The following is a 115,343-nucleotide window of genomic DNA, read 5'->3' on the forward strand; positions in this document are numbered from 1 at the left end:
TGGCTGAATTCACCACTAAACGGTAGTCGGTTTCACTGAAATAATAGGTAATGAGGTCGTCAATAACCCCCCCTTCATGGTTCAGCATTCCACCATATAAGGCCTTGCCTTTCACGGTGAGCTTAGCCACGTCATTGGCCAACAGTTTACGTAGAAAGGCTTGTGCTTGTTGACCCTGAATATCAACAATAGTCATGTGTGATACATCAAACATGCCTGCGGTTTGGCGCACCGCATGATGCTCTTCAATTTGCGAGCCGTAGTTGATAGGCATTTCCCAGCCATGAAAATCAACTAATTTTGCACCTGCATCGAGATGCGCTTGGTGAAGAACCGTTTGCTGTGTCATCTGCTATTCTCTTTATCATAAGGTAGAGAAGGAAAAACCCTTCTGCCAATGCAGAACGATTATAGCGACAACGATGCGACTGTAAAATGACAATCCCAAATAGAGCTAATAGATAACTTGAACAATTCACTTACATAAGCACAACAAGACGCTGACAACAAACCTGTCAAAACGCCAAAAAACAGTATTAATAGCTAGTATTTCTGGGTAAGCATCGAACTTAACGCCAATTTAAACTGAGAAAATCAATTTTCTCCACCATATTTATTTTTCACCCCACCCCGCCATTGATTAGATAAACTAATCCACTTTAAAAAATTGAATAAAAATATTTCAACAATTAACGTTCAAAAAACCAGCAGCGTAGCGCCTGATTGACAAGTAAAGCTTAAAATAAATGAGTTTGCTAAGACTAAGCCGTAAAACGGCAAGATGAAACCGAGCGCAAATGAGCTCAACATGGCGCTGCGCAGGAGACTGCGATTCAACCAAAGAAGCGAGCAGTTACACTAAAAGCCGATAGCAAACAGCCAGCTCGTTGAGTCGACTCTTTCAAGCTGAATTTTTTCACAACAGGTCGCGGTAAACTTTCCAAGGCTTCGCATCAAATGGTCCTACACAAACAAGACCGTATTTCACAAAACAAAAACCAGTTATTCGATGGATAGCTTATTAATCTCATGATAGAGAAAATCAATTAAAGCTCTGGCTGCCCGAGACAAACTGCTACGGTTTGGGTATACCAGCCAACCAGTGCTAACAATCGAATTGGTCTCGGGTAACAAATGAACTAAGAGCCCCTCCTCTACCTCAGGCTTTACCAGATGATTCGGTTGACACACCACGCCTTGGTGTTTAATACAAGCATGAGTCACCAAGGCGATATCATTCACAATCAGTCGCCCCTTCGCTTCAAAAAACTTTCCCTTAGATAAAGGAAATTGTTTTGCCAATTTACCATTTGGCATCCGCTGGATAATAAATTGGTGCTGCTTCAATTCTTCTTCACTGCGCGGATGACCGTACTTTGTTAAGTATTCAGGGCTGGCGTAATAACCCATGGAGATGGTTTGCAACGCACGCGCCATTAAACTCGAATCTTCCAAACGATCACCAATGCGCAGTGCAACATCGATATTATGCTCAATTAAATTTCGCTCATCGGCGCTAGTGATAATCTCCAGATGCACCTTAGGATGAAGCTCCATGAATTCAAAAATAATATTTTCAAATACACTGATACCGGGTAGCGGTAGTAACTGCAAACGCAAATGACCACTCAATTCATAGGACTCGTGCACCATGTCTTCAATCGTTGATTCAAGCTCAATAATGATCGGCTTGGTCCGCTGATAAAACTGCCGTCCATTCTCAGATAACGCAATCGAGCGCTGATGGCGATGAAATAGTTTCACCTTTAATTCAGTTTCAAGATTTTTTAGTCGACGGCTAAGATTAGATTTCGGTAAATCAAGCAACTCTGAGGCTTTGGTTAAATTTCCCGAATCCACAATAAAGTGAAATAACTTAATGTCTTCTGTTTTCATGGCGGTATTTTCTCTCGCGTCTAATAACAATTGCAGCTAGAAGCCCTGTAGCTCTAGATGAGCCTAACACTTAAGTTTCACATTTCAGAACACAAAGTTACAAATAGTCATGTTTTTTGTAAAAGATAAACTCTCTATACTCGGCTTTTATTATATAAAACAGATCTCAAGGAAAAATATGTTCAATCACACTCCTTATCAGATTGTCATGGCGGTATTTATATCCACTTTGATTTCCGGATGCGACTTTTCAGCCCAAGCAGAAACCAAAGCCATAGTGAAACCGCGCCCGGTTAAATTAATCGATATTGACCAATCGATCCCGCCAAAGCAACGCAGTTTTCCAGGCAAAGTCTATGCGAGCCAACAGGCTGAGTTGGCGTTTCGAATTAGCGGCGAGTTAACTCAGCTTAATTTAATTGAAGGGCAAAAGGTTCAGCAAGGCGAAGTGCTCTCGCAATTAGACAAACGTGATGCAAGTAACGCGCTGCTCAATGCTGAAGCAAATTTTGAACTGGCTCAAGCCGACTTTAAACGAAAGAAAGCTTTGTTAACCCGCAAACTGATTTCGCCCGCCGACGTTGACAGTGCGAGTGCCAGTTTAAAATCGGCCGACGCTAACTTACGTAGTAGCCGCGACCAGCTGGCCTATACCACGATATATGCGCCATTTTCTGGTGTAGTTGCCAAGGTACATACCGACAACTATCAAATGGTTCAGCCAAATCAAGCGATTGTGACACTGCAAAACACCGATACTTTCGAGCTAAAAATTCAGCTTCCAGAATCCATGTTACTCAGTTTACAAAACCATGCGGCGCTGGAGCAAATTCAAGCCTATGCGCAGTTCGACAACTTACTTGGTGGACAAGCCATTCCGGTCCACTATAAAGAACACAGTAGCCTTGCCTCGCAAGGGACTCAAACCTATGAAACGACCTTTACCCTTAAGGCGCCAGAGCAAATGCGTCTGATACCCGGCATGAGTACTTCGGTCGCGATTAACATGCCTGCGGCTTCTGCTGAAAGCAACCCAATTGCTATTTTACCGCTCACGGCGCTGGTTCGCGATAGCGATACAATTACTCAAGCCGCTGAAGGCCAACCATTAAGCGCTTCGGTTTGGGTTTACCAGCCCGATGCACAATCACTTAAACTGACTCCAGTGTTACTCGGGAAAATTCGCGCCGATGGCATTGAGATCTTATCTGGTCTCAATCAAGGTGACCGAGTGGTTGCCAGCGGAGTCAACGCGCTCACAGGTAAAGAGTTAATCAAACCACTGCATTGGGTTAGAGGAGTTTAACCATGAATGCAGCACTCTATAGTATTAACCATAAAGTGATCAGCTGGATGGTGGTCGTGTTGATGTTGGTCGGAGGGGTGATCTCGTTCACTGGTTTAGGTCAACTCGAGCAACCCGAATTTACCATCAAAACGGCATTAGTGATCACCAATTATCCCGGTGCCAGTGCCGAACAAGTGGAAGAAGAAGTCACGCTGCCACTAGAGGATGCACTACAGCAGATGTCTCAGATCAAACATGTGTCTTCAATTAACAGCGCAGGGCTGTCGCAAATTGAAGTCGAGATGAATGATCATTATGACAAGAATAGCTTACCGCAAGTCTGGGATGAATTACGCCGAAAAATTAGTGATACGCAAGGCAAGATGCCTCCCGGAGTCGGTTCGCCATTAATTATTGACGACTTTTCCGATGTGTATGGTTATTTGCTAAATATAACTGGTGAAGGATACAGCTATCGAGACCTCGATAACTACAGCAACCTGTTACGCCGCGAATTGGTTCTCTCTCCCGGGGTGAAAAAGGTATCGGTAGTCGGTGTCCCACAAGAGCAAGTTGTGGTCGAAATTAGCCAGCAAAAACTGAGTGCATTGGGCCTCGAACCCGACTATATCTACGGTTTATTGCAGACCCAAAATGTAGTGTCTAACGCCGGTGAAATGCTGATTGACAATAACCGAGTCCGGATCCACCCCACCGGTGAATTGGCCGATATCTCTGAAATGAAAAACATTTTGGTGAGCCCACCAAGCAGTGACAACCTGATCTATTTAGGCGACATCGCAAATATTTATCGCGCCACCACCGAGACTCCGAGTCAGCTTTATCATGATAATGGCGAGAAGGCTTTATCCATGGGGATCTCTTACTCCTCAGGAGTAAACGTGGTCGACATCTCAAAGTCAATGAACGCCAAACTAGAATCCCTTAAATCTGAAATGCCGATCGGAATGAAGATTAATGTGATTTATGATCAAGGTAAAATTGTCGATAAGGCCGTTAGCGGATTTATCGTTAACCTTGCGCAATCGGTTGGCATTGTGATCATCGTATTACTCGTCTTTATGGGCCTAAGATCGGGTATTTTGATGGGTGCGGTGCTGGTCATTACCATCCTTGGCACGTTCATTGTGATGAATGTAATGCACATTCAGTTACAAAATATTTCCTTAGGGGCTCTGATTATTGCCTTAGGGATGTTAGTTGATAATGCCATTGTGGTGACCGAAGGGGTCATTATAGGTATTAAAAAAGGCTTAAGCCGTACCGAAGCTGCCGCTGCGATTGTTAAGCAAACCCAATGGCCATTGCTCGGTGCTACCGTTATCGCAATTATGGCTTTTGCGCCAATCGGACTCTCCTCCGATGCCACTGGCGAATTCTGTGCCTCATTGTTCCAGGTATTGCTGATTTCTTTATCGATCAGTTGGGTGATGGCTATCACCATTACCCCCTTCTTTTGTTATCTGTTGTTTAAGGATGGCGATCAAGACAGCGCCGAGCAAGAACCTTATAGCGGCTTAATTTTTAACGTTTATCGTCGCATTCTTAATGCTGCTATGCACAATCGAATCATTAGCATACTTCTGGTTCTCGCAATGTTAGGAGCAGCCGTTGTAGGTATGAGTAAAGTGAAGAATGTCTTTTTTCCTGCCTCTACCACTCCCATTTTTATGGTAGATATCTGGATGCCTGAAGGCACCGATATTCTTGGCACCGAAAAATTTGTAAGCGGCATCGAGCAGGACCTAAGCAAAGACAAAGCCAAAACGAGCGACCAGCGAGGCATTGTGAATATCACCTCGGTGATCGGTCAAGGTGCACAGCGTTATGCCTTAACTTATCAACCAGAGAAAGGCTACGCCGCCTACGCGCAATTGATCGTCGAGATGCAAGATTTACAGAGTCTTTCGGCCTACTTGCCTTGGCTGCAACACAAATTAAGAGAAGACTACCCGGAAGCCAAATACCGGGTTAAATTAATCGAAAATGGTCCTTCTCCAGCAGCTAAAATAGAAGCTCGCTTCTATGGTGATGATCCCGTGGTACTGCGTCAATTAGCGGAGCAGGCGGTGATCATTTTTCAAAATGAGCCCTCAGCCGATAATATTCGAAATACTTGGCGCAACCAGCAGTTGTTAGTTCGCCCGCAAATGGATTTGGCTCGCTCACGTGAAATCGGAATTAGTAAACAAGACCTAGATGCGGCCTTGCTGCGTAACTTCGATAGTCAAAACATTGGAACCTATCGCGATGGCTCACACCTGCTGCCAATTGTGGCGCGCGCTCCTGCAGCCGAGCGAAAAAATGCCAATAGTTTAAACGAGCTACAAGTTTGGAGTTCTAAATACCAAAGTTTTGTGCCGATTACCCAGTTGGTCTCTAGCTTCGACAGCGAATGGGAAGATCCGATTATCATGCGTCGCGACCGAAAACGCTTGATCACGATATTAGCCGACCCCGCCATTGGTAGTGGTCAAACCGCTGATTCATTGTTACGAAAAGTACGCGATAAAGTGGAAGCTATCCCCTTGCCAGACGGCTATAAATTAGAATGGGGAGGCGAATTTGAAACCTCTTCTGAAGCCCAGCAAGGGATCGCAGGTTCCATCCCAATGGGTTACTTGGCGATGTTCTTACTTACGGTGCTGCTATTTAACTCGATTAAGCAACCCTTAATTATTTGGTTAACCGTACCGCTAGCAGTGATTGGTGTGGCCTTTGGTCTATTGGCTCTAGACGCTCCTCTCAGCTTCATGGCGATTTTGGGGATGCTCAGTTTAAGTGGGATGATCATCAAAAACAGTATTGTTTTAGTCGACCAAATTAATCTGGAACTCGAAGAAGGCCAAAGCCCCTATGAGGCTGTTTATCACTCGTCAGTAAGTCGGGTTAGGCCAGTGGGAATGGCAGCATTAACCACCATGCTAGGGATGATTCCCTTACTGTCAGATCCCTTCTTTCAATCGATGGCGGTCACCATTGTGTTTGGTTTAGGTTTTGCCACGGTATTAACACTGGTGGTACTCCCTGTGATTTATACCCTGATATATCGCATCAAAGTACCAAAAACCAGTTAATTCATTCGCAGTCATTTGGCCTCAGCCTTCTGAGGCCAAATCGAAGCAACAACCTCTAGCAGGGTGGCGGTATTACTCGAATAAGCCGCGACTTAAGGAACCATGAAATGAGTTTTAAAATAAAATCCTTACTCTTAGGTAGCTTGCTCGGCATAAGTGCCTTTCAAGTATCAGCCGATGATTTACTACAAATTTACCAACTTGCTCAAGAGAAAGATCCGGTGATTTTGCAGAGTAAAGCACAGCGTGACATTGCTTTTGAACAAATCAGCGAAAGCAAGGCCTCACTATTACCTCAAATTGGGTTTAGCGCGGGGGCGACTTATACCGATACCGACAATCAAGCTATCGATAGCATCAGCAATAGTTCAGCCTCGGTTTCTTTGAGCCAATCACTCTATTCACAGAGTAATTGGACCAATTTAAGTATTGCTGAAAAAAATGCTTCGCAGGCCGATGTCAGCTACCAAAGCGAACAACAAAACTTAATCATTCGAGTAAGTAAGGCTTACTTTGCGGTGTTACGTGCCATGGACAATCTCAACTTTGTGGCTGCCACCAAAACCGCGGTAGGGCGACAACTAGAGCAAACCAAGCAACGCTTTAAGGTTGGCTTAACCGCGATTACCGACGTGCATGAAGCACAAGCTGAGTACGACCGGACCCTTGCGGAAGAAATTCAAGCGAATAACGACTTATCCAATAGCTACGAGGCACTGCGCGAATTGACCGGCGTTCAGGCCCGTCAATTAAAGATACTCAATACCGAACGTTTTGAGCCTCGGGAATTGAGCCACAACGTCGATTATTGGCTCTCCACGGCGGGTGAGCATAACTTAACGCTGAATGCCCAACGCATCGCGCAACAGATCGCTAAACAGCAGATCAAACTCGCCCAAACCGGCCATCAACCTAGCTTAAATTTGACCGCGGGGATCGGCTATGAAAAGAATCAATATGGTAACGATAGCTACAACACCCTCAACGGGGGAGACACAAATAGCGGTAATATCGGTTTAGAATTTAGCTGGCCACTATATTCCGGAGGCAGTATTAACTCTCAAGTGAAGCAGGCTCAACTCAGTTATATTGAATCATCGGAAGCCCTAGAGCAGAGCTACCGCTCGGTACAAAGTTCGATCCATTCACTGGTCAATAATGTCACTTCTAGTATCGGTTCTGTAACAGCCTATCAGCAAACAGTTGTGTCTTCAAAAAGTGCCTTAGATGCCACCGAAGCGGGGTTTGAAGTGGGCTCTCGCACCATTGTTGATGTACAAGATGCAACCCGCAATCTGTATTCAGCAATGAATCAACTGGCCAACGCCCGTTACGATTACATCCTAAACATGTTGGAACTAAAACAAACCGCTGGCAACTTAAGCCAAGATGACTTAGCCCTGATTAATGCAGGGTTAATGAAAAGTCTGTAACTATCGATGCCAGTTTTTGCAGCGACTGCTGGCATCGATATAACAGAGCGCTTTCCTTGGTGAAAACTAGGAAAGATCCTCCTTGAAGTTGTGATGTAACTTCACCATCCAGTAGCCTTCCCTACTGGATTTTTTTTGCGTGAAACGCTGTTTCAGGGCGTGCCTCTCATTGGGTAACAATCATCAATAAGACCTCACTTTTGCACGACGAGGTAAATCACCTTCCAGACCTAAGGCGCGGCGCATCGCTTGTTGCTTTAAGGGCTCAGCCTTATCCAACAAATTCATCCCTAGTCCACGCACTAACTTAAGCGGCGCAAGGTTATTACCAAATAGTCGCTTAAAAAACTCCATCGAGGCAATCATTTGCGTGGCTTCGCTCTTCCGCCAGCGTTCAAAGTGACGTAAATTAGCATAATCCGATAGCGATTTGCCTGTCGCCTGCAAGGCCAATATATCCTCCGCCAAAGCGGCTGCATCCATCAAGCCTAAATTCACCCCCTGACCCGCTAAAGGATGAATGGTATGGGCCGCATCGCCAATTAAAGCGAAACCTTGGCCCGCAAAGTCTCGCGCATAACGCATTCGCAATGGAAAGGCCGCTATCTCGCCAACCCGTTCACACAACCCCAAACGAGCGTCGAAAGCGATGCTCAATTGTCGATTAAATTCGAGCTCTGGTAGGGCTTGTAGCTCGGCAGCTCGATCCGGCGATACCGACCAAACGATGGAACAATGATCAGCTTCTGCCAAAGGTAAAAAGGCTAAAGGCCCTTCCTGACTAAAGATTTGCCGCGCACAATTTTGATGGGGCATTTCGGTTTTAATCGTCGCAACAATCGCAGTGTGTTGATAATCCCAATAGGTGAGTGGAATATCGAGTTGTTGACGTAACCAGGAATTTGCACCATCGGCAGCCACCAGCAACTTACAACTTAAACTTTGGTCGTTGTCAAAACTAAGCCAAGACTCAGTTTCGCCTCGATGCAACTTTTCAACTGAAGATTCGATGATCGCAACATTACTTTGGCTACACACTTGCTGCCATAAAGCATAACGAATCACCTCATTTTCAACGATATGGCCGATTTGAGGCAGCATCACTTGTTTGGCTTGAAAACGGATCTTAGCAAAACTGTCACGTTCCCACACTTGCATATCGTGATAAGGTGCCAAGCGCTGAGCCACAATTTCATCCCAAGCACCGAGTGATTCAAGCAAGCGTTGTGAGGATAAACTGAGCGCACTGACTCGTAAACTATAGTTAGCTAAATCGGGGGACTGCGCAGGGGAAGGCTCCACAATGGCGATCCGGAGTGGACTGTCGGCCAAGGCTCGCGCCAAAGCCAAACCCACCATACCACCCCCAATAATCGCTATATCTACCGCTTGCATATTGCCCTTCCTAGAATCAAATTAAGTTGCTGTTTGGCCAGTGCGAATCCACCAGCGAAATGCCCATGCTGACTAGCCTAAAACAAACCTAGACTTTGCTTGGCTAATACTGCTTTAAGATCCGGTAATAAGCGCATTGCCATCAAACCCAGATTACGCGGGATCACCATGCTTTTATCATCACCAGCAAACAGACTCGCCAACGACGAAGTCATCAAAATGGTACGCTCTATATCGGCTTGTCGTGATTGTTGATAAGCATCTAATAACGCATGCCCACCTATGTCTTTGCCCTGCTGCCAGTGTTGTTCAATCAATGTCGCTAAGCAAGCGACATCACGTAGGCCCAGATTAAAGCCCTGCCCTGCAATTGGGTGCAAGCTATGCGCCGCATTGCCCAACAATAATAAACGATGGTTAAATAGACGAGGATAATAACGCAGTACTAAAGGGTAGGCATAACGCTTTCCTAGGCCGATAAAACGTCCGGCTCGATAGCCAAAAGCTCGCTGTAGCGCGGCTAAAAAATCGGCTTCGGCTAAATTTTGTAAGCGTTGCGCCTCTGCAGCACTAACACTCCACACCACCGACCAACGATGGCCATTCATCGGTAGCAAAGCCAAGGGACCGTCAATGGTGAAACGCTCAAAAGCTCGACCAGCAGGCGCTTGCTCGGCCTCAACGTTGGCAATCACAGCATACTTGGCAAAGTCATGTTGCTGTTGTTGTAAGCCTCCTTGCAAGGCCACCTGCGAATCAGCGCCATCGGCACCAATCAGTAAACGAGCAGTAAGGCTTTGCTGATCGTCCAGAGTAATCCGCACTTGTTGCTGCTGTTGCTCCAATTTCACCAGTTTACTCGGGCAAAATAGACGAACCGAACGCTCGGCTAATAAACGATGAAACTCACGTCCGGCATGCTCCAGTTCGATCACTTGGCCTAGGGCTGACAAGTGATATTCATCGGCGTCCAACTTGGTCCAGCCGCAATGGCCACGATCCGAGACGTGAATATGCTCAATGGCGCAGGCATAGGGCGCCAAAGCTGCCCATAAATCTTGCTCTCGTAACCATTGCTCAGAGCCAGCCGATAAGGCTATCGCACGACCATCAAAGCCAGGATGCTGCCCAAAATTCAGCGGCGCCGCTTCGATTAACGCTATTTTCAGCGGTTTATCTTGCTGAGACTGCGACAAGGCTAAAGCCAGACTAGCCCCAGCCATGCCCGCACCAACAATCACAATATCAAACGCTTGCAGAGGCTTATCCATCTATTGAATCGCTCCTAACTCGCGGCCATCAAGGCTTCAATCTCAGCCACCGTTTTCGGCGCAGCAGCCGTTAATACTTCGCAACCCGTGGCGGTAATGACCACATTATCTTCGATACGGATCCCCATGCCTCGATAGGCTTCAGGAACCTCTGCATCAAGCGGAATATAAAGGCCGGGCTCAATGGTGAAGACCATATTCTCAGCCAATGGACGACTACGCTTGCTATCGTGATAATCTCCCACATCGTGTACATCTAAGCCCAGCCAGTGGCCCACACCATGCATGTAATATTCTTTATAAGCTTCTTGTTCAATTAAATCGGTGACGTCACCCTGCATGATCCCAAGTTCTACCATGCCAGCAACCATGATCTGCAATACTTGCTGATTCGCTTCAAACAACGAAACCCCAGGCTTGAGCATCTCGATGGCAGCCAGCTCTGCGGCTAAAACAATATTGTATAACTTAGCTTGCTCACGACTAAACTGACCATTCACCGGAAAAGTTCGAGTAATGTCGCCCGCATAACCTTGATATTCGGCCCCGGCATCAATCAACACTAGGTCGCCAGCTTGCAGCTGACTTTCGTTCTCGGTGTAGTGCAAAATACAGGCATTCTCGCCGCTACCAACTATCGTGCCGTAAGCTGGTGAGCGTGCTCCGGCCATTAAAAACTGATGATGAATTTCAGCTTCCAATTGGTATTCCCACATCCCCGGTTGGCAGCTTCGCATCGCGCGGCAATGGCCTTCGGCCGATATCGTTCCCGCCTTGCGCATCAATACCAGTTCTTCTGACGACTTAAACAAGCGCATCTCATCCACTATGGGACGCCAATCTTCAATTTGCTTTGGCGCCTGCCAACCTTGGCGTAAACCAAGGCGTAAGCGCTCGATGGCCGCAAATATCTGCTGGTCGTAAGCGGGATAACGCCCCTGAGCCATATAAACCTTACTTAAACCATCCAGCTCAAGATGCAGGTACTCGGTGAGATCTTCAATGGCAAAGGCTTTATCTACAGCCAATGTCAGCAAGGCCTGCTCTTGACCCAAACGACGTCCCTGCCATACTTCTGCAAGCTTATCTTTGCGTCGATTAAATAACACGGTGCGGGTTCCGCCCGCTTGCTTAATCAACAGCAATAGAGCTTTGGGTTCGTTAAAACCAAGAAAATAGAAAAAATCACTATCTTGACGAAAGGGATATTCGGTATCACGACTGCGTACTTGCTCTTCTGCAGCAACAAAAATCGCGACACTATTATCGGACATGGCAGCAAATAACTGCTGACGACGTTGTATAAACACAGCAACTCCTTGGCTTGGGAAATGATTAATGCAAAGTTGGACTTTGTTGGTCAGAAGCACTCGCCGTTAAATGCGCAAAAATAGTAATCGCACCAATCCGCACATATTCCACAACCTGGAATAAGGCTTGCTCATTTTCTTCTTCATCATCTTCTAAATCCGATGACAACTGGCTGATTTCGGTAAAATCTTTAACCAACTCTTGAATATCTGCGGCTAACTTATTGAGTTCGCTTTGCACCACGCCAAAGCCGACTAAAAAGCTTTGTACCCATTGTGCCAAAGCTTCGGTTCGATCTTCCACCAAGGCTTCCTCATCGGGTAACAATAACTGGAAACCCAATAAGCTATCGCTCATGCCTGCGTAAGTGGCCTCCATCACCTGAGTAAGTTGTTTTTTCAGATCAACGGGTAAACCCTGACCATCGTTGATCAGCATATTCATTTGACTTAACCAGTCGCCATCGGTCGGTAAACCAGCGGCTAACATGCCGCTTAAGATGCCGTGCGCTTCTGCAGGGCTAATCAATATTTTTGAAGACAGTAGCAACTCAGCTAAGTCTTCGTAGTCTGGATAAACTATTCTAGTCACGTGGAATACCTATAAGTATTGGATCCGCTCATCCTAACATTGGACAAGCCTCGTCGTCATGTTATTGACTCACATCACAGGTAAAATCACTATTTTTGTAAGGTCCGTTTGAGTTGTTGACGACGGACTCTCACCCGCTCGATATATTGCTCACGAAATAATTTGATCAGCATCGTTTCTTGCTGACGAACGAAGCGAGCAGGCAGGTAGCTCGTTTTGCTAAATTGCAAACACAACTGCGGGTAAGGATCTCGCTGATTTTCAATCTTTCGGGAGATACGCGCCTGAAATGAGTGTTCATAGCCTTGGGGGCCATACAACAGGCTAAACTCGGCAAACTGTTGTTGAAGCTCCTTTGGCAAATAATCGACAATCTGACTAAAGTCTTGATGGAAAATAAGCCGACCAAGCAATACTTGCCTTGAGATTGGCAAGGGTTCAGCCGTAGTGCGCCACTGGGTACGAAAGCCGCCTTCCGATACATCTAACACTGGAAAAACATGCTTAGCCAGCTGCACCATTGGCATCAATTGACCAATATGAGCCAATTTTTCAGCCGAAACTACGCCATCAATAAAATTTCCGCGGGCCGCTTTAGCATTCACCATTTTGATGAATAACTGGATTAGCCGTACTGGATAAACAACCCGATAGGAACCACGACGTTCCTTTGCTGCAATGCCTGTTTGCGTCATTAAACCAAATTTCCTATGCCGAGTATGTTTAGCGATGCGGACACAAAAGCGCAAGCCGATCGATAATCAAGCCAATGGTCGCCAATAAAACCACGATGTTCAAGCCTAAGCCCACGCTTTATGCCGCAAACAATCTAGATTTGTTTAGCTTTAGAGCAAATTGCTGGTAAATACTCCAGCTTGCCCCTTACTGGGGCGACAACGGTTGCAAGTTAAGCCGCAGCGCTATATATTCAGCGAATAATAGAGTTTAGCTAAGGCAAATCATGGCTCAGGGCGTAGACATAATATTGTTAGGTAAGAGCTATCGGGTGGCTTGCCCGGAAGGTGAAGAAGATAAACTTCGCCAAGCCGCCGACGAATTATCTCAACGCTTACAAACGCTGAAAGAGAAGAGCCGTGTCAGCAGCACCGAGCACTTAGCGATTATGGTCGGCTTGCACCTCGCTTATGAGTTACATAACGAGCAAGCTAAAAATCAAAATTACGCCGATAACATGAATCAGCGAATTAAGGACTTACAATATACCATCGAGCGCGCTTTATTAGAACAAAGCCTGCCCGCTGGCGAGGTCGACGAAAGCAGTTAGCGCACTAACTGAAGTTTGACTAGAGTTAGATAAAAGAGTTTAGTTTTCCTGGGGTGTTTGCCAGTTGGTGATGTCCCTGAGCCGATAATTGTATCTTAAGGGTGATTTTTTTCTGCTTTTGAGCATGCTCAGCCCGACTGAGAAGCCTACGGTATGAAATTTATTTCCCGCCTTGAACCTCATGGTTCAAGGGCTAAAATCAACAGCGGCATCCCGGGTTCTTATTTCTAAAGCGTGACTTGATGTCACCTTCGCTTGTTTTCTTGTGGCTTGTAACACTCCCAAACCGAGCGAGCTTTGATTCATTCGTCACCACCTGCAACACTTTATCGTCATTAAACCCACTTTAGCGCAAGCCCTATCGATTCCCATTTCGACTGATTATGCTCACTGGCACCAACTTCTTGTACGCAGGATAAGCCGCATTGTTCAGTCCCTTCCTTAAAACCATACTCAAAAATGAGTTTACTGGCGGCCATTCACGATGATGCGACTCAGTAAAAAGCTGGCTCGACAACTCTGCACCTTAGCATTCTTCAGCGGGGCTCCTCATGCAGAAATGAACTGGCAACAGCATTGGCAGTTAGAAGCCGAGAGTGGTTATAGTCAAGCCTCAACCAGCCCCCTATTTGCTAGCCAGAATCAAACCTTTAACGATATGGCGCTGCGTTGGTTCCCTCAAACTAACCAGTGGCAGGCTCAGTTGGTTGCCCTCAAGCAAAACCAGCAAACACAATTACGAGTAGCCGAACTATTTTGGAGTGGCGAAGTTAAGGGAAAAGATTTGCTGATTGGCAAGCAAAGGCTCAACTTAGGTGTCGGTTACGGCTTTCGTCCCTTAGACATATTTTCGCCCTACCAACGTAATCCTATCGCCATTCAAGTTGAGCAAGGACTTGCCGTTGTAAGTCTTAGCCAATTTAGCGATGCTGACGAACTGTCCTTATTTTATACCGATGCCTATCTTAGCTATGATAGTGCAGCTTTCGCCCAGCGCGGGATCGGGATCCGCAATTATCGACTTACGGGTCATCAGGAATGGCAAGGTCTAGCGTATGTGGATAATCAGCGCGGATTAAACCTAGGTGGCAGCTGGATCACAACCTTAGGAGATGCTTGGGAACTGCACGCCGAATCTCGCTACCAACAGTATTACAGCCACATGATGAGCCGCCTTGATTTTCCCCCTTTGGATAGACAAGCGCCGATTATTGAGCAGCAATTTGCAAATGCTTGGCAAACCTTATTTGGTATGACTTGGGCAAACTTAGTGGGTGATAATCTGATTATTGAGTATTGGTTTGATAACCGAGCCCTCAGCCTTCGGCAATGGCGAGCCGTGACCCAGCTAAGCCGTGACTTGCAAGTATTAGGCTCGCAATTTGATCCGCTACGCCCTTCGCAAGCGGCGGTATTTCAAGGAAAGAATCTAGTTCAACATAATTTGCTACTGCACTGGCACCGCGATCTGACAGACTGGCAGCCCGCCCTCGACCTACTATTCTCGCCAAGCGACGGCGGACTAATCAGCACTGCAAAAATCAACTATGAATTCAGTCAAGGTTGGACGCTAGGGGCTCAGCTGCGCTATCTTGGAGGCAAGAATGATGCGGTGTATCAACTATTGCCTGAGCGTTACATCGGCTTGATAAAATTAGAGGCACGCTTTTGAAGACTCAACCCTTTTATTCATTATTACGTTCGCTGTTGATTTGTGCGCTATTTTCACTACCGATCGCCTATATGACTCATGCAATTTGGGGTGGCCATTACTCGATGCATTATCGGATTGCAATGAGCTATAGTGTCGTTGGCACCTTCAGCAGTATGTTTGTGAGAGCTCGATTTCCAAAACTCTCTCATCTTTGGAGCTTCACCCTCAGTGCCACTCTCACCCTAAGCATCGGAAGCCTGCAAGTCTGGTATTGGATTAATCCTTATTACAGCAACATTGATTGGCCACTGATGCTAAAAATAATATTGATCTCTTTGGTCTTTATCAGTGTCGTGTACTACTATTTTTTTAGCCGAGAACAGAACTTAGCCATGCTCTCGGCGCTTCAGCAAGCCGAACTCGATAAAATTCGGGCTGAGCAAGCGCTCACCTTAAGCCAACTAAAACTCTTGCAAAGCCAAATTGAACCCCACTTTTTATTTAATACTTTAGCCAACTTAAAGGCGCTGATTGCACTCGATCCAGAGCAGGCTCAGCGACTCCTCGATACCTTGACCGAATTACTGAGGATCACCTTGAAGAAAAGCCGCCAAGCAAGCATTAGCGTCGCCGACGAACTGACTGGCATCCGAGCTTATTTAAGCATTCAACAGATCCGTTTAGGCGAGCGCTTAAGCTTTGCCATTGAACTCACCGATGGTGACTTAAGCCAAGCTCAGCTACCGCCAATGCTATTGCAACCCCTAGTTGAAAATGCGGTATTTCATGGCATCGAGCCTAAACCCGAAGGTGGTGAGGTACGAGTGAAAATAGCCATGTTGCAGCAACGCTGGCAGATTCAAGTTTGTGACAACGGGCTTGGTATCGATAACAAGCAACGACAAGGCAACGGACTTGCCTTGAATAACATTCGACAACGATTGGTCAGTCTTTACCCCGAAAATCAAGCACGCTTGAGTTTAAGCGCTCAAACAGGCGGAGGCACTGTGGCCACTTTGGAATTTCCATGCGAGGCATAGTTGTTGCTAACAAGCCGCGACGGCGCTGCCACCTGAATAACGACAAGGTGCTCGCCGAGTGCTGGCCAGAGCTAAGTTATATGCGAGAGTACCCGACTCAGTCACATTGGTTCACAGCCCTAGCCGCTGATGGCATTGGCTCCCACTTGTGCTTAACCCTAGAACTGGAGTTTCTATGCGAGCCATAATTGTTGATGACGAACCGCTACTGCGTTTCCACTTGGATAAGATGCTTGCCGAGTGCTGGCCAGAACTTGAAATTGTTGATAAAGCAGGGGATGGTCCCAGTGCATTGGCGGCGGTCGAGCAATTAGGTGCCGACATCGTATTCTTAGATATTCGGATGCCAGGAATGAACGGAATAGAAGTCGCACAGCAGCTAAATCAACAAGCGGATCCTCCGCAGATTGTATTTACCACCGCCTTCGACCAATATGCGATTCAAGCCTTCGAGCAACAAGCCATTGATTACTTACTGAAACCAATCGATGAGCAACGACTGTTACGCACCTGCCAACGCTTGAAAGCACAAACCCGCAGCAAAAACACGTTTGACTTACCAGCTCTGGTCAGCGCTCTCGAACAAAAGCCGCAGTATCTACAGTGGATCAGAGTCAATAAAGGAGAAACTTTGGAATTGGTGGCTGTTGACAATATCTTGGCTTTTATTGCCGAAGATAAGTACACCACGGTGCGCTGCCAACACGCAGAATATGTTATCCGCACCCCACTCAAAGAACTGATCAAACAACTTGAACCAGAACAGTTCTGGCAAATTCATCGCGCAAGCTTAGTGCGAGTGAGTGCCATTAAGCAGGTGAGCAGAAACTTACTTGGTAAGCTGAGCGTATGCCTGAGCGATGGTCATGAGTATCCGGTTAGCCGTAGTGCGCATCATCTGTTTAAGGCCATGTAGCGATGCTCACATCGGGTTTGTTATCGCACTTTAGCTTTCCCAAAGTGACGATGCCCTGCTAAGCATCCAGCCTTAGATGACCTCTTTTCACCAAAATAACCGTGTCTTGTTCGGCAAAAGGATGGTGTTGACTCAAGTGCGGGCTACGTAGCCAAGTATGTTGTGGGTAACGACCGTGTTCATCTTTCAACTCCCCGCTAACCACCAGCAATTCTTCGCCGCCAAAGTGATGGTGAGTCTTAATCACCTTACCTGCAGGGCATTTTACTAGCGCGACTTGCTGTTGTTCGAACTGATGTAAAGGCAGCACAGCAAAGCCACCGAAACCAGACAGCCAAGGCTCGAGATTACTATTGATCCGCACTTCACTAGTATCGGCCAGAGCAAATTGATTCAGCTTCACAAACAGAGTACAGCCCAACTGACTAAAAGGACGATGCTTGCTCCCCGGAGGATTTCGCAAATAAGTACCTGCCGGGTAGTCTCCCTGTTCATCAGAAAAAACCCCTTCCAGTACCAAAATTTCTTCACCTAAAGGATGCAGATGTTCGGCAAAATGAGACTTGGCTTGGTATTGAACAATACTGGTGACATGACCCGATTCTTTGGCCGCACGCTCCAAAGGTTTACGCAATACGCCTATCGATGGGCTAGTTTGCCAGGCCATTTGCTGGGTATTAATCGCCACCGCTTGGTTAAAGTCCATATTCAACATACTCGATCCTGTAAGTTGCTCATAAAACTTGCCCATTAGACTCAGCCTATTTCAACAAAAATGCAAGTATTAAACGATGCTAATTAGCAGCTAAACTAACTCGGGCCACCCGCCGAAACCTCCTACGCCCTTGGCGAAACCAAGATATAACCGCTCATCGCCTTGAACTGCAATTCATCGCAAAGCACTGTCCCCGAGTCGTCTCTCACTTAGGCTTAAACGGTCACTTTCCAATCCCAAGGATGAATCATGAAAAAACTAACGCTCGCAAGCCTATTACTCATCGTGAGTTACTCGGCCATGGCAGATTTAGAGCCACAATTACTAACTCGTTATTTTCAAGCCGCCCAAGGCGATTATTCTGAGTTGGAGCAACTCTATCAGGAAATGCAAACTGCTCAGCAAGGGCAACCCGGCGATGCATGGGCGCTGTTTTATTTGGGCGCAACGGAAACGCTAAAGGGTGATGATGCCTGGCTACCGTGGCGCAAACTTAATTTCACCGCAGATGGTTTGGCTCGAATGGACAAAGCCCTCAATATGATAGGCCCCAACCACTGGCAACAACAATATCGCAGCCTGCCACAAGCGCTGTATATGCAGGCAATGGCAGCCATTACCTATAGCAGCGTACCGCAATTTTTTAACTACCAAGAACGCGGCTTCGAGTTATTTCGCCAAGTCCTCGCGGATCCTCAATTACTGAACGCTCCCGGACAGGCCAGCACCTGGATCTACAGTTTTGCCATTGAAACGGCCCTCAAGCAAGACCAACAGCCACAGGCCCAAGCGTGGTTGAAGCAGCTGCGAGCCAGTGGCATCGATGACTCGTATAGCCAACAAGCCGAACAATTATATGCTCAATATAGCAAACGCTAAGGAGCTATCATGTTGCAACTCAACAATATCGCCAAGTCTTATCAAACTGGACAAGTAAAGTGCCAAGCTTTATCGGGCGTCAACCTCCAGATCAAACACGGTGAAATGGTTGCCCTCTGCGGCCCATCGGGCTCTGGTAAGAGTACCTTATTGAACATCTGTGGCTTACTCGACTTGGCATATCAAGGTGAACTATATTTTGACGGCGAGCATCTTCACAACAATGCTCACCATTGTATGTTACTGCGCCGACAGCAGCTCGGCTTTATCTTTCAACGTTTTAATTTGGTGCCCGTGATGAGCGCCTATGAGAACGTGGAATACCCCTTATTACTCAACAAAATGAGTGCAGCCACTCGCCGCAAAAAGGTGTTACAGATCCTTGACGCCGTCGGTATGTCGTCTTTTACCCAGGCGAAACCCGAATGTTTATCGGGCGGTCAACAGCAACGCGTCGCCATCGCCCGAGCGCTGGTTCATCAACCTCGCTTGGTGATTGCCGATGAGCCAACCGCTAGTCTTGATAGCGTGAGTGCTCATCAGGTGATTGAATTGATGAAAAGCATCGGTAAAGCGCAACAAACCACCTTTGTAATCGCAACTCATGATAGCCGTATGAGTCTGCATTGTGAGCGACAAATACGACTTCACGATGGGCAAATACAAAGTAGGGGAAATCGCCAATGCGTCGCTTAAAACATGCGCTACTCAATGTACAACGTAATCGCCGTCGCAGCCTCATGTCACTGCTCATAATTGCGATTGCGGTGTTTGCACTGCTCAGTGCCGGCGGTTTCGGTTTATTTACTTACCAATCTTTGGCCGAAGCCGCCGCTCGCGAAACTGGCCATCTTACTTTGTCTAATCGCCAATACCTAAGTCAACAAGAAGACTATTCTCTACAGTTTGGTTTAAACAATTGGCAAGCACAACGCGATAGCTTACTCAGTTTCGCCGCAATTAAGGCTGTACAACCGCGCATCGAATTTAGCGGTTTGATTAGCCACGGCGAGAAGTCTGCCATTTTTGTTGGTCAAGGAGTACTAGCCAGCGAGTTTAGCCAAAAGGGGCCATTTCTGACGCTAAAATCTGGCAAACTGCTCTCCGAAGCTGAAGATCCAACGCAGCCACAAATCTTACTTGGAGACACACTGGCAACTTACATGCGAGTTCAAGTCGGCGATTGGCTGACTTTACTCGCCACCACGAGCGAAGGTGCTTTGAATGCTTACGATTTTAAGGTGCAGGGCTTGGTGTCCACCGGCGTACCTGACTTGGATAAACGCTTGGTTTACACCTCTCTAAGCTTAAGCCAAGCCTTATTGGGCAGTGATAAAGTGAGCTTGATGTCGGTATTTGCCTTCGCTGATCAAGATATTCCAACTTTACAACGACAAGTGGAACAGCAATTTCCTAGCCTGTTGGTCAGGCCTTGGTGGCAGCAAGCTTTTTTTTATGATGCGGTACGCAACTTATATAACCGCATTTTCAGCGTATTGGGCCTAATAATGGGATTAGTGGTATTTGTTTCGTTATTTAATACGCTTAGCATGTCGGTCACCGAACGGACTCGCGAAATTGGCACCCTCGCCGCTTTAGGAACCGCCCCCTCCGAACAACTAAACGGTTTTGTCTTAGAAGCGGTGATATTGGCATTGTTTGGTGCAGCCCTCGGGATCTTGCTGAGCGCAGGGCTATCCCTAACGCTACTATTTGCCGATATTCAAATGCCCGCCCCCCCAGGACGTAGTGTTGGTTACCCCTTATTGATTCACTTTTCTTGGCCGCTCGCCGGCATCGTTGCCTTGAGCGTCGTATTGATCTGCAGCCTAGCTTCAGCCATTGCAGCCCGAAAAGGTCTAAAAAAACCGATTACAGAGGCTCTAACTTATGTTTAATTTATTGAAATATTGGTTATTTTTATGTTTGTTGCCATTTAATGCCGCCCATGCCGACAGCGAAATCCAGCAGCGTTTATTGCAAGCCGACTCTTATCGACTGCAAAGTCGTTCGGCCAAAGTAGTGACCATCGTGAGTCAATATAAGCACCAACAACGAACCAAGCAGCATCGCTATCATGTATATATTCGCCCAGAACAAAAGTCACTGGTGGTATTTAAAGCGTCAGCCGAACGCGGCCAAAAATTACTAATGTTGGGTGATAAATACTGGTTATTAATGCCCAATAGTCGACGGCCGATTCGCATAACACCAATGCAAAAACTACTAGGCGAAGCCTCGGTTGGTGATATCTCGACGCTCACTTGGAGTGAATCTTATCGAGGCAAAATTGGCGACTCTGCCGAGCTCAATGGCAAACCCGCTATCAAACTACAATTGCAGGCTAAAACCAGTGGAGCCACTTATCAAAAAATAGAGCTGTGGGTGGAGCAAGCCAATAACTTTCCACTTCAGGCCGATCTTTACTTAAGATCCGGGAAACTAGCCAAACAAGCCTATTTTAGTGCGGGTCAGCGCGATGGCAGAATCGTGGTACAAAGCATGACTCTGATAGATAGCATTCAAAGCTATAAAAGTACCCAGATTGACTATCAATCCGTCACCGACTATCGCTTAGCCGACAAATACTACAATCCAGCTTATCTCAGTAAACAATCATTAGATCAATTGTAAATTCACATTTTAGATTGTTTTCACCCCACCGAGTCACCCGTTTATTCGAGTCTCTCGGTATTACTCTCCCGCCCCTCGCCCGTGAGGTATTTACAGTTAAATACCTCACGAATTAACAAGTTTAAGGACATTCTTCACCCAGAAACCTACCCAGCCCTTGTTCCCTGCGTTTCAGCTGGTAAAATCCCTCCCAGAATTTTTAAGTATCCGAGAAAGAGCAACCCATGGGCAGAAGTTTTGAAGTACGTAAGGCCTCGATGGCCAAAACCGCAGGTGCTAAGACCAAGGTTTATTCTAAATACAGTAAAGAAATCTATGTTATCGCTAAAAACGGCGGTGCCGATATCGACGCAAATCTGCAATTACGCAGTGTAATTGACCGCGCCAAGAAAGATCAGGTACCTAGCCATGTTATCGATAAAGCCATAGAGAAAGCGAAAGGTGGAGCAGGTGAAGATTACGTACCAGCCCGCTACGAAGGTTATGGCCCTGGCGGTTGTATGGTGATTGTTGACTGTTTAACCGATAACAACAGCCGTACCTTTACCGACGTTCGTCAAGCTTTTGTTAAAACCAAATCAAAAATTGGCAACCAAGGCAGCGTGGCTCACATGTTCGATCACCAAGCAATCTTTGCTTTTCAAGGTGACGACGAAGATGCCATTTTAGAAATCCTATTAATGGATGACGTAGAAGTCACTGACGTAGAGTGCGAAGACGGCATGATTACCGTGTTTGCTCCTCATACTGAGTACTTCAAAGTTAAAACTTCACTGATAACAGCGCTACCAGAACTAGAGTTTGAGATGGAAGAAATTAGCTTCATTCCGCAAAACTACACCAAAATTAGCGGTGATGATGTGGCGATGTTTGAAAAATTTCAAGCTATGTTGGACGACTGTGATGACGTACAAAACGTTTATCACAACGTGGAACTTGACTAATACCAATTGAAATCAGTTGATGATCAAAAGTTACCCGCTTAAGATCGACAAAACAAGGCTGAAATTGAAGTCACCATTACCGGACGCCCAATTTCAAAAACCATGCTTCTCGATTTTAACCCGCTCCTATGATCAGCATCTTGTTTCGCTCGGTATAAACTCAAGTGGACCAACCAAGCCTGATACACTCAGGCTTGGGGGACTTTAAAACTTGCTTCCCTCTGCATCTCATTGCACACTGAAACAATCTAATAGCAACTTAAGCCTTTGGTATGAGCAAACTTGATGCGGCGCAAGATCAGCAGTGGCGACAACAATTACGCCATCAGATCCGCCAACAGCGCGGCAGCTTAAGCCCCACCCAGCAGCAACAGGCCAGCCAAGCGATCCTCGAATACTTACAAGCGGATCCCACCCTAGTAAAACCACAACGAATCGCCTTATATTTAGCCTTTGATGGGGAACTGGATCTTTCATTAATTATCGACTGGTTGTGGCAGCAAAACAAACAAGTCTTTGTCCCTTTAGTCGACCCAAATACCAATGGAAACATGTGTTTTCATCACTATCATGCCAACACACTGATGCAACAAAACCGCTTTGGGATCGCCGAACCCATTTTTGACCCAGCGGCGGTCATTCCCGGCCAGCAATTAGAACTGATCTTAACCCCTTTGGTTGCTTTCGATGCCGAGGGAAATCGACTGGGTATGGGCGGTGGCTATTACGATCGTTTATTGGCGAATATAGAAACCGATCCCCCGCTGGTGGTTGGCTTGGCTCACGACTGCCAGCAAGTCGATGCAGTTCCTGTTCAGGTATGGGATCAGCCCTTAAAACGGATCCTCACCCCCAGCAAAGACTGGCGCTGGTAAGCGCCTAATTTAGCTCACCCGACGCGCAGCCTAAAAACAACAATCGACATTGGCGTTCACCTTTGTGCTTGGTTATACTGCGCGCCAAATAGCCAACTTATTGGCAAATTCTCACAACTATCGCTTCGGAGCATCGCAATGACACAAAATGAAATGAAAAAGGCCGCAGGCTGGGCCGCCTTAGATTACGTACAAAAAGACACGATTGTTGGTGTTGGCACGGGTTCTACGGTTAATCATTTTATTGATGCTCTCGCCACCATGAAGAATCAAATCATCGGTGCCGTATCCAGCTCTGAGGCATCAACCGAAAAACTATTGGCTTATGGCATTGAAGTATTCGACTTGAATAGCGTCGACCAATTGTCTATTTATGTCGATGGAGCCGACGAAATTAACGGCCAAAATCATATGATTAAAGGCGGTGGTGCGGCATTAACCCGAGAAAAAATTGTTGCAGCGGTCGCCGAAAAATTCATTTGTATCGTCGACAATACCAAACAAGTGGATGTTTTAGGTGAGTTTCCACTACCAGTAGAAGTGATCCCTATGGCTCGCAGCTATGTGGCGCGTGAATTGGTAAAACTGGGAGGCGATCCCGTATACCGAGAGGGAGTTGTCACCGATAACGGCAATGTTATCTTGGATGTACATAGTATGAAGATCATCAACCCGCTTGAAATGGAACGTGATATCAATGCTATTGCTGGTGTCGTGACCAATGGCTTGTTTGCCGCTCGCGGCGCAGATCATGTGGTGATTGGTACTCCAGAAGGCGCTCTAAAACGCTAAATAAGCAAGCGAACAAAAAAATGGGTGCTTTCTGCACTCCTTTTTTTGTGACATATTCCAACCAGTCTCAATTCGTCTCTAATTACTGCCAGCCAAGTACAAATATACCAAATATAAAACTATCAATCATGGCAAACTCAGTGTTTTAGCCGAAATATGAATAAATTTTGATGTAATAAAATTACATTCCCTAAGTGGTGCTTTTTTGCTAAATTTACTCGCTCAAGCGGTAACATGGGTTTTAGGAAGCAAACATGGCAAAGTATTCGTTAGGCAAGGAAAAAATTAAGGTTTTGTTATTAGAGGGTCTGCACCCGAGTTCATTACAGTCCTTTCAATTAGCTGGTTATGAGAATGTAGAAATGATCAAAACTTCGCTAGCAGAAGACGAACTGATAGAGAAAATCAAAGATGTTCATTTCATCGGTATTCGTTCTCGCACCAACCTCAACGAACGAGTGCTTGCCGCCGCGAATAAGTTAGTGGCTATTGGTTGTTTCTGTATTGGTACGAATCAGGTTGACTTAGCCGCCGCGCAAAAAAAGGGCGTTCCCGTATTTAATGCTCCCTTCTCTAATACCCGTAGCGTTGCCGAGTTGGTATTAGGTGAAATCATCTTATTGTTTCGCGGTATTCCAGAGAAAAACGCCAAAGCACACCGCGGCGAGTGGATCAAATCTGCGGATAATTCTTTTGAAGCTCGCGGTAAAAAATTGGGCATCATCGGTTATGGTCATATTGGCACCCAACTCGGGATCTTAGCTGAAACCCTAGGCATGCAAGTCTACTATTACGACATCGAAAGTAAGCTATCTTTGGGTAATGCAAGCCAAGTAAATGACTTAAACCAACTCTTGGCGATGAGTGATGTGGTTAGTTTACACGTGCCTGAAACCCCCCAAACCAAATACATGTTTGGAGAAGCTCAATTTGCAGCAATGAAGCAAAATTCAATTTTAATCAATGCTTCACGCGGTACTGTAGTCGATATCGAAGCGCTGGTTGCTGCTTTAGAAAGTAAAAAATTAGCCGGGGCAGCTGTCGATGTATTCCCAACCGAGCCAAAATCAAACAAAGAAGAATTTGTCTCTGCGCTACGTGACTTCGACAACGTCCTATTAAGCCCCCATGTTGGTGGTTCAACTCAGGAAGCCCAAGAGAATATCGGCATCGAAGTGGCTGCGAAACTAGCCAAGTACTCAGACAATGGTTCAACGCTGTCAGCGGTTAACTTCCCAGAAGTGGCTCTGCCTGAGCATACGGGCACCAGCCGCCTGTTACACATTCACCATAACCAACCGGGCGTATTAACCAAAATCAACTTAGCTTTTGCTGAAGATGCGATCAACATTGCTGCTCAATATCTACAAACCAATGCTAACATTGGTTACGTCGTAATTGATGTAGAAACAGCACAAGCAGATCAAGCGATAGCGAAACTAAAAGAAATTGAAGGTACAATACGCGCGCGTATTTTGCATTAATTTGATTCGCTAAGTCGCAAAAAAGCCAGTCTAAATGCTGGCTTTTTTTGTGCCTATAGAAAACCAGTCTAGGCAAATTACTTGTACAAGACTCAAATTGCTATATTCTTAGTGTACTCTGTTTCGTCACTTATCCTAGATAGCTGGCTTAGCCTTCTTAATCCCTTTGGATAATTATGACATCAGCACTGCGGCTTCGTTACCAAACTATCGAGTTTGGTAGTACCGACATTCACCTTTGCACCTTGCGTGACAATCAGCAATTTAGCGACCCAGATGGTATCGCATTAAAATTAGGGATTTCGTCAGCCACTTGGCCATTATTTGGTATTGTTTGGCCTTCAAGCATGGTACTGGCCCATCATATTTCAGACTATCAAACAGGCAACAAACGCATTCTTGAGATAGGCTGTGGTATTGGGCTTTCTAGTTTATTGCTTAATCAACAAAATGCCGATATTACCGCGACCGATTACCACCCCGAAGCAGAGTTTTTCTTGCAGCGCAACACCTTACTTAATGGAGATAAATCCATTGACTATCAACGAGTTGATTGGGCAGACAAGCGAGATCATTTAGGTCGGTTTGATTTAATCATCGGCAGTGATCTGCTTTATGAAGATGAGCATATTAAACTACTGGCAAATTTCATTGAAAACCATGCCAACCGTAAATGCGAAGTGATTTTAGTTGACCCCGGTCGAGGTCGAAAAAGTAAGCTGAGTCAATGTATGACCCAATATGGATACCTTAATACTCATGAAAAACCGCTACATACTGACTATTTAAATACGCCTTTTAAAGGGCATATCTTGAAATTTTGGCGTGATAGTTAAATCAAGCTGGCAAAATGATAGTCCAGTGCACATGTTGATGTGATTCAGCTTCGCGCGAAATTAGCCCTTAGGGCGACTCAATAAACCTTTGCAAATAAGCCGGAACTTGGTGTTTACCATAGTATTTTTCAACCACCTTTAAATATTGGCCATTCTCTTTAATCATCTGAAAACCAAGCCAAAAAATGTCTTGTAAATGTTTATACTTATGAGAAAAAATGATATCTCCTTCGTCAATAAATAAGGGATCCTCAGCCTGCGCAAATTTACTGACATCCTCGGGGAAATGCTGCTTAATGACAGCCCATCCTCCTAGCTCGGTGGCAACAAACATATCATCGCGTTCCGCATACACTTTTTCCACATTTTGATGCAAAGTTCGAACTAATTCTGGTTCAATATTGGCTTTAGCAAACTCTGGGAGTAAAGCACCACCACGAATATAACCGATTTTATAGCCTTGCAAATCACGAAGCTCTTGGTAGTCCAGCCCTTGAGGGAAATGGCTCTTTAAATAAAATAATCGGATATTAACGGAGTAAATAGGTATATATGATATTTGCAACTTCGCATCATCATAGTAGAACCAATTATGAGTCCCCAGGGCTCCGGCGACCGCGTTAGTTGCAACGGCCCGAACCACTCGGGGCAGAGAGTAAACCCGATAATTAACCTTGATTCCCACTGCTGCGAAGGCTGCGCTAGCAAGTTCAGAAAGAATCGCTTCTCGACCTCCCATTAACGGTGGATAGTCTATTGTCGCCAACTCAACGGTATCGATATCTAGTTGAGGGTCCGCTTGAACTCGGCCAGAGGTCACGATGAGAAATGTAATGAGCATTAAGCAAACGCTCCTGAGTCGTCTTGCAAAACAAACCTTCATCGCTCATCACCGCCTTGCTATTAGCTAATAGGGCTGAAATCCATAAGTTTTGTAAGTATAACCAAAGAAAGCAAAACACCTAATTTTTACATCGCAGATGCTCACGACCACGACCCACACCTTCGCCGAGTATCTTAAATTAGTAAATGTTAAATATGTTTAGGATCGCCGATTAACTTACACTCTAAATAACAAGCAAACAAAAGCTGAGGAAGAGTTTAAAAGTCATATCAAGTGGGAATGCCAGCCTCATTCAGCTGTTTAGTTAGATCATTTCCGGAGGGGTTGCGCTAGAGCGAACCAATAACTGAGTTGGCACGACCGTATCTTGGTTAACTTTACCACCTGTCAATATTTTTAGTAGGGTATGCATCGCTATTTTACCAATATCTTCTTGCGGTTGGCGAATGGTCGTGAGTTCTGGATTAGTGTATTCGGCAAACAGGAGGTCATCAAAACCTACGATAGATAATTGCTGTGGTACTTTAATACCAAGCTGAGTCGCAGCCTTCATCGCCCCTAACGCCATCATGTCATTAAAACAAAATAAAGCAGTCATCGAGTAATGCTGCTGTAAACGCATAAACGCACTATAGCCAGACTGAAAACTAAAATCCCCCTCCTCAAAAGCCGCTTCATTGAGCGTATATCCAGCTTGAAGTAGAGCATCTTGATAACCCGCTTTACGGTCAATACAGATAGGATTTTCCATGGGACCGGTAATACAAGCTATTTGGTGATGCCCTATATCCAGCAAGTAATCCACCGCCCGTTTAGCCGAACCTCGATTATCGATGCGGACCGTTGGTATAGGAAAATCGGGAAAATATTCACAAGCCATAACCATTGGAATGCTCGTCCCTTGTCGGATCTCCATCGGTAGCTCGGCAGTTAAAGAGATAATGCCGTCAGCCTGCTTGCTGCGGACTAAGTCCATATATTCTTTGGCTTGTTCTACAGTGTGGATTGAGTCACCGAGTAATACTTTATAAGCATTTTGTAAGGCAATCTGCTGTATACCACGCACAATATTTGCAAAAAACATATTGGCGATATCCGGCACAATAATGACCACCGTTTTCGATTCACTTCGCCTCAGGTTACGAGCGATAACATTAGGAGCGTAGCCCGACTGGGCAATCGCCAGCTCAACCTTAAGCCGAGTTTTATCCGATACTTTTGCTGGATCCGTCATAGCACGAGAGACCGTAGCAGTTGATACTCCAGCAAGCTTGGCAACATCTTTTATGGTTGGCATGAACAGTCCTAGTTGCTAATAACACCAGCACAAAGCTTCGGTCGACGCTCCGTAAGTCCATCTAAATGTAACGGATTACATCGGTTTTTGCAAAAGCGCTTTACGCTATTTGCTTTACGGATAACGTTTCTTAACCGGTGACCATTAAAGCTCAACATTGATCACATTTACGCAACAACCGCTAGATAAAAGCCAACATCTTGTATAGATTTTATCCACCAATGAAAAAAACACATGACGAAGCGAAATAAACCACCGGAGTAAATGAACAACATGATAACTCTTAAAATGCAAAAATGTAATCGATTACATTTGTCATTACTGATTCAACGGATCGATAAGGAATACCGATGAAAAACCTACAAGGACCCGCGCTATTTCTGGCTCAATTTGCCAGTGATGAGCCCCCCTTTAATACCCTCGATAATATTGCCCGTTGGGCTGCAAGCTTAGGTTACAAAGGGGTACAAATACCGAGCTGGGATAAACGTTTATTTGATCTGGAGCGCGCTGCCAACGATTTAGCATATTGCCAACAAATTTTAGCGCTGCTTGACGGTCACGGTCTCACCCTGACCGAATTATCGACTCATTTACAAGGCCAACTGGTGGCAGTACACCCCGCTTACGATGAAATGTTTGACGGCTTTGCCCCCGAGCAGTTTTACGGCAAACCGAAAGAGCGTCAACAATGGGCTGTCGAGCAATTGTTACTGGCAGCAAAGGCATCACAAAACCTTGGGCTTCACGCCCACGTCACTTTTTCCGGAGCCTTGTTATGGCCTTATATGTACCCGTGGCCACAGCGTCCAAAAGGGCTAATTGAAACGGGTTTTGCCGAACTCGCTAAACGCTGGCTGCCCATTTTGGATGCCTTCGACCAAGCTGATGTCGATCTATGTTATGAAATACATCCCGGAGAAGACTTACACGATGGCGTGAGCTTTGATCGATTCTTAGCTGCAGTTAAATACCATCCACGCTGCAACATCCTATTTGATCCGAGTCATTTTGTTTTACAACAACTCAATTATTTAGACTTTATTGACCACTACCACCCACGTATAAAAATGTTCCATGTCAAAGACGCTGAATTTAATCCAAGCGGCCAACAAGGTATGTATGGAGGCTACCAAAGCTGGAGTGAACGAGCTGGCCGATTTCGCTCCTTAGGTGATGGGCAGGTTGATTTTGTGAGCATTTTTTCCAAGCTGGCACAGTACGACTTTACTGGGTGGGCCGTGGTGGAATGGGAATGCTGCCTGAAACATCCTCAAGCTGGCGCTGCCGAGGGAGCAACCTTTGTCAAGAGAAACCTCATTCAGGTGACCGATAAGGCCTTTGACGACTTTGCCGATAGCGCAATCGATCAAGCAGCCAACTTACGCATTTTAGGTTTATAAGGAACAAGGTATGACTAAGATTAAATTAGGCATGGTTGGCGGGGGAAGTGGCGCATTTATCGGCGCAATTCATCGCGTAGCCGCCCGTTTAGATGATCAATTTGAGCTGGTCGCTGGCGCCCTCAGCGCTGATCCGAACAAAGCCAAACAATCGGCAGCAGAACTTGGTATTGAACCGACACGCTGTTATCTCGATTATCGAGACATGGCCGAAGCCGAAGCGGCACGTAGCGATGGCATCACAGCGGTAAGCATTGTGACGCCAAATCACTTACACTTCCCGATTGCGGAAGCATTTTTACAGGCTGGCATTCACGTCATTTGTGACAAACCAATGACCTGCTCACTACAAGAAGCCTTAAGCCTGCAAACATTGGCCACTCGAAGCGGAAAATTATTTGTATTAACGCATAATTATAGCGCCTACCCGATGATACGGCAGGCCCGCCAAATGGTCAGCGAAGGGATCTTAGGTAGACTGCGTTTAGTTCAAGTCGAGTATGCCCAAGATTGGCTGACCACCGCCACCGAAAATAGCGGTAATAAACAAGCCGCCTGGCGCACCGACCCCCGACGTTCTGGTCCTGCGGGTTGTTTAGGTGACATTGGTACCCATGCTTTCAACTTAGCCACCTTTGTCTCTGGCTTACAAGTCGAACAAGTCAGCGCAGAACTCACCAGCTTCGTCGAAAATCGAATATTAGACGATAACGTACATGCAATGCTGCGTTTTGAGCAAGGTGTACGCGGTATGTTGTGGAGTTCGCAAGTCGCCCCCGGTAATGAAAACGGGCTGCGGATCCGGGTCTACGGTAGTGATGGCGGTTTAGAATGGGCGCAAGAGCAGCCCAATCAGCTAATTTACAGCCCCTTTGCGCAACCAAGCCGGATCTTAAGTCGAGCTGGTTATGGTTATCAATCAGGATCCCCCCATTTAGTTAGAACGCCGGCAGGCCACCCCGAGGGTTACCTCGAGGGCTTTGCTAATTTATATCAAGAAACCGCGCAAGCTATCCGACTGTGCGCGGCAGGAAAATCTCCCACTGAAATCTTTGCCAACAGCCTATTACCGGGCGTAAAACAAGGTGTTGAAGGCTTACAATTCATCAATGCAATGTTGTTTTCTTCACAAAATAACGGCCAGTGGACCGCTTTGGAGAATGGGCATGAAGCAAGCTGAACCCATTCTAAGCCTAGAGAAAATCAGTAAACACTTTTCTGGGGTACCTGTATTAGATGGCATTAGTGCACAGATAATGCCCGGCGAAGTGATGGGGATTTTAGGCGAAAACGGAGCTGGAAAATCCACGCTACTGAAAATTATTTCCGGTATTTATCAAAGTAGTGGCGGTCGAATTTCAGTCGCCGGAAAACAAGTAAAGATCAATAGCCCTAGCGATGCGAAAGCACTCGGTATCGCCATGATCCCTCAAGAATTTAACCTCATCGCTAGTTTGAACGTATTTGAGAACATCTTTCTTGGGCAAGAACTCAAGGGGCCAATATTACTCAATAAAAAAGCGATGCGCCAACGAACTCAAGAGTTATTAAGTTTACTTGAAACCGAGCTATCAGCAGATGCCCTGATTGAGCAACTGAGTGTCGCCGAAAAACAGATGGTCGAAATAGCCAAAGCTTTGGTTAATGACGCTCGACTGCTGATTATGGATGAGCCAACAACCGTGCTCACCAGCCAAGAAGTCACGGTGTTATTTAAACTGATTGAAAAGTTAAAAGCGCAAGGTGTCACTATTTTATTCATCTCGCACAAGCTTAAAGAGGTAAAACAATTATGCGATCGGCTGATGATCTTGCGTGATGGTTCACTCATCACGATTGAACAGGTAAGCGAAATCAACGAACAAGACATGGCCCGTAAGATGGTTGGTAGAGAACTTAATCAAGTATTTCCTCTGCGCTCCGAAATTCAATCCCAGCAAGCACTAGAGATTCAGCAGCTCTCAATCAAAGGCCTGCTGCACGATATCAGTTTTAGTGTACGCCGGGGTGAAGTTCTGGGTTTTGCTGGCTTAGTCGGTAGTGGCCGAACCGAAATGGCAGAGGCAATCATGGGCCTCCGCCGACGCCATTCTGGAAAAATATGGGTTCAGCAACAAATGGTATCGATCCATAACATTAAGGATGCCCTAAAACACGGTCTGGCTTACTTAAGTGAAGATCGCCAAGGCTGTGGCCTTACCATGAACTTTAACCTACCCGAAAACATCAGTTTGATTTCTTTAAGCCAATACTGCAAAGGCTTAATTAATCATCGTAAAACTCACCAGACAGCCGAACACTATGTGAAGAGATTCGATATTAAAGCCGCGTCATTAAATAGCGAATTATTGTATTTGAGCGGAGGGAATCAACAAAAGGTTTATCTGGCGAAATGGATGGACACCCAACCACAAATTTTAATCCTCGATGAACCCACTCGGGGAGTGGATGTAAATACCAAGAAAGAAATTTATCACTTTGTACAAAACCTTACCGAACAAGGCTTAGCGGTCGTAGTGATTTCCTCCGATATGGAAGAGTTAATAGGCCTTGCTCACCGGGTACTGGTGATGCGCGAGGGTCGGATCCAAGGCGAACTCAAGGCCCACCAAATTAATGAACAACAAATTATGTTTCTGGCAGCGGGGCTAACCTCACAAGCGACCACCACCACACTTCAACGACAGGAGAGCGAGCATGAATGAGCTTGCAAAAATGAAAACTAAAAACCAGCCGAAGCGAGCAAGAACTTGGCTCAGCAGATTGCCAACACTTAGTATTTCAAATTGGGCTCCACTCCTCGCGCTGTTAATTTTGATCTTACTCTCGGCCTTAGCGAGCGAACACTTTCTGATCCCCAGAAACCTCACGAATGTACTACGCCAAGTCTCTTACACCGGAATTATCGCCCTTGGGATGACCTTTGTGATTATCGCTGGTGGGATCGACTTGTCGGTCGGTTCGATGCTGGCCTTGGTCGGTGTATTAGTCATTATGTTACTCAACTATTTAGGGGATGGTTGGACTAGCGTTGTCATCGTAGTTGTCGCCGCAATGGCAATGGGAGCAGCCTTTGGGGCGCTCAACGGCTGGCTCACGACCAAAGGTAAAATTGCCGCCTTCGTTTCGACTCTGGCCACCATGTCTATTTTTCGCTCACTCACCCTTTACATTAGCGATGCTGGAGAAATGGTCTCGCAAAACTCCTATTACCCAGATCTCGGAGGGGGCTACTGGCTAGGTATTCCGATCCCAGTCTGGCTATTTTTGAGTTTAGCGCTATTAGGCCATGTGGTATTGCGCCACAGCGCGTTCGGGCGCCACCTTTGCGCGGTGGGCTCAAACCCTAAAGTAGCAACTTACTCGGCAATCAATGTACAAGGCGTGTACTTATTAAGCTTTGTGATTGTGGGGTTTACCGTGGGTTTATCCGCACTCATGCTTTCGTCACGGCTGAATTCGGTGAGCCCTGGGGACGCGGGCCTATTTTACGAGCTGGATGCGATTGCCGCGGTGGTGATTGGCGGCACTTCGCTATCCGGTGGCAAAGGAACCTTATGGGGGACGGTTATTGGAGCCATCATTCTGGGGATTATTAATAATATGCTGAATTTATTAGGGGTTTCTCCCTATCTACAAGGAACGGTAAAAGGCTTGGTTATTTTGATTGCGGTATTAATGCAATTCAAACGAGACCGCTAAAGCCACGCCGTCAATTTAATACGAAGGAGAGCAAGTCATGAGTTTATTACAACACATAGGAAAACTGCTACTGGGTATTGTGCTTGTCAGTTCGCTAAGCATCAATATCGCGATAGCAAAAAACCTCAAAATTGGAGTATCGGTACCCTCAGCAGACCATGGTTGGACCGCTGGGTTGCTGTGGTGGGCAGAAAAAGCTGCCAAAGATTTTAAACAGCAAGAAGATGGGCTGGAGTTTTATGTAGTCGCAGCCAGCTCAGGCTCAAAACAAGTGGGGGATGTGGAAGATTTAATGATTAAAGGGATCGATGCGCTCGTCATTTTACCCCACAATCCAGCAACGCTACAGAAAGTTATCGAAGAAGCCTACAACAGCGGTATTTATACCGTCGTGGTTGACCGAGAACTGGAAGTTCCCGCCCAAAATGTATTTATTGCCGGAGATAACGCAGGTCTTGGCAGAGTCAGTGGTGAATGGCTTGCAAAAGAAATGAAAAACAAAGGAAAGGTGGTTGTGATTGAAGGCATGCCCATTCCGATTAATAAGCAGCGAGTAGACGCCTTTAATCGAGTGATAGCGAAACATCCAGAAATCACCATATTAGACAGTCAGCCAGCCGATTGGTCGACCCAAAAAGCCTTGGCTGTCATGGAAAACTATTTACAAAAACACCCTAAAATTGATGCGGTATGGTGCCAAGATGACGATATGTTAAAGGGTGTGATGCAGGCAATCAAAGAATCTGGGCGCAGCGATATTAAAACCGTTTTAGGTGGCGCAGGTTCACAGGACATTATAGCCATGATCGTTAATGGAAACCCCGTGGTAAGAGCCACAGTGACCTATCCACCAAGCATGATTGCTTCAGGGATTGCGTTAGCAATTACCGGGTTACGTCATGAACATTTAGGTAGAATGTATCACAGTGCACCATCACGAGTGATTTTAGCGGCCGAACTGGTTGATACCCACAACGCCCAAGACTTTGTGGTAAGCGATGCCGCCTATTAAGTCGACCGACTAATCGTATATTGATGCAACTCTCCAAGTCACAAGTCCATTCCACGCGGCAGGACTTGACTTGGAGAGTTCTCACAAAATGCCAAGCTTATTCGACGGCTTTAAGTGTTTCAAGGATAATTGGCTGCTGCATAAAATCGAGCATGTGTTGCGGTAAAGCTCTCCCACCGTAGTACTTTTGAATAATGGTCAAATATTCTCCATTCGCCTTGATGGCTTCAAAACCCTGTTGGAATAACGCAGCCAAATAGCGCTGTTGACTCGCGAAAATAATATCCCCACTAATGTTGAGGATCGCTTGCTCTGCGGACGAAAACTTATCGACATGCTCAGGATAGTAGCGCTCAATAATCGCCCAGCCTCCAAGCTCGGTAGCGGCAAACATATCATCTCGCCCCGCATAAACCTTATGCACATTTTGGCTCAAATTTCTCACTAAATCCGGTTTAATCCCTTCACGTTCAAATACAGGAATCAGTGAACCGCCACGGATATAACCGATTTGGTAGTCTTTGAGCTCGCTTAAATCTTGATACTTGAGTCCCTCGGGAAAACGAGATTTTAAATAAAAGAGCAGCATATTCAGGCTATACATACGAATGAAAGCAACCGGTTCATCAGCGGGCGCATAATGAAACCAACTATTACTGCCTAAGGCCCCTACCACACTATTACTGGTAACCGCTCTCACCACCCTCGCTAACGGATACACTTTATAAGTAACGGCTATTCCCATCGCATTAAAGGCCGCCGTTGTAATATCGGTCATGATACTGTCTTTCTTGCCCAGTAGCGGCGGATAATCGATGGTGACAAACTCGACTTCGGTGGGCGGCACTGGCTGTGCGGCCAGCGGCAAAGCAAAGTTCATCATCAACACCAACCACATCAGCTGCAGTAAAGGGAGCGATTGTTTAAACTTTTTATCCATGTTAAGTGCTCTGACAATTCAAACCAATTCAGCAGGTTCAGCGTAAACCTGCTGCTGAAAGCCAACTCGTACACCACAAGCTAAGCCTATTCGTAGTCCGCCGTGAAGTTTGAGAATCGGCATCTTTCATCAACCGTCCGGCACAAGGATACTGGCCGCTACTTGATCGTCACTGGGTTGAGTCAACTACATCCTCTGGCTCGGACTTATGATTCGCTTGTCCAATCAATCATCTTCGGTTAATAAGTTAAAACTAACATCGACGTTATCACTAAATACTAGCTGAGCAGCCTGATAGGAACTACTATTCCCATCCGCGGCTAAATTCGCCCGTTCTATTTTCATCATTGGCACAGCCGTTTGACTACGGTAGTTCACCTCGGCGACGGCACCTAAACGGCTATTATATGCATCGGCCAGTTGTTTGGCTTTTGCGTAGGAATCTTCCACAGCCATCGCGCGAACCTGATGCTGATATTGTTCAGCTTGTGAGCTGGTATATTGCAAGCGACGAACCTCATCCACACCACTGAGCATCGCAGCATCCAATACGCGAGTGAGTAAGTCCAGACTTGAGAGCTCTACAACGATACTACGTTGTGCACGGTAACCGACAAATATTCGTTCGCGGTCTTGATAGCGGTACTCAGCTTGAATTTGTAATTGGCTAGCTTCGAAACGATCAGATTCGCTGAGCAGATTAGCCAATTTTGACTGTGTCACCTTCACGATTTTATCCACTTGTTGCTTCGCATCACCAGCGGTCTTCGCCAGACTCGAGGCCTGTAAATCAAGTTGTACCTGATCGGCAATTACCAATAGCTTCGCTTCACCATTCGTATGTAACAATGCGGCAAACACTGGTTGAGCTGTCGCGCAACAGCAAATGACTAGCGCTAACAGATAATTCTTCATCTTATTCCCTCGTAAGCCCTCGGGCATATTCATCTTTTATGGTTAATCTTCTCTAGATAAAAAACCTTACGGAGCCGTTGAACCGCCTTAGTAGAGGCTTTATCTGCAACAGACCCCGAAAATATATCCGCTCAATCTGCCTTAGCAAACAATCAACAAACATCGCTTCATCGCCGCTCCCCAATCAAGTTGAATTTTTCAGGTGGCGCCACATAACCTTGATAGGCATCCACCGGTAGGCTGGCTAAACGCTCAACTTGCTGTTGATTCTCCACCCGTTGTGCCACCGTCACAATTTGCAAATTTTTAGCCGCACGACAAATAGCACTCAAGAAATGACTATCGCCCCCTTCAACCAAAGCCTGAGCGGTATAGCCATAATCAATTTTCACATAATCTGGTTTGACTCGACTTAAGTAACTCAGTGAGTTTAGGTTACGACCATATTGATCGATGCCAATCTGAAAACCAAGGTCACGCAAGCAATCGATGCATCGGCTAAGTTCACTATTTTCATGCAAAAATGCGGTCTCTGGGATCTCAAAAGCCATCCGCTTCGCCACTGTTTGCTGCTGCCGGGCAAAACCAACCAACCAGTTTAAAAACTGAACATCACTCAAGGCCGACAAGGTGAGATTAATGGCTAAGCTTAAGTCTAGCTGTCGATGCAAGGCAATGGCGGCTTTTTCTACCACCATTTGGTCAAATTGAGCGCCCAGTCTAAATTGTTCAATTGCTGGCATAAATTGCCCAGCGGCATAATCTTGAGCATCGACCTCGATAGTCGTAAACAGTTCATGGTGTAACACACTATCGGTATGAATAAACTGAACCACTTGGGTTTTATAATTCAAACTTTGCCGCTCAATAGTGCTTTCCAGTAACTGTTTCCATTGGCTACGAGGTATCGCATTATCTTCAACCGCTGCCAGACTATAATACCCCTCACGTTGCTCACGCGCGGCATGCAAAGCTGCATCGGCGGCAGTCAGTAATTGGCTAATATTCTCATCATGCTGGCGCAATACTAAACCCATCACCATCGGCCGACTAAGATAATGCTGCCAAGGCCCCAGTCGTTGCATAATGTCTTGATGCACTTGCTTGGTCAGCGCTAACAATTGTTGCTTATCAAAGCCTTCCGCTAAAATAGCGAACTCTAATTTACTAATGCGAGCAAATACCAATTGTTGTTGTTGCTGGATATAACTAGAAAATAATTCGCCCACGGATTGAATCAAGTGATCACGTGCGACAAAACCATCTCGCAGATGGATGGCTTCTATCACATCAAGCGAGAGCAAGACGACACCACCCACTCCGGATTCAGCCAACCAAGACTGACTCTGACTGACAAAATAAGCTCGATTGCCCAAACCTGAGACCGAATCCTGAAAAGCTTGCTGACGGAGGATGCTCGCCTCCCGGACCTGTTGCTCAAACTGCTGGGCAATACTATCTGACATATGATTAATCGCCCCCACCACACTGCGCAGCTCTTGAGTGCGAGGCAAGGGGATGGTTTGCCCAAAGTTACGCTGTTCCAACTGTTTGGCTTGCTCTTGAATTTGTTCTAGCGGCTTTAATAAATAACGTAGCGCTCGCATCAGCAATAGCACTGTAACCAAATAGCCCACCACAAACAGTTTGGCGAGATCAAGCATGGCATCCCATAACTGCAAGTAGGCATAGCCAGAGTGAGCAACCACATTTAATTCGCCCAACTGCATCCAACCACTAGTGAGCACCTGCTGTTGGGCGCTCGGTTTAAACCACGCCAGCGAGATAAACCAATCAGGTACCCCCTCAATGCTGGCGCTATTACGTCGATCAATCAATTGATTATCAGTGAACATTTTCAGGCTGATTTGCTGATAGTAGCCACTGTCGAACATCGCGTTAATCACCGACTCGGCCGCCACTTTATCATTCGCTTCAAGATAAGGACTCAAAGACAATCCCAAAGAGGTAACTGTATTATTCACATCTGAGAGCTGCTGTTCAGACAAATAAGTTCGAGTATTGTTAACATCAATCGTAAATACAACGGCAAGTAAGCCACCATAAATCAGCAATACGACTATCAATAATTGGCGATATAAGGTCATAGTGGTCCCCTAGCCCTCAAAATTCTTTACTGGTTTTTTCAATTGATTGAGCCGCCAGCGCTGTTGTAAATCGGTCCATAATTTAAGTCGAGAAGAGTTACCCGCCAACTGACCTCGACCTTTTTCTTTCATTAGCCAAAGATGCTGACCGTTGAAGCTATAGATCGGCACTAAGTCGCCACGTTGTGTCGCAGGCAGGATCCTTGGATTGATATTATCAAGAATAATGGGAACCGAAGCCGGAGTTTTATAATACGCAACAACCATATGAAACTGATTATAAGTCAAAGACTTAACGTAGACCAAGCGCATCTTGCTATCATCAACCCCTAATTCGATTAAGGAGAAATATTTGGCAATGCTAAAATCGTCACAATCACCAGCGGCTGCGCCTAAAAATTCAACCGGAGTCGCCCAGTAATCTTTTTGTCCCCAAACTTCAATATCATCGACAAATAACATTTGATTGAAAAAATCATTGACCCGATTGAGCTGCTCGGCCTCTGCAATGGTTTGACTCTCGGCAATCAACTGACGCCAGGCGCGAACTCTTAATTCGGCTCTTTCACCATAAAAACTGCGGACCGTGGCGGCAAGCTCTTCCAGTTGATAGGCCGAAGCGAGTAGCAGCATTGGCCAAATTAAAGCCATCAGCCACCAGCGTGAAAAAAGGCGCCGCATGCCGCTAACCTACGGCTTTAACTGAGACGTGTAGATAGTCCATTTAGGGACCACATTGCGGTATTGTTGTTGCACAAATATACGGACTCGACGATTGGCAGCCGCCGCTTGAGGTGAATCATCATCCACCAACTGTTGGCTTTCGCCCATAGGCTGTAGTTGGATCCTCTGCTCACTTATTTGAAAACGCTCAACCAGTACCTGGCTCACAGCCTTCGCCCGTTGCCGCGAAAGCTGCAGATTATAGTCTGCACGACCGCTAGCACTGGCGTAACCTTCAACTCCAATTTCAACCTGAGGATAACGCCGCATAAATTCAGCGACTTGCTGTAACTGCGGCTCAAACTCACGCTTCAATTGACTCGAATCATTTTCAAAAAATACCATCAGCTCATAACTATCAACATTTAATTGATAAGCAGCACAACCATTATTATCAATTTCAGCCCCAGATTCGGTATCGACGCAAAGATCTCGTTGATTAATGACCCCATCGCGATCTTGATCAGCACGGTCGTAGCCCGCCAATTCAACCCTATAAGGCTCAACACTCTGGCTACAAGCCATCAGATTGAAGATCGCCAGTAAGATGACTGCGCTCAATTTAAGCATTAAAAAGTCCAATCTTCGGGTCGGTCTACCCGTAATCCTTCGAGCAATTGCCCAGTGGCATTCAGCAGACGGTATTTCGCTCGTAATTCGTCAATATCGGCAGCAATAAACTCATTTTGAGCTTCAAATAACTCGTTCTCAGTATTCAGTACATCCAACAAACTACGCTTTCCCAAATTAAACTGTTTCTTGTAGGCACTCACTGTTTGGTAACTCGCATCAACGTGCCGCTGCAAGAATGATTTTTGACGAACCAATACATCCCAGGCATTCCAAGCCAAGCGCGTGCCCTCAGTGACTTGACGCAGCGCATCCTCATTCATCGATTTGGCCCGATTGACCTGATAAGCGCTCTGACGAATCGCCGCTGAATCACTGCCACCATTAAATAAGTTATAACGCAAGCGTAGCATCGCCGCTAGCTCATAATCTTTGGTATGAGCGAGACCGTTTTGGTTACGATTCCAATCCCCATCTAACTCTAAAGCAATCTCTGGGTAATTACGCGACTTAGCCACGGTATTTTGGGCGTTCGCGGCTGCAACATCATATTGCGCAGACTTTAATGCGGGGTGAACTTTCAAGGCCGCATCAACCGCACTATCAAGATCCGGCGGTAACAAGTTCATATCGGCCGCCGGCATGACCAAATCCTGAGGGAGACTATTCACCACTCGCAAAAACTGGCTTTGAGCATCCAATAGGTTATTTTGAGCGGAGAGAGCATTGGTGTTCGCTCGAGCCACTCGACCGTTAATTTGAGTAAGATCGGCACTAGAACCTAGCCCGGCATCGGTGCGCTTCTTAATATCCCCTTGGATCGCCAGATGAGTTTGCAAATTATTCTCAGCCAAAGTAAGCAATTGCTGTTGCTTGAGCACCTCTAAATAGACATTCACTACCTGCAACGCAATATTCTCGGCATCGTTATACAATAACCACTGATCGGCCCGCGCCTCATTCTCGGTTCTCGATACCTCACCGGTAGTCGCAAAACCGCTAAATAATAACTGACGAATACTAATACCAAGCTCTGTAGGATTGGCGCTATTGGTACCTGACGCGTTTGTTTCCCGTTGCCCCCACCCCGCGCCAGCATTCAAATCAACCTTGGGATAAAAGCCGCCCTTTGCCCCCTGATATTGCTCACCACTTGCCTTAAACTGGTTAAAAGAAGATTGTAATTGAGGATGCTCGGTTAAAGCTTTGGCCACCGCTTGCTCTAAAGATTGAGCCGAAGCGAAATTACAGCTCATCATCAATCCAAACGTAACGCTTAAGCACAACTTGTTCATTAACTCTCCTTGTTAACTGGTACGTTCACGATTAACGTTCTCTTAACGCAGTCTGTCGCGCCTTCATAATCGGTTTTAATAGATAATCCAAAATACTCTTTTTACCGGTGATAATGTCTACATTGGCCAACATTCCAGGAATAATTGGTAACTGCATGTTATCACTACCTAAGTAGTTTTTATCTGTACGTACCCGCACTAAATAGTAGCTATGACCTTCTTCATCCAAAATCGTATCTGCGCTTATTAATTCTAAATGACCATTCAAACCGCCATAAATTGAAAAGTCGTAAGCACTGAATTTAACAACAGTTTTAAGCCCCGGACGAAGAAAAGCAATATCTTTAGGTTGAATTTTCGCCTCAACCAATAAATTATCTTCCATAGGCACGATTTCCATGATGCTCATCCCTGGTTGCACCACTCCACCCACCGTATTGCTATAGATTTTTTTCACAGTCCCCTTGACTGGCGAGACCACTGAAGTACGAGCGACTCGATCCCGCAGACCAACTTGACCCTCGGTTAATGGCTGCAATTCAGATTCAATTTTATTCAACTGCTGACGAGCATCACTCAAAAAAGCGAGCGCAATATCTCGACGCTTATACACCGTTTCGGCGATAGCACTGCGAATTTTTGGTTCTAATAGCTTGCTACTTTGAAGTTCGCCATTAAGGTCGTTAGCTTGACGTTTCAATTTTAACAATTCGACCTGAGAAACAATACCTTCTTTGGCTAAGGGTTTCGTGAGGGCGAGCTCTTCTAGCACCAAACTGTAACTCCGCTGAGCATGCTCAACCTTAGACTTAAGCTCCAATAACTCCTGTTGTTTCTGCTCAATTTGACCTGCGGTAATCGACAATTGATTTTGTAAGGCCCGCAACCTAGCCATCTTTTGCAACTGCTGACCCTTCACTTCTTCAGGGTACTTTTGGCTAAACTCGGCATCAAAGTCTATGGGCTCATCACTAATTAATACTTGTTTACGCCACTGTGTCATGTCCAACTCGGGGTGCATTTTAATACTGGTAATTTCGCTACGCAGGCGCGCTACATCAGACTGAAGATTAATTAAGCGTTGCTCTCGTTCACGAAAATCGGAACGAAAACGAGTATCGTCAATCAACAATAAAGGCTGGCCTATTTCAACAGTATCGCCTTCTTTCACCAAAATTTGTTTAAGAATACCGCCTTCAAGATTTTGAATGGTTTGAATTTGTTGGGAAGGGATCACTTTCCCCGCGCCGACCGTAACTTCATCCACTTTGGCCCAATGAGCCCAATATAAGGCGCAGATCATCAAAATAAAGATCAACCATAGTAAACGACGCGAACTACGCGGCGTTTTCATTAATATCGCGGCGTTAATATCATCCACAAATTGCAGATCACTCTCAGAAACATTTAGCTTACGCTTGGCCATTTGGTGACCTCACTTGACCAGTACGCAGTAGCTCTAGAACCTTTGCTTTACTGCCATCGGCAACCACTCGACCACGTTCTAATACAATAATCCGATCAACTAAATCCAACATCGACATTTTGTGTGTAATTAAAATAAAGGTTTTATCGGCGACAACTTGTTTCAGTTGTGCCTTCACTAAATTCTCAGAGTGAGCGTCCATACTGCTGGTCGGTTCATCGAGCACTAATACCGGAGGGTTAAACAGCAAAGCACGTGCTAAAGCGACCGCCTGGCGCTGTCCCCCTGATAAATATTGACCCCGCTCGCCCACTTGACGATCTAAACCTTCAGGATCTATATCAGTAAACTCATTCACCCCAGCTAACTCTGCTGCGCGAAAAATCAGCTCATCTTCGATATGCGGCACCCCGAGGGTGATATTTTCCCGAATAGAACCATAAAACAGATTAATATCTTGAGGTAAACACCCCAGTTTTTGACGAATATCTGCAGGACTAATCTGTTTTAAATCAACACCATCGAGACGAATAGCGCCTTGCTGTTGCGTATAAAATCCCAGCAGAAGTTTTTCAATACTGGTCTTTCCTGCACCGATTTTCCCGATAATTGCGACTTTTTCCTTGGCTTTAATCGCAAAGCTTACCTGTTTAAGCACTTGAACTTCAGAACCCGGATAAGTGAAATCTACATCGCTAAAACTGATATCGCCATCGAAATGAGAACGATGCATATAACGCTCTAGATTCTCATCCGGCAAAGCCATAATCTGTTCTAGATTTTGCAATGCCGATTGCGCCTGATTATAACGCGTTGCCAATAATGAGACTTGAGAGAAAGGAACCAAAGCGCGTCCGGTTAACATAACCGCCGCCACCAGGCCCCCCATCGACAATTCACCAACAGAGATTTGAAATACCCCAACCACCACTAATAACACCGTGGTACTTTGTGAAACAAAGCCGTTAACGCTGCCCACCGAAGTCGCCAATTTACGAATTTGCATATTCCAAGTGGCGATATTACCGACTAACTCTTCCCACTTATGCTGGAATTGGCTTTCTGCCCCCGCTAACTTCAAAGACTCGATACCAGAAAGACTTTCGATTAAATGAGCATTCTTTTGACTGGCAAATCGGCTGCCTAACTCGACCTCTTGATGCATCTTACGTTTGATCCAAAATGAATACAGAAGCATCACCAGCGCCGCCCCAGCAGGCACTAATACCAAGGGGCCGGCAACCAGTGCAATAATCGCAAGGAACAGCAAAGAAAATGGCACATCAACTAAAGCGGCAATCGTGGCGGAGGTAATAAATTCTCGGATCGAATCGAACTCTTGTATATTTTTTGCGAAGGCACCTACCGAGGTAGGACGAGTCTCCATCTTCATGTTCAGCAATTTTTCGAAGATTCGGGCAGATAATAAAATATCTGATTTCTTAGCTGCTAAGTCTAAAGTGTAAGCACGCATCTGCTTTAAAGCGAAATCGAACACCAAGACCAGCGCCATTCCAGCTGTCAATACCCATAAGGTATCCATCGCTGAATTGGGCACGACCCGATCATAAACATTCATCACAAATAAGGGCGAAGCAATTGCAAATAAATTCACAAATAATGATGCGACCAAAGCGTCTCGGTAGATAGGAGCCGAGCGACGCAAAGTACTCCAGAACCAATGACCACGGTTACTCTTTAAAGCTTCCGGAGAACGCGCATCAAAACGATAACGTTTACGAACATAACAACAAAAACCGCTATAACTCGGAGCCAATTTGTCTAAAGTAATATGCTCGTGGCTATCAGGTAATTCCGGCCAAGCTACTTCAATATCTTGCTGGTTACGAGCAAGCAATACACAACAGCGACCATCTTCTAATAGCAAAATACAAGGCAATAATAAGTCGGGAATTTTATCAATTGGTTTTTTAACCAAAGATGCATCCATTCCGGCGCGTAATGCCGCGCGAGGTAATAACGCAGGCGTCAACAAGCCCTCTTTTAACGGTAGACCAGCCGAAAGCGCCTTCGCTGAAAAAGGCTTGCCGTAATACTTGGACAAAAATACCAAACTATTCAGTAAGGGGTCACTGCGCTCAGCAGCAATATCTAAATCACGGTGATGGTGTTGCTGTGGGTTGGCTTCCTGCACCTTGCATCCTTTACAATATAAAACATCAAGAGCAAGCCTTAGCTTACTCTTGTAATTAAATTAACCCAAATAAAAAGGTTTAGTTATCGACATTAAGCTGTTGATCTTCAATTAATTGAGTCAATATTTCGCTATCACTCATACCGCTAAAATCAACATTCTCGAGGGTAATAGTCTGATGAACACTGAAACCATTGTCGCCACCATCTTTATCAATTGAAATAATGGTATCGACACCACTTCCATGAGTCACCGTTTCGAAGGAGAGGAAAGATTCCAAACTGGCTTCCGTTTCCCCTTGTAACAAATCACTTAAGTTAAGCACATCACCGCCTTCACCAACAGTGAAATCGGTAATCGTATCATTCACGCTCGCTTGATCATCATTTGCTAACCAAGCAAACATATCACTATCATCACCACCAGTAAGTATATCGTTACCCTGACCACCAATGAGTAAGTCTTCGCCGCTACCGCCAATCAAGACATCATCACCCTGATTTCCTATTAAAGCATCTTGACCGCCGCCACCCAGCAAACTATCGCTATGCTCATTGCCAATTAAAATCTCATCGGCGTCACTACCTTGTAGCGTTTGACTATGTTCACCAACAATTTCGACCGTGGCGGTATCCGAGAGACCATCAGCATTGATGCCATAATCAAACTGCTCCAATACATCTGTTGCGGCCGATTTATTGTACTCCGCAGTATCGGTCAAAATAGTTAAATCAAGTTGATAAGCTTGGCCATTATCAGCACCCTGTTCCGCGACAATTTGGATATAATAATCACCTTGATAATCGGCAGTGTAAGTTTCCTTGGCACCGGCCCAGTAATCATCGATAACGGCTATCTGCTCTCCTGATTCATTATATAAATACACATCCACATCCACGGACCGAGAAGCATCATCATTAGAGCTGACATTAATACGTAACTGTTCGCCTACTGCCAATGTCACCTTAAACCAATCTTGGTCAACACCACCAACGACTGAAGTATCACTCTCTAAAGTCCCTTGAAAAGCGTAAGAGTATCCGTCAATGTTATTGGTATTGATGATATTGCGATCATTGGCACTGAATAAAGAGCGGTCACTTAAATCAACCGCCGTTAACAATGAATTATTGATTGGCGATAAACCGCTATCGAGCGGATTTTCAATCGCGATTGTGGCCACGGCTTCAGTTTCAAAATTACTTTCATTAATACCTAAACCGATGCCATCATCGGATTCAAACACGATATTAGCTGAATCATCCAGACTAGCACTACCGCCTTGCGCATCACTAACACCACTCAATTCAATCGCATGCCCCTGATCATTCCATAATAGGGCCAGACTCGGAATACTGATACTGCTGGTGCCATCCTGAGAAGTGATCACATAATCACGATTAGCATCAACAATTGGTTCAAATACAGTATGAATTACAATGTCGGTAACAGCACTGTCACCATCGAAGTCTGACACTGTGACACTGAAGTTTTCTTGTTGCGCCCAGCCATCACTATTCAAGCTGAGTTCATAGCTATAGGCACCAGTCACAAAGTTAAGGACTAACAAGCCCCCCAGAGCAGTGGCGATACTCAGGGTTTGTTGCTGCTCTGGTCTAGCATCTGGATCATAGGTATAAGTGGTACCATCAACCTTTATAGCGCTCACGTAGCCATTATCCGCTCCCACCATGAAACCACTGGTTGATGCCGTGTCAACTAAGCCTAACGAGCCACTCACTGCCTCGTCTAAATAACTTTCTACCAAGCTAGTCGATAAATCAGTCACATCATTTACAATAAATGCGTATTCATCATTCGCAGAATCTGAAGCAATGTCTTGTAACACCGATAAGTTGGCATTACCAATCCCCACTCCATAGCTAATATCGACATTCTCATTAACAAAAGTATCCCAAGCATCCTGTCCAGTTAAGCCCTTATACTCGACCGTCTCGTCAATACCATAACCCTGATTCGGTTCACCATCGGAAATAAAGTACAACAGCGTACTATCGGCACTCGGTTGCTCGGCAACGATGCTGGATTGAATAACTTGATTCAAGGCTGAATCATAGTGAGTACCGCCTCCGGAGGCTAAGCTTTGCAAGTAGTCTAAGGCGTCGGCCACGTTATCAATGATCCACCCACTACTCACTTGAGAATCAGAGAAACCAATGATTTGTACATTCACATTGCCCTTATCGTCGGCCTGATCAATCAAATGGGTTAAAGCATCGACGGCAATTTTTAAGTAATCGAGCCCATCGCCATGCTCTCCATTATTCATACTCGCCGATGTGTCTAATACCAAGACTAAATTAGTCGTGACCGACAAGGGGCTCGACTCCAGAGTCAATGCAACCTGACTACCGACAGGGGCATCATCGACAATACTCACCTCAAGTGTCGCCTGACTGGTAAAACCAGCGGGAGCATTACTAACAATATAAGAGAAACTCTCGCTTTGACCATCACCCGCTAAGCGCGAGGTATTTAACTGGTATTGATAGTCTCCCTTACCAAAGCCATCATAGGCTTCGGTATACACCGTTAATACACCCTGCTCAGTGTCAATGCTAATCACGCCATTAACATCAGCAGTATACGGGCTGCCTTCATAGGCAATACTACTTATCGATAACTCGGAAAAATCTCCGCCGTCGTTGGCTAATAAGTTTCCACTTGCTGAACTATTGGCAACCCCAGGTGCCGAGCCTGTGGCCAGGCCCGCTTCAAAGACCTGCGCGCTGTCACTATTCAAATCAATAATATTGCCACTCACCGTCGCTTGGCTTTGTTGACCCCCTTGATCCTCTATCGTATAAGAGAAACGAACATCGCCACCACTATCAGGGTTCGCGGTAAAGCTAACTAAACCCGCTGCACTCACATTCACAAGCCCTTGTTCGACAGCAATAGTCTGGGCGGATCCGGGAGTTAACAAAGTACCATCAATGGATTTAATGCTAATCGCATCACCCTCAGGGTCAGAATCATTCGCTAAAAGATCGAGTGATACAGTACCTCCCGATGCGAGTAAATTGAAATGGTCATTAATCGCCTCTGGCACATCGTTGACCGGGGTCAGATCGAGGCTGGCACTGGCGTCCACGCTGAGTGGATCGCTCAGGCCATTAGTGCTGCCATTATCGGTGATTTGATATGAGAAGCTAACGCTGCTGTCATCATCGGCCGCCGGCGTATAAGTCCAGCTGCCATCACCGTTATCACTCAAGCTGCCGTTACCACTGCTCAGCTGCAAGTTGCTGACGGTTAAATCGTCGCCTTCCAAGTCGCTGGCATTGGCCAGTAGTTCTTCGCTGGTAATCAGCCGCGCGCCGCTGTCTTCGGCGATAGGCTCTAAGACTACTGTGCTGCTCTCAGGGGCATCGTTGACCGGAGTGAGATCGAGGCTGGCACTGGCGTCCACGCTGAGTGGATCGCTGAGACCATTGGTGCTGCCATTATCGGTAATTTGATAAGAGAAGCTAACGCTGCTGTCATCATCAGCCGCCGGCGTATAAGTCCAGTTGCCATCGCCATTGTCCACTAAACTGCCGTTACCACTGCTCAGCTGCAAGTTGCTGACCGTTAAATCGTCGCCTTCCAAGTCGCTGGCATTGGCCAGTAGTTCTTCGCTGGTAATCAGCCGAGCGCCGCTATCTTCGGCAATCGGCTCTAAGACTACAGTGCTGCTCTCAGGGGCATCGTTGACCGGGGTCAGATCGAGACTGGCGCTGGCATCCACGCTTAGTGGATCGCTGAGGCCATTGCTGCTGCCATTGTCGGTGATTTGATAAGAGAAGCTAACGCTGCTGTCATCATCGGCCGCCGGTGTATAGGTCCAGCTGCCGTCGCCATTATCCACTAAGCTGCCCGCGCCGCTGCTCAGCTGCAAGTTGCTGACGGTTAAATCGTCGCCTTCCAAGTCGCTGGCATTGGCCAGTAGTTCTTCGCTGGTAATCAGCCGCGCGCCGCTGTCTTCGGCGATAGGCTCTAAGACTACTGTGCTGCTCTCAGGGGCATCGTTGACCGGAGTGAGATCGAGGCTGGCACTGGCATCGATGCTTTGGGGATCGCTCAGGCCATTGCTGCTGCCATTATCGGTGATTTGATAAGAGAAGCTAACGCTGCTGTCATCATCAGCCGCTGGCGTATAAGTCCAATTGCCATCGCCATTGTCCACTAAACTGCCGTTACCACTGCTCAGCTGCAAGTTGCTGACCGTTAAATCGTCGCCTTCCAAGTCGCTGGCATTGGCCAGTAGTTCTTCGCTGGTAATCAGCCGCGCGCCGCTGTCTTCGGCGATAGGCTCTAAGACTACTGTGCTGCTCTCAGGGGCATCGTTGACCGGAGTGAGATCGAGGCTGGCACTGGCGTCCACGCTGAGTGGGTCGCTGAGACCATTGGTGCTGCCATTATCGGTGATTTGATAAGAGAAGCTAACACTGCTGTCATCATCGGCCGCCGGCGTGTAGGTCCAGCTACCGTCACCGTTGTCCACTAAACTGCCGTTACCACTGCTCAGCTGCAAGTTGCTGACCGTTAAATCGTCGCCTTCCAAGTCGCTGGCATTGGCCAGTAATTCTTCGCTAGTGATGATGCGCGCGCCGCTGTCTTCGGCGATTGGGGTCAAGACGACCGCACTTGATTCGGGTGCATCATTCACCGGGGTCAGATCGAGGCTGGCACTGGCGTCCACGCTGAGTGGATCGCTGAGGCCATTGCTGCTGCCATTGTCAGTAATTTGGTATGAGAAGCTAACGCTGCTGTCGTCATCGGCCGCCGGCGTATAAGTCCAACTGCCGTCGCCATTGTCGACCAGACTGCCCGCGCCACTGCTCAGCTGCAAGTTGCTGGCCGTTAAATCGTCGCCCTCCAAGTCACTGGCATTGGCCAGTAATTCTTCGCTGGTAATCAGCCGTGCGCCGCTGTCTTCGGCGATGGGGATCAAGACGACCGCACTCGATTCGGGTGCATCATTCACCGGAGTGAGATCGAGGCTGGCGCTGGCATCCACGCTTAGTGGATCGCTGAGGCCATTGCTGCTGCCATTGTCGGTAATTTGGTATGAGAAACTAACGCTGCTGTCATCATCGGCCACCGGCGTGTAAGTCCAACTGCCGTCGCCATTGTCGACCAGACTGCCGTTACCACTGCTCAGCTGCAAGTTACTGACCGTTAAATCGTCGCCTTCCAAATCGCTGGCATTGGCCAGTAGTTCTTCGCTGGTAATCAGCCGCGTGCCGCTGTCTTCGGCGATGGGGGTCAAGACAACCGCACTCGATTCGGGAGCATCATTGACCGGAGTGAGATCGAGGCTGGCACTGGCATCCACGCTGAGTGGATCGCTGAGACCATTGCCGCTGCCATTGTCGGTGATTTGGTATGAGAAACTAACGCTGCTGTCATCATTGGCCGCCGGCGTATAAGTCCAGCTGCCATCACCGTTATCCACTAAACTGCCGTTACCACTGCTCAGCTGCAAGTTGCTGACCGTTAAATCGTCGCCTTCCAAGTCGCTGGCATTGGCCAGTAATTCTTCAGAGCTAATGATGCGCGCGCCGCTATCTTCGGCGATGGGAGTCAAGACGACCGCACTCGATTCGGGTGCATCGTTGACCGGAGTGAGATAGAGGCTGGCGCTGGCATCCACGCTGAGAGGATCGCTCAGGCCATTGCTGCTGCCATTGTCGGTAATTTGATAAGAGAAGCTAACGCTGCTGTCATCATCGGCCACTGGTGTATAAGTCCAGCTGCCGTCGCCATTGTCGATCAGACTGCCCGCGCCGCTGCTCAGCTGCAAGTAGCTGACCGTTAAATCGTCACCTTCCAAGTCGCTGGCATTGGCCAGCAGTTCTTCGCTAGTGATGATCCGCGCGCCGCTGTCTTCGGCGATGGGGGTCAAGACGACCGCACTCGATTCGGGAGCATCATTGACCGGAGTGAGATCGAGGCTGGCACTGGCATCCACGCTGAGTGGATCGCTGAGACCATTGCCGCTGCCATTGTCGGTGATTTGGTATGAGAAACTAACGCTGCTGTCATCATTGGCCGCCGGCGTATAAGTCCAGCTGCCATCACCGTTATCCACTAAACTGCCGTTACCACTGCTCAGCTGCAAGTTGCTGACCGTTAAATCGTCGCCTTCCAAGTCGCTGGCATTGGCCAGTAATTCTTCAGAGCTAATGATGCGCGCGCCGCTATCTTCGGCGATGGGAGTCAAGACGACCGCACTCGATTCGGGTGCATCGTTGACCGGAGTGAGATCGAGGCTGGCGCTGGCATCCACGCTGAGAGGATCGCTCAGGCCATTGCTGCTGCCATTGTCGGTAATTTGATAAGAGAAGCTAACGCTGCTGTCATCATCGGCCACTGGTGTATAAGTCCAGCTGCCGTCGCCATTGTCGATCAGACTGCCCGCGCCGCTGCTCAGCTGCAAGTTGCTGACCGTTAAATCGTCACCTTCCAAGTCGCTGGCATTGGCCAGCAGTTCTTCGCTAGTGATGATCCGCGCGCCGCTGTCCTCAGCAATCGGATCTAACACAAGCGCCGTACTTTCTGGGGCATCGTTGACCGGGGTGAGATCGAGACTGGCGCTGGCATCCACGCTTAGTGGATCGCTGAGGCCATTGCTGCTGCCATTATCGGTAATTTGATAAGAGAAGCTAACGCTGCTGTCATCATCGGCCGCCGGTGTATAGGTCCAGCTGCCGTCGCCATTATCCACTAAGCTGCCCGCGCCGCTGCTCAGCTGCAAGTTGCTGACCGTTAAATCGTCGCCTTCCAAGTCGCTGGCATTGGCCAGTAGTTCTTCAGAGCTAATGATGCGCGCACCGCTGTCTTCGGCGATGGGGGTCAAGACGACCGCACTTGATTCGGGTGCATCATTCACCGGAGTGAGATCGAGACTGGCGCTGGCATCCACGCTTAGTGGATCGCTGAGACCATTGGTGCTGCCATTGTCGGTAATTTGGTATGAGAAGCTAACGCTGCTGTCATCATCGGCCGCCGGCGTATAAGTCCAGCTGCCGTCATCGTTGTCCACTAAACTGCCGTTACCACTGCTCAGCTGCAAGTTGCTGACCGTTAAATCGTCGCCTTCCAAGTCGCTGGCATTGGCCAGTAATTCTTCAGAGCTAATGATGCGCGCGCCGCTATCTTCGGCGATGGGCTCTAAGACTACTGTGCTGCTCTCAGGGGCATCGTTGACATGTATGATGGATAACTGATCGCTGGCAGAATCTGTTTGACCGTTAGCCGTTACCTCCACCGTAACACTCAGTTGGCTAAGGTTTAAGCTGTCATTATTCACTGCCGCAACGCCAGCCTCGCTAAGCTTGACAGTGTTACCATCGATCACCAAATATCCATCGTCGTTATTCAATAACTGATAAGTTTGAACATCCCCTTCCGGGTCGCTGGAACTGAAATTAGCAACCACAGTATCAGTGCTAACCGAGTCTTCAGTGATATTGTCTACGGCTAAAACTTGGATACTGGGACCTTGGTCTCCTGCATCAACCCGAGCAATCACAACCGTTGCTGTATCGTTAGTACTAAGTCCGTTAGCCTCGACCTGAACCGTCAAATTTAACTCGGTTAAATTCAGCTGATCATTATTAATTGCAGCGATCCCTTCGGGGGTCAATTTCACCTGATTGCCATCAAGCAAAAAATAACCCTGACTATCATTGATGATGCTGTGACTCAGCGGATCACCATCAGGATCACTAGACACAAAACTGGCAACCACTGTATTTTCATCAACCGCCCCTTCACTAATAGTTTCCGTATTAATACTAATGGTGGGTGCTTGGTCATCCGGAAAAGGTGCAGTTGTATCCTGAACATTCGCTGCGAGTTGATTAACCGTGGGAGTCGGATTAACTGTTATACCTTGGGTATCAAAACCGACTTCAGCAATAATTTCGCTGCCGACTCGCTCAATGCTAACAAAACCACCATTGCCCTCACTCACTGCAGCTGTTTCGCCGCCAGCCGCCGTCGCTTCAAATAAAGTCGTGGGGTCCACACCATCCAAAATCGCTTGTTGTAAGGCTTCGATGTCAACATCATTCACCGCGCTCAGCTGCTGCGCTTGTCCTGTGGTAACATCTACTGGTAACTGAGTGCCGCTGTTCTCTCCTAACTGATATTCAGCACCACCATAATAGAAACCTAATTGCGCTCCCTGGGAACTAATAATTAACTCCCCAGCTTGAACTTGATCGCCTGGCTGCAGAGCCCTAATATTGCCAAGTTCATCCACAGCAAACGCTTGCCCTTGAATAGACACGATTGTTGCACTTGAAGTTGCAATGCTCTGTTCCATATTTATTTCCTTTCAACATGATCGATGTTCTAGATTTCTGCGGCGACAATACTCACAGATAACACAGTTGTTAAAGTATAAATTTTAGCCATCAGATTAACATTTAACGAATGAATTTTACTAATTCAAATTTTAACTTGCGATCTAGGGCCCTGAAACACATACCAATAACAGAATCACCAATCAACAACTGATTGATTCACATACTCTATAAAGAATAACTAAAACATTCATCAACTAGAAGGTGTAAACCAATGAAGAGAAGTATTATCACAATAAACACAATTAAGCAGCGATAAGCTCTAAGTTCCCAGCATAAGTATCAATTTGGGTTGGTGATAATGCGTCTTTAATCAAGACAAATAAGGGAGTGGAAACTTTGAGAACAAGCAAAATAGATGATAATCAATACACTGAAAACAAAAAGGCTCGCCGAGGCGAGCCTTATATCACACGGTATCGCTATAAAATTACAGTACGTCTACTGCATTCAAATCAGCAAAAGCGCGCTCTAAACGTGCAACCATGCTTTCTTGACCTTTACGTAACCAAACGCGTGGATCGTAGAATTTTTTATTCGGTTGATCAGCACCTTTAGGGTTACCAATTTGGCCCTGTAGGTAAGCTTCATTTTCAACGTAGTAAGCACGTACGCCGTCCCAGCTAGCCCATTGAGTATCAGTATCAATGTTCATTTTGATCACACCGTAGCCGATAGACTCTTGAATTTCTGCTTGAGAAGAACCTGAACCACCGTGGAATACGAAGTTAAGTGCATTTGGAGCAATACCAAATTTCTCAGCACAGTAAGCTTGTGAATCACGAAGAATAGTAGGAGTAAGTACAACGTTACCCGCTTGGTAAACACCGTGTACGTTACCGAAAGAAGCAGCAATCGTGAAACGAGGGCTAATCGCGGTTAGTTTCTCGTATGCATAAGCTACGTCTTCTGGAGAAGTGTAAAGCTCAGACGCGTCCATATCAGAGTTATCTACGCCATCTTCTTCACCACCAGTACAACCCAATTCAATTTCAAGGGTCATGTTCATTTTAGCCATGCGAGCAAGGTATTCGCCACAGATTTGGATGTTTTCTTCTAGTGGCTCTTCAGAAAGGTCAATCATGTGAGAAGAGAACAAAGGCTTACCAGTTTGAGCGAAGAATTCTTCACCCGCATCGAGTAGACCGTCAATCCAAGGTAGCAATTTCTTAGCTGCGTGGTCAGTGTGAAGGATCACAGGAACACCGTAAGATTCAGCAACAGCGTGAACATACTTAGCGCCCGCAACAGCACCTTGAATCGCTGCGCCTTGGCCTTCAAGTTTAACGCCTTTACCAGTGAAGAAACCGGCACCGCCGTTTGAGAATTGAACAACAACTGGCGCTTTAGCCTTGGCTGCAGCTTCTAATACACCGTTAATCGTGTCAGTGTTAACTACGTTAACCGCTGGAAGTGCGAATTTGTTTTCTTTAGCAATAGCAAAAACTTTTTGCAAATCGTCGCCAGAGATAACCCCAGGTTTTACTGCATCGAAGATCTTAGACATATCAATGATTCCATCTACTTATATTTAATTAAAATTATGAACACTTCTGTGCTTTATTACTTATCACAGTGCGGAAGCAAAGCTTCCACACTGTCGCCAGTTAACCTTTAGCACGCTCCTCAAGCATTGCTACGGCAGGTAATACTTTACCTTCTACAAACTCTAAGAAGGCACCGCCCCCAGTAGAGATGTAAGAAACCTGGTCTTTAATTCCGAACTTATCAATCGCTGCTAGTGTATCACCACCGCCGGCTACAGAAAAACCAGCTGATTCAGCAATCGCTTTAGAAATGCCTGCTGTACCCGCTTCAAAATTCTTGAATTCGAATACGCCCACAGGACCATTCCAAAGAATAGTTTTAGCATTACCAATGATTTCTGCAAGCGCCGCTGTTGAATCAGGACCCAAGTCGAAGATCATGTCATCATCTTGAACTTCTGAAACATGTTTAATTTCAGCTTCAGCATTTTCATCAAATGCTTTAGCACATGCAACATCAGTGGCAACTGGAATAGCACACTCTTTCATCAATTTTTTAGCGGTTTCAAGTAAGTCCGCTTCGTAAAGAGACTTACCTACGTTATGACCTTCAGCGGCGATAAAGGTGTTTGCAATACCACCACCAACCACTAATTGGTCAGCTATTTTAGAGAGTGACTCTAATACAGTTAGCTTCGTCGAAACTTTAGAACCACCAACAATCGCAACCAATGGACGTTCTGGTTTATCCATTGCCTTACCTAATGCTTCAAGTTCAGCCGCAAGTAAAGGACCAGCACAAGCAACTTCAGCAAACATACCTACACCATGAGTCGACGCTTGAGCGCGGTGAGCGGTACCAAAGGCATCCATCACGTAAACATCACATAGTGCAGCCATTTTTTTAGCTAAAGCTTCTTCATTTTTCTTCTCACCAACGTTGAAACGAACGTTTTCAAGAACCACCAATTCACCAGCTTTAAGCTCTAAGCCATCGAGGTAGTCAGTCGCAAGACGTACTGGCACATCTAAAGCTTCATTTAAGTAGTCAACCACAGGCTGGAGAGAAAATTCTGCGTTATATTCACCTTCAGTAGGACGACCAAGGTGAGAAGTAATCATCAACTTAGCGCCTTGCTCTAAGGCCAACTTAATGGTTGGAATCGATGCTAAGATACGAGCATCGGAAGTCACTTTTCCATTTTTTACAGGAACATTCAGATCTTGACGTACTAATACGCGTTTACCAGCAAGATCTAAGTCGGTCATTTTGATAATTGACATTATCTGTCCTCATTTAGTTTTAAATTAAACTTACAACCCAGCCGCTTGGCTAAGCCGATAATTCCATCTGACTCATTAAAACGGTGGTGTCTAACATACGGTTGGCAAAGCCCCATTCGTTATCACACCAAGCCAACACTTTGACTAAGTGTTGGCCACTTACTCGTGTTTGTGAGCCATCAATAATGCTTGAATGACTATTGTGGTTAAAATCGATAGACACCAAGGGTTCTTCGGTATAGCTCAAGATACCCGCTAATTTACCGCAAACTGCCGCTTGAATGGCTTGATTTATATCAGAAACTGTAACTTTTTTACACAAAGTTACACTCAAGTCCATCGCCGTAACATTCTGTGTTGGCACCCGCACAGCGATAGCCTCAAACTTACCTGCAAACTTAGGAAGAATACGCTCTACACCTTTAGCCAGCTTGGTATCAACTGGAATAATTGATTGCCCGGCCGCGCGTGTTCTACGCAGGTCACTGTGGTAAGCATCGATCACTTGTTGGTCATTCATGGATGAGTGAATTGTAGTAATAGTACCACATTCCACACCGAAGGCCTCATCCAATACCTGAATCACAGGCACGATACAGTTCGTAGTACAAGAGCCGTTAGAGACAACCTTACTCGCCGCATTCAGCATATGCTCATTAACACCATAGACTACCGTGTGGTCAACGCAAGGATCGGCTGGATGAGAGAACAATACTTTTTTAGCGCCAGCGTCAATATGCATTTGCGCATCAGCGACTGAACTAAAACGTCCGGTGCACTCCAGCACGATATCCACCTTAAACTCAGCCCACGGCAAAGCACTTGGTTCACGGTTATGCAGCAGCTGGATCTGCTGACCAGCCACTGATAAACATTCCCCCTGTAGCGAGACATGTTCAGCAAAAGTACCGTGGGTAGAATCATACTTAAGTAAATGAGCCATAGCCTCTGGACTAGCTAACTCGTTAATCGCCACCACTTGGATCTGAGCTTGTCGCTGAGACTCAAATAACGCTCTAAGCACACTTCGGCCAATTCTGCCAAAACCATTAATAGCGACCCGAATAGGATGATGCTGCATAGTATTTTGCATTTCCATAAATAAGCAACAAAACAAAAAACCCTCTATAATTCAGAGGGTTTTACTCATAAATAATAACTAACGACTGTCTTACAACAGTTCGTTAGCCATCTTCACGAGGTTCTCTTGAGTGAAGCCAAACAACTTAAATAGCTCACCCGCTGGCGCAGACTCACCAAAGGTGGTCATTCCTAAGACCTTTCCATCGAAACCAACATACTTATGCCAGAAATCGGCGATACCCGCTTCAACTGCAATTCGTTTACGGACTGCGAAAGGCAATACAGATTCACGATATTCGGCTGATTGCGCATCAAAAACATCTGTTGCTGGCATAGAAACTACTCGAACAGCCTTACCTGCAGCGCTCAGTTCTTCATAAGCAGCCACGGCAAGTTCAACTTCGGAACCCGTTGCAATCAAAATAAGTTCTGGCGTAGCAGCACAATCTTTCAATACATAACCACCACGAGCAACATCAGCCAGTTGTTGAGCATCACGCGCTTGCGGTGCCAAACCCTGACGAGAAAAGATTAACGATGTTGGGCCATCTTTGCGTTCAATCGCATGACGCCAAGCAACCGCTGACTCTACCGAGTCACAGGGACGCCAAGTGCTCATGTTGGGGGTTAAACGTAAACTCGCAGTTTGTTCTACCGCTTGGTGAGTTGGACCATCTTCACCCAAACCGATCGAGTCATGGGTATACACAAAAATAGTCGGTTGCTTCATTAATGCAGCCATGCGTAAGGCATTACGTGCGTATTCCATAAACATTAAGAAAGTCGCACCGTAAGCTTTTAAACCACCATGTAAGGTCACACCATTCATGATTGCCGACATACCAAACTCACGCACACCGTAATGCATATAGTTACCGGAAGCGTCCTCAGCAGTCACCGCTTGAGAACCAGACCACATCGTAAGATTAGACGGAGCCAAATCTGCGCTGCCACCCAGTAATTCAGGCAATTTAGGACAAAAAGCTTCTAAGGTTTTTTGTGAAGACTGACGCGTCGCGACTTTAGCTTGGTTAGCTTGTAAATCAGCAATATACGAATCAGCAAATGCTGTCCAATCACTTGGTAAGTCGCCGTTCATACGACGTTTATACTCGGCCGCAAGTGCTGGGTAAGCAGCTTCGTAGCCAGCAAATAACTGATTCCACTCTGATTGTGATGAGCCACCAGCCTCTTTTGCATCCCAAGCTTGATAAATATCTTGAGGAATTTCAAAAGCAGCATAGGGCCAATTTAAAAATTCACGAGCAGCCGCTATTTCGTCAGCACCAAGTGGTGCACCGTGACAATCGTGGCTACCCGATTTATTCGGTGAACCAAAACCAATCACAGTTTTACAACAAATCATGGTTGGCTTGCTTGTTTCAGCTTTGGCTGCCGTAATCGCAGCCGCAATTGCGTCGCTATCATGGCCATCGACACCACCAATCACATGCCAACCGTAAGCTTCGAAACGTTTCACGGTATCGTCGGTAAACCAACCTTCGACATCACCATCAATCGAAATGCCATTGTCATCCCAAAAGGCAATCAATTTACCTAAACCTTGAGTACCAGCAAGTGAACAAGCTTCGTGAGAGATCCCCTCCATCAAGCAGCCATCACCGAGAAAGGTGTAGGTATAATGGTCAACCACAGGAAAACCATCTTTGTTGAATTGAGCCGCTAATATTTTTTCTGCTAAAGCCATACCCACAGCGTTGGTAAGACCTTGACCAAGCGGACCGGTAGTGGTTTCTACACCCGGCGCATAACCATATTCTGGGTGGCCTGGCGTTTTAGAATGTAATTGGCGAAAGTTTTTTAGTTCTTCGATAGGCAGTTGATAACCAGAAAGATGCAGTAGAGAATACAACAACATCGAGCCATGACCATTCGATAGAACAAAGCGGTCACGATCTGCCCAATTTGGGTCATTCGGGTTATGTTTCAAAAAGTCGCGCCATAGCACTTCAGCAATATCAGCCATTCCCATGGGGGCTCCAGGGTGACCAGAGTTAGCTTGCTGAACTGCATCCATACTTAAAGCACGAATGGCGTTGGCGAGTTGACGACGAGAAGACATGAATTTCTCCTGCAAATTATAGGCTATAGGGTATCGAGAGGCGCGTATTGTCACAAAGTCAACGATGTTACTCAATAATTATCTAAAAAGAATCGGTAAATTTATGGCTGAGTTCCACTTATTGGGTACTCACGTGGACAATTACTCAAAATAATGGCGCAAATAACAGAACCGAAGAGACAATGTCCCAACGCAAAAATGTCTAAGTGATACCGATCACGTTTTTTTGATTAAAATCATACCAACCTGTCGCAAAAGCACGTAACCTAGTTACACACTCCTCGCTCTGGAGTGGTGACAACACAATCAAACATTAAATGATTAGCAATAACGGATTATTCCTTTGATAGATGAGTTATCGGCTTCTACGCCTCTCCACCCCTTAATTCATTTTCGTCATCCGTTACCTGCGACAAGAGCTTATTTTATATGTTTGAACCGCTGAGTCGGCACCAACGAAACAGCATGGTGATTTACTTTCACCCCAACTAAGCGCTGATTAATTTTATGGACGTATGAATAATTATTCATACGTTGAAGTCATTCTTGCTATTAAGGTTTTAGATTTAAAATGCCTAAGTCTCCCAACTTTCGGTTTTTTCAAGGTGGATTAATCAAGCACCGAACCACCCCTAAATTCTTTACCACCCAATACGATTACATGGTTCTGATTGCTCTTTCTGGCTTTGTTGGCGCAACCGTCGGTTTAGTGATCGCGATGTTTGAAGAACTGATTAATTGGGTTGGTGACTTTCGGATTCACTTAGTCGAGAGCGCTTCGCTAAGTCCTTTCTTAAGTATTATCGCAGGTGCCTTGATTGGCGCTCTGATCACCGCCTTGGGATTTTGGTTAACGGCTCGCTTTGCGCCGGAAGCTTCAGGAAGCGGGATCCCGCACTTAGAAGGCGCTCTGGATGGCTTACATGATATCCGTTGGCGTCGAGTGCTACCGATAAAGTTCTTCGCTGGGGCGCTCACCATCAGTTCCGGAATGGTACTTGGAAGAGAAGGTCCTTCGATTCAAATCGGTGGTTCGGTAGGTCGAATGTTTGCCGGCAGGGCCAAACGTTATCAACACGCCACCCATATCTTAACAGCGGCGGGTGCTGCCGCTGGTTTAGCGGCCGCCTTTAACGCCCCTTTGGCCGGCGTGCTATTTGTAATTGAAGAGATGCGGCCGCAATTTCGCTATAGCATTACCTCATTCAAATGCGTCACCTTGTCTAGCGCCGCGGCAACCATTGTGATGCGCTCGATTCATGGCCAATCGGCAGTGATGGATATTCCGAACTTTTCGATTCCAGCACTCAACTCTCTGTGGTTATTCGCTTTACTAGGAATTATTTTTGGTATTGTTGGCGTTAACTTTAACCGTTGGGTCTTGAGTACCACGGCTAAAGTACAACAGCTCCAAAAAAACCGAATTTCGCGGATCGTGATGACAGGTGCGGCATTTGGTGCAGTATTTGCGACCCTGCAAAGCTTGGTTCCCGATATCACCGGCGGCGGAGTAGAACTCATCACCGAGTTGTTTAGAAATCCAATTGTTTGGGGTGTTTGCCTGTTATTGTTTGTGCTTCGCTTATTTACGACCATTGCGAGTTTTGGTTCGGCTGCACCTGGGGGAGTATTCTCTCCCATGCTCGCACTGGGCACTCTGCTTGGATTAGCATATGGCAGCTTAATGGCAAGTTATTTTCCTGACCTGGTTCCTGAACCAGGCATCTTTGCCATTGCTGGCATGGGGGCTCTGTTTGCCGCAACAGTTCGAGCGCCAGTCACCGGCATCATTTTAGTGGTTGAGATGACCGATAACTACCAGCTCATTTTGCCGTTACTGGTTACTTGTTTAGGAGCGACCTTCATTGCCCAAGCCTTGAAAGGGAAATCACTATATTCTGAACTATTGAAGCAATCACTGCGTAACAATCCTGAAATCAAACGTCAGATCAACGAAAGTCACGAGGATAGTAAAACAAGCTAAACTCGCAATCGCTGTGCGTAAGGATCAGGCATTACGGTTCAAAATAGTAAATGACCCAGATATACAGCCATCACATCGGAAAGCACGAGCCCAAAGTTAAAGTCATCGCCAAGAACGATAGCACAATTGCTGAGCTTGTTCTTTTCGTCCCTCGTCGGCAACACTCAGCAGCGACTTGTTATATGGTACATAACATTTGATTCAGCGCTTCCCAAATAAAAATCATCAGTAAAGTGGGCTTTAAGCCCGGTAACAGTATTGCTGCAAGCCCCCTGATTCAGTCGCGAGGGTAGCCATTCTCACAGATTATTCGCAGATTCATGATTTAATGAGCGAATAGAGTGGAAAAATAAAGTCAGCGAAACTAGAATAGACGTCCAGATGGTCATCCATCTATACGTCATCAACATTACATTCTAAGAGAGTCCAATCACATGACTACACACTTGTTTACTTCAGAATCAGTGTCTGAAGGGCATCCAGACAAAATTGCAGATCAAATTTCTGACGCTGTATTGGACGCAATTTTAACCCAGGATCCCAAAGCCCGTGTAGCTTGTGAGACTTACGTCAAAACGGGCATGGTGATGGTTGGCGGGGAAATCACAACCTCAGCCTGGGTGGATATTGAAGAATTAGCTCGCTCAACGGTACGAGAAATCGGTTATACCCACTCCGACATGGGTTTCGATGCAGATTCTTGTGCGGTATTAAACGTGGTTGGGAAACAATCTCCAGACATCAACCAAGGCGTTGACCGTGCTCGACCAGAAGAACAAGGTGCCGGAGACCAAGGTTTAATGTTTGGTTATGCGACCAACGAAACCGATGTGCTTATGCCAGCACCTATTACCTACTCTCACCTACTAGTCAAACGCCAAGCAGAGGTTCGCAAGAATGGAGTCTTAAGCTGGTTGCGCCCAGATGCAAAATCTCAAGTTACCTTTGCTTATGAGAATGGCATCATTACCGGGATCGATGCAGTAGTCCTTTCGACCCAACATTGCGACAGCATTTCCACCGAAGATTTGCGTGAAGCGGTAATGGAAGAAATCATTAAACCAGTGCTTCCAGCACAGTGGCTCAATGACAAAACCCAGTACCATATCAACCCCACAGGTCGTTTTGTCATTGGTGGGCCAATGGGCGACTGTGGCTTAACTGGCCGTAAGATCATTGTGGATACCTATGGCGGCATGGCGCGTCATGGCGGGGGGGCTTTCTCCGGTAAAGATCCATCAAAAGTGGATCGTAGTGCCGCTTATGCAGGCCGTTATGTCGCCAAGAATATTGTCGCAGCAGGTTTAGCAGAGCGTTGTGAGATTCAAGTGTCTTATGCGATTGGAGTCGCCGAGCCGACTTCTATTAGTATCGAAACCTTTGGTAGTGGTAAACTCGCTGAAGACAAATTGATTGCCTTGGTACGCAAGCATTTCGACCTTCGCCCTTATGGTATTTTGAAAATGCTCGACCTGGAGCGCCCCATCTATCAAGCCACAGCCGCTTATGGTCACTTTGGTCGCAACGAGTTCCCATGGGAACAAACCGATAAAGCCGAAGCCCTGAAAGCCGATGCTGGCCTATAAACCCAAGCTTCACTAGCTTGAAGCAGCCGAAAGCGTATAATCAGCGATTATCCTTTCGGCTTTTTGGATCTTAAGGTGCAACAACTTTCGCAACAGGTTGAAGCTTGCTTTCAACAAGCAGAACGCTTCTATCAACGTGCATTTACACGACCAGAAATCGTGTTATCGGCACGTCGCAGTAAAGTTGCGGGCAGCGCCAACCTAATTCAATGGCGACTACGCTTTAATCAGCATTTTTACCAACAACAACCACAACACTTCCTCGCTCAAACCGTGCCTCACGAAGTGGCTCATCTAATTTGCCACGCCCTCTATGGTCGAATCAAACCACACGGCAAAGAATGGCAAACCTTGATGCAACAGGTGTTCCACTGCTCACCTACAACCACCCATCGTTACTCCCTAGAAACTCTCGAGCTAAGCACGGTGATGTATCGCTGCCAGTGCCAAAACCATCAATTGGGGATCCGCAGTCATAATAAAGTACTGCAAGGGGCTCGCTATCAATGTAAACGCTGTAAACAAACCTTGGTTGCTCAATAAACCATAACTTGCCAGCCAAATGAGCAGCACTAACAACCGCAACGATTTGCAGGCTAGGCTTCGAGCGACGAACAGTTTATCCTTAACAACCTTATTTGCTTCAATTTTCACTCGCTCAGGAGCCGACACTTAGCATGCGTATTCCTCGTATTTATCAACCCTCCCCACTCAACGTTCAGCAAATCGTTGAATTAGATAGCGAGGCCGCCAACCATGTCGGTCGAGTATTACGGATGACAGCAGGCCAACACTTAGAGCTATTTAATGGCGACGGCAACAATTACTCCGCAAGTATCGAAAGTAGCGGCAAGAAGCAGGTGAGTGTAAAAATATTAACGCAACAACTTAATGCCAGCGAATCCCCCCTCAGGATCCATTTAGGACAAGTGATTTCCCGCGGTGACCGCATGGAATTTACCATTCAAAAATCGGTGGAACTGGGGGTCAATAAAATCACCCCACTCACCAGTGAGCGCTGTGGGGTCAAACTTAACCAAGAGCGTTTTGAGAAAAAACGCCAACAATGGCAAAAAATCGCGATTGCCGCCTGTGAACAATCAGGGCGCAGTGTCGTACCCGAGATCGCCGAACTACAGAGTTTTGAGCAGTGGGCTGGTGAAAACAGTCAAGCAATGAAGTTGAATTTGCATCCAAAGGCCCCATATAGCATTAAGACCCTCCCCATTCCGCTGCATGGCGTAAGATTGTTGATCGGGCCCGAGGGAGGGCTCACAGAGCAAGAAATTGCGGTCTGTAACCAGCATCACTTTCAAGAGACCCTACTCGGTCCACGAGTGCTGCGCACCGAAACTGCCGCACTAACAGCAATAACGGCTTTGCAATGTCAATTTGGAGACTTAGCATAAATGAGTATTAAACTCGGGATCGTGATGGACCCCATCACCCAAATCAATATTAAGAAAGACTCAAGCTTCGCCATGTTGATGGAAGCGCAAGCACGTGGCTATCAAATCTATTACATGGAAATGCAAGACTTGTATCTGGAAAATGGTCGCGCAGCAGCCGCTATGCGCCCTTTGGCAGTCCAAGAAAATGCCCAGTCTTGGTTTGAATTAGGCCCAGAAGTCGATCAAAGTTTAAGTGAATTAGATGTGATCCTGATGCGTAAGGATCCCCCCTTTGATACCGAGTTTATCTACGCCACCTACATTTTGGAGCGCGCCGAGAGCGAAGGTTGTTTAATCATTAACAAACCTCAAAGCTTACGCGATGCCAACGAAAAACTATTTACCGCCTGGTTTGCCGAATTCACTCCGACAACCCTGGTCAGCAGTGACATGAAGCGTCTGAAAGCTTTCCATCAACAACATCAAGATGTGATCATGAAGCCACTGGATGGGATGGGCGGCGCTTCGATATTTCGCTTAAAACAAGGCGATCCCAATGTTGGCGTGATCCTCGAAACCTTAACCAACCACGGTCAAGAGTACTGCATGGCTCAGTGTTTTATTCCTGAAATTGTCGACGGCGACAAACGGATCTTAATCGTGGATGGCGAGCCGATGCCCTATTGCCTAGCAAGGATCCCTTCAGAAGGTGAAACTCGCGGTAATTTAGCCGCGGGCGGACGCGGTGTGGCTCAACCGCTATCAGAGAGTGACTGGAAAATAGCAAACGCAATTGGCCCAGAACTCAAAGCCAGAGGGCTGGTATTTGTCGGCCTCGATGTGATTGGTGATAAAGTCACCGAAATTAACGTCACCAGCCCGACTTGTATTAAAGAAATAGAAGCAGCCTTCAATATTTCGATTACAGGCAAGTTAATGGATGCCATTGAAGCTAAACTTATAGTATCAACCTAAGTGAAGTGGTCAGCCATGAATACACTGCAAAACCAGTTCTTATTAGCGATGCCTAGCCTGAATGACCCGTTTTTTAAACGAGCGGTGGTTTATATCTGTGAGCATAATGAACAGGGCGCGATGGGCTTAGTCATTAATGTACCAGTGGATCTCTCGGTCGAATCACTACTGGCACAAATCGAACTACATGACGCTACCGAAGTACATCGAGAGCATCTAGACCGCCCGGTATACCAAGGTGGACCGGTGGCTCTGGAGCGTGGATTTGTGTTGCATTCATCCATGCATGGCTTTAGCAGCAGCTTGAAAGTAAGCGACGATCTGATGGTCACCACCTCCAAAGACGTATTAGACACACTTGGTACAGACGCCCAGCCTTCGGATTACATCGTCACCTTAGGTTATGCCAGCTGGGAGGCGGGTCAATTAGAACAAGAGATTGCCGATAATTATTGGCTTACCCTGCCAGCCAATAGCGAAATCATCTTCAAGGTTCCCAGCAATAAACGCTGGGAGGCTGCAGCCAAAAGCCTGGGGATCGATGTTTGGCAACTGTCCAGTGAAGTGGGGCACGCCTAACATGGCAAGAGCTGGAGAACGTTCGGTATTAGCCTTTGATTTTGGCACCAAGAGTATCGGGGTAGCTATCGGCCAAGAGCTCACCGCCAGCGGCAAACCGTTGGCAGCGCTCAAAGCTCAGGATGGTATCCCCAACTGGCAAACGGTGGAAAAACTACTGGCACAATGGCTACCCGACCTGCTGGTTATCGGCTTACCCCTCAACATGGACGGCAGTGAGCAGGAGCTGACCACCCGTGCAAAAAAATTCGCCAATCGCTTACATGGGCGATTCGGCTATCCCATTGCGCTGCAGGACGAGCGTCTAACCACCGTTGATGCCAAGGAAAAACTGTTTGAATTAGGTGGTTACAAGGCGCTAGAAAAAGGTGCTGTCGATAGCCTCGCGGCCGCCTTAATCTTTGAAAGCTGGTGTTCAGAACAAGTTTGAGCGCCTAAGCCTTAAATCCGGCGAAACAACTTAAGCCGATGAGAGCAAGGGACGCGATCCACTGCTACCAATCTGATTCATGATATGACCTATTTATTGCGCAAAATAAAGTTGTCGATAACGAGGCATAAACTGCAGTAACGAGTGAATCTAATTACAAGATGAATAACGTAATTAGCACTGATTTAGGCCCGCAAAATGAACTGATAATTAGCTAGATTGGTATGATACGAGGCGCTCTCCCACTCACTCCTTGCTCGCATAAAGAACAGCTAAACCTCTCATGAACGGAAAGCGGTGTGGTTCGCAGCGAAAATATCAATCATCATTCAATTAGCTGTTATTAACGTCACAAATATCAGGCGAATAAATGCGCAAAATCAATTTGCCCACAGGCAATTTCAAACACCGAGCAAGCATATCTCAAACAAGTCATCCGATATACCGAGTATATTTAAAGCCCCTATTTATAACGTTGAGATCATAAAATTTTTAATTCATGACAAAGCTGTAAAAAATTGAATAAAAACACTCTCATACATATATCAAGTCGATACCCCGAACCCGCCGGTCAAAAAACAACCAAAACTATCCGCTAAATATTTCCCTAAATATGTGATGAAACTAGAAATTAATACAATAAAATTAATGTGTTAGCTCATTTTAATAAATACAAAGACATTCATCACAAAAAAATATTAAGAGATTATTATATTACAAATGAACGCGTCACACTGATGACTAATATTAACGACTAAAAGCACCGATTGAAGTGTCATGTTACCTGTAAAACAAGCCAATAAATTTAATCACAAATTTAAAGACCACTTACATCAAACATTCGCGAAGTTCATGAGGATGCTGGAAAAATAAAATGTCTTATAAAAAAATAAATAATAATACTCTACGCCTAAGTACCCTTGCCTTAATCACATCCAGTTTATTACTCACCGGATGTAATGATAGTATTGAATACACCGCTGATGGAAAGGATGATGCTAGTCAGCAACAAGATCTACAAGTTAAAAATGCTCCCTTTGGCTGGGTTACGCAATATAAAGATCCAGACGGTAATGCTCATCAAATTACTGGTGGCGCAGGTGCCACTGAAGACAGTATTTATGTCGTTTCTAGCCGTCAAGAATTAAGAGATGCACTGAATAACATTAATAGCGAAAACTATATTTCCGGAGATAGTGCTGCCGAATTGAAAGCCAAACTTGAGCCCAAAATCATCTATTGGCAAGGTACGATTCGCGGTGATGAATTAAGCGATGGTAGCTATGCGGATGCCGAATACTATAAGTCCAAACCAAATAGAACTAAATTTGATTTTGATCTCTATGTGAAGGCTTTCGACCAAGATTATCGCGATGAATTGCAAGCGACCATCGACGCAAATGGCGCTGATGCGGAGGCCGCTAAAACGGAGCTTGACCTGTTAAAAAGACAGAATGGTCAACGTTCTCAATATGCCAATAATCAAAAATCACAAATTCAATTTCAAGTACCACCCAATACGACTCTGTTAGGGGTCGGCAATGATGCCAAGTTAATTGAAGGCTATTTATCTCTAAATACACTGAGCCATACCTTTGATCGCACAGATAACAGCAACATTATTATTCGCAATATCACTTTCCAAGCTCCCCGTGATTTTGCTCCTGCGTGGGATGCTGGCGATGGTGACTCTGGTAATTGGAATGCTCGGTATGATGCCGTATCGATTAATGCCAGTAATAACATATGGATTGACCATTGTTCATTTTCTGATGGAGACCACCTTGACAAAGACGAAGAGAATATTTTCGGTAAACATGTCCAACGCCATGATGGCTTGTTAGATATAGAAGATGACTCCGATTATATTACTCTCTCTTATAATATTTTTTCAGAACACGATAAGACAATGATCATCGGCTCTGGAGATGGCGATACCGGAGACTATCGTATTACCTTCGAAGGTAACTATTGGAAGAACAATAAACAACGCACTCCACGAGTACGCTTTGGCAAAGTTCATTTAATTAATAACTATCATCAAGGTGCAACTGACGCCGATTACCCCATTCTGTATGCCATTGGAATGGGTTATGGATCATCGATACTTTCTGAAAGTAATGTATTTGATTTCCAAGGAAGTGGGGCAGAAGAAAGCACAATTATTGGTGCTTATAAAGGAAGTAAATTTAAAGACAATGGCTCTTGGTTTAATGATGAGCCCGCTACAGAATTAAATCAAATAGCCTTAGATAAATGTACCGAGCTACAAACAAAAGAAAAAGAAAAAGCAGCCCTGGCAAATAAAGAGCCAGCGAGTTGGGCATTAGAAACTTGTACCAACCAGTTAGATTGGACCCCTCCTTATAACTATACAGTGGGCCGTAATCCATCGGTGGTTAAAGATTATGTGCTGGACAATGCAGGCATCGGAAAACTAAATATTTCTGTTCCTAAATAATTCATTCAAAAAAGCCTCGAAAGATTCGAGGCTTTTTTTTATTAATTGAATACAATTATGATTGCGGATTCGACCAAATTTCTGGATCAATTTGCTTTTGCAATTCTGGATGGTCCTTACTATCAAAGCAAGGAAGCTTACCCGCATCTAGTTGACGGTTATAATCTTTTGCCAGCTTAACCACAACGCCCGACAACATCAGGATCGCCACGAGGTTAACAATTGCCATCAGTCCCATGGATACATCGGCCAGGTTCCAAATAATATCAATTTTAACCACCGCACCAAACATCACCATCGCCAACACCAATAGACGAAAGATCCACAAACCAGCTTTATGATTATGCTCAAGAAAAATCAGGTTAGTCTCTGCGTAAGAATAATTCCCGACAATTGAAGTGAAAGCAAAAAAGATGATCGCAACACCAACAAAATAGCTCCCCCAAGCACCAACTTGACTACTAAGCGCTTGTTGAGTGAGCGCAATCCCGCCACCCGCAAGAGACTCATTATAACTCAGCAAAATAATCGCCGCAGTGGCAGTGCAAATGACAATAGTATCGATAAATACCCCCAACATTTGCACATACCCCTGGGAAGCCGGATGCGGAGGATAAGGCGTCGCGGTTGCAGCCGCATTCGGTGCGCTGCCCATGCCTGCTTCGTTGGAAAACAATCCTCGTTTGATACCATTCATCATTGCGGCAGCGAAAGCACCAGCTCCCGCCTCTTCAAAACCAAAGGCCGAGCGGAAAATAAGACTAAACACCTCAGGCATCTTATCGATGTTGATTACCACAACCACCAAGGCAACTAAAACGTAGGCTAAAGCCATCACGGGCACCACCAGTTCCGCGAATCGAGCGACACTGCGGATCCCGCCAAAAATGATCAAGGCTGCCGCCGCCACTAATACCAGGCCCACCAAGACCTTATCGAATCCAAAAGCTTCATTGAGAGCGGAAGCGATAGAATTGGCTTGCACCGCATTAAAAACCAGACCAAAGGCAACTATCAGGCAGATGGCAAAAACCACGCCCATCCAGCGTTTTCCTAAGCCTTGTTCCATGTAATAAGATGGACCACCACGAAAGTTACCATCGCTATCTTTTACTTTATACAACTGCGCAAGGCTACTCTCTGCAAAACTAGTCGCCATGCCCAGGAAAGCAATTAACCACATCCAAAATACCGCGCCCGGGCCACCCAGTGTGATAGCCACGGCAACCCCAGCGAGGTTACCAGTGCCGACTCGCGCGGCTAAACTCGTACATAAGGCCTGAAAAGAAGAAATACCACTAGCATCGCCCTTACGGCTAGACTTCATCACTGAGAACATGTGGCCAAAATGTCTAATCTGAATGAACCCAGTTCTAATCGTAAATAACACCCCTGAGCCAACCAATATATAAATTAGTAGATTTCCCCAAAGTACATCATTCATCCAGTTTATAACTTCATTCATACCTATTATTTACCTCTTTTTTGGACGTTGATGTCATACCTTCAACATACTTTTGCGGAGGCGAAGTTTAGAGAGGCACCAATAACCATGCTTTGATATATAACAAAAACAAGATAAAAAAGTGCATATATATAAATAAAAGGCATTAACGCTATAAAACAACCACTTTAATCCTACAAAATAGCTATATGTTTTGCGATTTATAGTCAAAAAAATGCAGCTCAGAAACTTTTTTGTAACATTGGTATTTTACTTTCATTGAACCTGTGGTACTTATTAACTGCAACAACATACAAGGAGATAACCATGGATAGGCTAGACTTGGATACTGTTGAAACCAGCAAGGCTTCTCGCAGCTCAAACAAAAAGCGCAAATGGCGAGAAATTGAGGCAATAAAAGATAAAATCCGCTTACAGAAGGAACTACAGTCAATCGACCATAGTTTCGATCTTCATACCGAATACGAATATTAATCTGTGACGAAATACGAATATGACAGGAAACCCGGTTAAGCCGGGTTTTTATTATATTCGCAACAGCCCCCCTTCAACGGAAGGGAGAAATCATCGAAGACTCATCCTCTGCGGCACAAAAGTTAAACTATTTGTCAATTTTTACGACTCACCTGATCTCGCCTACAAAAAAAGCGTGAGCTAAGCCTCAAGAACTGCAAACGACACATGCAAATTATAATAATTAGCGCTAAATTCTTCATCGAAACGTTTGCGCAAACGTTTCGATGAAGAGTAAATCTAAATAAAAATCGTTCCCTAATCACTGACAGAGATGATAACTATCATGAAAAAAGCACCCCTACTCAATGCTGAACTGTCTTACATTATCGCCAAATTGGGCCATCAAGATCAGCTCTGTATCGGCGACGCTGGCCTACCAATCCCCGACAGCTGCCAACGCCTTGATCTCGCATTAACTAAAGGCATTCCTAGCTTTATTGACACCGTTAAAGCGGTACTTGGTGAAATGCAAATTGAAGCCGTGACTCTCGCCGAAGAAACCTTGAGCCATAGCCCACAGTTGCATGCACAGTTGCTCCAGCTAATCCAACAACAAGAGCAATTATCGGGTCAGTTAATCCGCCTTAATTTGCTGAGTCATGAGACTTTTAAACAACAAACAGCAAGTGCAAAAGCCGTCGTCAGAACTGGCGAATTCACCCCTTACGCCAATGTTATTTTCCACGCAGGCGTGGTGTTTTAGCCCTTTATCCGAATCTGGAGCTTTCATGACTCAGCCGATCCTAGAACTCAACAATATCGAAAAGAGCTTTCCTGGCGTGAAAGCCTTAGATGGCGCTAGCTTGCGTGTTTATCCCGGTAAGGTAATGGCCTTATTAGGTGAGAACGGTGCAGGAAAATCCACCTTAATGAAGGTGCTCACCGGTATTTATAGCCTCGATAGCGGCAAGATTAACTATCAAAATAAACCAGTCAGTTTTGATGGCCCTCGCGCATCGCAAAGCGCAGGTATTAGTATCATTCATCAGGAGCTCAACCTGATCCCTGAGCTAAGTATTGCCGAGAATATCTTTTTAGGTAGAGAACCTACTTATGTCTTTGGCGGAATCAATTGGCCACTCATGTATCAACAAGCCGACCGACTATTGGCTCGTCTCAAAATTCAACACAGCGCCAAACAATTGCTGGGTTCGATTAGTTTAGGTGAACAACAAATGGTCGAAATCGCCAAGGCGCTGTCCTTTGAATCCAAGGTGATCATCATGGATGAGCCCACCGATGCTCTCACCGACACCGAAACCGAAGCTTTATTTGCCGTGATCAAAGAGCTCCGAAACCAGGGCTGCGGCATTGTTTATATTTCCCACCGTTTAAAAGAAATATTTGAGATTTGCGATGACATTACGGTGCTGCGTGACGGCAAATTTATAGGTCAACGCAGCATTGACGATATCGACGAAGATAGCATGATTGAAATGATGGTGGGGCGTCGTCTTGATGAGCAATTCCCTCGTATCAACTACCAGCATGGCAATACCTGCCTTGAACTAAAAGGCTTAAGTGGCTCCGGCATACGTCAAGTCAGTTTCCACTTAAATAAAGGCGAAATTCTCGGTATCTCTGGTTTGATGGGCGCAGGTCGAACTGAATTGATGAAGGTGATCTATGGTGCCCTCAACCGTGATTCTGGTGAAGTCTATTTAGAAGGAAAAGCCATTCACCCTTGCAGCCCACAAGAAGGCTTGGCCTTAGGCATCGCTTACATCTCGGAAGACCGCAAAAAAGAAGGCTTAGTTTTGGGGCTATCGGTCAAAGAAAATATGTCTCTATCTTGCCTGAAACAACTTTCTAATGGGCCACAATTGAAGCATGGCGATGAAATTATCGCCGTCGAAGACTTTATCACGCTGTTCAATATCAAAACCCCCAGCCGTGAACAAATCATCGGTAATTTATCAGGCGGCAACCAACAGAAAGTAGCGATAGCAAAAGGCTTGATGACCCGTCCAAAAATCCTGATTTTAGACGAACCCACCCGCGGCGTAGACGTCGGCGCCAAAAAAGAGATCTACCAATTAATCAATCAATTTAAGGCTGAAGGCATGAGCATTATTTTAGTGTCTTCAGAAATGCCTGAAGTACTGGGCATGAGTGACCGAATATTGGTGATGCACGAAGGCACCATAAGCGGTGAATTTAGCGCCGAACAAGCCGATCAAGAGACACTAATGGCCTGCGCTGTTGGTAAAAAAATTAATGAGGACGCAGCATGAACAGCAAAGCCCTAGCGAAACAAAGCCCCCAAGCCCAAACATCAAGCATATTTAGTAAGCATTGGTTAATTGAGCAAAAATCGTTGATTGCGCTGATTTTACTCATCGTCGTCGTTTCAATACTAAATCCCAATTTTTTTACCCTAGATAACCTCCTTAATATTCTTCGGCAAACCTCTGTTAACGCCATTATTGCGGTTGGCATGACACTAGTGATTTTAACCGCAGGGATTGACTTAAGTGTCGGCTCTATCTTAGCCCTCTGTGGAGCCTTTGCCGCCTCAATGATTGGCTTGGAAATCCCCGTTTACATCGCGGTGCCAGCCGCACTGTTAGCGGGAACAGCTTTAGGTGCGGTGAGTGGACTGATTATTGCGAAAGGAAAGGTTCAAGCTTTCATCGCAACCTTAGTCACCATGACTTTACTACGCGGTGTGACCATGGTGTACACCGATGGCCGCCCCATCTCTACAGGCTTTACCGACGTTGCCGATAGCTTCGCATGGTTCGGTACTGGTTATATGCTGGGGATCCCTGTGCCTATTTGGTTAATGGCATTGGTATTTGCTGCGGTTTGGTACCTACTAAATCACACCCGCTTTGGTCGCTATGTGTATGCACTCGGTGGCAACGAGGCGGCGACTCGCCTTTCTGGAATCAATGTAGATCGCGTAAAAATTGGTGTTTACGCCATTTGTGGACTACTTGCAGCCTTAGCTGGCTTGATCGTCACCTCTCGGCTCTCCTCGGCTCAACCAACCGCAGGAATGGGCTACGAGTTAGACGCAATCGCTGCCGTGGTATTAGGTGGAACCAGTTTAATGGGTGGGAAAGGACGGATTATGGGTACCCTTATTGGCGCCTTAATCATTGGTTTTTTAAACAATGCCTTAAATTTATTAGACGTATCTTCGTACTTCCAAATGATCGCCAAAGCATCGGTGATTTTATTGGCAGTCATGGTAGACAACAAAAACAAATAATAGATAGAACCTCAACTACAAGGAACATCGTTATGAACAAGCTCACGACATTACTTTCTATGGCTGTACTTGGTACTGCGATCAGCACCACCGCCGCCGCCGATACTCTCGCGATGGTGGTATCAACCCTAAATAATCCATTTTTCGTATCGATGAAAGATGGTGCTGAAGCAAAGGCTAAACAACTCGGTTACGATCTGTTGGTCTTGGATTCACAGAATGACCCAAGCCGCGAGCTTTCCAACGTGGAAGACTTAACAGTACGTGGTGTAAAAGCAATTCTGATCAACCCAACTGACTCCGATGCGGTCTCAAACGCAATCCGCATCGCCAATCACGCCAAAATTCCAGTATTAACGCTCGATCGCGGTGCTAGCCGTGGCGATGTGGTCAGCCATATCGCTTCAGACAATGTCGCGGGCGGAAAAATGGCAGGTGAATTTATAGTGCAGCAGGCTGGCGCAACTGCAAAAGTAATTCAGCTAGAAGGGATCGCAGGAACCTCCGCGGCACGCGAGCGTGGCCAAGGTTTTATGCAAGCGGTCGAAAGCAGCAAAATGCAGTTACTCGGTAGCCAACCAGCTGACTTTGATCGCACCAAAGGGCTGAACGTGATGGAAAATATGCTTGCTGCAAATCCTGATGTTAAGGCTGTATTTGCGCAAAACGATGAAATGGCGTTAGGCGCTTTGCGTGCGGTACAAGCCTCAGGCAAAAAAGTACTAATCGTTGGTTTTGATGGCACCGACGACGGTATTGCTGCAGTAAAACGCGGTTTGATGGCAGCAACGATTGCCCAACAGCCTGAAAAAATTGGAGCCCTAGGGATTGAGACTGCTGATAGAATGTTAAAAGGTGAAACGGTAGAGAAATACATTCCAGTCCCTTTAAAAGTGGTCACAAAATAAGCCTAAAGAAGCACTTTACTTACAGCTAAATAATCAACCGGAACTGAGCAGAACAAGCTTCCAGCTCAGTTCCATAAGTAGCAATCATCGAGGTAACAAATGAGCAAATTGGTTGTATTAGGCAGTGTCAATGCTGACCATGTATTACAGGTGAATAGTTTTCCTCAACCAGGTGAAACCTTGCAAGGTAGCAGCTACCAAGTGGTTGCGGGTGGTAAAGGCGCAAACCAAGCCGTCGCAGCCGCACGCCTAGGGGCCGATATTGCCTTTATCGCCTGCATTGGAGACGACGCCTTTGGCCAGCAAAGCCGTATCAATTTTGCCAAAGACGGAATCAATACCGAAGCGGTAATGGAAATCAGTCTCTGCCCTACTGGCATTGCTATGATTTTAGTTGCAGCAACTGGCGAAAATAGTATAGCCATCTCCGCCGAGGCAAATGCTCAGCTAACGCCACAACGCTTAGCCGCTCACACCTCGTTAATTGAGCAAGCCGATACCTTATTGATGCAATTGGAAAGCCCTATCGAAACGGTGACCGCTGCGGCTCAATTAGCAAAACAGCACCAAACCCGAGTCGTACTCAACCCTGCCCCAGCAAGGGCACTTGATGATGACTTATTGGCTCTGATTGATATGATCACCCCCAATGAGACCGAGGCCGAAGCGCTCACTGGGATTAAAGTGGTGAACGCCAGCAGCGCCGCTCAAGCCGCGCAAGTCTTACACCTTAAAGGTATCCCTTGGGTATTGATCACGATGGGCAGTCAGGGGGCATGGGTCAGCCATCGAGGTGAAGGCCGGCTAGTTGCAGGCTATAAAGTCAAGGCGCTAGATACCACGGCAGCGGGCGATACTTTTAATGGCGCCTTGGTCACCGCTTTATTAGAACAACAGCCGGCAGAATCGGCAATACGTTTTGCACATGCCGCTGCAGCACTCTCGGTCACGAAATTTGGAGCCCAACCTTCAATTCCTGATCGACAACAGGTTTTTGAGTTTATTGCACAGCAAGATTCTGCGACTATAGTTAATTAATAGTCTGATTAATCAGGAGAATTTAATCGCCATGGCGACCATAAAAGATGTAGCGAAGCATGCTGGAGTCTCTACTTCAACGGTAAGCCATGTATTAAATAAAACCCGTTATGTAAGCGAAGATATCATTCTTAGAGTGATGACCGCAGTCGATCAATTGCACTATGCACCATCGGCTCTGGCTCGTAGCTTAAAGGTACAACACACCAAAACCTTCGGCATGTTGGTCACGACATCTACCAACCCCTTTTTCGGTGAAGTGGTTAAAGGCGTGGAGCGCAGCTGTTACCAACACGGCTACAATCTAATTTTGTGTAATACCGAAGGTGACCAGGAGCGGATGAAATCAAACCTGGACGCCTTACTACAAAAACGGGTAGACGGACTACTACTCATGTGCGGCGAACTAGAAAACCCCGAATTCGATTTATTTAGCCGCCATCAACCAGTCCCAACGGTGGTGATGGACTGGGGTCCAGTCAACTTCCCCAGCGACAAAATCCAAGATAATTCACTGCAAGGTGGTCAATTAGCCACCCAACATCTAATTAGCCAGGGCCATCGTCAAATTGGCTGCATTACTGGGCCTCTCGACAAACAAACTGCGCAACAGCGCTACGCAGGATTTTTGCGAGCGATGGAACAGGCGAAGCTACCAGTAAATCCAGCTTGGGTCGCCTCTGGTAACTTCGAATGCGAGGGCGGCGAGCAGGCATTTCGAGCCATTCATGCGAATGCTCCCCTGCCAAGTGCGTTATTCGTATCCAATGACATGATGGCCATGGGGGTAATTAATACCGCTAGCAAGCTCGGTATTAAGGTTCCTGAGCAACTCTCGCTGATCGGTTATGATGACATTAAATTAGCCAAATACATTACTCCCTCACTCACCACGATTCATCAACCCAAACACCGCTTAGGGCAGCAGGCCGTCGATAGCCTACTAAGAAAAATAGAGTATCCCGGTCAACCAAACCAAATTATCCAGTTAGAGCCAAGCTTAGTGATCCGTGACAGCGTTCTGACTTATTCTGCCTAATTGAGGCTAAAAACCCGCTTCTTAGCGGGTTGATTCAAATCGATTCTAAACCGAATCGCCAGGGCTTTCCTCATGCGGTTCCGAGAGCTTAATCCGCTCAGCTAAAGCTTTATATTGCTCTTGCACTCGATGACCAAATAAAGGATCTTCGAAATTACCATGTTGCCAGCTTTGCTCTATCGCCCGCCAATCGTCTTCCGTTAAATGTCTTTTTAAGGCCGGAAAGATCACCTCTTCTTCATAATTCAAGTGATCCCATTGGGCTTTAATAAATGCTTCTAATTTGTCGCTAAATTGATCCAGAGGAACCACCGCGTCCAATAAAATAATATCAATAATATCGCTGAGCTCAGCGGTCATCTCCAGTAAGTCGAGATGTTGCTGCTTTAGTTGCCCAGACAAGTCATCTTCGACAACTCGATACTTGGTATAATAATCGTAAATCAGATCTTCTTTAGGATGATGGCAACGGTCAGCGTACTCTTGCATATAACTAATAATATGAGCAATTAATTTATATTTAACTGCTTTTTCGTTACGAATATGCTCCAGTTTCTGCTCCAACACTTTTAACAACTTGGCGATATTCTGATGGTCTTGATGAAGACTTTGTAACATTGCTGCTCCTTAGCTAACCGCACTCTTAGATTCAGTATAAGGTACTTATTATTTTTAGATTATTGCGCTAGATCGTCTATTAGACCGATTGCCTCTTTGCCTAGTTCACAAATTTTACAATCCCTGTTCAAGGCTTCGCAAAACGAGCGTTGAACAATCAATATGACTTATTGTTCAACAAACACCCACCCCTTGTACAGCATTTAGTCAAGAATGTTCGGTTGCAAGCATAATTACCAAGCTAACGGCTTGCACTGAGTCAACAAACACCGTAAAAAAAATTAAAAAAAACCCTTTTTTGATTAAGGTCAATTGTAGTATAGTTTCAGCAAGTGGCGATAATGATTCAAGTAATGGCTCAGGCATCGCTATATGCTGTAATAAAATTACACTTTTAAGCTAATGAGGTATGTTATGACCACAGGTATTCAAATCACTAAAGCAAACAATCAAGCCCTACTTGGTTCTTTTTGGCTGTTAGATAACGAACAAAATCAAGCGCGCTGCCTTTGTGTTAAAGATGAACTTTTTGCAGAAGATGAAGTCGTCGCCATCGATACATTGGGTCAGATCGAATATCGCGAAGTACCGATGAAAGCACAGGCACTGGAAGAAGGTGGTCAACACCTTAACGTGAATGTACTACGTCGCGAAACGTTAGAAGATGCCGTGAAGCACCCCGAAAAATATCCACAGTTAACCATTCGTGTTTCTGGTTATGCAGTACGTTTCAACTCGCTAACCACTGAACAACAACAAGATGTTATCACTCGGACTTTCACTGAGTCGCTATAACACGCAGTCTGCAAAAACAAAAAAAGCATGCTTTAGCATGCTTTTTTATTACATGAGATCCAACCTAGCTCTAACGACGCTCGCGTACCAAACCTTCTTGAATGGTAGAAGCCACTAGCTTACCCTCTCGGGTATAAAACTGTCCTCGAACTAAACCCCTACCCTGAGATGCCACCGGGCTATCAACCACATATAACAACCAATCATCTAAGCGAAAATCGTGATGAAACCACATACTGTGATCAATCGTTGCGGCTTGTATTTCCGGTTCAATAAAAGAGCGTCCATGGGGCTGCAAGGCGGTCGGCAAGAAGTTAAAATCTGAAGCGTAGGCCAGCAGATAACGATGAATACGACTATCATCGGGCATTTGACCATTCGCCTTAAACCATACACAGCGTTTTGCAGCTCGTTTTTCTGGTAATAAAGGGTTAACAAACTCGACCGGACGCATTTCTAAAGGTTTATCACAAATAAATTTGTCGCGCACCGCATCGGGCAGCATCTCTCGTAACTGAAATGCATACTCTTGTTCAGAGAGTAGATCTTCTGGAGCGGGAACCTCTGGCATCGCATCCTGATGCTCAAAACCAGCAGACACCTCTTGGAAAGAAGCCGTCATGTAAAAAATTGGCTTGCCAAATTGAATCGCTTTGATTCGGCGAGTAGACACACTGCGTCCATCACGAATGCTTTCAATATCATATACAATCCGGTGATTCGGATCGCCTGGCCTTAAAAAATAAGAGTGAAATGAATGCACCTGGCGATTTTCGGCTACCGTTTCTTTGGCTGCCGACAATGCCTGTCCCATCACTTGCCCACCAAACACTGCACCAAAACCTAAATCTTGGCTTTGGCCACGAAATAGTCCTTCTTCTATGCGCTCTAAGCTCAAAAGTTCGAGCAGATCTTTTAACACTTTACTCATAATAATCGTAATTTTTGAGGTCAATCGGTGCAATATGCGCGAGAAGTTTGCAAAGATCAACTCAGCCAAAGCGAATAACAGTTAATGTTAAAAACGTAAATAAAGTATCCCGAGACAGATTGTTGGGACGAGCGTCGATGATGTGAGCAGACCTGAAAATAACGGTAGACAGTGCGCTCGGTAAACTTGAAAGCCTCAGCTTGGTCAATTTTGATTCTCGCTTGAAACTCTTAACCAAGAGAAAAACCATATAGACTAGAGATTTAAGTGATTAATGATAACCAGCCCTTTAAGTAAGATAAATAAAAATGTGCGTAAATTGATGAAGATTTCGTTTGCTTTGCTCAGCTTTATTACTGTTTCAATAACGAAATGCATTCCAAAACGACCACTTGCATAGCAGCCTCCCAAACACAAAAAAAAGCAATAGGTTTCACACCCACTGCTTTTTTTAACGAAGCCGAAAATTAAATTATAAGCTCAGTAATAAAGCTCTTAATTGTGCGAAATCTGCAGGCATCTGCTTCGACAGTAAATCTAGATCCGCACGATCGGCAAGCGGTTTAGGAATATCGATTTTGCGCTGCAAGATCTCTTCAACACTTTCCTTAAATTTAGCCGGGTGAGCGGTACACAGAAATAAACCTTGTTCGCCATCCATCAGCTGTTCGCTCAATTGCTGATAAGCGATTGCGCCATGCGGCTCACATAAATAGCCCTGCGCATCCAAAGCTTTAAGTGCCTCCGCAGTCTGTTCATCGGTCATCACCCCCTTGGCTAGGTCACTTAAAGACCAACCTTGAGTTTTAAACAGCTCTTCAACGCGTGGCCAGTTATTGGGCTGGCTCACATCCATCGCATTGGAAAGCGTAGCCTGAGTCGGCTTAGGCTCCCATTGACCAGAAGCAAGATAACGAGGCACCGTATCATTCACATTAGTCGCGGCAATAAAACGCTTAATCGGCAAGCCCATAGCTTTGGCGATTAAACCTGCGGTGAGGTTACCAAAGTTACCTGAAGGCACTGAAACCACCAGCTGTTGCCGCTCTGCTTTACTTAACTGTGCAGCCGCTTCAAAGTAGTAACACACTTGCGCAGCCAACCGGCTAATGTTGATCGAATTCGCCGAATTCAAACCAATCGCAGTTTTTAGAGACTGATCATCAAAGGCCTGTTTCACCATCGCCTGGCAGGCGTCAAAGTCCGACTCAACCGCCACCGTAGTAATATTGCCACCAAGGGTACAGAACAACTTTTCTTGCAATGGGCTGATTTTTCCTTTGGGGTAAAGCACCACCACATTGATATTTTCCATACCGTAAAATGCGTGTGCCACTGCCGCCCCTGTATCCCCCGAAGTTGCCGTTAAAATGGTGGTTTTTTTACCTTCGGAGAACTTGGCCAAACACTGCGCCATAAAACGTCCACCAAAGTCTTTAAAGGCCAAAGTCGGTCCGTGAAATAACTCTAATGCACTGATCTGCTCGGTCACTTTTGCCAAAGGTGCTGGAAAAATAAAGGCTTTAGTGACCATTTCCAATAGGCTTTGTTCAGACAATTCGTTATCGAGTAACGCAGCCAATAGCTTGGCACAACGAGGATGAAAATCGAGTTCAAGCAAACTATCGATATCATCAAAGTGAGGAATCGCTTCAGGGAAAAATAACCCTTGTTGTTTACCTAAACCTTGTTTTACCGCTTGGGTAAAACTAACCTGCTCGTCGTTACATTTTAAGTTGTATAAATTCATAGCGATGTTCCTGTTACTCGAGTGCCTTGTTCATCAATTTTACAGATATGGCAAAATCCATCTTGATTTTGAATAAAATGTTGCTCTAACCAGTCTTTTAGACGCTGCGCCTGTTCCAGCACTGGCGTGACCACAAATACCGTCGGACCTGACCCAGAAATACCACTCGCCAATGCACCACTTTGTGCTGCATAGCTGCGAACGTCAGTAAAACCAGGGATCAATTCAGCCCGATAAGGTTCAGCAATCACTTTGTCTTTTAGCAAAGACGCAGCAAGTTCAGGCTGTTTGCTGTAACTGGCATGAACAAACCCTGCAAGATTTCGCCCGTATTCCAAGGTATCTTGGCGACGATACTGGGCGGGTAGAATCGCCCGAGCTTGGGCAGTGGAAATATTAATGCCTGGATAGGCGACAATCCAATACCAATCCTCAAAATGTGGTATCGCTTGGCTGGTTGCTCCAGCTTGTTGCAGCATCAATTGCATCCCACCGAGATAGCATGGTGCCACATTATCATAATGCACACTGCCACTAATTTGCCCTTCGAGCTCCCCCATCATCAGTAGCATTTGTTCTTTATCGAATGGGAAGTCTAAATAGGCATTCAAGCCTTCTAAGGCTGCGACCACCGAACAAGCGCTCGAGCCTAAACCACTGCCGATAGGCAAGTTCTTTTCCAAGGTCATTTTAACGCACCCCAGCACTTGCCCATGATGCGCTAACAACTGCTGAGCAAAATAATGGTAGCAGTCATAGAGAATATTTTGTTTCGGGTCGGCGGGTAGCTTATGCGCGTAAGGCCCTACATTCTCGATCAACACATCAGCGCCATCGGCCGCCTCAATTTGTACTCGGTCGCCCAATAATTGTCCATCTATCGGTGATAGGGCCGCGCCTAGAGAATCAAAACCAACACTCACATTAGCCGTTGAAGCGGGTGCGTAAACCACAATACTCATGTTACACCTCCTGCTTCCAGTTGAGTGTTCGAAGCACATCGGCGAATACCCCAGCAGCCGTTACCGCCGTGCCCGCACCGTAGCCACGCAAGACCAAAGGAATAGGCTGATAGTAACGGCTATAAAAAGCCAGCGCATTTTCGCCATCTTTTACTCGGTTAAGCGGATCGTCGGCAGCAACCGCCGCCAGCGAAACTTTACAAACGCCTTGATCGATACTACCTAAATAACGCAATACCTTCCCCTCAGCTGCCGCATCCTGTTGTAACTTGGCGAAATACCCGTCAGCCTCGGGGAGGCGCGCCATAAAGGCTTCGGTATCACCACTGGCATCGAAGTTAGGTGGCAGCGCCTGCTCGATTTGGATATCATCAAGGTTTAGTGGCATACCCGCTTCGCGTGCCAAAATCAGCAACTTACGGGCGACATCCATGCCCGATAAGTCATCTCGCGGATCAGGCTCGGTAAAGCCGTTTGCTCGGGCGATGGAAGTCGCTTCAGAAAAACTCATCCCTTCATCTAACTTACCAAAGATGAAAGAGAGTGAGCCAGAAAGGATCCCGTTAAAACGCTCTAACTTATCCCCCGCCTTGAGCAGGTTCTGCAAATTCTCAATCACCGGTAAACCAGCACCCACGTTGGTATCGTATAAAAACTTACGACGCATCGACAACGCAGTTTTACGCAGTTGCTGATAATACTCGAGACTTGAAGTATTGGCTTTCTTGTTCGCGGTCACCACATGGAAACCATTGGCCAAAAATTCAGCATACTTGCCAGCAACATCATCATTACTGGTACAGTCAACGATCACCGGATTAATTAAATGACTTTGTCCCACTAATTCATTCACATTGGCCAGCGTAAACCCACCATTCTCGCTGCAATTGGCCAGTTGCTGCTGCCAATCGTCTAGCGCGAGGCCTTTAGGATCGAGTAATAGTTTGCGGCTATTAGCCAAGCCACAAACGCGGATCGCGATTTGTTGATCTTTTAGATGCGCCTGCTGAGCATGAATTTGCTCTAACAACGCGCCACCCACGCCACCCACGCCAATTAAAAATAAATCGATGTAATGCATGCTCTCAAAGAAATTTTGATGACAAGCTCGGATCGCCTCCGCCACTTTATCTTGGGAAACCACCGCCGAGATAGAGCGTTCGGAAGAACCTTGCGCAATCGCCACAATATTAATCCCAACTTCCGCTAACGAAGTAAAGAAGCGTGCCGCAACCCCTTTACTACGGCGCATGCCATCCCCCACCAGCGAAATAATCGCTAATTGGTCGATGGTCTCAATCGGCTCCAGCAATTGATTGGCTAATTCCAGCTCAAACTCTTCATTTAAAGCCGCTAAGGCGCGGACCGCATCAACACTATGAATACAAAAGCTAATGCTATACTCGCAGCTCGATTGAGTAATCAGCGCCACTGAAACATGACTACGAGAAATGCTTTCAAAAATACGGCCAGCCATGCCCACCATACCTTTCATGCCAGGACCTGAAACCGTCAACATAGTCAGTTCGGCAAGGCTAGATAAAGCTTTCACGGGTAAATCATCTTGCCCTTGGCTTTGTGCGCCAATTAATGTTCCTTCCCCCTGAGGATTAAAGGTATTCTTAATTAGGCAAGGGATATGGTACTGAGCAATCGGGGCAATGGTTTTGGGATGTAGTACCTTAGCGCCAAAATAGCTTAACTCCATGGCTTCTGGATAGCTTAAACTACGTAACAAACGGGCATCTTCAACCAAGCGAGGGTCGCAATTATATACGCCGTCGACATCGGTCCAAATTTCACAGCATTCTGCATCTAAACAGGCCGCTAATACCGCGGCGCTATAATCGGAACCATTACGGCCAAGCACCACGGTTTCACCCTGCGCGTTACCCGCCGTGAACCCAGGCATCAAATAAATTAGCTCTTGCTGAAGCATGCTCTGATTCAAGCGCTGCTTACTGGCCTGAATGTCGACCACCGCCTCCAAGTAGCCCCCCGAGCTGGCCAGCAACTTTTGCTGAGGAACAATGATTTCTGCACTATGGCCACGCACTGCTAGCAGATAACTCATGGTGTGAATGCTCAGTTTTTCTCCTGTAGACAATACCTTAGCGCGAATATTATCTGGGCATTGTTGCAGTAAGGCGACCCCTTTCAGTAACTGGCGTAATTCACCCAACTCTTGGTGAATCATCAACTGCATTTGCTCAATGGCAAAACCTGCATATTTATTCTTTAATTCACCGAGCAATTGCTGGAAGGTGGTTTCAATACGATTTAATAAACCCTCTCCATCGTTGCCGTGACTAACCATATCCACCACTGCAACTAAATCGTTGGTGACTCCCGCTGGAGCAGAGAGTACCACCGCCAATTGTGACTGATGTTGGTTACTTAATACTATATCGGCTGCGCGATTAAAGCGCTCAGCGTCGGCTAAAGATGATCCACCAAATTTTAAAACTCGCATTGTTCCTCCCAAAAAAAAACCCGTATCGTGATTGATACGGGCTTTCTTCAATGTAGTTTATCGCTACAACAAGCCCGTCCCGCATGTGGTGGTGCGGGTAATAATACCGGTGGTTGTGTAAGCAAAATATACTGACATCTGAATAAAAATTTAAATTCCAATTATGTTCATACCATAACCAGCTGGGCTAAAGAGTCAAGTTTTATTTAGCTCAAAACTCATCCAAGTCAACAATCATTTCCGAGATAAAAATTTGAACGCCCGTTTAAATCCTGCCATAGTGGATAAAAAAACAACAATAAGAAAACGCCGATGAAAAACTCGATGGAACACATCGCAGCAGAAACGATGCTGCAACGCTTCAACAGCTTCTACCAATGTTTCTTAGAAGTCACCCGCGGTGCGAAACAACGCTTCGAAACCGCTGACTGGATGTCTGTACAACTCGCATCTAGAGAGCGGATCCGGCTATATGATCATCATGTCACCGAAGCGAGGGCAGCCATCAAACAACTAACTGGCCATCTACAACGTAGCGCTCAATTTTGCGCCGCAGTAAAATATCGGTATTCCCAGTTAATTAGCCAACATGAAAATTTTGAAGTCGCTGAATCTTTCTTTAATTCGGTGTATCAAAGACTATTTCATCATCGCTACATCGAAGAAGACCAACTATTTATTCGACCAAGTCGTAGCAGCAAACGCTTTGACTATCAATTACTCACCCATCGTTACCAACATACCGAGCTGCAACAGCTACTGGTCGACTTATTTAAAGACTATGACTTCGCCATTCCATACGAAGACTTATCACGCGATATCAATTTTATCCAACAGCGACTCCAACAGCAGCCTCAGCTCAAGCAGCAACCATTACACCGCATCACCATGCTGCAGCCAGTGTTTTATCGGAACAAAGCCGCCTATTTGATAGGCCACTATCAAAGCGAAGCGCTGTCTTTCCCCATCGTATTTCCATTACTCAACCAGCAAGCCCAGGTTGCGGTAGACACCGTGTTAATCGATAGCGATCAGGTGAGTATTATTTTTGGCTTTGCCCGCGCCTATTTTATGGTCGACGCCCCCGCACCAAGACGAATTGTAAACTTTTTAAAGCAGCTACTCCCCAATAAAACCGATTATGAGCTGTTTACCGCAATCGGCTGTCAAAAACATGCTAAAACCGAATTTTATCGTCACTACTTAAACCACTTACACAACTCCAAAGACCAATTTGAACTCGCCCCCGGGATTAAAGGTATGGTGATGAGCGTATTTACCTTGCCCTCTTATGACGTTGTATTTAAAGTGATAAAAGATCGCTTCACTCCCCCCAAAGAGGTCAGTCGGGCGGTCGTCAAAGAGAAATACCGCTTGGTCAAACAACACGATCGTGTCGGCCGAATGGCCGATACTCAAGAATTTACTAATTTTGAATTCCCTTTAGCCCGCTTTAGCCCTGAGTTACTTGCAGAACTGGAACTCGTCGCGCCGTCTGCGCTCAAAATAGAAAATGACGTACTCACCATTAAACACCTCTATACCGAACGCAAAATGGTCCCGCTAAACATCTACCTAGAGCAAGCCGACGAAACGCAAACTCGGCAAGTGATCGATGAATATGGCAACGCCATCAAACAACTAGCCGCAGCCAATATCTTTCCTGGGGATATGTTATTTAAGAATTTTGGGGTCACTCGGCATGGGCGAGTCGTATTTTATGATTACGATGAAATATCCTATATGACAGAGTGTAATTTCAGAGAATTTCCACAATCCCCCTATCCTGAAGACCAATGGGCCGTACATCCTAGCTATTCTGTTGGTCCCAATGATATTTTCCCAGAAGAATTTGCAACGTTCTTGCTAGGGAAACCAGCGGTAAAACAAGCATTTAGAGAATTGCATGCGGAGCTATTTCAGGCCAGCTATTGGCAAAGTTTGCAACGCAACATCGAAAATGGTCAATTTGAAGATGTCTTTCCTTACCGTAGGCATTGCCGATTTATCAACCGTTAGCTACCAAGTTTCAAGCCGTGACTCGTTCCGCCATCGCGTAAATATTTTTTGTGATCGACCGTGATCTTCTGTATGAGATCGACCATAATAGTTATTGGGAAAAATAATAATAAGGAGCAGCAGTGACTAAGTTTAGTTTTAAGTATTATTTTGCTGCTCTTTTGATGATCATGGGTCGTTCAGCGTTCGCTGCAATCCCAAATATTGATAACCAATTAAGTATTAGCTACGGTGATGGCCAACATCTACAACTATCAACTCGCAGTCAAATTAAAAACTGGTATGTAACAGGCTATAACAACAAACAATTTATTTACACAGGGCCTCAGGATCAAACTCAATCATGGTTTTTTAACGGCGGTTACCAGCATCAACTGCGTAACGAATTATCACTCTTTGTCGAAGCTGGGGTGAACAATCAATACGACGATATTGCGACACGTAGAGGCTTTAATCTTTCGACAGGCTTAAATTACCAGCCGCTACGGCACCTATCACTTCAAAGTAAATTGGTACAAATTCACCAACCTGATGATGACACCACCGAACAAAGCCTCGAAGTATCGAGTACATTACACCTACTCAATAACATTGATGTAAAAGCTGTCTATCAAATTGAAGCACAAGATAAGCAAACCCAGCAACAGCTTCAATTTGGTTTAGGTTATCGCTTTTAAGCGAAGCCTTCCGGCAGATTTAAGGCCTGTTCGCTCAGCAAGATCCCATTCTCATCCGCATACAAATACATCCCCGGTAGAATTTTTACACCAGCAAAATTCAGCTCGCAATTAACATCCCCGACACCTTTTCGCTCGGTTTTCATCGGGCAAGCAGCTAATGCCCTTACTCCCAAGTCAATCGTATTAATCGTCGATACGTCTCTAATCGCACCGTGGATGACCACCCCAGACCATCCTTGAAGATAAGCCGAATCCGCGATCAAGTCGCCCATCAATGCATGTTGAATATCGGCACCACCATCCACCACTAATACTCGCCCTCGGCCCGCAGTGGCTAATAACTCTTTGACTCGACTGTTGTCTCGCCAACATCGAACCGTCACCACTTCACCGAAAAAGCAAGTTTTCAATCCATAAGACCGAAAAATAGGGGTTAACAGCTGAACCTGTTGCGGATAGAGATCACATAATTCCGGCAATAAATCTTGCATTCTGATACTCCTTTATCATTTGTTGATATCCCTGTGGATTATCAAACCAACGACTCGCGGTATTGCCAAGACATGAGTATGCTCGGCTTATATCATTACTATCATAGAGATAACAATCACCATCAAGCCAGTAAAAAGCTCTCTGTTTGAAAACCTTTGCTACATATTGCGCATCAATTAACGAACATTCAACAACCGCGCTAAATTCGTAATGATTAAGATCAATAGCGCCTGCAAAGACCCAAGAACAAGGCATTTTATGGACACGCAAATATGTAAGTAAATGACAATCTAACCAGCGATTAAACTGCTGAGATCGGGTAACCCCTTTAGGATTGTTCGCGGTAATAACAGCAAGCCCATGATATTTAAGGGCTGTATCTGCCAAAAATATAGTGTTTTTATACAAATTAAACATGTAGTTTATTTTCAGTAATGACGCGTATAAATTGCCATTATGACCATTTCCGATTGATTTGAATCAAATCCGCTTCAAAAAACGTAAGCTTTTTTCAGACTCAAGTTGTTATATCACTGTTAAGCCCATAGAATATGTTCACTGCTTGTAACGAATCATGCATACAGAAGATCTCTTACGCTGACTTACGTCTCGTTTTGAGCACACTATTTGTTTATTTTTTTTGCCATATGAGAAGTTTTAACACAAACTCAACATGGCATTGTAGCTAGTGTTTACTTCATCTTCTATAAAACACCGAACAGTTCGCAAGCCAACTTTTTTCTATATAGCATTGGGGAAGACCATGACACCAAATATTCTAATTGTCGAGGACGAACTGGTCACTCGTAATACGCTAAAAAGCACTTTTGAAGCCGAAGGTTACAACGTGTTTGAAGCGATTGACGGCAATGAAATGAACAGCGTACTTGAAGCTCATTCAGTTCACTTAATTATCATGGACATTAATCTTCCAGGTAAAAACGGTTTATTGCTTGCCCGTGAACTTCGAGATCGTGAACAAATCGCGTTAATGTTTTTAACTGGTCGCGACAATGAAGTTGATAAGATTTTAGGTTTGGAAATTGGGGCCGACGACTACATCACCAAGCCTTTCAACCCTCGCGAATTAACCATTCGTGCGCGCAACCTACTAAATCGTACCATCAATGGACAATCGGCTAATGAAGACAAGGGCTCTGTAGAAGAGTATCGCTTTAACGGCTGGACCTTAGATATTAATAGCCGATCGTTAGTAAGTCCTAACCAAGAAACCTACAAACTGCCGCGTAGCGAATTTCGTGCAATGTTGCACTTTGTAGAAAACCCTGGACAGATTCAAACCCGTGCAGATTTATTGAAGAAGATGACAGGGCGGGAATTGAAGCCGCATGACCGGACGGTTGACGTAACCATTCGTCGGATCCGCAAGCATTTCGAATCAATACCAGAAACACCAGAAATTATTGCAACCATTCATGGTGAAGGTTATCGTTTCTGTGGTGAAATTGAATAAGCAGCTCACTTACAAAAAACCTCGCAGTTTCGCGAGGTTTTTTTATACTTGTGAGGCGCTCAAATAACGAGCAACATGAATAAAGGTGACGAAACTCAGACAACTCACAATCATGTTGCTGAGGTAAAAAATCGTCAATGTTTTGATCGATGTTCTGATTTGTAGTTATTTTTCTACATATTCTTTTGTTATCAATCTTGTATAATATGCGCAGAATTTTTTAACAGCATCCTTAACGGAGAGTCACTTCAATGAAGAAAACAAAAATAGTTTGTACCATTGGCCCAAAAACTGAGTCAGTAGAAATGCTAACTCAATTAGTTGAGTCTGGCATGAACGTTATGCGCCTTAACTTCTCTCACGGCGATTTTGCCGAGCACGGTACTCGAATCAACAATCTACGTGAAGTTATCAAAAACACCGGCAAATCTGCCGCTGTTTTATTAGATACCAAAGGCCCTGAAATCAGAACGATTAAACTAGCTGGCGGCAACGACGTAAGCTTAGTCGCCGGTCAAGAATTCACGTTCACGACCGACCAAACTATTATTGGTGATAAAACTCGCGTAGCCGTTACCTACCCAGGTCTTGCTGCAGACTTAAAAGTTGGCAACATTATCTTAGTTGACGATGGTCTTATCGAAATGGAAGTTATTGCCGTTTCTGATGACGAAGTGAAGTGTACTGTTCTTAACAACGGTGATTTGGGCGAGAACAAAGGTGTTAACTTACCTGGTGTAATCGTACAACTACCAGCTCTATCAGCAAAAGATAAAGGCGACTTAATCTTTGGTTGTGAGCAAGGTGTTGATTTCATCGCTGCATCGTTCATCCGCAAGAAAGAAGACGTTCTAGAAATTCGCCAACTGCTTAAAGAAAATGGCGGCGAAACCATTCAAATTATTTCTAAAATCGAAAACCAAGAAGGTGTTGATAACTTCGATGAAATCTTAGAAGTATCTGACGGTATCATGGTTGCTCGTGGTGACCTAGGCGTAGAAATTCCTGTTGAAGAAGTTATCTTCGCTCAGAAAATGATGATTGAGAAATGTAATCGTGCTCGTAAGCTAGTGATTACAGCCACTCAAATGCTTGACTCAATGATTAAAAACCCACGTCCAACCCGCGCAGAAGCTGGCGACGTAGCCAACGCAATCTTAGACGGTACCGATGCGGTTATGCTATCGGGTGAGTCAGCTAAAGGTAAGTACCCTGTAGAAGCAGTCACTATCATGGCTACTATCTGTGAACGTACCGATGCCGTGATGCCTTCTAACCTAGATCCTGCACGTGATAGCGGTAAATTGCGTATCACTGAAGCGGTATGTAAGGGTGCAGTAGAAGCTTCTGAAAAATTAGCGGCACCACTTATCGTGGTTGCTACTGAAGGTGGTAAGTCAGCGAAGTCAGTTCGTAAATACTTCCCACAAGCAAATATTTTAGCGATTACCACTAACGCAAAAACTGCTGCTCAGCTTTGTTTATCTAAAGGTGTGATTCCTCACGTTGTAGAAAGCATCGATAATACTGATGCGTTCTACATGCTTGGTAAAGAACTTGCGATTGAATCAGGGTTAGCCAATAAAGGCGACATCGTGGTTATGGTTTCAGGTGCACTCGTACCATCAGGCACCACCAATACGTCTTCTGTTCACGTATTATAATCACTCGCTTGATTGCTATCCAAAAAGGCGCCTGAGGCGCCTTTTTTTTATGAGTTCTGATCCAAAGGATGAAACCCACTTAAGTGCTCCATGTCCAGCAAAATAGAATCAATTTGTTCCAAGGCTAAAGCATCGATATTCATGGCTCGAGGATAAATAGGTTGATGCCGGTCATCCAACCAATGACTCACCCAGTAATTTGTAGAGAGCAAAAATTCCCGAGCATATTGCTCACTGACTTCCAAGCAACCACGTAAACAAACATCGAGATAAGATTGTAAAATAGGGCTATTCGCTTGAGGGTGCCAATATTCATGGGCAACATAAGTATAAATTTTCACAGCAGCCTGCGGTAAGGGATGTAATAGCTCCAACTGCTGTAAGTTTAAGCAAACTCGCTCATAATCTCGTTCTCGCTCATCTAATTCGGGCAAAAACTTTTCATCAAATGGGATCAATACCCCATTCACCGTTGCTTGCGGCTCAGGACTAATCACCACTGCAGAACGATCATTACCGCCTTTCAAACCGCTCCAATAGCGCTGATAACCATGTAAACGGGCGGCATAAGCCTGTTCCCCTGGAAAAGTTCGTTGCCGACAATCGGCGTCAATTAAACTACCATAGCCAAATATGTAAATCATTGCACCTTCCTCAGTAAAGCCACTCAATAAATACATTAATCAACGGCGGCACAGCAACCCAGCTAAAGACCTTCATTCTAAGCCCTTGTAACAAATAAACAATGACCAATGAAATAATGACAGCACAGCTTTATCTTATCGGTCATCCGACTAAATCAGGGCCTTGTGTAATATTCACGATCTAATCAATAAACCTTACAAGGTTTGTCGCTTCACATCCTAGCGACGAACTTATTTCTGCCGCTAGCTAATAATCAGCACAAACAGTACCATAGCTCGCATAATCGCAATTTATTTATTGGTAGTTAAGAGGGAATATGGACACAACAACCCGCACCATGCAAGTCAGTAAACGGATAGCCTTAGTGGCACACGACCACAAAAAAGGTGCCTTAATGAATTGGGCCAAAATTCATCAGGACGAACTGAAAAAACACCAATTATTTGGCACTGGCACCACCGGGACTCTTCTTTGTCAACAAGGCTTTGAAGTCACCGCTTTACTCAGTGGCCCAATGGGTGGCGACCAACAATTAGGCGCGATGATCGCAGAAGGAAAGATCGACCTAATGATCTTTTTTTGGGACCCTCTCGACGCAGTGCCTCATGATCCTGATGTGAAAGCCCTACTTCGCCTAGCTGCTGTTTGGAACATCCCCATGGCAACCAATCAGGCAACGGCTGACTTCATTCTCTCCAGCCGTCATTTTAACCAAGAGTTTACTGTTGATGTCCCCGATTATGCAGGCTATCTAAAAGATCGGACTAAATAAGCCAAAGTTAAGCAGCCGTTCTGCCATCGCTATTGTCAGCACGGATCCGAAATAGCTTACCCGAGTGAGTTCGATTGGCCTTATAATCAGCTTGCAAAAAACGAGGACGGATAGCCTTTAAATGCTCTATTTGTTCCTCGTTGAGTTTTCCCACCGGTAAACCCAAAGCCTTGTAACTAAGCATCGGGCGGGCAGCAAGATTGATCATCATATCAACGTTTGTCCGTTGCTCTTGAATGTGTTGCAGCTCCATCGCTTTCAACACTCCATTTTCGAGTAAGTTTTTCACCGCAGGCTCCGCCAAAGGCAGATGAAGGACACTCCGTCGGGTAATCACAAACTCACGTAACACCGCTCGCTCTGAATGGTCTAAACAAGCAATCATCGCAGCTAAACGGGTGTGTTCGCGGCGCTCATTTAAATGTCGCCCCACAGCCGTCGCGATTAATAGTAAGCTACGGCTGATAAAATAAGCCAACCCCACCACACAACTTATAGTAAATACCAAACTTAGCTGAGCATTAAAACCCATTTCGGGTAACCAATAACTCGGGATCAACAATAATAAAGCGCTTGTCACCACTAGCCACGCCATTAAAATGTCTAATATGCCCCAACGCGCAATTAAACGACTGAGAAATTCCATTGTTGCACTCTCCTGCCAAAAACCTGACTCTTCGAGGATAGTGATAGCAAGGCTTATGCCAAACAATGATCAAGCGCTGAGAGATTTCGAGCCAAAGGGGCGGTAAAGCAACAAACTTAAGTCGCGAGCGACTCAGGCACCCTTGCTAATGCAGCTTGCATGACCTCAATGCCTGCGCCTGCTTTATGGGCATTCTCACTCAGGTGGCGTCGCCAGGATCGCGCGCCGACACAACCTTGAAACAAACCCAGCATATGCCGAGAAATATGCTGTAAACGACCGCCGTTAGAAAGATGCTGTTCAATATACGGATACATTAACTGAACCACTTGATGACGCGAAGGCTGTTGCCGCTGAACGCCAAAAATCCGTTGATCCACAACCGCCAATAAATAGGGATTCTGATAGACCTCTCGACCGAGCATCACCCCATCGAGTTGTGCGAGATGTTGCTCAGCTTGCTCTAAACTATTAATGCCGCCATTCACACTTATCGTTAACTGCGGATAATCTCGTTTCACTTGATAGGCCCGGGTATAATCCAAGGGAGGCACATCTCGGTTTTGCTTAGGGCTTAAACCCGACAGCCAAGCCTTACGAGCATGAATAATAAAAGTACTACAACCTGCTGCTGCGACAGGCTCAATAAAATCGGTTAAAAATGAATAGCTATCTTGCTCATCAATACCGATCCGAGTCTTAACTGTCACTGGTATCCTAATGTGTTGTTGCATGGCATTCACACACTCTGCAACCAAGCTGGGTTCAGCCATTAAACAGGCGCCAAAACGGCCATTTTGCACCCGATCCGAAGGACAGCCAACATTCAAATTGACTTCATCGTAGCCCAACTGCTCCGCTTGTTTAGCACACTCCAGCAGATCTCGAGGATTAGAGCCGCCTAATTGCAATGCAAGCGGATGCTCCTGCTCAGAAAAACCTAAATAGTCACCTTTCCCATGTAAAATCGCGCCCGTGGTCACCATTTCGGTATACAACAAGCTATGCTGACTCATCAAACGATAAAAATAACGACAATGCCTATCAGTCCAATCGAGCATAGGGGCAACGCTGAAGCGATTTGAAGAGTAATTATTCATAAAAATACCAATTAATAAAATTAAATCCTTAAAAGAGCCAAATAACAGATTTAAAATCGAAATGGCATTTCCAGACTGGCGATTATATCAGAAAAAGAGGGGGTAAAAAGGCTATTTGGGGTGGTAATCCCCCCGAAAATTAATCCCATGCAAAAGTAGAATTTTCTCGTATAGTAAATACAGGAGATTCAACATGAAAAAGTCACGTTACACGGACAGTCAGATCTTATCTATTCTCAAGCAGGCTGAGGCTGGTACACCTGTTCCTGAGCTCTGTCGTGAGCATGGAATGAGCAACGCAACCTTTTACAAGTGGCGTTCGAAATACGGTGGTATGGACGCATCCCTTATGGCGCGGATGAAAGAACTCGAAGATGAAAATCGACGGCTTAAAAAGATGTATGCGGAAGAACGCCTTAAAGCAGAGGTGATCTCAGAGGCGATGGCAAAAAAGTGGTGAAGCCCTGTGAGCGTCGATTGATGGCTCAGCGTTCGGTGGCGAACTATCACATCAGCATTAAAAGTGCATGCTATTGGTTTGGGATCAGCGAGACCTGCTATCGCTATAAATCGAAGCTTCAACCTGAGAATGAGTTGATAGCTCAAGAGTTAGTAACGCTGTGCAACAGTGAAGACTGCTCTGACTGGGGCTTTGGCCTGTGTTTTCACCATTTGCGGAACGTTAAAGGGTATACATGGAACCATAAGCGGGTTTATCGGATCTACTGCGAATTGGCTCTAAACTTACGTATTAGGCCAAAACGACGCCTGAATCGCCATACGCCAGAGCCTCTTAAAGAGCCGATTAAAACAAACCAAGTTTGGTCCGTGGACTTTATGCATGATCAGCTATCTGATGGCCGGAAGTACCGTTTATTCAATGTGATAGATGATTACAAACGTGAAGGTCTGGCGTCAGAACCTGATTTTTCAATGCCCACAGTACGAGTCACTCGGATCTTAGAGCAGCTCATCGAACAACGAACCAAACCTGTTGCGATCCGCTGCGACAATGGTCCTGAGTTCATTAGCCATGCGTTTATTAAATGGGCCAACAACCACGACATTCGAATCGATTATATTCAGCCAGGGAACCCACAACAAAACGCGTATATAGAAAGGTTCAACCGTACTATGAGGTTTGGCTTAGTGAGTAAGTATTTGTTTGACACACTTGAAGAGGTTCAAGATCGGGCGACCCAATGGTTATGGTTCTACAATCATCAACGACCACACCTTGCAAATGGAGGGTTCCCACCACTAAAAACGGCAGCATGAATTCTACGAATAAATGCGGTTAATAATGGGAGGATTACCGGGTCATTTGGGGGTCAAAATATTCGTAGAATAAGTAACAATAATTCAAAATAAATTTTGGTATCAAAAAACAAAATCATATTAAATCAAAAGGTTAAGCTAATCCGCTTTGTGATTCGTTGGACTATCAGTCCCATTAGTAATTGGACGGACAGAGCAAACTTAGTGTTGAAGGAACCAAATAAGTCTATGTTTCTACAATCGGTCCAATACATTGTAGGACCGATGACTAAAAATGAGGAGGAATAGTTAACAGAAAACTTGCAAAAAACGAGAGTAATTTCTATTTTTCACCCCCCCCCATGGCATTGTTCGCTGCTGAGGGTAAGATAGAAAAAGAAACCGTTTAGCCCTAGTAAATGCTACATATAAGTTGTTCTTTTCTTGTGTCAGTTCAACACCTTTATTTCTTACAGCACGATAATCGGGAAATGTTTCATCATCTAAACCAATAACAAACACAATATCAAACTCCTGCCCCTTCATTGTATGGACAGTGCTAAGAGTTATACCAGTATGCTCTGTCAATGAATGAGTTTGTCCCAACGCCATTGCATTTTTAAATTGGTGCAAAGATTTATTATCAGTTTTCTTAGCATAATTCAGCCAATGCTTTATTAGTTCATTGATATCATTGAAAACCATGTTTTTTTCGTTCTCATCTTCAATAGCTAATGAATCTAGAAAGCCAACGAGAAGCCTCTTTAAATTATTACCGTCATCACTAGCCGAAAGGACTAGCCCTAGTATATCTTTAAGCTCTGTAGACGTTACTTCGTGTGATATCTGATCTAAAGATAAATCCACATCCGCTCTAGATCCGCATCGTTCAATCAACCTCATTTTGTGCAATCGGTCTTGTGGATTTAATTTAACCCTTAGAGCTAAATCAAAAGTCTTCATTATCTCAGATTCAAATCTCAATGATCCGGGAGTCATTTTATAATAGTAAGGTATCCCTTGCTTTTCTAACTCTACTTCAACTTGGTTAAAAACATATTTATTTCTAGCTAAAATCGCAATTTTCTCATAACAAATCTGACCTTCAATATCATTATGATATTTAGACAAAATCAATTCATTTATTCTTTTAACCACTGATTCTGCTTCATTAAACTCATTAGTATATGCATTGATTTCACATATACCCTGCTTAACAACTCCCGTAGTATCTTTAGTATCTGGCATCAACTTATTTGCCGCAGACAAAACAGAATATGACGAGCGGTAATTTTCAGAAAGATTTGTAATTGTTGCAGAATAGTCTTTAACGAATCGGTCTGTCATATAAGTGGGAGATGAGCCATTAAAGTGATAAATAGACTGATTTGAATCTCCGACCATCATAACAGAGTCATATTCGTTACCAGTTAATGCAAGCAACACTTGATATTGAGAATTATTTAAATCTTGAGCTTCATCAATACAAATCGCATAAAAGCTTCTTCGATAAAGACCTGCAATTTTAGGAAAACGGACGAATAAGCTATGCACTTTTAATAATAGGTCATCGAAATCAATAGCATTCTGGTTATATAAAATATCTTGATAGTTTTGATACAGCAAAACTATATTTTCATCGTCTGTATGCAAACCAAGTGCTTGCCCATCATCAATCAACTCTCTTTTTACTTTAGACACATACTCTAAGACTCTATACCTAAATGCTTTCTGTTCCTTATTTGATTGGGCTTTATAACCTGACTCATAAGAGGGTGTCATCGAAATAGCTTGCTCTACCAATTCAAGCCTATCAGCTTCATCTTCAAAAATATGAGGCATAGTTGATAAACCAATTAAAGAACCATGATTCTCCAATACTGACTGGCAAAACCCGTGAAAAGTTCCGATAAAAGCCCTCGATTCAATGTTGTCGATGTCAGATAGTCGATCTTTTATTTCTGCGCCTGCTTTATTCGTGAAGGTCAAAGCAAGCACTTTTTTGTTAGTCTGTTTAAGGAGATGGCGAATTCTCTCAGTTAATACTCTTGTTTTTCCACTTCCAGCGCTTGCTTTGACTAAGAGAGCCACATTCGGACTGAAGACTATTTCTCTTTGCTTTGCAGATAGCTCAACTACATTTACCATCCTTTACTCCTCAACCGCTGATAAGGTGTCACTAATTTTATCAAACAGTAGCGTAACTTTACTTGGCAACATTTCCTCATCCCGAATAATATTTTCAGCTACTACTGGACCGCATTTAGTTTTATTTGCTGTCAGGTTCTCGTAAAGAATATCATCATTAAACCCTTCAACCTCTAATGCTCTTCTTGGCGCTGCTGCGTTTCGATGCTGTTCGTTAGTATATTCATCAAATGAAAGTATCGTCTTTCTGATACTCGCTTGAAATCCGTCTACAATTAACTGTCGTTCAAAATCATTTCCATTGTCTAAGAATATTATAGATTCTAGAGGGTTTTCTGTAGGCTTGGCCGTTGCGAACTGGCTATTAACCTTATCAATAATATGCTGCCCATCAGCATCACTCAGAATCAACGTGGGAATTTTAAGTGATTCGGTAAATCGCAAAAATGGCAAATAACACGTATAGCCCCCAACACCAATAAAGTCGACCCCCATCTCTACGGGGGTTTTACCGAAATATTTTTCAAAAAATATTGGTAATGCCTGCTCTTCCGTTTCGCCCTCAAAAAGAACAATTAATTTTGAGAAAAACATTTCACCTCTAGTATTAACCACTTGCCTATTAATTTTTCGTTCATCCTCCGAAGACAATTGGGTGACATCTATTGCACCAATATTAATATTTCCTGATTTATAAAAATTTCTGATTTGTTTTAGTTCAGCGGCTGCTGCAATATAAGGAGAGTGGGTAGATATGATTTTTTGCCCTTCTATCTCATTCATCTGTGAGTATAGTTTTTTCTGGGCATTGGGATGCAAATGCGCTTCAGGTTCTTCTATACATAGAACCGGGAAAAAAACCGAACTATCCGCACCTGAATTTCGGCTTAATAGAGAAATAAATGCCTTCAAAACTAACAGTGAAGACCAACTTCTCGTCCCCATTCCATGATACTCCATAGAGAAACTATCTTCATTATCAGTATAATAAATTGACAAGCCTTTGCTTAAATCTCTAATTTTCTTGGTAAAAGGCGTTAAGTCTATTCCAGCTCCATTGCTACCTAAAGCAGAATCCAGATTCTGCAATGCGCTTTTGATGTTAGAAAGAATGGGGCTGCCTTCTACCGTCCTTTCATTTAGAGATTGAATTTGTGTTTCAATCGCTAATATATCCTCATCTGAATATTCAATTTTTGACAACATCCGCCCCAGATATGAGTTTTTAAGTTTGGTATCTTCAATGATGTCTCTTTGAGCGTCCATATAGAAAAATGGCATCTCATCAAACTTAAAGCTTGATTTGCTGGTTACAGGAAAATCAAACCAATTTACATTTTCATTATTAAATGCTGGCCACTCAGAAAGGATAAATTGCTCGGTTTTAAAGGAGTTATTGATAGGATCAAAAGTTACGACAGTTCGCATTGGAACATAACTATTGGCTTCTGCGTCAACACGTAGTCGTTCAGTTGTCAGTAAAACTTCCCAATCTTCTGAGAATTCTTCTCCATTAGAGGGAATAATCAGTAGGTCGATTGTCACTTTCTGAGAATTTTGATTACGAAAAATAAAGAAATCATCTTGAGATATAAACTGACGATTACCCAGAGCTACCTGAATCGCTTTTAGAAATGAAGTTTTACCTGCATTATTCATACCCGTAAGAATAGTTGTTTTTTCCAATTCTACTTCTATATTCTTTAAGCCACGAAAACCTGAAATACGTGCGCTTTTAATCAAAATCCCCATAAATCCCTCTATAAAATATAACCTAATCAGAAACTAACGGTCATCGTAACTGCCTTTGCTTATTAAAACTCGAATCCCTTCGACAGGATTCAAATCTAACGCCTGACAGTATCTCAAATATTCCAATACATCGAGCTTACGCTCACACTGTTCTACCTTACCGACATAGGAATGAGGCACGCCTAACTCAGCGGCAAATTCACGCATGGTTAAGCCTCGCTCGGCTCTCGCAGTTTTAAGCCATTCGATAAGTTGTCGATACTCTGGTGCATGTAATGTTTTGCTCATTGTCCCTATATTAGAGACAAGGCATAATGTACCCAATTTAGGGACAAAAGGCCATCTTATGAGTTCGTTCTCAAAGCGTGTAGTCGAAAATAAACATCGAAAAATGGATATAAGCAGATTGACGATCACCCATCATCTGTTGATGGTTCAGTTTTCTAACCGTGTGGTAATTTCGATTGAAGAAATTGCAGACATTTATCTTGGGATGAGTGCTGCAACAGCGAAAAGAAGAGCGAAATCAGGCGACCTCCCCTTTCCTGTATTTAAGATGGGGGAAAGCGCTAAAAGTCCGTTTGTTGTGCACGTAGATGATCTTGCAAGCTACATAAATTTTAAGTGCAAGCAAGCAGAGTCATTGTGGAGGGATTTTAGGTAGCAAGTCAAAATAAGTAACAATCGGTCATAATAAACAACAATAAATAACCATGTAAAACAACAGCTTACCTTGTTTTTGACCCCTATGTTGACCCCAAGAAAAATCAATACAACTTAACTAGTTGTATTATAAGGAATTTATCAAGAGAAATTGCATCAATCGAGCATGGGGGCAACAGAAAAGCGATGTGCGGGGTATAAGTAAACTTGGGTCATGGGCTCAACATATTAAAAAATAATTAAAACAACGACACTAAGTTATTCCCTAGCATCTAAAAGTAGGCGGTCAGGTTTGGAGCCCCCTACTGACAACAAGCGGACGATTATACCCCCCTCTGAACTAACTTGGTAATGTTTGACTCTGTTACGTATCGTTTCACTGCTCATAAACATCTCTCAAACAAACTTTTTTCACCCTGTAGCCAACTTAATTCGCTTGATTTTTCACTAAAAATAGCTAGTTTTCATCTATAATGGTGAGAAGACTCGTAAAGTTTTGAGTTAAAGTTGCAGCGCTTCTGATCTCATGCGATTCTTATTAAAACTACTCAAATATTGATTCGTGGCTTAGCGATGCTCTTTATCAGTAAACTAAGACCACCAGTAACAGGAGCGCATTAGCCCTTATGGACGTAAATTTTGTAAATCCTTTTCTCAGTTCTCTTCTTAATGTCCTAGAAACGATGGCTCAGTTGGAGCTAAAACCCGGAAAACCGGGGTTGAAGAAGGATGAGATTGCACGTGGTGATGTCTCGGGACTCATCGGCATGGTTGGCCAACAAACCAAAGGTTCGTTATCGATTAGTTTCGAGAAAGATCTTGCGATTGAGATCATGCGCCGCATGTTAGGCGAAGCTCCGGATTCTATCAACGAAGAAGTGACCGATATGGTTGGCGAAATTACCAATATGGTCACCGGTGGCGCGAAACGCTTGTTAGCCGATAAAGGTTACGATTTTAATATGGCGACCCCTGTCGTTGTATCCGGTCCCTCCCATACCATTACCCATAAAACTGAAGGCCCTAAAGTACTCATCCCATTCACTTCTGTTTATGGCTCAGCCACCATCGAGATATGCTTTGAAAACACTTAGTAAACCAGCCTAAGCGAATAAAAAAAGCCCACTAAAGAGTGGGCTTTTTGTTCTCGAATAAATTTTAGATTTACAAACCTTCGGCGTTCTCTGACAAATACTTAGCAACACCCTCTGGGCTCGCATCCATTGCCTCTTTACCCTGTTCCCATTGTGCAGGACAAACTTCACCATGCTCTTCATGGAAGTTTAGTGCATCAACCATACGTAGCATTTCATCGATATTACGGCCAAGCGGTAAATCATTCACTACTTGGTGACGAACTACACCCGCGGTATCAATTAAGAAAGAACCACGGAAAGCGACACCCGCTTCAGGATGTTCCACGTCATAGGCTTTACAGATCTCGTGTTTCACATCGGCAATCAATGGATATTGAACCGCACCAATACCACCATCTTCGATTGCAGTGTTACGCCAAGCGTTATGAGAAAATTGAGAATCGATAGAAACACCAATCACTTCAACACCTTTTGCTTGGAAGTCTTTAAAACGATGATCGAAAGCAATAAGTTCAGAAGGACAAACAAAAGTAAAATCTAGTGGGTAGAAGAATACAACTGCAGCTTTGCCTTTGATATGCTCACTTAAAGTAAAGCTATCAACGATCTCACCATTACCTAACACGGCAGCAGCAGTAAAATCTGGAGCAGGACGACCAACTAAAACACTCATTTCATTATTCCTTGTTAAATACGTTACTAATATTCGCTACAAATAATGCACTAATTTACTAAAATAAACGAATTTATCTAATAAATTAATTCGATTGGACTATTTTTTTAAATAAGAGCTCAATAGAGCAGCATTCAACTAATAGTCTAAAAAACATGACTTGTAAATACTATCTAACATAACTGAGTTGAACTCGAGAGCTCAGTTTGGTCACTAATTCATATGCACTGGAACCCACGGCTGCCGCAACAGTTTCTACCGGTAGTTCCGCTCCCCATAACACCACTTTATCACCGACTTGATCGCAGGCTTCAGGCCCCAAATCAACACATAACATGTCCATCGATACCCGACCAACCACAGGAACCACACGACCATTTACCCACACAGGCGTGCCATTTGGCGCACAACGTGGATAACCATCCCCATAGCCCATAGCCACAACCCCCAACTGAGTGTTCTGCTCGGCATACCAATTCGCACCATAACCAACACTTTCACCTTTCGGCTGTTCACGTACAGCGATCAATTGAGATTGCAAGGTCATTACAGCTTGTAAGTTAAAATCAGCCCCCTGGGTATCAACTTGTGGTGAAATACCATACAGCGCAATGCCAGGACGGTTCCAGTCAGCATGGGTTTGTGGCCATAACAAAATTCCCGCCGAATGAGCGATAGAACGTTCACAATCTAGTCCTGAAGACAATTCGCTAAAACTATGAATTTGTCTGCGAGTTAAAGGATGCTCTAAGTCATCAGCACAGGCTAAGTGGCTGATTAATTTATAATCGGGAAAAATATTCGGGCAGGCTAGGATCCGCGGCAACAGTTGCTTAAACTGTTGAGGCAAAAAGCCTAAACGATGCATTCCGGTGTCCAATTTTAACCAACAATCGAGTGCTTGCGGCAAGCTAATCTGCTCGAGTACAGCCAGTTGTTGTTCACTATGAATAACACAAGAAATATTCTGTTCAGCAAACTCTTGCGCTTGTTTTTCGTCGAAAAAACCCTCTAGAGCTAAAATTTTAGACTCGATCCCCGCAGCACGTAAAGTCAAAGCTTCTTCTGCTCGAGCCACAGCAAAGCCATCGGTCAAATCACGTAAAGCTTGAGCGATCTCGAGCATGCCATGACCATAAGCATTAGCTTTAATCACCGCTAAAATTTTACTGTGTGGCGCGCGCTGCTTTAAGACCAAAAAGTTATGTTGTAGCGCTGAGAGCGACACGAAGGCCTTTACTATATTCATAACAGCCTATTCATCATCAAAGAATTCCCCAGCCCAATTATCAAAGCGCGAAAAATGTCCCTGGAAAGTAAGAGGAACTCGGCCAATTGGGCCATTCCGTTGTTTACCGATAATAATTTCGGCCATGCCTTTATTTGCCGAGTCTTCGTGGTAGACCTCATCACGATAGATAAACATAATTAAGTCCGCATCCTGCTCGATAGAACCCGATTCACGTAAGTCGGAGTTGATCGGACGTTTATCGGCACGCTGCTCCAAACCACGGTTGAGCTGCGATAAGGCCACCACTGGCACATTCAGTTCTTTAGCGAGAGACTTGAGTGAGCGAGAAATCTCTGCAATTTCCAGAGTCCTATTTTCACTTAAGCCAGGCACCTGCATCAATTGTAGGTAATCGATCATGATCATGCTCAAACCACCCGACTCCCGGGCAACCCGACGAGCGCGAGAACGGACCTCAGTCGGGGTTAAACCCGATGAGTCATCCACATACATTTTCGACTTTTCGGCCATTAAACCCATTGTCGAAGACAAGCGAGCCCAATCATCATCGTCTAAACTACCGGTTCTGATTTTAGTTTGATCGATCCGCCCCAATGAGGCCAACATCCGCATCATAATTTGTTCTGAGGGCATCTCTAAGCTAAAAATCAACACTGGCTTATCTTGGGTCATCGCGGCATATTCACACAAGTTCATCGCGAAAGTGGTTTTACCCATGGAGGGTCGGGCCGCCACAATAATCAAATCAGAGCCTTGTAAGCCACTGGTTTTTTTATCCAAATCGGCAAAACCAGTCGAGACCCCTGTCACCCCATCATTGGGCGCTTTGTATAACTCTTCAATTCTATCGATAGTATCTGCGAGCAAACTTTTAACTTCAACGGGACCTTCATTGGCATTGGCGCGCGATTCAGCAATTTTGAATACTTTACTTTCTGCAAAATCTAATAAGTCACTACTCTTACGGCCCTGTGGTTCGTAGCAACTATCGGCAATTTCGTTGGCAACCGCAATCAACTCGCGGGTCACCGCCCGTTCTCGTACAATTTCAGCATAGGCGCGAATGTTAGCCGCACTAGGCGTATTCTTGGCAATTTCACCTAAATAGGCAAATCCACCAATATCCTCTAAATGCTCTTGACGTTCCAGCTCTTCAGAAACGGTCACTAAATCGATGGGCTGGCCAGCTTCGGCCAAACGAGTCATTGCGGCAAAAATATGCTGATGGGCGCGTTGATAAAAGTCCTGCTCAACCACCTGCTCGGCCACATTATCCCAAGCATTATTGTCTAGCATTAACCCCCCCAACACCGCCTGCTCTGCTTCAATCGAATGGGGAGGGGCTTTTAGTTGGTCAAGTTGTGAATCTTTCGGCTTTTTATCTGTATTCTTAAATCTACGAGAGAGCTCGCTGGCTGCCATAATCTATCAATGTGGTTGTTTATTACAGCCGACTATTATGCGCCAATATCAGCATCACACCAAGTAACATTTATCGGAAGTGGAGAAACAACAAAGCCAGCGTAAGGCTGGCTTTGAGATGCAAGGGCTGTACTTACATTTTTGAAAAATAGGCTGCTAATTCAGCGATCTCTGCATCATTTAGCAAAGCTGCTTGGGCTTGCATAATCGCAGCTTGCCCTCCATTACGCTGTTTCGCCTTATAGGCGTTTAGCGAAGAGATCAGATACTGCTCGTTTTGCCCCGCCAAATTAGGATACCCCGGAATAACAGCTTTACCATCCGCGCCATGACAAGCCGCACAAATCATGGCCTTAGCTGGGGCGGCATTGGCTGTTGATACGACAAATGAGAGTATCAGCGCCATTGAAAATATCAATTTATTCATTATGTTCCTCATTATTGTTATTGATGAAACCAGGACATGCCAGACGCTCTCCACAAGCTTAACCCCAGCTAAATTGAGCTTAGCAAATAATCTGAAATAGCAACAGCTTAAGCCTAACAAGCCGTGAACCAAGCTCAAAAAATTTGGAGTGCCGACGCTTGCAAGCAATCTTCTACATCATGAGTCACCACAATCGCGGGAATATTTAGCGCTTCTATTTTATCTTTCACAAACTGACGAAACTGCTGGCGAAGTGGCGTATCTAATTTACTAAAGGGCTCATCAAGTAATAATAGTTGCGGCTGTGCCAGTAAACTTCTTAACACACTGATCCGTGCGCGTTGCCCTCCAGAGAGACTGGCAACATCTCGCTGCTGATAACCCGCCATGCCAGCATCAACCAGCGCCTGCGCAATGATAGATGACGCCGAAGCTTGCTCCCGTTGAGCTAAAGCAAATTGCAGATTCTGCGCCACATTAAAATGCGGAAACAGGAGGTCATCTTGAAATAGCATTCCAACTCGGCGCTGTGCTTGCGGGAGCTTACTAATCTCCCGATTGGCCAACTGAATAGTTCCACTACAAGTAAAATTACCATCCAGCGTACCTGCTATAGCCGCCAACAAGCTCGATTTACCACAGCCACTAGGGCCCATGAGGGTGACAATTTCTCCCCGCTCCACCCTTAAGTGAAAACCACTTAACAGCACCTGTTTCGCCAAATACAAATTAAAATCATCGATTAACAACATCAGTTCTGCATTCCTCGATAGTGACGATAACGCCATTTAGGCCAAGAAATCACCGCAACATAAACTAATAAAGGTAATAAGCTCTGCCAAATGACCATCACTGCCGTCACCCTCCGGTCGCCTCCAGAAGCCAGCGCTACCGCTTCGGTCGTGAGAGTTGGCACCCGTCCTCCTCCAACAAATAAGGTGGGTAGATACTGCGCGATGCTCACTGCAAAACCAACGGCAAAGGCAAGGCCTAAAGGCTTACTCAGCATCGCCAATTTAACCCGCCAAAAACTACGCCAATAACTATGTGACAAGCTCACTGCTGCTTGCATAAAGCGAACATCAAAGCGACGATAATTATCAGCCAAAGTTAAATAAACGTAAGGTAAAACAAATAGTAAATGCGCCCATACTACCGCAAGCATCGTGCCGTCTAAACGGTATTTGAACAACTGCACCTGAACCCCAAATAAGAATACCACTTGCGGTAATAGCAGTGGCAAATACATGAGCACCGACCACCACTTAGAATATTTGAGCTGTCGCATTTGATATTCTAAGCAACCCACCACTAACAACAAACTGATGCTAGCCGAACTCAACGCGATGATCAGACTATTCAGCAACGGCTGAGATAAATAGCTCCCCGCTTGCAGCCAGTAGTGTGCGCTCCATTGTGCAGGCAGGCTGTCAGGGAAGCGCCAGTGCCAAGTAAAGGACCAAATACTTAACAACAGCAAGCAACTCAGTAATAGCAGCACCAGAAATAGCAATAAGGCCCGAGCAGGCTTCACATTCGAAGCCGCTCTGCGGCGTCCTTGCATACTCAAGCGCAAATTACACCGCAGATATAATTTCTCCAATACTAACGCTAAGGCCAAACTTAAAATAACCAAGCCGAGTAACAATAAGGCTCCGGAGGTTCCCATCAATCGGCGTTCAATATCGCTATCGCTAAGCCATTGCCATATCTGCATCGCAAAAGTAGTCGGTCTACTCGGACCAATGATTTGTGCTACATCAACCACGGTTAAAGAAAATGCGAGCACCGTAAAAAACGCTAACCTCAAGCGAGGCAGCAGTTGGGGGATTAATATGCTTCGCCATAGCTGAACGGTCGAATAACCATAACTTTGGCCTAAGGCGAGACTACGTTGCACCGCAATTTGCGAGCAACTCGCCATTAACACAAACAGTAAAAAAGGTAACTCTTTCGCCCACAGAGCCAAAATTAAGCTGATTCCCCAGCTATCTTGAGTGCTTTGCCACATCGGTGGATAAGCAAAGCCAGTCAACCAAGGGGAAACAAGGCGCATCAACCAACCGCTAGGCGCCAATAAGAATAATAGCGCAATGGCTAAAGCCGCATGAGGAATGGCTAAAAATGGCGCGAGACTGCGCTCCAAAAAACGCCACCAAGAACTCCCATAACAGTGCATCGCCAACCATAATGCGGTAAACAGCGACAACAGACTTGCCACCCAACCTGTCAGTAACGACAAACCAATCGAAGCCCATAGAGAAGGCTGAGAAAATAGTGCCTGCCACTGAGAAAGATTCGCTTGGTTTTTTCCAGCAATCGGAAAATAATCGAAAGCTGGCAACACCGTCTCGATAAAACCAAATAACAAGGGCACTAACAATAGTCCCCCCGTCAATATAGGAAATATCGCGCTAAACTTACCCCATCCACTTCTCATCTAGAATAACGACGTAACCACTCTGCTTCTAATAACGCAACCCAGCTTGCATGCGGCTCTGCAAGTACTTTAGCTCGATCGGCAGAACTTAAACTGGCCGGGCTTGATTGAGCCTTGGCAAACAACGCGCGCTGCGGCTTGGTCAATTTATTCAAAGACAATACGCTAGGATCTCCCCAATAAGCCAAATCGGCTTTACGCGCTTGCGCCTCTGGTGACAATAAGAAATTCGCCACCACCATCGCCGCAGCGGACGCATCACTATTGAAAGGAATCGCCAAAAAGTGAGTATTTCCCAAAGTTCCATTTTTATGAACATAACTTTCTACTGTATTCGGCAGCAATCCTTGTTTAACTGCTGCGGCAGCATCATTAGGATTAAAACTAAAAGCAATGGTTAATTCACCATCATTCAATAATTGTTGCATTTGACCACTACCGCTCGGAAAGCTCTGCCCCCCCCGCCACAATAAAGGGTGTAATTGGTCTAAATAGGCCCAAAGCGGGGCGGTGAGCGCACTAAATGTTTGCTTATCAACCGGATGATAAAGCCGCTGAGGATCCTCAATTGTTTCTAACAGTATTTGCTTAATGAAGGTCGTCCCATAAAAGCTAGGTGGTGCGGGATAACTGAATAAACCAGGATGCATCTGCAAATAGCTTAATAAAGCTGGTGCAGAATCGGGTGCCTGATTAAGCCGCTCAGCGTCGTAGTAAAAGGTAAGTTGGGCACCGCCCCATGGGGACTCATAACCCTCAACTGGTAGGGTAAAATCAAATTTAAGTGCTGGACTACTTTGATCGGTTAACGCCAGATTGGGTAAGCGTTGACTAAAAGGCCCATACAACAGTTGCGCCTGTTTTAAGCTGCGAAAGTTCTCACCATTCACCCAGACTAAATCAACACTGCCACCATCAACTCGGCCACTGCTTTTTTCAGCTAAAATTCGACTTACCACATTGGCGGTGTCGTTAACTTTCACATGCACCAAGTTAATCTGATAACGCTGTTTCACTTGCTCACCAGCCCAGCGAATATAAGCATTAATGTTATCGGCCCCCGCCCAGGCATTGAAGTAAACGGTTTGTCCTTTGGCCTGCTGCTCAATGTCCGACCAACTCGAATTGGCAAAACTCACTGAACTTATAAAAATGGCTACCACCAGCATCATTAACCGCACGTTCACGCTCCCTGTTATTGTGTTAAATAGCGCGATAATCACATCGCTTTATCTAGACTTCAGCCCTGAGCTGCAGCACGATGGACTCAGCCAAATCATCGCTAAGCAGTTCACAAGCAACTCGAGTTAAACTCACTAATTAAGATAACCGGAGTAATCCCTACAATCTTTCAAAACTTAATAAAATCATAGTCTAAAAACACAAAAACCGCGCCGAGGCGCGGTTTTTAATAGTCGTGGCTGAGAATTTTATTCTGCAGCGACAACTTGTAAAGCAATCGTTGCACTGACTTCACCGTGAACTTGAACAACAATGTCAAATTCACCTGTGTTGCGCAATACACCGTTAGATAAACGTACTTCTGATTTCGTTACTTCAACCCCAGCCGCAGTAATTGCGTCAGCGATATCACGAGTCCCGATAGAACCAAATAGTTTACCTTCTTCACCCGATTTTGCAGAGATAACGATTGCTTCTAGAGCATTTAGTTTCTCAGCGCGAGCTTCAGCTACTTTTAGAGTTTCAGCTAATTTAGCTTCTAATTCAGCACGACGAGTTTCAAAAACTTCGACGTTTGATTTAGTTGCTGGTACAGCTTTACCTTGAGGGATCAAGAAGTTACGTGCGTAACCTGCTTTCACATTAACTTGGTCGCCCAAACCGCCTAAATTAGCGATTTTGTCTAATAAAATAATTTCCATTACCTTTCCTCGAATAATCTCGGTTGAGTTAGGCTAATGCCAAAGATTTACTTATGTAAATCAGTGTATGGCAATAGAGCCAGGTAACGAGCACGCTTAATAGCACGTGCAAGTTGACGTTGGTATTTAGCGCTTGTACCAGTAATACGACTCGGTACAATTTTACCACTTTCAGTGATGTAGTTTTTCAATGTTGTAGTATCTTTATAATCAATCTCTACAACACCTTCCGCTGAAAAGCGGCAGAATTTACGACGACGGAAAAAACGTGCCATAACATTATCCTCGTGATAACAAATCAATTTCAGAAGCATGAAGTACCAATCGATAACTACCGTTGGCCGCTTTGTGGCTATTTAAAAAGCCACTTACTTTTACCTCACACCCCATACTTATATGCGATGAATCTTGCTTCAAAATATCGCCACTTGCGACTACTGCTATTTGGCAATAGGCCTGACGAGAAAATCCAGCTTCTTGCTGCTGCGAACGATGCTCTAACCAAAATTGGCAATGAGCAACACCGGCTGGACTGGTAGAGCGTTTTGGTGCGCGAATTACCCGCCCCTGCAAAACCAACCTATTTTCAGACATTCGTCTTATTCTTCGCTAGCTGACTCTTCGTTAGCTTCAACTACTGGAGCTTCTTCAGTTACTGTAGCTTCTTCACGACGAGCTGGACGCTCATCATCACGACGAGCTGGACGCTCATCTCTAGCTTTAGCAATTGCAGACATTTCTGTCACAGCAGCTTTAGTGCGCATGATCATGTTGCGGATAACAGCATCGTTGAAACGGAAAGCAGTTTCCAATTCATCAATAACTTCTGCGCTGGCTTCAATGTTCAAAAGAACATAGTGTGCTTTATGCAGCTTCTCGATTGGGTAAGCCAATTGACGACGGCCCCAATCTTCCAAGCGATGGATGTTTCCGCCGTTATCATTAATAACAGCAGAATAACGTTCGATCATACCTGGAACTTGTTCGCTCTGGTCTGGGTGGACCATGAATACGATTTCGTAATGACGCATGATTGCTCCCTACGGGTTATAGCCTCGTTCATGGTACAGTCAAACCGAAGAGGCAAGGAACTAAAAATAAAATGACTGTTTTAGGGGCGCTGATTCTATGTGAAGGCGAGAATTTAATCAAGCTAAATTAAAGCCACCGTAAGATTAACTATGCAGTGGCTTTTAATCAGCTTTTATAAAAGAGGGAATTCAGGCCTAACGGCGCTGGCGAACCGCTTCAAACAAACAAATACCTGCAGCAACCGATACATTCAAACTGGATACTGCGCCTAACATCGGCAGTTTCACGAGTTCATCACAGGTTTCCCGAGTTAAGCGGCGCATACCACTCCCTTCTGCGCCCATCACTATCGCCATTGGCCCTTGCAGTTTGGTATCGTAAATAAATTGCTCAGCTTCACCCGCCGTTCCCACAATCCACACCCCTAGCTGTTGTAACTCACGCAAGGTTCTAGCCAGATTAGTAACCACGACTAATGGCACGGTTTCGGCAGCACCACTGGCGACTTTACGTACCGTCGCATTTAACTGCACCGAGTTATCTTTCGGCACAATCACCCCCACAACTCCCGCGGCATCGGCGTTACGTAAACAAGCGCCTAAGTTATGCGGGTCCGTGACACCATCTAAGATTAAAAATAATGGTGCCGTCGATGATTCAACCAATGATTTAAGATCGTGCTCATTATATCCGCGACCGGCTTTCACTCGTGCCACAATACCTTGGTGCTGAGTGCTTTCGGCTTTATCGTCCAAAGCCTTACGTGGCATAAATTGCACCGACGCGCCCAAACGACGTAGCTCGTTCAGTAAAGGAAGTAAGCGTTCATCTTGGCGACCTTTTAAGGCAAAAACTTCAATAATGCGCTCGGGACTGCGTTCTAATAATGCTTGCACCGCGTGCAGGCCATAAATTACTTGTTGGCTCATAATCTGTTCTTCTGTTGTTTAGCGGCTGTGCGCTCTTGTTTTCCAGGGCGTTGCTTGCGTTTTTTCTTCGGCTTTTTACGCGGCTTCGCCTGAGACTCAGGACTTAGCTTGGCTTTTTTTGCTGCCGGATCCCGTTGCTGCCAAGGGCTAAAGCCACCTTTATTCTCCGCACTGCTATCTTGCGTACTGCTCGCGCTGGGCTGACGTCGTTTCCCTTTGTTTTTAAGGTCGCGATGCCGCGGCTTTTTACCTTTTCCTGCACGCTTACTCGTTTCGTCTTGCTCACCGGTTTTAACAAAGCGCTTACCACGCCCCCCATCTTTACCTGCACGTGTGGGGCGCTCAAATTCGTCGGCTAAACCATCTTTATTGACCAAGATAAATTCCATCTTGCGATCAGCCATATTCACCGAAGCAACCTTCACTATCAGCGAGTCACCAATACGGAAGCGCTTGCCCGTTTTTTCACCAACTAACAATTGGCGAGCTGCATCATAATGATAATAGTCACCACGTAAAGAGTTGATATGCACTAAACCGTCAATATGAAACTCGTCAAGCCGAGCAAAAAAGCCGAAACCAGTGACCGCAGCAATCGTTGCAGGCAATACTGTACCGACATGGTCAAGCATATATTCGCACTTTAAACTATCAGAGACTTCACGCGTCGCATCATCGGCACGGCGCTCGGTCATCGAACAGTTTTCTCCAAACTTGTCCATCTCATCGACTTGGTAACAATAGCCACCACTGCTCGTCCACTTATTTGTTAAAGTTTGACCAGCCGCTTCAGCAGCCTGTTTATCCACCAAATATTTAATCACTCGGTGTAATAATAAGTCAGGGTAACGACGAATTGGCGAGGTAAAGTGGGCATAAGACTTCAGAGCTAGACCAAAATGACCAATATTATCGGGCTGATATACCGCTTGCATCATCGAGCGTAATAACATGGTTTGGATCAGCTCGAGATCGGGCCGCTGTTGGATCTCGGCGACCAACTTGAAGTAGTCTTTAGGTTGAGGCTCTTCCCCACCCGCCAGTGATAGTCCTAATTCGTTAAGAAAACCTTTGAAATTGGTCAGTCGCTCTTTTCCAGGACGATCGTGCACTCGATACAAAATCGGCTGTTGATGTTTCCCGACAAATTTAGCCGCCGCCACATTTGCCTGAATCATACATTCTTCGATCATCTTGTGCGCATCGTTACGCGTCAGCGGCACAATTTGTTCAATTTTACGCTGTGCATTAAAAATGAAGCGGGTTTCTTGAGTTTCTAACTCGATACCGCCGCGCTCAGCTCGGCTGATTTTTAATGCGCTATATAAACGGTGTAGCTCTTGTAAATGAGGAACTTGCTGGGCATAACGTGCACTCAAGGCTTCATCACCATCGAGAATAGCGGCCACCTTGTTATAGGTGAATCGAGCATGGGAGTGCATCAGCGCCTGATAAAACTTATAGCCCGATAAGCGCCCTGCCGCCGAAATAGTCATTTCTGCCACCATGCACAAACGATCCACCTGGGGGTTTAACGAGCACAAGCCATTAGATAACTGCTCCGGCAGCATCGGGATCACCTGATCGGGAAAATAGACCGAATTCCCGCGATTGAGAGCTTCTTTATCTAAGGCTGCATCGGGGCGAACATAATAGGATACATCGGCTATTGCCACCCATAAACGCCAGCCGCCAGATTTTTTCGCTTCACAATAAACAGCATCATCGAAATCGCGAGCATCCTCCCCATCGATGGTAACCAATGGTAACTTACGTAAATCAACCCGATTTTGTTTAGCCGCTTCATCAACTTCTTCTTCAAGCTTATTCACCGCCTTAATCACCGATTTAGGCCACTCGTGTGGTATATCGTGATTGCGCAGCGCTACCTGAACTTCCATCCCCGGCGCCATTTTGTCACCAAGAATATCAATGACTTTACCAACAGCAAGCTTCGGAGCCGAGGGACGACTCAACACTTCAATCACCACTACTTGGCCTTGACGCGCCCCGGCAGTATCATTTTTAGCAATTAAAATATCTTGATTAATCCGAGGATCTTCCGGTACCACGTAACGGTGGTTGCCTTCAACAAAATAGCGCCCCACCAGTTTAAGCTTACGCAGCTTAAGCAGCTTGATAACTTGTCCTTCGCGACGACCACGCTTATCAATACTGGATGGAGCGGCCAGCACAAAGTCATTATGAAAAACCTTACGCATTTCTTTGGCCGACAAAAATAGATCCGGCCCTTCTTGAGTCGTATTCAAAAAGCCAAAGCCATCACGGTGACCAATCACCGTGCCAGTAACCAAGCCCAAACGCTCTGGCAAGGTATAAGCGCCGATCCGAGTAGTGACTAATAGGCCTTCTTCTAATAAGTGTGCCAAGGTCGCAGTGAATTGAGGTGCCTGTTCTGGCGTCACTAAAGCTTGTAACCACTCTATAGAAACGGGAGCCATTTCTTGTTCTAGCGCCGCTAATAAACTGACTTTGAGAGTGGCCGATACAGCCTGATTTTGCATTAACTAACCTGCTAAGTTGAGCAAATAAAGGGATATTCCTTATAGAATAGCCCTATGGTAATGCTTTAAGTAAGGCTTTAGTAGGGTTGGTTGCTTGCTTTAGCTTTTTCGACCACATAATCAGGCATTTTTTGGGCCAAAGACGCCAATAATTGACTGGCCTGAAGGTGAGTCTTTTTGTCTGCAATAATCGAATGATGTAACCAACGATAGGCATCTTCGTAATCATAAGGACTGCCCTCGCCCTCAACGTACAAGGAAACCAAGCGCAACTGAGCAGGTAAAAAACCCTGACCAGCCGCTTCACGTAGCAAGGGAATAGCCTTGGTCACGTCTTGTTGCACCAACGTTCCTGTCGCATAATAACGACCCAGTTGTTCCATCGCTGCCGCTAAACCTTGATTGGCGGCTCGCCACATATACATGATACCGAGTTCAGGGTTTGCTTCCACGCAGACCCCCCAAGCCAGCATATCCCCCCATAAAAATTGATAGGCAGGAATTGCAACTTTTTCGGCGCGAGCCTCAATATCTTCGACCAACTGACAATCATCGGCTTTAACGCGAGCCAGATGCTGATTTTTATTAATCCAAGAAATCAGCTCCCCTTGTTTATAAAGCTGAACCGCGTCAATATCAGAAGGGCTAGTGTACTCTGTGGAATCAACTATTTGAGTTGGTGCAGCAGTTTGCTCGGATTCAGCATCCACCGACAAGGGCTCGATAGGTTCAGCCAAAACCGGAGTCGTTAAGCTCGCCAACAGTAACAATGGGGGAAGATACTTGTTCATTTGCCGTTCCTATACCGTTCACCTCTAGGCTATCGGCACTTTGAAACAAAACTAAAGCGACTTTTCAAATACAAAAAAGGAGTGCAAGCACTCCTTGACCTGAATTCGCTAAGATTAACTCACAAATTCAATTCCTTTATCGATATCACCATGTAAGGTATCTAACATGCCATCGATAGCTGATTTTTCAAAGCTGCTAATTTCACCATAAGGTAAAATTTCAACCACGCCTTGCGGACCTAAGCGAACTGGTTGAGCAAAGAACTGAGCGTGCTCACTGCCGCCATCAACATAGGCACATTCAATCACGTCTTCACCTTGCGCAGCTTTCACTAAAGAGAGACAAAAACGTGCTGCGGCCTGCCCCATCGAAAGCGTAGCACTGCCACCACCAGCTTTGGCTTCCACGACTTCGGTGCCCGCATTTTGAATTCGCGTGGTCATGGCAGCGATTTCATCATCGCTAAATTCAATACCGTCTAGTTGCGATAGCAAAGGTAAAATTGTCACCCCGCTGTGACCACCAATCACATTAAGTTTTATATCTGCAGGGTTGAGGCCTCTGGCTTCCGCAATAAAAGTTTCTGAGCGGATCACATCGAGGGTTGTCACCCCAAAAAGTTTACTCTTATTGTAAACACCCGCCTTTTTTAGTACTTCCGCGGCAATAGGCACAGTCGTATTGACAGGGTTGGTGATAATACCAATACACGCGCTTGGGCAAGTCGCGGCAACTTTTTCAATTAAATTTTTAACAATACCTGCATTAATGTTAAATAAATCAGAGCGATCCATTCCAGGTTTACGCGCCACACCCGCTGAAATTAATACAATGTCAGCACCTTCCAAGGCAGGTGTCGGGTCTTCTCCTGCAAATCCTTGTATTGCGACTTGAGTCGGGATATGGCTCAAATCAACCGCAACCCCAGGAGTAACAGGAGCGATATCATAAAGTGAAAGTTCAGAACCCGCAGGTAATTGAGTTTTTAATAGTAATGAAAGGGCTTGACCTATTCCGCCAGCGGCACCTAATACGGCTACTTTCATCCAACTTCTCCATGCTTTTTTATTGTGGTAGAGGGGTAATCTTTAAAGACACACACAAGATAGCGGAATCTATAAAGAAATACAATTTAGCAACATTTTTAAAGCAACTATAAAACACTAAAAGACCGACTCAATCACACTTTAACAACTCGTTTTAGACCTTGGTCTAACTGTATTTGCTACTTAAAATAAGCTTGGTAGATAGCCTGATACTCGCCATTACTTTTTAACACTTTCAATGCATCGTTAATTTTCTGGAGTAAACGCTGATCTTGTTTCGACACAGCAATACCTAAACCACTTGCTGGATAAGTTCTATCAGTTTGGAGCACATATTGTGGGTGTTTTACTAA

At 45.3% G+C, this 115,343-nt stretch carries 98 protein-coding genes and 1 other RNA gene (2 of these 99 running past the window's edge); 46 read left to right on the top strand and 53 right to left on the bottom strand.

Features of this window, described 5'->3' with window-relative positions; translation table 11 throughout:
• Together gcvT and ACRRS1_RS17830 are read right to left on the bottom strand one after the other, a co-directional pair.
• Window positions 1–349, bottom strand: partial view of a glycine cleavage system aminomethyltransferase GcvT gene (gcvT, locus tag ACRRS1_RS17825; RefSeq protein ID WP_432451850.1) — the beginning only. Its footprint begins 743 nt before the window's first position; the window shows 349 of its 1,092 coding nt (coding positions 1–349); its start codon is at window positions 347–349; its stop codon lies beyond the left edge, outside the window.
• 653 nt (window positions 350–1,002) lie between these two features.
• Complete coding sequence (locus ACRRS1_RS17830; RefSeq protein WP_432460058.1) at window positions 1,003–1,896, bottom strand: LysR family transcriptional regulator; 894 nt, start codon at window positions 1,894–1,896, stop codon at window positions 1,003–1,005.
• A gap of 178 nt (window positions 1,897–2,074) precedes the next feature.
• Between ACRRS1_RS17830 and ACRRS1_RS17835 the strand changes: the two genes are divergently transcribed.
• From ACRRS1_RS17835 to tolC, 3 genes are all read left to right on the top strand, one after another.
• On the top strand, window positions 2,075–3,202 hold the full coding sequence (locus tag ACRRS1_RS17835) for an efflux RND transporter periplasmic adaptor subunit (RefSeq protein WP_432460059.1): 1,128 nt from the start codon (window positions 2,075–2,077) through the stop codon (window positions 3,200–3,202).
• A gap of 2 nt (window positions 3,203–3,204) precedes the next feature.
• Window positions 3,205–6,282, top strand: coding sequence for an efflux RND transporter permease subunit (locus ACRRS1_RS17840; RefSeq protein ID WP_432467236.1), 3,078 nt, complete (start codon window positions 3,205–3,207; stop codon window positions 6,280–6,282).
• Between the two features lie 107 nt (window positions 6,283–6,389).
• Window positions 6,390–7,715 carry an outer membrane channel protein TolC gene (gene tolC, locus ACRRS1_RS17845; RefSeq protein ID WP_432451846.1) on the top strand — a complete coding sequence of 442 codons (1,326 nt, stop codon included), beginning with the start codon at window positions 6,390–6,392 and terminating at the stop codon, window positions 7,713–7,715.
• A gap of 183 nt (window positions 7,716–7,898) precedes the next feature.
• On the opposite strand, the gene ACRRS1_RS17850 is transcribed toward tolC, so the two are convergent.
• The 5 genes from ACRRS1_RS17850 to ACRRS1_RS17870 all read right to left on the bottom strand — a co-directional run bounded on the left by ACRRS1_RS17850 (window position 7,899) and on the right by ACRRS1_RS17870 (window position 12,978).
• Window positions 7,899–9,110 carry an FAD-dependent monooxygenase gene (locus tag ACRRS1_RS17850; RefSeq protein WP_432463772.1) on the bottom strand — a complete coding sequence of 404 codons (1,212 nt, stop codon included), beginning with the start codon at window positions 9,108–9,110 and terminating at the stop codon, window positions 7,899–7,901.
• Between the two features lie 77 nt (window positions 9,111–9,187).
• Window positions 9,188–10,381, bottom strand: a complete 1,194-nt coding sequence (gene ubiH / locus ACRRS1_RS17855; protein ID WP_432467235.1) for a 2-octaprenyl-6-methoxyphenyl hydroxylase — start codon at window positions 10,379–10,381, stop codon at window positions 9,188–9,190.
• Between the two features lie 14 nt (window positions 10,382–10,395).
• Window positions 10,396–11,691, bottom strand: a complete 1,296-nt coding sequence (gene pepP, locus ACRRS1_RS17860; protein ID WP_432467234.1) for a Xaa-Pro aminopeptidase — start codon at window positions 11,689–11,691, stop codon at window positions 10,396–10,398.
• A 25-nt stretch (window positions 11,692–11,716) separates the two neighbouring features.
• The gene (locus tag ACRRS1_RS17865) at window positions 11,717–12,283 is read right to left on the bottom strand and encodes a UPF0149 family protein (RefSeq protein WP_432451842.1); all 567 of its coding nucleotides are present in this window, start codon (window positions 12,281–12,283) and stop codon (window positions 11,717–11,719) included.
• An 89-nt stretch (window positions 12,284–12,372) separates the two neighbouring features.
• On the bottom strand, window positions 12,373–12,978 hold the full coding sequence (locus tag ACRRS1_RS17870; RefSeq protein WP_432451841.1) for a hypothetical protein: 606 nt from the start codon (window positions 12,976–12,978) through the stop codon (window positions 12,373–12,375).
• Window positions 12,979–13,244: 266 nt separating this feature from the next.
• Here ACRRS1_RS17870 and zapA point away from each other — a divergent pair, with 266 nt between their 5' ends.
• The 5 genes from zapA to ACRRS1_RS17895 all read left to right on the top strand — a co-directional run bounded on the left by zapA (window position 13,245) and on the right by ACRRS1_RS17895 (window position 17,178).
• Complete coding sequence (zapA, locus tag ACRRS1_RS17875) at window positions 13,245–13,568, top strand: cell division protein ZapA (protein ID WP_432451840.1); 324 nt, start codon at window positions 13,245–13,247, stop codon at window positions 13,566–13,568.
• A gap of 42 nt (window positions 13,569–13,610) precedes the next feature.
• Window positions 13,611–13,792, top strand: a non-coding RNA gene (gene ssrS, locus ACRRS1_RS17880) — 6S RNA.
• A gap of 260 nt (window positions 13,793–14,052) precedes the next feature.
• Window positions 14,053–15,240 (top strand): hypothetical protein, encoded by a 1,188-nt coding sequence (locus ACRRS1_RS17885; RefSeq protein WP_432467233.1) that lies wholly within the window; start codon window positions 14,053–14,055, stop codon window positions 15,238–15,240.
• Window positions 15,237–16,262 (top strand): sensor histidine kinase, encoded by a 1,026-nt coding sequence (locus tag ACRRS1_RS17890; RefSeq protein WP_432451838.1) that lies wholly within the window; start codon window positions 15,237–15,239, stop codon window positions 16,260–16,262. Before ACRRS1_RS17885 ends, ACRRS1_RS17890 begins: the two co-directional genes overlap by 4 nt.
• A gap of 175 nt (window positions 16,263–16,437) precedes the next feature.
• Entirely contained in the window at window positions 16,438–17,178 is a 741-nt protein-coding gene (locus ACRRS1_RS17895) for a LytR/AlgR family response regulator transcription factor (RefSeq protein ID WP_432460067.1), read from the top strand.
• Between the two features lie 58 nt (window positions 17,179–17,236).
• Here ACRRS1_RS17895 and ACRRS1_RS17900 read toward each other — a convergent pair whose 3' ends face one another.
• Window positions 17,237–17,893, bottom strand: coding sequence for a cupin domain-containing protein (locus ACRRS1_RS17900; protein WP_432456142.1), 657 nt, complete (start codon window positions 17,891–17,893; stop codon window positions 17,237–17,239).
• Window positions 17,894–18,142: 249 nt separating this feature from the next.
• Between ACRRS1_RS17900 and ACRRS1_RS17905 the strand changes: the two genes are divergently transcribed.
• From ACRRS1_RS17905 to ACRRS1_RS17945, 9 genes are all read left to right on the top strand, one after another.
• Complete coding sequence (locus tag ACRRS1_RS17905; RefSeq protein ID WP_432460068.1) at window positions 18,143–18,772, top strand: hypothetical protein; 630 nt, start codon at window positions 18,143–18,145, stop codon at window positions 18,770–18,772.
• A gap of 9 nt (window positions 18,773–18,781) precedes the next feature.
• Window positions 18,782–19,468 (top strand): ABC transporter ATP-binding protein, encoded by a 687-nt coding sequence (locus ACRRS1_RS17910; protein WP_432463774.1) that lies wholly within the window; start codon window positions 18,782–18,784, stop codon window positions 19,466–19,468.
• Complete coding sequence (locus ACRRS1_RS17915; protein WP_432467232.1) at window positions 19,456–20,670, top strand: ABC transporter permease; 1,215 nt, start codon at window positions 19,456–19,458, stop codon at window positions 20,668–20,670. The genes ACRRS1_RS17910 and ACRRS1_RS17915 overlap by 13 nt, the downstream gene beginning before the upstream one ends.
• Window positions 20,663–21,406, top strand: coding sequence for an outer membrane lipoprotein-sorting protein (locus tag ACRRS1_RS17920; RefSeq protein WP_432467231.1), 744 nt, complete (start codon window positions 20,663–20,665; stop codon window positions 21,404–21,406). Before ACRRS1_RS17915 ends, ACRRS1_RS17920 begins: the two co-directional genes overlap by 8 nt.
• Before the next feature lie 224 nt (window positions 21,407–21,630).
• Window positions 21,631–22,350: a YebC/PmpR family DNA-binding transcriptional regulator gene (locus tag ACRRS1_RS17925; RefSeq protein WP_432451832.1), complete on the top strand. Its 720-nt coding sequence runs from the start codon at window positions 21,631–21,633 to the stop codon at window positions 22,348–22,350.
• 272 nt (window positions 22,351–22,622) lie between these two features.
• The gene (locus ACRRS1_RS17930; RefSeq protein WP_432451831.1) at window positions 22,623–23,225 is read left to right on the top strand and encodes a 5-formyltetrahydrofolate cyclo-ligase; all 603 of its coding nucleotides are present in this window, start codon (window positions 22,623–22,625) and stop codon (window positions 23,223–23,225) included.
• A gap of 138 nt (window positions 23,226–23,363) precedes the next feature.
• Window positions 23,364–24,017: a ribose-5-phosphate isomerase RpiA gene (rpiA, locus tag ACRRS1_RS17935; protein ID WP_432467230.1), complete on the top strand. Its 654-nt coding sequence runs from the start codon at window positions 23,364–23,366 to the stop codon at window positions 24,015–24,017.
• Window positions 24,018–24,271: 254 nt separating this feature from the next.
• Window positions 24,272–25,501 (top strand): phosphoglycerate dehydrogenase, encoded by a 1,230-nt coding sequence (serA, locus tag ACRRS1_RS17940; RefSeq protein WP_432451829.1) that lies wholly within the window; start codon window positions 24,272–24,274, stop codon window positions 25,499–25,501.
• 176 nt (window positions 25,502–25,677) lie between these two features.
• Window positions 25,678–26,337: a class I SAM-dependent methyltransferase gene (locus ACRRS1_RS17945; protein WP_432460075.1), complete on the top strand. Its 660-nt coding sequence runs from the start codon at window positions 25,678–25,680 to the stop codon at window positions 26,335–26,337.
• Between the two features lie 67 nt (window positions 26,338–26,404).
• On the opposite strand, the gene ACRRS1_RS17950 is transcribed toward ACRRS1_RS17945, so the two are convergent.
• The gene (locus ACRRS1_RS17950) at window positions 26,405–27,178 is read right to left on the bottom strand and encodes a substrate-binding periplasmic protein (RefSeq protein WP_432467229.1); all 774 of its coding nucleotides are present in this window, start codon (window positions 27,176–27,178) and stop codon (window positions 26,405–26,407) included.
• 307 nt (window positions 27,179–27,485) lie between these two features.
• On the bottom strand, window positions 27,486–28,478 hold the full coding sequence (locus ACRRS1_RS17955; RefSeq protein WP_432460077.1) for a LacI family DNA-binding transcriptional regulator: 993 nt from the start codon (window positions 28,476–28,478) through the stop codon (window positions 27,486–27,488).
• Between the two features lie 350 nt (window positions 28,479–28,828).
• Between ACRRS1_RS17955 and ACRRS1_RS17960 the strand changes: the two genes are divergently transcribed.
• The 5 genes from ACRRS1_RS17960 to ACRRS1_RS17980 are packed head-to-tail and all read left to right on the top strand — an operon-like array spanning window position 28,829 to window position 34,595.
• Complete coding sequence (locus tag ACRRS1_RS17960) at window positions 28,829–29,881, top strand: sugar phosphate isomerase/epimerase family protein (protein WP_432467228.1); 1,053 nt, start codon at window positions 28,829–28,831, stop codon at window positions 29,879–29,881.
• Between the two features lie 10 nt (window positions 29,882–29,891).
• A complete protein-coding gene (locus ACRRS1_RS17965; protein ID WP_432467227.1) occupies window positions 29,892–31,061 on the top strand; it encodes a Gfo/Idh/MocA family protein in 1,170 nt (389 codons plus the stop codon).
• On the top strand, window positions 31,048–32,586 hold the full coding sequence (locus ACRRS1_RS17970) for a sugar ABC transporter ATP-binding protein (protein WP_432467226.1): 1,539 nt from the start codon (window positions 31,048–31,050) through the stop codon (window positions 32,584–32,586). The genes ACRRS1_RS17965 and ACRRS1_RS17970 overlap by 14 nt, the downstream gene beginning before the upstream one ends.
• Window positions 32,579–33,583, top strand: a complete 1,005-nt coding sequence (locus tag ACRRS1_RS17975; RefSeq protein ID WP_432467225.1) for an ABC transporter permease — start codon at window positions 32,579–32,581, stop codon at window positions 33,581–33,583. The genes ACRRS1_RS17970 and ACRRS1_RS17975 overlap by 8 nt, the downstream gene beginning before the upstream one ends.
• Before the next feature lie 37 nt (window positions 33,584–33,620).
• The gene (locus ACRRS1_RS17980; protein ID WP_432460081.1) at window positions 33,621–34,595 is read left to right on the top strand and encodes a substrate-binding domain-containing protein; all 975 of its coding nucleotides are present in this window, start codon (window positions 33,621–33,623) and stop codon (window positions 34,593–34,595) included.
• A 97-nt stretch (window positions 34,596–34,692) separates the two neighbouring features.
• Here ACRRS1_RS17980 and ACRRS1_RS17985 read toward each other — a convergent pair whose 3' ends face one another.
• From ACRRS1_RS17985 to tkt, 13 genes are all read right to left on the bottom strand, one after another.
• Complete coding sequence (locus ACRRS1_RS17985; RefSeq protein WP_432460082.1) at window positions 34,693–35,535, bottom strand: substrate-binding periplasmic protein; 843 nt, start codon at window positions 35,533–35,535, stop codon at window positions 34,693–34,695.
• A 225-nt stretch (window positions 35,536–35,760) separates the two neighbouring features.
• A complete protein-coding gene (locus ACRRS1_RS17990; protein ID WP_432460083.1) occupies window positions 35,761–36,450 on the bottom strand; it encodes an SIMPL domain-containing protein in 690 nt (229 codons plus the stop codon).
• Between the two features lie 167 nt (window positions 36,451–36,617).
• Entirely contained in the window at window positions 36,618–38,558 is a 1,941-nt protein-coding gene (locus ACRRS1_RS17995) for a bifunctional diguanylate cyclase/phosphodiesterase (RefSeq protein ID WP_432460084.1), read from the bottom strand.
• A gap of 9 nt (window positions 38,559–38,567) precedes the next feature.
• On the bottom strand, window positions 38,568–39,239 hold the full coding sequence (locus ACRRS1_RS18000) for a transglutaminase-like cysteine peptidase (protein WP_432451815.1): 672 nt from the start codon (window positions 39,237–39,239) through the stop codon (window positions 38,568–38,570).
• Between the two features lie 9 nt (window positions 39,240–39,248).
• Complete coding sequence (locus tag ACRRS1_RS18005; RefSeq protein WP_432460085.1) at window positions 39,249–39,851, bottom strand: OmpA family protein; 603 nt, start codon at window positions 39,849–39,851, stop codon at window positions 39,249–39,251.
• Complete coding sequence (locus tag ACRRS1_RS18010; RefSeq protein ID WP_432460087.1) at window positions 39,851–41,146, bottom strand: TolC family outer membrane protein; 1,296 nt, start codon at window positions 41,144–41,146, stop codon at window positions 39,851–39,853. Before ACRRS1_RS18010 ends, ACRRS1_RS18005 begins: the two co-directional genes overlap by 1 nt.
• A 31-nt stretch (window positions 41,147–41,177) precedes the next feature.
• Window positions 41,178–42,572 (bottom strand): HlyD family type I secretion periplasmic adaptor subunit, encoded by a 1,395-nt coding sequence (locus ACRRS1_RS18015; protein ID WP_432451812.1) that lies wholly within the window; start codon window positions 42,570–42,572, stop codon window positions 41,178–41,180.
• Window positions 42,559–44,727, bottom strand: coding sequence for a type I secretion system permease/ATPase (locus ACRRS1_RS18020; RefSeq protein ID WP_432451811.1), 2,169 nt, complete (start codon window positions 44,725–44,727; stop codon window positions 42,559–42,561). The genes ACRRS1_RS18015 and ACRRS1_RS18020 overlap by 14 nt, the downstream gene beginning before the upstream one ends.
• 79 nt (window positions 44,728–44,806) lie before the next feature.
• Complete coding sequence (locus ACRRS1_RS18025; protein ID WP_432467224.1) at window positions 44,807–53,065, bottom strand: retention module-containing protein; 8,259 nt, start codon at window positions 53,063–53,065, stop codon at window positions 44,807–44,809.
• Between the two features lie 470 nt (window positions 53,066–53,535).
• Window positions 53,536–54,612: a class II fructose-bisphosphate aldolase gene (gene fbaA, locus ACRRS1_RS18030; RefSeq protein WP_432451808.1), complete on the bottom strand. Its 1,077-nt coding sequence runs from the start codon at window positions 54,610–54,612 to the stop codon at window positions 53,536–53,538.
• 100 nt (window positions 54,613–54,712) lie between these two features.
• A complete protein-coding gene (locus ACRRS1_RS18035) occupies window positions 54,713–55,876 on the bottom strand; it encodes a phosphoglycerate kinase (protein ID WP_432451807.1) in 1,164 nt (387 codons plus the stop codon).
• Window positions 55,877–55,925: 49 nt separating this feature from the next.
• Window positions 55,926–56,957, bottom strand: a complete 1,032-nt coding sequence (gene epd, locus ACRRS1_RS18040; protein WP_432451805.1) for an erythrose-4-phosphate dehydrogenase — start codon at window positions 56,955–56,957, stop codon at window positions 55,926–55,928.
• Window positions 56,958–57,047: 90 nt separating this feature from the next.
• Window positions 57,048–59,042, bottom strand: a complete 1,995-nt coding sequence (gene tkt / locus ACRRS1_RS18045; protein ID WP_432451802.1) for a transketolase — start codon at window positions 59,040–59,042, stop codon at window positions 57,048–57,050.
• A gap of 571 nt (window positions 59,043–59,613) precedes the next feature.
• Between tkt and clcA the strand changes: the two genes are divergently transcribed.
• The 8 genes from clcA (at window position 59,614) to ACRRS1_RS18085 (ending at window position 68,448) form a co-directional block, all read left to right on the top strand.
• The gene (clcA, locus tag ACRRS1_RS18050; protein WP_432451801.1) at window positions 59,614–61,026 is read left to right on the top strand and encodes a H(+)/Cl(-) exchange transporter ClcA; all 1,413 of its coding nucleotides are present in this window, start codon (window positions 59,614–59,616) and stop codon (window positions 61,024–61,026) included.
• Between the two features lie 434 nt (window positions 61,027–61,460).
• Window positions 61,461–62,612: a methionine adenosyltransferase gene (gene metK, locus ACRRS1_RS18055; protein WP_432451800.1), complete on the top strand. Its 1,152-nt coding sequence runs from the start codon at window positions 61,461–61,463 to the stop codon at window positions 62,610–62,612.
• Between the two features lie 75 nt (window positions 62,613–62,687).
• On the top strand, window positions 62,688–63,155 hold the full coding sequence (locus tag ACRRS1_RS18060; protein WP_432467222.1) for a SprT family zinc-dependent metalloprotease: 468 nt from the start codon (window positions 62,688–62,690) through the stop codon (window positions 63,153–63,155).
• 134 nt (window positions 63,156–63,289) lie between these two features.
• Entirely contained in the window at window positions 63,290–64,021 is a 732-nt protein-coding gene (gene rsmE, locus ACRRS1_RS18065) for a 16S rRNA (uracil(1498)-N(3))-methyltransferase (RefSeq protein WP_432451798.1), read from the top strand.
• Window positions 64,022–64,978, top strand: coding sequence for a glutathione synthase (gshB, locus tag ACRRS1_RS18070; RefSeq protein WP_432451797.1), 957 nt, complete (start codon window positions 64,022–64,024; stop codon window positions 64,976–64,978). It begins immediately after the preceding gene.
• A 15-nt stretch (window positions 64,979–64,993) separates the two neighbouring features.
• Window positions 64,994–65,557 carry a YqgE/AlgH family protein gene (locus ACRRS1_RS18075; protein WP_432451796.1) on the top strand — a complete coding sequence of 188 codons (564 nt, stop codon included), beginning with the start codon at window positions 64,994–64,996 and terminating at the stop codon, window positions 65,555–65,557.
• Window position 65,558: 1 nt separating this feature from the next.
• Entirely contained in the window at window positions 65,559–65,987 is a 429-nt protein-coding gene (gene ruvX, locus ACRRS1_RS18080) for a Holliday junction resolvase RuvX (RefSeq protein ID WP_432451795.1), read from the top strand.
• Between the two features lie 874 nt (window positions 65,988–66,861).
• Window positions 66,862–68,448, top strand: coding sequence for a pectate lyase family protein (locus ACRRS1_RS18085; RefSeq protein ID WP_432460092.1), 1,587 nt, complete (start codon window positions 66,862–66,864; stop codon window positions 68,446–68,448).
• A 55-nt stretch (window positions 68,449–68,503) separates the two neighbouring features.
• Here the strand turns inward: ACRRS1_RS18085 and ACRRS1_RS18090 are convergent, their stop codons facing one another.
• Window positions 68,504–69,913 (bottom strand): alanine/glycine:cation symporter family protein, encoded by a 1,410-nt coding sequence (locus ACRRS1_RS18090; RefSeq protein ID WP_432451793.1) that lies wholly within the window; start codon window positions 69,911–69,913, stop codon window positions 68,504–68,506.
• 306 nt (window positions 69,914–70,219) lie between these two features.
• Here ACRRS1_RS18090 and ACRRS1_RS18095 point away from each other — a divergent pair, with 306 nt between their 5' ends.
• The 7 genes from ACRRS1_RS18095 to ACRRS1_RS18125 all read left to right on the top strand — a co-directional run bounded on the left by ACRRS1_RS18095 (window position 70,220) and on the right by ACRRS1_RS18125 (window position 76,631).
• Window positions 70,220–70,387 carry a DUF3545 family protein gene (locus ACRRS1_RS18095; protein WP_432451792.1) on the top strand — a complete coding sequence of 56 codons (168 nt, stop codon included), beginning with the start codon at window positions 70,220–70,222 and terminating at the stop codon, window positions 70,385–70,387.
• A gap of 325 nt (window positions 70,388–70,712) precedes the next feature.
• Window positions 70,713–71,132 carry a D-ribose pyranase gene (gene rbsD / locus ACRRS1_RS18100; protein ID WP_432460093.1) on the top strand — a complete coding sequence of 140 codons (420 nt, stop codon included), beginning with the start codon at window positions 70,713–70,715 and terminating at the stop codon, window positions 71,130–71,132.
• Window positions 71,133–71,157: 25 nt separating this feature from the next.
• The gene (gene rbsA / locus ACRRS1_RS18105; RefSeq protein ID WP_432467221.1) at window positions 71,158–72,663 is read left to right on the top strand and encodes a ribose ABC transporter ATP-binding protein RbsA; all 1,506 of its coding nucleotides are present in this window, start codon (window positions 71,158–71,160) and stop codon (window positions 72,661–72,663) included.
• A complete protein-coding gene (gene rbsC, locus ACRRS1_RS18110; RefSeq protein WP_432460095.1) occupies window positions 72,660–73,646 on the top strand; it encodes a ribose ABC transporter permease in 987 nt (328 codons plus the stop codon). The genes rbsA and rbsC overlap by 4 nt, the downstream gene beginning before the upstream one ends.
• A gap of 32 nt (window positions 73,647–73,678) precedes the next feature.
• Window positions 73,679–74,554, top strand: coding sequence for a ribose ABC transporter substrate-binding protein RbsB (gene rbsB, locus ACRRS1_RS18115; protein WP_432451788.1), 876 nt, complete (start codon window positions 73,679–73,681; stop codon window positions 74,552–74,554).
• Between the two features lie 99 nt (window positions 74,555–74,653).
• On the top strand, window positions 74,654–75,592 hold the full coding sequence (gene rbsK, locus ACRRS1_RS18120; RefSeq protein WP_432467220.1) for a ribokinase: 939 nt from the start codon (window positions 74,654–74,656) through the stop codon (window positions 75,590–75,592).
• A 31-nt stretch (window positions 75,593–75,623) separates the two neighbouring features.
• Complete coding sequence (locus ACRRS1_RS18125) at window positions 75,624–76,631, top strand: substrate-binding domain-containing protein (protein ID WP_432460097.1); 1,008 nt, start codon at window positions 75,624–75,626, stop codon at window positions 76,629–76,631.
• Between the two features lie 45 nt (window positions 76,632–76,676).
• On the opposite strand, the gene ACRRS1_RS18130 is transcribed toward ACRRS1_RS18125, so the two are convergent.
• Window positions 76,677–77,249, bottom strand: coding sequence for a hemerythrin domain-containing protein (locus ACRRS1_RS18130; protein ID WP_432460098.1), 573 nt, complete (start codon window positions 77,247–77,249; stop codon window positions 76,677–76,679).
• A 414-nt stretch (window positions 77,250–77,663) separates the two neighbouring features.
• Here ACRRS1_RS18130 and grcA point away from each other — a divergent pair, with 414 nt between their 5' ends.
• The gene (gene grcA / locus ACRRS1_RS18135; protein ID WP_432460100.1) at window positions 77,664–78,044 is read left to right on the top strand and encodes an autonomous glycyl radical cofactor GrcA; all 381 of its coding nucleotides are present in this window, start codon (window positions 77,664–77,666) and stop codon (window positions 78,042–78,044) included.
• A 70-nt stretch (window positions 78,045–78,114) separates the two neighbouring features.
• Here grcA and tesB read toward each other — a convergent pair whose 3' ends face one another.
• From tesB to thrA, 4 genes are all read right to left on the bottom strand, one after another.
• Window positions 78,115–78,975 carry an acyl-CoA thioesterase II gene (gene tesB / locus ACRRS1_RS18140; protein ID WP_432451783.1) on the bottom strand — a complete coding sequence of 287 codons (861 nt, stop codon included), beginning with the start codon at window positions 78,973–78,975 and terminating at the stop codon, window positions 78,115–78,117.
• Between the two features lie 472 nt (window positions 78,976–79,447).
• Window positions 79,448–80,725 (bottom strand): threonine synthase, encoded by a 1,278-nt coding sequence (gene thrC / locus ACRRS1_RS18145; protein ID WP_432451782.1) that lies wholly within the window; start codon window positions 80,723–80,725, stop codon window positions 79,448–79,450.
• Window positions 80,722–81,687: a homoserine kinase gene (gene thrB / locus ACRRS1_RS18150; protein ID WP_432451781.1), complete on the bottom strand. Its 966-nt coding sequence runs from the start codon at window positions 81,685–81,687 to the stop codon at window positions 80,722–80,724. Before thrB ends, thrC begins: the two co-directional genes overlap by 4 nt.
• Before the next feature lies 1 nt (window position 81,688).
• Entirely contained in the window at window positions 81,689–84,160 is a 2,472-nt protein-coding gene (gene thrA / locus ACRRS1_RS18155; protein WP_432467219.1) for a bifunctional aspartate kinase/homoserine dehydrogenase I, read from the bottom strand.
• 312 nt (window positions 84,161–84,472) lie between these two features.
• On the opposite strand from thrA, the gene aceK reads away from it, so the two are divergent.
• Both aceK and ACRRS1_RS18165 read left to right on the top strand, forming a co-directional pair.
• The gene (aceK, locus tag ACRRS1_RS18160; RefSeq protein ID WP_432467218.1) at window positions 84,473–86,179 is read left to right on the top strand and encodes a bifunctional isocitrate dehydrogenase kinase/phosphatase; all 1,707 of its coding nucleotides are present in this window, start codon (window positions 84,473–84,475) and stop codon (window positions 86,177–86,179) included.
• Window positions 86,180–86,301: 122 nt separating this feature from the next.
• Window positions 86,302–86,856 (top strand): hypothetical protein, encoded by a 555-nt coding sequence (locus ACRRS1_RS18165; RefSeq protein ID WP_432467217.1) that lies wholly within the window; start codon window positions 86,302–86,304, stop codon window positions 86,854–86,856.
• Here the strand turns inward: ACRRS1_RS18165 and ACRRS1_RS18170 are convergent.
• Together ACRRS1_RS18170 and ACRRS1_RS18175 are read right to left on the bottom strand one after the other, a co-directional pair.
• Window positions 86,853–87,350 (bottom strand): putative 4-hydroxy-4-methyl-2-oxoglutarate aldolase, encoded by a 498-nt coding sequence (locus tag ACRRS1_RS18170; RefSeq protein WP_432451777.1) that lies wholly within the window; start codon window positions 87,348–87,350, stop codon window positions 86,853–86,855. The two genes, ACRRS1_RS18165 and ACRRS1_RS18170, sit on opposite strands and share 4 nt — an antisense overlap.
• Window positions 87,322–87,768 (bottom strand): DUF3293 domain-containing protein, encoded by a 447-nt coding sequence (locus ACRRS1_RS18175; RefSeq protein WP_432451776.1) that lies wholly within the window; start codon window positions 87,766–87,768, stop codon window positions 87,322–87,324. Before ACRRS1_RS18175 ends, ACRRS1_RS18170 begins: the two co-directional genes overlap by 29 nt.
• Window positions 87,769–88,114: 346 nt before the next feature.
• Between ACRRS1_RS18175 and arcA the strand changes: the two genes are divergently transcribed.
• Together arcA and pykF are read left to right on the top strand one after the other, a co-directional pair.
• A complete protein-coding gene (gene arcA / locus ACRRS1_RS18180) occupies window positions 88,115–88,825 on the top strand; it encodes a two-component system response regulator ArcA (RefSeq protein WP_432451775.1) in 711 nt (236 codons plus the stop codon).
• 251 nt (window positions 88,826–89,076) lie between these two features.
• Window positions 89,077–90,489 (top strand): pyruvate kinase PykF, encoded by a 1,413-nt coding sequence (gene pykF / locus ACRRS1_RS18185; protein ID WP_432451774.1) that lies wholly within the window; start codon window positions 89,077–89,079, stop codon window positions 90,487–90,489.
• A gap of 47 nt (window positions 90,490–90,536) precedes the next feature.
• Here pykF and ACRRS1_RS18190 read toward each other — a convergent pair whose 3' ends face one another.
• Window positions 90,537–91,133: a gamma-glutamylcyclotransferase family protein gene (locus ACRRS1_RS18190; RefSeq protein ID WP_432451773.1), complete on the bottom strand. Its 597-nt coding sequence runs from the start codon at window positions 91,131–91,133 to the stop codon at window positions 90,537–90,539.
• A 317-nt stretch (window positions 91,134–91,450) separates the two neighbouring features.
• Here ACRRS1_RS18190 and ACRRS1_RS18195 point away from each other — a divergent pair, with 317 nt between their 5' ends.
• On the top strand, window positions 91,451–91,906 hold the full coding sequence (locus ACRRS1_RS18195; protein ID WP_432451772.1) for a methylglyoxal synthase: 456 nt from the start codon (window positions 91,451–91,453) through the stop codon (window positions 91,904–91,906).
• A 7-nt stretch (window positions 91,907–91,913) separates the two neighbouring features.
• Here ACRRS1_RS18195 and ACRRS1_RS18200 read toward each other — a convergent pair whose 3' ends face one another.
• The gene (locus tag ACRRS1_RS18200; RefSeq protein WP_432451771.1) at window positions 91,914–92,552 is read right to left on the bottom strand and encodes a super-infection exclusion protein B; all 639 of its coding nucleotides are present in this window, start codon (window positions 92,550–92,552) and stop codon (window positions 91,914–91,916) included.
• Between the two features lie 116 nt (window positions 92,553–92,668).
• Window positions 92,669–93,652, bottom strand: coding sequence for a tRNA dihydrouridine(20/20a) synthase DusA (dusA, locus tag ACRRS1_RS18205; RefSeq protein WP_432467216.1), 984 nt, complete (start codon window positions 93,650–93,652; stop codon window positions 92,669–92,671).
• Window positions 93,653–93,845: 193 nt separating this feature from the next.
• Here dusA and ACRRS1_RS18210 point away from each other — a divergent pair.
• A protein-coding gene (locus tag ACRRS1_RS18210) for an IS3 family transposase (RefSeq protein ID WP_432462919.1) occupies window positions 93,846–94,930 on the top strand; the annotation gives its coding sequence in 2 pieces (ribosomal slippage) (window positions 93,846–94,095 and window positions 94,095–94,930; 1,086 coding nt in all).
• A gap of 288 nt (window positions 94,931–95,218) precedes the next feature.
• Here the strand turns inward: ACRRS1_RS18210 and ACRRS1_RS18215 are convergent.
• Genes ACRRS1_RS18215 through ACRRS1_RS18225 form a run of 3 tightly spaced genes read right to left on the bottom strand, consistent with a single transcriptional unit; the run spans window position 95,219 to window position 99,097 of the window.
• Window positions 95,219–97,057 (bottom strand): ATP-dependent helicase, encoded by a 1,839-nt coding sequence (locus tag ACRRS1_RS18215; RefSeq protein WP_432467215.1) that lies wholly within the window; start codon window positions 97,055–97,057, stop codon window positions 95,219–95,221.
• A 3-nt stretch (window positions 97,058–97,060) separates the two neighbouring features.
• Entirely contained in the window at window positions 97,061–98,809 is a 1,749-nt protein-coding gene (locus ACRRS1_RS18220; protein WP_432467214.1) for an AAA family ATPase, read from the bottom strand.
• 33 nt (window positions 98,810–98,842) lie between these two features.
• Window positions 98,843–99,097 (bottom strand): helix-turn-helix domain-containing protein, encoded by a 255-nt coding sequence (locus ACRRS1_RS18225; protein WP_432467213.1) that lies wholly within the window; start codon window positions 99,095–99,097, stop codon window positions 98,843–98,845.
• Between the two features lie 142 nt (window positions 99,098–99,239).
• On the opposite strand from ACRRS1_RS18225, the gene ACRRS1_RS18230 reads away from it, so the two are divergent.
• Complete coding sequence (locus ACRRS1_RS18230; RefSeq protein WP_439036018.1) at window positions 99,240–99,473, top strand: pyocin activator PrtN family protein; 234 nt, start codon at window positions 99,240–99,242, stop codon at window positions 99,471–99,473.
• A gap of 625 nt (window positions 99,474–100,098) precedes the next feature.
• Window positions 100,099–100,566, top strand: a complete 468-nt coding sequence (locus ACRRS1_RS18235; RefSeq protein ID WP_432456089.1) for a chemotaxis protein CheX — start codon at window positions 100,099–100,101, stop codon at window positions 100,564–100,566.
• Window positions 100,567–100,636: 70 nt separating this feature from the next.
• Here ACRRS1_RS18235 and ACRRS1_RS18240 read toward each other — a convergent pair whose 3' ends face one another.
• From ACRRS1_RS18240 to ACRRS1_RS18315, 16 genes are all read right to left on the bottom strand, one after another.
• Complete coding sequence (locus tag ACRRS1_RS18240; protein ID WP_432467211.1) at window positions 100,637–101,242, bottom strand: peroxiredoxin C; 606 nt, start codon at window positions 101,240–101,242, stop codon at window positions 100,637–100,639.
• Window positions 101,243–101,411: 169 nt separating this feature from the next.
• Complete coding sequence (gene alr / locus ACRRS1_RS18245) at window positions 101,412–102,491, bottom strand: alanine racemase (RefSeq protein WP_432467210.1); 1,080 nt, start codon at window positions 102,489–102,491, stop codon at window positions 101,412–101,414.
• A 6-nt stretch (window positions 102,492–102,497) separates the two neighbouring features.
• Window positions 102,498–103,916, bottom strand: coding sequence for a replicative DNA helicase (dnaB, locus tag ACRRS1_RS18250; RefSeq protein ID WP_432456086.1), 1,419 nt, complete (start codon window positions 103,914–103,916; stop codon window positions 102,498–102,500).
• Between the two features lie 133 nt (window positions 103,917–104,049).
• Window positions 104,050–104,343, bottom strand: coding sequence for a c-type cytochrome (locus ACRRS1_RS18255; protein WP_432456085.1), 294 nt, complete (start codon window positions 104,341–104,343; stop codon window positions 104,050–104,052).
• Window positions 104,344–104,477: 134 nt separating this feature from the next.
• A complete protein-coding gene (locus ACRRS1_RS18260; RefSeq protein ID WP_432456084.1) occupies window positions 104,478–105,095 on the bottom strand; it encodes an ATP-binding cassette domain-containing protein in 618 nt (205 codons plus the stop codon).
• Window positions 105,095–106,783, bottom strand: coding sequence for an ABC transporter permease (locus ACRRS1_RS18265; protein ID WP_432467209.1), 1,689 nt, complete (start codon window positions 106,781–106,783; stop codon window positions 105,095–105,097). Before ACRRS1_RS18265 ends, ACRRS1_RS18260 begins: the two co-directional genes overlap by 1 nt.
• Window positions 106,780–107,955, bottom strand: coding sequence for an ABC transporter substrate-binding protein (locus ACRRS1_RS18270; protein ID WP_432464732.1), 1,176 nt, complete (start codon window positions 107,953–107,955; stop codon window positions 106,780–106,782). The genes ACRRS1_RS18265 and ACRRS1_RS18270 overlap by 4 nt, the downstream gene beginning before the upstream one ends.
• A gap of 258 nt (window positions 107,956–108,213) precedes the next feature.
• Window positions 108,214–108,666 (bottom strand): 50S ribosomal protein L9, encoded by a 453-nt coding sequence (gene rplI, locus ACRRS1_RS18275; protein WP_432460112.1) that lies wholly within the window; start codon window positions 108,664–108,666, stop codon window positions 108,214–108,216.
• A gap of 47 nt (window positions 108,667–108,713) precedes the next feature.
• Entirely contained in the window at window positions 108,714–108,941 is a 228-nt protein-coding gene (gene rpsR, locus ACRRS1_RS18280) for a 30S ribosomal protein S18 (protein ID WP_137673721.1), read from the bottom strand.
• Between the two features lie 4 nt (window positions 108,942–108,945).
• Window positions 108,946–109,260, bottom strand: a complete 315-nt coding sequence (gene priB / locus ACRRS1_RS18285) for a primosomal replication protein N (RefSeq protein WP_432456081.1) — start codon at window positions 109,258–109,260, stop codon at window positions 108,946–108,948.
• A 5-nt stretch (window positions 109,261–109,265) separates the two neighbouring features.
• Window positions 109,266–109,697, bottom strand: coding sequence for a 30S ribosomal protein S6 (gene rpsF / locus ACRRS1_RS18290; RefSeq protein WP_432460113.1), 432 nt, complete (start codon window positions 109,695–109,697; stop codon window positions 109,266–109,268).
• A 195-nt stretch (window positions 109,698–109,892) separates the two neighbouring features.
• Window positions 109,893–110,630 carry a 23S rRNA (guanosine(2251)-2'-O)-methyltransferase RlmB gene (rlmB, locus tag ACRRS1_RS18295; protein WP_432461082.1) on the bottom strand — a complete coding sequence of 246 codons (738 nt, stop codon included), beginning with the start codon at window positions 110,628–110,630 and terminating at the stop codon, window positions 109,893–109,895.
• Window positions 110,624–113,152: a ribonuclease R gene (gene rnr, locus ACRRS1_RS18300; RefSeq protein ID WP_432467208.1), complete on the bottom strand. Its 2,529-nt coding sequence runs from the start codon at window positions 113,150–113,152 to the stop codon at window positions 110,624–110,626. The genes rlmB and rnr overlap by 7 nt, the downstream gene beginning before the upstream one ends.
• A gap of 77 nt (window positions 113,153–113,229) precedes the next feature.
• Complete coding sequence (locus ACRRS1_RS18305) at window positions 113,230–113,943, bottom strand: tetratricopeptide repeat protein (RefSeq protein WP_432456078.1); 714 nt, start codon at window positions 113,941–113,943, stop codon at window positions 113,230–113,232.
• Between the two features lie 114 nt (window positions 113,944–114,057).
• A complete protein-coding gene (gene mdh / locus ACRRS1_RS18310) occupies window positions 114,058–114,990 on the bottom strand; it encodes a malate dehydrogenase (protein ID WP_432456077.1) in 933 nt (310 codons plus the stop codon).
• Window positions 114,991–115,169: 179 nt separating this feature from the next.
• Window positions 115,170–115,343: the final stretch of a transporter substrate-binding domain-containing protein gene (locus ACRRS1_RS18315; protein WP_432456076.1), read on the bottom strand. It continues 534 nt past the right edge of the window; the window shows 174 of its 708 coding nt (coding positions 535–708); its start codon lies off the right edge, out of view — the gene reads right to left on this strand; the stop codon is at window positions 115,170–115,172.

Source organism: Agarivorans sp. Z349TD_8, assembly GCF_050870825.2.
Taxonomy (GTDB): Bacteria; Pseudomonadota; Gammaproteobacteria; order Enterobacterales; family Celerinatantimonadaceae; genus Agarivorans.

Excerpts from the sequence above, each read along its gene's own strand:
- ACRRS1_RS18095 (WP_432451792.1), top strand. The coding sequence starts at position 70,220 with ATGGATAGGCTAGACTTGGATACTGTTGAAACCAGCAAGGCTTCTCGC.
- rpsF (WP_432460113.1), bottom strand. The coding sequence starts at position 109,697 with ATGCGTCATTACGAAATCGTATTCATGGTCCACCCAGACCAGAGCGAA.
- arcA (WP_432451775.1), top strand. The coding sequence starts at position 88,115 with ATGACACCAAATATTCTAATTGTCGAGGACGAACTGGTCACTCGTAAT.
- ACRRS1_RS17965 (WP_432467227.1), top strand. The coding sequence starts at position 29,892 with ATGACTAAGATTAAATTAGGCATGGTTGGCGGGGGAAGTGGCGCATTT.
- ACRRS1_RS18225 (WP_432467213.1), bottom strand. The coding sequence starts at position 99,097 with ATGAGCAAAACATTACATGCACCAGAGTATCGACAACTTATCGAATGG.
- ACRRS1_RS18005 (WP_432460085.1), bottom strand. The coding sequence starts at position 39,851 with ATGCTTAAATTGAGCGCAGTCATCTTACTGGCGATCTTCAATCTGATG.
- ACRRS1_RS18190 (WP_432451773.1), bottom strand. The coding sequence starts at position 91,133 with ATGATTTACATATTTGGCTATGGTAGTTTAATTGACGCCGATTGTCGG.
- rbsC (WP_432460095.1), top strand. The coding sequence starts at position 72,660 with ATGAACAGCAAAGCCCTAGCGAAACAAAGCCCCCAAGCCCAAACATCA.
- fbaA (WP_432451808.1), bottom strand. The coding sequence starts at position 54,612 with ATGTCTAAGATCTTCGATGCAGTAAAACCTGGGGTTATCTCTGGCGAC.
- rbsD (WP_432460093.1), top strand. The coding sequence starts at position 70,713 with ATGAAAAAAGCACCCCTACTCAATGCTGAACTGTCTTACATTATCGCC.
- ACRRS1_RS17970 (WP_432467226.1), top strand. The coding sequence starts at position 31,048 with ATGAAGCAAGCTGAACCCATTCTAAGCCTAGAGAAAATCAGTAAACAC.
- ruvX (WP_432451795.1), top strand. The coding sequence starts at position 65,559 with ATGGCAAGAGCTGGAGAACGTTCGGTATTAGCCTTTGATTTTGGCACC.
- ACRRS1_RS17900 (WP_432456142.1), bottom strand. The coding sequence starts at position 17,893 with ATGTTGAATATGGACTTTAACCAAGCGGTGGCGATTAATACCCAGCAA.
- ACRRS1_RS18230 (WP_439036018.1), top strand. The coding sequence starts at position 99,240 with ATGGTTCAGTTTTCTAACCGTGTGGTAATTTCGATTGAAGAAATTGCA.
- ACRRS1_RS18265 (WP_432467209.1), bottom strand. The coding sequence starts at position 106,783 with ATGAGAAGTGGATGGGGTAAGTTTAGCGCGATATTTCCTATATTGACG.
- ubiH (WP_432467235.1), bottom strand. The coding sequence starts at position 10,381 with ATGGATAAGCCTCTGCAAGCGTTTGATATTGTGATTGTTGGTGCGGGC.
- ACRRS1_RS18170 (WP_432451777.1), bottom strand. The coding sequence starts at position 87,350 with ATGCAAGATTTATTGCCGGAATTATGTGATCTCTATCCGCAACAGGTT.
- ACRRS1_RS17885 (WP_432467233.1), top strand. The coding sequence starts at position 14,053 with ATGATGCGACTCAGTAAAAAGCTGGCTCGACAACTCTGCACCTTAGCA.
- ACRRS1_RS17915 (WP_432467232.1), top strand. The coding sequence starts at position 19,456 with ATGCGTCGCTTAAAACATGCGCTACTCAATGTACAACGTAATCGCCGT.
- gshB (WP_432451797.1), top strand. The coding sequence starts at position 64,022 with ATGAGTATTAAACTCGGGATCGTGATGGACCCCATCACCCAAATCAAT.
- ACRRS1_RS17870 (WP_432451841.1), bottom strand. The coding sequence starts at position 12,978 with ATGACGCAAACAGGCATTGCAGCAAAGGAACGTCGTGGTTCCTATCGG.
- thrB (WP_432451781.1), bottom strand. The coding sequence starts at position 81,687 with ATGAGTATTGTGGTTTACGCACCCGCTTCAACGGCTAATGTGAGTGTT.
- ACRRS1_RS17920 (WP_432467231.1), top strand. The coding sequence starts at position 20,663 with ATGTTTAATTTATTGAAATATTGGTTATTTTTATGTTTGTTGCCATTT.
- ACRRS1_RS17985 (WP_432460082.1), bottom strand. The coding sequence starts at position 35,535 with ATGGATAAAAAGTTTAAACAATCGCTCCCTTTACTGCAGCTGATGTGG.
- ACRRS1_RS18255 (WP_432456085.1), bottom strand. The coding sequence starts at position 104,343 with ATGAATAAATTGATATTTTCAATGGCGCTGATACTCTCATTTGTCGTA.
- priB (WP_432456081.1), bottom strand. The coding sequence starts at position 109,260 with ATGTCTGAAAATAGGTTGGTTTTGCAGGGGCGGGTAATTCGCGCACCA.
- ACRRS1_RS18130 (WP_432460098.1), bottom strand. The coding sequence starts at position 77,249 with ATGTTACAAAGTCTTCATCAAGACCATCAGAATATCGCCAAGTTGTTA.
- ACRRS1_RS18215 (WP_432467215.1), bottom strand. The coding sequence starts at position 97,057 with ATGGTAAATGTAGTTGAGCTATCTGCAAAGCAAAGAGAAATAGTCTTC.
- ACRRS1_RS17895 (WP_432460067.1), top strand. The coding sequence starts at position 16,438 with ATGCGAGCCATAATTGTTGATGACGAACCGCTACTGCGTTTCCACTTG.
- ACRRS1_RS17905 (WP_432460068.1), top strand. The coding sequence starts at position 18,143 with ATGAAAAAACTAACGCTCGCAAGCCTATTACTCATCGTGAGTTACTCG.
- rnr (WP_432467208.1), bottom strand. The coding sequence starts at position 113,152 with ATGCAAAATCAGGCTGTATCGGCCACTCTCAAAGTCAGTTTATTAGCG.
- ACRRS1_RS17945 (WP_432460075.1), top strand. The coding sequence starts at position 25,678 with ATGACATCAGCACTGCGGCTTCGTTACCAAACTATCGAGTTTGGTAGT.
- ACRRS1_RS18010 (WP_432460087.1), bottom strand. The coding sequence starts at position 41,146 with ATGAACAAGTTGTGCTTAAGCGTTACGTTTGGATTGATGATGAGCTGT.
- ACRRS1_RS18240 (WP_432467211.1), bottom strand. The coding sequence starts at position 101,242 with ATGAGTGTTTTAGTTGGTCGTCCTGCTCCAGATTTTACTGCTGCTGCC.
- ACRRS1_RS18090 (WP_432451793.1), bottom strand. The coding sequence starts at position 69,913 with ATGAATGAAGTTATAAACTGGATGAATGATGTACTTTGGGGAAATCTA.
- ACRRS1_RS17830 (WP_432460058.1), bottom strand. The coding sequence starts at position 1,896 with ATGAAAACAGAAGACATTAAGTTATTTCACTTTATTGTGGATTCGGGA.
- mdh (WP_432456077.1), bottom strand. The coding sequence starts at position 114,990 with ATGAAAGTAGCCGTATTAGGTGCCGCTGGCGGAATAGGTCAAGCCCTT.
- ACRRS1_RS18235 (WP_432456089.1), top strand. The coding sequence starts at position 100,099 with ATGGACGTAAATTTTGTAAATCCTTTTCTCAGTTCTCTTCTTAATGTC.
- thrA (WP_432467219.1), bottom strand. The coding sequence starts at position 84,160 with ATGCGAGTTTTAAAATTTGGTGGATCATCTTTAGCCGACGCTGAGCGC.
- ACRRS1_RS17990 (WP_432460083.1), bottom strand. The coding sequence starts at position 36,450 with ATGAAGAATTATCTGTTAGCGCTAGTCATTTGCTGTTGCGCGACAGCT.
- ACRRS1_RS18085 (WP_432460092.1), top strand. The coding sequence starts at position 66,862 with ATGTCTTATAAAAAAATAAATAATAATACTCTACGCCTAAGTACCCTT.
- dnaB (WP_432456086.1), bottom strand. The coding sequence starts at position 103,916 with ATGGCAGCCAGCGAGCTCTCTCGTAGATTTAAGAATACAGATAAAAAG.
- ACRRS1_RS17950 (WP_432467229.1), bottom strand. The coding sequence starts at position 27,178 with ATGCTCATTACATTTCTCATCGTGACCTCTGGCCGAGTTCAAGCGGAC.
- ACRRS1_RS17960 (WP_432467228.1), top strand. The coding sequence starts at position 28,829 with ATGAAAAACCTACAAGGACCCGCGCTATTTCTGGCTCAATTTGCCAGT.
- rbsA (WP_432467221.1), top strand. The coding sequence starts at position 71,158 with ATGACTCAGCCGATCCTAGAACTCAACAATATCGAAAAGAGCTTTCCT.
- tesB (WP_432451783.1), bottom strand. The coding sequence starts at position 78,975 with ATGAGTAAAGTGTTAAAAGATCTGCTCGAACTTTTGAGCTTAGAGCGC.
- ACRRS1_RS17995 (WP_432460084.1), bottom strand. The coding sequence starts at position 38,558 with ATGACCTTATATCGCCAATTATTGATAGTCGTATTGCTGATTTATGGT.
- ACRRS1_RS18220 (WP_432467214.1), bottom strand. The coding sequence starts at position 98,809 with ATGGGGATTTTGATTAAAAGCGCACGTATTTCAGGTTTTCGTGGCTTA.
- ACRRS1_RS18305 (WP_432456078.1), bottom strand. The coding sequence starts at position 113,943 with ATGAACAAGTATCTTCCCCCATTGTTACTGTTGGCGAGCTTAACGACT.
- tkt (WP_432451802.1), bottom strand. The coding sequence starts at position 59,042 with ATGTCTTCTCGTCGTCAACTCGCCAACGCCATTCGTGCTTTAAGTATG.
- aceK (WP_432467218.1), top strand. The coding sequence starts at position 84,473 with ATGAAAAACTCGATGGAACACATCGCAGCAGAAACGATGCTGCAACGC.
- rpiA (WP_432467230.1), top strand. The coding sequence starts at position 23,364 with ATGACACAAAATGAAATGAAAAAGGCCGCAGGCTGGGCCGCCTTAGAT.
- ACRRS1_RS18125 (WP_432460097.1), top strand. The coding sequence starts at position 75,624 with ATGGCGACCATAAAAGATGTAGCGAAGCATGCTGGAGTCTCTACTTCA.
- ACRRS1_RS17925 (WP_432451832.1), top strand. The coding sequence starts at position 21,631 with ATGGGCAGAAGTTTTGAAGTACGTAAGGCCTCGATGGCCAAAACCGCA.
- ACRRS1_RS18270 (WP_432464732.1), bottom strand. The coding sequence starts at position 107,955 with ATGATGCTGGTGGTAGCCATTTTTATAAGTTCAGTGAGTTTTGCCAAT.
- ACRRS1_RS18195 (WP_432451772.1), top strand. The coding sequence starts at position 91,451 with ATGGACACAACAACCCGCACCATGCAAGTCAGTAAACGGATAGCCTTA.
- thrC (WP_432451782.1), bottom strand. The coding sequence starts at position 80,725 with ATGAATTTATACAACTTAAAATGTAACGACGAGCAGGTTAGTTTTACC.
- serA (WP_432451829.1), top strand. The coding sequence starts at position 24,272 with ATGGCAAAGTATTCGTTAGGCAAGGAAAAAATTAAGGTTTTGTTATTA.
- ACRRS1_RS17910 (WP_432463774.1), top strand. The coding sequence starts at position 18,782 with ATGTTGCAACTCAACAATATCGCCAAGTCTTATCAAACTGGACAAGTA.
- ACRRS1_RS17850 (WP_432463772.1), bottom strand. The coding sequence starts at position 9,110 with ATGCAAGCGGTAGATATAGCGATTATTGGGGGTGGTATGGTGGGTTTG.
- ACRRS1_RS18000 (WP_432451815.1), bottom strand. The coding sequence starts at position 39,239 with ATGCGGCGCCTTTTTTCACGCTGGTGGCTGATGGCTTTAATTTGGCCA.
- ACRRS1_RS17840 (WP_432467236.1), top strand. The coding sequence starts at position 3,205 with ATGAATGCAGCACTCTATAGTATTAACCATAAAGTGATCAGCTGGATG.
- ACRRS1_RS17955 (WP_432460077.1), bottom strand. The coding sequence starts at position 28,478 with ATGCCAACCATAAAAGATGTTGCCAAGCTTGCTGGAGTATCAACTGCT.
- alr (WP_432467210.1), bottom strand. The coding sequence starts at position 102,491 with ATGAATATAGTAAAGGCCTTCGTGTCGCTCTCAGCGCTACAACATAAC.
- ACRRS1_RS17980 (WP_432460081.1), top strand. The coding sequence starts at position 33,621 with ATGAGTTTATTACAACACATAGGAAAACTGCTACTGGGTATTGTGCTT.
- epd (WP_432451805.1), bottom strand. The coding sequence starts at position 56,957 with ATGCAGCATCATCCTATTCGGGTCGCTATTAATGGTTTTGGCAGAATT.
- tolC (WP_432451846.1), top strand. The coding sequence starts at position 6,390 with ATGAGTTTTAAAATAAAATCCTTACTCTTAGGTAGCTTGCTCGGCATA.
- rbsK (WP_432467220.1), top strand. The coding sequence starts at position 74,654 with ATGAGCAAATTGGTTGTATTAGGCAGTGTCAATGCTGACCATGTATTA.
- dusA (WP_432467216.1), bottom strand. The coding sequence starts at position 93,652 with ATGAATAATTACTCTTCAAATCGCTTCAGCGTTGCCCCTATGCTCGAT.
- clcA (WP_432451801.1), top strand. The coding sequence starts at position 59,614 with ATGCCTAAGTCTCCCAACTTTCGGTTTTTTCAAGGTGGATTAATCAAG.
- ACRRS1_RS17975 (WP_432467225.1), top strand. The coding sequence starts at position 32,579 with ATGAATGAGCTTGCAAAAATGAAAACTAAAAACCAGCCGAAGCGAGCA.
- ACRRS1_RS18025 (WP_432467224.1), bottom strand. The coding sequence starts at position 53,065 with ATGGAACAGAGCATTGCAACTTCAAGTGCAACAATCGTGTCTATTCAA.
- zapA (WP_432451840.1), top strand. The coding sequence starts at position 13,245 with ATGGCTCAGGGCGTAGACATAATATTGTTAGGTAAGAGCTATCGGGTG.
- rpsR (WP_137673721.1), bottom strand. The coding sequence starts at position 108,941 with ATGGCACGTTTTTTCCGTCGTCGTAAATTCTGCCGCTTTTCAGCGGAA.
- metK (WP_432451800.1), top strand. The coding sequence starts at position 61,461 with ATGACTACACACTTGTTTACTTCAGAATCAGTGTCTGAAGGGCATCCA.
- grcA (WP_432460100.1), top strand. The coding sequence starts at position 77,664 with ATGACCACAGGTATTCAAATCACTAAAGCAAACAATCAAGCCCTACTT.
- ACRRS1_RS18175 (WP_432451776.1), bottom strand. The coding sequence starts at position 87,768 with ATGTTTAATTTGTATAAAAACACTATATTTTTGGCAGATACAGCCCTT.
- ACRRS1_RS18015 (WP_432451812.1), bottom strand. The coding sequence starts at position 42,572 with ATGGCCAAGCGTAAGCTAAATGTTTCTGAGAGTGATCTGCAATTTGTG.
- ACRRS1_RS18035 (WP_432451807.1), bottom strand. The coding sequence starts at position 55,876 with ATGTCAATTATCAAAATGACCGACTTAGATCTTGCTGGTAAACGCGTA.
- rbsB (WP_432451788.1), top strand. The coding sequence starts at position 73,679 with ATGAACAAGCTCACGACATTACTTTCTATGGCTGTACTTGGTACTGCG.
- ACRRS1_RS18200 (WP_432451771.1), bottom strand. The coding sequence starts at position 92,552 with ATGGAATTTCTCAGTCGTTTAATTGCGCGTTGGGGCATATTAGACATT.
- ACRRS1_RS17835 (WP_432460059.1), top strand. The coding sequence starts at position 2,075 with ATGTTCAATCACACTCCTTATCAGATTGTCATGGCGGTATTTATATCC.
- ACRRS1_RS17930 (WP_432451831.1), top strand. The coding sequence starts at position 22,623 with ATGAGCAAACTTGATGCGGCGCAAGATCAGCAGTGGCGACAACAATTA.
- ACRRS1_RS18260 (WP_432456084.1), bottom strand. The coding sequence starts at position 105,095 with ATGTTGTTAATCGATGATTTTAATTTGTATTTGGCGAAACAGGTGCTG.
- pykF (WP_432451774.1), top strand. The coding sequence starts at position 89,077 with ATGAAGAAAACAAAAATAGTTTGTACCATTGGCCCAAAAACTGAGTCA.
- rsmE (WP_432451798.1), top strand. The coding sequence starts at position 63,290 with ATGCGTATTCCTCGTATTTATCAACCCTCCCCACTCAACGTTCAGCAA.
- rplI (WP_432460112.1), bottom strand. The coding sequence starts at position 108,666 with ATGGAAATTATTTTATTAGACAAAATCGCTAATTTAGGCGGTTTGGGC.
- ACRRS1_RS18075 (WP_432451796.1), top strand. The coding sequence starts at position 64,994 with ATGAATACACTGCAAAACCAGTTCTTATTAGCGATGCCTAGCCTGAAT.